The organism is Nostoc sp., from assembly GCF_036918245.1.
GTDB lineage: Bacteria > Cyanobacteriota > Cyanobacteriia > Cyanobacteriales > Nostocaceae > Nostoc.
Map to the genome: position 1 here is coordinate 57,672 of NZ_JBALEF010000027.1, position 93,361 is coordinate 151,032.

Genomic DNA, 93,361 nt, shown 5'->3' on the forward strand with positions numbered 1-93,361 from the left:
GTAGCGGCCCAGGTAAGCTCACTAAGTTACAGCAAGTTATAGAATCTGAGTATCAAGCATCTTCACACAATCAGAAATCCATTACCCAAAACCGTCAAGATTGGGGTGAAGCGCCTGGTGTCTGCTTTTTTCGGGGACGCATAGCAGAATTGTCTCAGCTAACGCAGTGGCTCATTAAGCATAACTGCCAACTAGTGGCAATATTGGGAATGGGCGGAATCGGCAAAACTGCTTTATCTGTGAAACTGGCAAAGGAAGTTCAAGAGAATTTTGAGTATTTGATTTGGCGAAGTCTCCGCAATGCGCCACCCATTGCAGAGATGTTAGCGAACCTGATCGGGTTTTTATCTGATGATAGGGAAACAGATTTGCCAGAAAGCGTAGATGGTAAAGTAACGCTGCTGATTCATTATTTACGAGAGCATCGTTGTCTTGTGGTATTTGATAACACAGAGACAATTTTACAAGAAGGCGATCGCGCCGGACAATATAGACAAGAATATGAAGATTATAGTCAACTACTTAGTCGGGTAGGGGAAGAACCGCATCAAAGCTGTTTGGTGCTGACATCTCGTGAAAAACCAAAAGAATTTGCTCCTTTAGAGGGAGAAGCATCACCAGTTAGAACATTATCGTTAATCGGCTTAGGAGAAACAGAAGGGCAAGAAATTCTCCAAGATAAAGGGTTATTTGGCTCACAACAGGAATGGGCCAAGCTAGTTGAGAAGTATTCAGGCAATCCTTTGGCCTTAAAGCTAGTTTCTGAGACGATTCGGGAGTTATTTGATGGTGATATCGCTGCTTTTCTAGCTGAAGGAGAGATAATTTTTGGCGACACCCGAAATTTACTAGACCAGCAATTTGAGCGGTTGTCAGAGATCGAAAAAGAAATAATTTATTGGCTAGCAATCAAGCGCGAGTTAGTTTCTCTAGACGAATTGCTAAATGATATTGTGCGTCCTTTGCCCAAAAGGGAAGTGATGGAAGCGCTACAATCACTGCGGCGGCGATCGCTAATTGAACAAAGAACAGCACTTTTCACCCTCCAGTCTGTGGTCATGGAATACATGACTGACCAACTGATTGAACAGGTTTGTCACGAAATTACCACTCGTAATATTAGACTATTTATGAGCCATGCTTTAATGGAAGCTACGGCCAAAGATTATATTAGAAACACTCAGATTACCCTGATTATTAAACCAATTATAGATAGGTTATTAACTATTTTTAGATATGCTAAAAATATCGAACATCATCTATATCAAATTTTATTGCACCTGCGACAGGTTCCCCAAACAGCAGGATATGCAGGTGGAAATCTGTTAAATATCCTTTGTCAACTACAAACTGATTTTAGAGGCTATGACTTTTCTAATCTGACTATTTGGCAAGCATATTTACAAAGTGTGCATTTGCATCGGGTAAATTTTGCCAATGCTGATTTAGCTAAATGCGTTTTTTCAGAAACATTAGTTAGTATTTCGTCAGTCGCATTTAGCCCGGATGGAAAACTTTTGGCTACGGGTGATGCTGATGGCAAGACTTACTTGTGGCAAGTTGAAGATGGAAAGCTACTTTTTACCTGTATTGGACATAGCAGTTGGGTAAAATCAGTTGCCTTCAGTCCTGATGGTCAAACTTTAGCTAGTGGCAGTGATGACCAAACAGTGAAATTATGGGATGTTCATGATGGTAAATGCCTGAAAACCTTGCACAGACATAGCAGTTGGGTTAGGTCAGTTGCCTTCAGTCCCGATGGTCAAACTTTAGCTAGTGGCAGTGAAGACCAAACAGTGAAGTTATGGAATGTCCACACCGGCAAATGTCTGATAACTTTGCAGGAAAATACCAATCGAATTATGTCAGTTGCCTTCAGTCCCGATGGTCAAACTTTAGCTAGTTGCAGTGAAAAGCAAACAGTGAAGTTATGGGATGTTCGTGATGGTAAATGCCTGAAAATTTTGCAGGGACATAGCAGTTGGGTAAGGTCAGTTGCTTTTAGTCCCGATGGTGAAATTTTAGCTACTGGCAGTGACGACCAAAGCGTGAAATTATGGGATGTTAGTGATGGTAAATGTCTGAAAACCTTGCAGCGACATACCAATCGGGTATGGTCGGTTGCCTTTAGTCCCGATGGTCAAACTTTAGCTAGCGGTGGTGACGACCAAACCGTGAATTTATGGGATGTTAGTAATGGTAAATGTCTGAAAACCTTCCAGGGGCACACCAATCGGGTAAGGTCAGTTGCTTTCAGTCCCGATGGTCAAACTTTAGCTAGTGGTAGTGAAAACCAAACAGTTAAATTATGGAATGTCCAGGATGGTAAGTCCTTGACAACCTTGCAGGGGCATAGCAATCGAGTAAGGTCAGTTGCCTTCAGTCCCGATGGTCAAATTTTAGCTAGTGGCAGTGAAAAGCAAACAGTGAAATTATGGGATGTCCGTAACGATAAATTCCTCAAAATTTTGGAGGGGCATAATAGTTGGGTACGGTCAATTGCCTTCAGTCCTGATGGTCAAATCTTAGCTAGCGGCAGTGAAAAGCAAACAATTAAATTATGGGATGTTCAGACGGGACAATGCCTCAAAAAATTGCAGGAACATACCAATCGAATTAGGTCAGTTGCTTTTAGTCCGAATGGTCAAATTTTAGCTAGCGGCAGTGACGACCAAACGGTGAAATTATGGGATCTTCGTGATGGTAAATGTCTCCAAACCTTGAAAGGGCATACCAGTTGGATAAGATCGGTTGCCTTTAGTCCCGATGGTCAAACTTTAGCTAGTGGCAGTGAAAACCAAAGAGTGAGGTTATGGGATATTTATACAGGAGAATGCATCCAAGTTTTAGAGGGACATAGCAATCGGATCAGGTCAGTTACTTTCAGCCCAGATGGTCAGACTTTAGCTAGTGGCAGTGATGACCAAACAGTGAAGTTATGGGATGTTTATATGGGCAAGTGCTTCACAACTTTGCAAGAACATACTAATCGAGTCTGGTCAGTTGCCTTTAGTCCCGATGGTCAAATTTTAGCTAGCGCCAGTGAAGACCAAACGATAAAATTATGGGATGTCTATAATGGCAAGTGCCTGAAAACTTTGCAGGGAGCTAATTGGGTAAAGTCAGTTGCCTTTAGTCCCGATGGTCAAACCCTGATTAGTGGTAGCCAAGATGAGACAATTAAGCTTTGGGATGTATTCACGGGTGAGGGCGTAAGAACACTGCGATCGCCACGACCCTACGAAAAAATGAATATCACTGGGGTTACAGGGTTAACCGCAGCGCAGTTAGTGACGCTGAAAGCTTTAGGGGCAGTGGAAGATCCAGAGCAAAAATAAAAGGTAAAAGAATGAATTTTGCCTTTTTCCTTCATCCTTTTACCTTTTTTATGTACCTGATGCTTATTTAATGTTAGCCCTTGCGTCCTTCACTGCGGCAAAGAAAAATAATCCTGTGAGTGGAATGCTCAATACCAGGATAATTGCCGTGGCTGTGACACCAAAATCTGGTTGTCCGTAACCGAGTTCAAAAATCGAACCGACGGCGGCGATCGCACTTACACAAGAACCACCCAGAAATAAACTGCTTTTTGGAGTTAAATACACTACTGCCCCCCTATGCTATTGGTTTCACCGCTTGATACGAGAAGCCATTCTTAGATAGCTCCTGGGCTAAAGTCAAGGAGTTTTCTACACGGTCTACAAATACCACGCCGTTAAGGTGATCCATCTCGTGCTGAATGCAGCGTCCCAGGAGGTCATTAGCTTTTAATGTCCGGGGACGACCGTATTCGTCTTTATAGGCAATTTCTACGACTTCGGGGCGCTTTACGTCTAGATATACGTTGGGAATGCTCAAGCATCCTTCTTGGGCAACAGAGATGTCGCGGCTGACTCGTTTAATGGTGGGGTTAATCAACACCAAAGGCTGGTTAGCTGCGTTCTCTGGTTCCAGGTCGATGACAACTAATTGTTTGTGAATTCCCACTTGGGGCGCAGCCAAACCAATGCCATCTTTGCTGTACATAGTTTGCAGCATTTCGCGCACTATTTGGCGAAGTTCGTCATCAACCTTAGAAATCCGTTTTGCAGCTTGACGCAGCACGCGATCGCCTAAATAATGAAGCTCCAAAGGTGGATTTTTTAACTTTTTTTTCTCGACAGCAATTTCAGAGGGCATGAGTCTCGATGGCTAGATGGTGCAAATTCCTACTATTTTCATTCTATCAATCTCAGTTAGAGGATGTTTAAAAAGTTCTGGAGTATACCAAAAACCCAGCTGGCATTCCTCTGTTTGCTTGCCTAACGGCAGGCTGATGGCAAGAGTGAGAGGCTGTGAAACCCTTATTTTATTGTCAGAAAGGTTTGCTAGGGGGTTAGTCTGGGAGGTTGTATTGTTAGCAATAATACTTTTTAAATATCCCCTTAGACGTAATACCAATCTCCAAAATAATTATTGTGAAGTCACGTTGCACCATACTTGGAGTGATAATTTTATCGAGGCTGGCGTCATTAAACAGTACTTTTAAAGCTTCTGAGCCTCACCGAATGTGAAATCGATTGTCAGTCGTTCACCAGCCTATTTCTGATTTACATCTGATTGCAACTAGGATTTCTATACAACTTTTATTAGTAAAAAGATTTTTCCAATCGACTTTTTATTGATGGAAACCTATGTTTAACAATATTTTCTCGCATCCTCACCACATTCATTGACTAAATATAATAAACACTTAAAACGAAGACCAACTATCTGTTCATAAAGAGGGTTCAATTTACATAAAGGTGGAATTTGAAGCAGAGTTAGACCAAAAAGTTTAACAGTTGTTTCAAAAGGGCAATTGGAAGGAATTATTTTGCACAATAGTCTGGCTAGATTAAAATTATGTATTTCTACGGACTCAAGCTGATAGCGGATCTGGTTTAATAAGCTATTGTAAAAGTTGGCTTTATTTAAGAAGTTCATGGTTCAATTTTCCTTCTATCAATCTGTTTCTTCTATCAAATTACTACGATATTCAGAGAAAAACATCGTATAAATACCAAACTATTTTCCCACTTTTTGAGGTCAAGTTTAAAGAACAGTAAAATTGCTGAGAAACCAGAATAGCTAGCCAATTAATATCAATAACTGTTAAAAGCAATAGTGAGTATATCTGTGGCAAATGGCATGAAGATCAGGTAAATGGTCGAGACAGCAGGAGGACAGAGGAAAGAAGTAGCAATAGATAAAAGCTGATGTATTGGCAAACTTTGCACCATTGACTATAAATAGTGGTGTTATTGACGCAAAGACGCAAAAGCTGAACTTACTGCTTTGGCGTTAAGTTCAAATTTTGAGGTGATGTGTGTTTAAATCTTTCACGAAACTTGACTATCTGCTGAAAGAAACTTTCCTCGGTTTATTGCGGGGAGGTTGGATGAATTGGGCTGCTGTCAGTACTGTGACGGTGTTACTGTTTTTATTCGGCTTGAGTTTGCAAACCTCTTGGCAAGTTGAAAAACTCCTTTATCAGTTTGGTAGCCAGCTAGAAGTATCAGTTTATCTCGAACCAGATACGCAAATCGAAAGTATTGAGCCACTAATCGCAAAAATGCCAGAGGTGGCGGCGATAAAAACCATTACCAAAGAAGAAGCTTGGACTAGGTTAGTTAAGGAAATGAGAATTTCTGATATTGAGGGTGCTACCCAGCAGCTAGGTGAGAATCCTCTGGTTGATGAGATGAAGGTGAAAGCACGTAATTCTCAAGTTGTACCAACCTTAGCAACGCAGTTGGCTAAATTACGAGGAGTTGAGACGGTGCAGTATGTCGATGAAGCAGTCAAACGCATTGCCCAGTTGCACCGAGGACTGAACTGGATTACTTTAACAATTACGATTATTCTGACTTTAACAGCGATCGCAGTGACTACTACCACAATTAGGCTGATTGTTATGGCGCGTCGCCAGGAAATTGAAATTATGCAACTAGTGGGAGCGACTTCTGTTTGGATTTACCTCCCGTTTATTTTACAAGGAATTGCCTTTGGTTTGGTTGGTGGTGCGATCGCTTGGAGTTTCATTTCTGTGATTCAACAGTTTCTCGGTAAGTTGCTAGTCAATCAACCTGAGTTTATCCAAGTCATCACCAACAGAGTGCAACTCACTCCAGCAGAAATTTTATTATTGCCCCTGATCCTTTTGAGTTTCGGTGCAGGTGTAGGATTAATGGGGAGCTTATTTGCTGTCCGACGTTTTGCTAAAGGATAGTCATTGGTCATTAGTCCTTTGTCATTGGTCATTTGTCCTCTGAACTCGGAATTTCAACTTCTGAACTCGGAACTTTGACCTCTGAACTCGGAACTTCAACTTCTGAACTCGGAACTTCGACTTCTGAACTCGGAACTTCGACTTCTGAACTCGGAACTTCGACTTCTGAACTCGGAACTTCGACTTCTGAACTCGGAACTTCGACTTCTGAACTCAGAACTTTGACCTCTGAACTCAGAACTTCGACTTCTGAACTCAGAACTTCGACCTCTGAACTCAGAACTTCGACCTCTGAACTCAGAACTTCGACCTCTGAACTCGAAATTTTCAAAATTTTAAAAGAATAACTGAAGTTTTGCTTGAACGAATATGAAATTAAACCTAAATATCAACTTAACAGGGCTAATCAAATGACAAATGACCAATGACCAATAACCAATGACCAATGACAAATGACAAATGACAAATGACAAAATCACTATGAAATCACAATGGGAATGTTTTTTGCAGAATCTCGGTGTTTGGGAAGGTTCATTTACGAATTTTTCTCCCCAAGGAACACTTTTGAATGATACTCCTAGTTGTCTTTCCCTAGAACATTTGAACAATAGCCAGAAAGTACGCCTAACTCTGAGCCGTTCGGGACAAGATATAATCAGAGAATTTAATTCTGTGGGAGGGGGTCTGCTATTTTTTGAAAATGGTTCATTTTCTGAAGGTTTAATTCAGCTAGGGCCATTTTCCGAATTTGGTGGAGAACTCGCTTTTGTTCATGAAAATCGCCGCTTGCGTCTGGTACAACTGTTTGATAATACTGGTCAGCTAAAGGAATTAATCTTAATTCGAGAACATCTAGCTGGAACCCCAGCAGCAGAACGTCCACCCTTGCAGATAAATGATTTGTTGGGAGAATGGCAAGGTCAAGCAGTAACAATATATCCAGATTTGCGCTCACCTGATACTTACTCTACAACCTTAAAATTACAACTTGATGATGCTGGGCGATTAATTCAAAGTACTTCTTTTGCGGAACGCACAATTACCTCAACTGCTACCATTAAAGACTCCATTGTTCTCTTTGACCAAGACCCAGAAAAGCAGGTGCAAGTATTATTTTTATCAGATGGCGCTTCTGCAACATCACCTCTCAAGGTGCAGTTACGCCAACCATTTTTTATAGAAGCGGGTTGGTTAATCCAACCAAACCTGCGTCGACGGATGATTCGCAGCTACAACGAGAAAGGTGAATGGGTTAGTTTGACATTAGTTACTGAAGAAAGAAAGCTTTGATATCATGTCCGCTTGATTACTTGTCAAATATTTAACTGTTGCCAAAATGTGGGTAATGACAAAGCTTTATTTATGTATATTCAAATAGCTGTAGTTGCGATCGCAGTCATCTTAATAGCTGGAGAAAATCTAGAGGCCGTTGCAGACTCGCAATCTTCTACTGAAGATAGCACTAGTATTGTGACAACAAAACCTACATTACAGATAGAGGGAGAGTATGCAAAATATAGTGATTATATTGGATTAACTCCACTAGATAGCCAGTCTGTCGAGTTTTCTCAGAGAATTGTCAAAGATATCCAGATTCGTTTTGTTAATAACAAAGATCAATTGCTCGATGACAAAGGTCAGCCGATCAAAGGACGTACTCAAAAAGAGTTTATCATTGGTCTACTGAAACTCAAACCTGGTCAGGTATTCCGTGAAGATTTACTAGAAGCAGACTTGCAACGATTGCGGAGATTAGAGTCATTTAATGAAGTCAATGTTTATCGACAAGAAGATGCCAACAGCGTTAATCTGATCTATGAAATTAAAGAGCGTAACTTCCCTTCTCTAATATTAGGAGGCGGTAGTAACGAAGATGTTGGATTATTCGGTCGGGTGGGTTATAAAGATGCAAATATCAGCGGTCTTAACGATAAATTAGATACAACTGTGCAAATCAGCGGTAAAGATGTCCAATTTAATGGTCAGTTCACTAGTCGTTATCGTCCTGAAGAACCAAACCGCTTAGGCTACAGCATCAGAGCTTTTCGTAATCGTAATATATCGGGAACCTTCAACGAAGATATCAGATTGTCTAGCGGTGACAAAGTACGCGAGGGAAGATTTGGCGGTTCTGTAGGAGTTTTACGATCTTTTGATGAGTGGGATACGGCTATAAGTTTGAACTATACCAGAATTAGCCTACGCGATCGCGAATATAACGTTGCACAGGTCGATGGATTAGGGAATCCTCTATCTGTCAGCGGTACTGGCATTGATGACTTATTTACAGTATTATTTTCTGTATCCAGAGATCAACGCGATCGCCGAGAAAATCCGACTCAAGGATCAATTCTCACTCTCAGCACAGAACAAGCAATTCCGATTGGACTGGGTAATATTTCTAGCAACCGCCTACAGGGAGATTATATTCAGTATTTACCACTCAGTTGGATTGGTAATGGTAGACCAACTGACAATCCAGAAATGTTAGCGATTAATTTACAAATTGGTACGACTCTTGGAAACTTTCCACCAGCTAACGCTTTTAATATTGGTGGACTAGATTCTGTCAGGGGTTACGGTTATGGGAAAGTCGCCAGTGGTCGGAGTTATGGTTTAGCTTCTGTGGAATATCGTTTCCCAATTTTTTACTCAGTCGGAGGAGTCCTTTTTACTGACTTCGCCTCAGATTTCGGGTCTAGCGAAACCGTGCTAGGAGAACCAGGAGTGCTACGAAATAAACCTGGAAGTGGTTTTGGTTACGGCTTAGGATTGCGCGTCAAGTCATCCTTTGGGCTGATTCGAGGTGACTTAGGAATTAGCGACCAAGGAGAACTTAGATTTGAAGTTACTACAGGTCAGCGATTTTAACGGGTGGCGGAAAGCCCTAGAAAACTACTGAAGATTGCTTAATAACACACTCAGGGAGATTTCATTCTAAAAAGCTGCTTGAGTGTGTCTAGTCCAAAAGGACATAATCAAGATATTGGAGATTACTTACACATTTGTAACGTGCGGCGATCGCTAGCTGCGATCGAATTTAACCGATAAAAGTCTTGCAGAGCCAGCGAGTAAGCATAAGGATTTGACTCATCCTCAGCAACTTTGGGCAGTCTATTGCTTGTCGCTACCTGATTCGATTGTTCAGAACTGGCTTCATTTGACGAACTATTAACCGTCATCGCCAACTCTCCTGATGGGTTGATTGTACCCTGAAAACAATTCAACTCTGATTGGGGCATATACAACGCACCCCTTACCTTGTCCTGCTGCTTTTGAAATATGATATAACCTTGACCAAGCTGGTTTGGTTTTGGGGATTGACCATAGAGGTAAATCCCATCTTTTACAGGAAAATTTGCTTTTGGTAAAACTCTTGCGCTTTTTGTAGTTTCCTGAGTACCTGGAACCAGCGCTGTGATTATAGGTGCTGTGTTTCCGCCTCCAGAAGCCGCATTAAGTTGACTTCTTTGCTCTCGAACTTTTCTAAGCTGCGACAAAAGAGAGTTTTCGGAGGTTTTGTGAATCTGAGCCGATGAGAATCGAGAATCTGTAAATGATGTTACTTGAGTCTGCTTGGCTATAAAGCCCAAACCGAGAAGTAAGCCTAAGCCCGCGAGGGGAATTCCCCACTTCCGGGGAGATAATAACTGATGAAGGTTGTTAAGCACCCTACTTCTCCTGTTAAAAAACTAACTAAGTTCTCTAGAACTTACCTAAATCATAACCAAGTCTTAATTGTCAAAGACTTTGTTCACGACTTATATTACTATTGTCCAAAAAAGAAAACTGTCAAAAACAAAAGTTTTTATTGGATTTGGTTCTACAATCTTAGATTACCATCAGTTAGAGTCTTTATAACAGAAGGCAGGGGGCAGGGGGCAGGAGACAGGAGTCAGAAGGCAGGAGTAACCCACCTTTAAAAGCATGAGATTAAAGTAAGAAGAATTGTATCTCGCTACACTCTACTCAATACAATTCTTCTTTTAAAACTGGTTTTTATACCCAGAATTAAAGTTTTCATATAGCGTTTCCTGGTCTAGTGAGGTACACCTGTAGGGGCATGGCACTGCCCATTGGTGTCAACTTACAGCAGTTTTCATGTATTTGAACCACATCTGTTGTAGGAGCGCAAGGCCTTGCGCCCCTACCGCGTGGTCTATTTACCTGAAAATAGCTGTAAGTAAAAAGTCAGCATAAGATGTAACCTCAGAACATCTTGATTGATGTTCTTAGTGATACATCGTGAGTCCAAAACGTCCAGCACGCAAAGCAAACCCCGATCTGCGCCAGCAAAAGCATATACCAGCGCCGCCGATTCAGGAAATAGAGAAAGAAATATTTTCATTGCGATCTCCTGTGAGCTTTAAACCCTTGAGATTGTATGAAGATGTACAAAAGAAAAAATTCCGAGACAGAATATTAACCCTGCCGATGATGATGGCGATCGTAGTGAGTTTAGTATATCGGCAGATTCCTGGCTTAAGAAAAGTAAAAAGGGTATTGTCACAAGAGGGATTGTTATGGGTGGAGCGAATGGAAGTAAGTGCCCAAGCAGTGACAAAAGTTAGAACTTACAACAAGTCTTTCCCCTTGTCCTCTTCCCCATGCCCAATGCCTAAAATTCGCGTTGTGAAAAGATAAAAATAGCGATCGCTAACAACATGGCACTATAAAGTAAACCATAGCCAGCATTCATAATCAGTGCAGTGGTGTCAGGTAGTGCTTGCAGACCATAAACAGCATCATTTTTCAAATCTAATCGAGATAAATCTGGCAAGAAAAGAAACAAAGCTTGAGTTAGACGTTCCATACCAGGGTTACGGCTAAGACGACCAAGTTGTACTAAATCTTGAGTAATATTTCCGATTAAATATACTGCAAAGGTTAGAACAGTCGCTAGCAGAGAAGCAGTAAAAACACCGAAGGTAATGGCCACGGCAGTAATTAATGACAACTGCAAAAATAAGAAAATTGCAGCAATTAGAATGCTTGCTGTCGGATGAGGAATATTACCAAATTGCAGAAATACCAGATAAATTGCTGTCATCGTGGCGACAAGCACAGCTAGAACTGCGGATAAACCCAAGTATTTGCCGATGATAATTTCACTGCGACTAACAGGTTTAGCAATTAATACTAAAATAGTACGTTTTTCAATTTCTTTATTAATTAGTCCTGTACCAATAAATATCGTAATAATTAACCCGATGGCATTCATCGCCGCCATTCCAAAGTCTAAAAACATTTTATCTTCAGCGGTAGCTGCAAATTCAGGAAGGACGCGGAAAGCAGTGGCAAGTACTAGCGCATAAAAACCAATAATATATAGGATGCGATCGCGTACCACTTCCTGAAACACATTCTTTGCCAATACAAAAATTCTGTTAATAGTCATTTGTCTTTGGGTATTGGGCATTGGGTATTGGGCATTGGGTATTGGGCATTGGGAGGAGACAGCAAGGGAGAGACTTATTCAATAATTTTATCCTTGTCCCCTTGTCCCCCCTGCCCCACTCCTCACTGCTGCGGAGGCGGTGATCCAGAAATTAATTTACTGGCGCGATCGCATTCAATTTCTGCAACTGTAATCTTATTCTCTGAATTATTGGCTGCTGCAACTGGTTCAATGCGACAAGATTTTTTTAAGTAATAGCCTCGTGGGTTAGAACTCGGGCCTATCCAAATACTTAATAAATCTAATATATATCCAGACTTAGTATTAGCTACACGCGGTTCAACGCGCCATAGTTCCTTCTCTTCATATTTACTCAGGTTTTTTTGAATTACTCCCCTACCCAGATTTCCTACCCGTTGTTTCGCATCTAGCAACCATTTCTCTACTTCTGACCAAGGTCTTTGGGCTATTTGTTCTACTACCATTGGTTGAAGTTTTTCTAGAATTACAACACCGTTTTGAGGAATTTTTACTTGTTCTTCTGTTCTGGGAACAAAGGTACTATGTTTAAAAGTGTCTGCCTGCAAACTGGGATATTGCCGTAACCAATTATCCATCACAAAGTGAAACTGAATCCAACAACTTAGTAGCATACTACTAGCAACTAAAATTATGATTCTTTGGCGGTCTTCTGGCTTAGGAATTCGAGCTTTTGCATCAGTGTCATTTCCTTCAATAAACTCTGGTATTGCTGTAATTAGTGCTGAAATTGTCGGCCAAAAAACGATTGTTCTGGGTGTAATTACATCTCGTTGATCTCCAAATGCAAAAACACTCACTAAGAATCCAGTTATTACTGCCCCGACTGGCATAAAAGTCCCAGGAACCCTCAAAGGATCTTCAGTTGTATACCAAGCTGTACCAGCAATTAAAAATAACCAACCGAAAAAGGCAATTATATCTTTGATATAACCTGTGGCACAATATGAAAGTACCCAAGAAAAAATACTTAAATAAATAAATGTCTGCCAAGAATAAGCTTTGGGTGGAATTAATATTTTTCTAATTCCTGCATAAAGTCCTTCAGCAAATTTAAAAACCCCAAAGACATCTTTTAGTAGCGTATTCATATTCCTCCGTACACCTGATTAATCAATAATTACCCTCTAAATTAAACAAGTAATTTCTTGCTATTTTGAACGAAATAATAAAATAATGGTTATTGCACTATAACTCAGAGAATTTGCTATTAGTATAGTAGTAACTAAATTAGTATTTTGGAAATTAAGGGTGGTAAAACGACGCCGTTGTAGCCGCTGAGATGTTTTCGTATCCTCTTCTTTTTTCGCAAATGATTCATTTAATGAGAATAACAAAACCCTTAAAATGAAAAATTTCATCAAAAACGTAACAAAAAAAATTATACAAGCAGTTAAAATAATTAAAGTCTGTGTATTTGCCGATTTAAAGTTATTAAAAAGCATATAGTTAATTAATTCTGATTTAACCTGTCTTGGCAATATTGGTTCTGATACAAAAAATATTAACCAACCAATTACACTCGAAAACAGATTAATAGAAATTGCATAAAAAGTACTGGTTTTTTTGTCAAATTTTAGTCGAGAATGCAAAACATAAGCTTCGATGGGGATGGCAATCAGTACAAATAAAAAGTCAAATAGAAATCCACCAATGGGAAAAATCCTGGGAAGCATCCAATTGTCAGGCATAAATGGTTAAGGGTAAGGGTTAACTGTAGTGAGTATAACTGGGATAGTAAGGGTGATGGGGGAAATTATCCCATTGTTCTTGTCCTTTACTATGCGGGTGTGCCAGTATTCCTCTATTGATATTGTTAATAGATCGAACTGACCCTTGTAGAGACGCTTTAGAGGGCAGTTTCTCTATCTGAGAGTACAAGAGGTTAGGTAAGATTAAAGACTGCCATAGTTATAGCTTTTCGAGAGATGACAAGGAACGGTATTGGGATTCGGACGGCGCAAGTGCGTCAAGAACGGCTTGTTGGTCAAATTCACGTCTACGATGGTCTGGGTAAAGGTAAATCTCAAGCGGCTTTGGGGGTGGTTTTGCGCTCCATTGGCTTGGGAATAAATACGCCTAGCAATTCTAATCGTGTTTTACTGCTGCGGTTTTTAAAAGGGCCAGAACGTGATTATGACGAAGATGGCGCGATCACAGCTTTACAACGCGGATTTCCCCATTTAATTGACCAGGTTCGCACCGGGAGAGCCGAATTTTTTGGACCAGACGAAATTACCACCTTTGACCGAGATGAAGCAATGCGGGGTTGGGATGTAGCCAAAGGTGCGATCGCTAGTGGTTTATATTCAGTTGTCGTCTTGGATGAAATTAACCCAGTTCTGGATTTAGGTTTGCTACCAGTGGATGAAGTGGTGCGGACATTAAAATCCAAACCCCAAGAGTTAGAAATCATTGCTACCGGACGCGCCGCACCCCAAAAGTTGCTCGATATTGCAGATTTGCATTCAGAAATGAAACCTCATCACCACCCAACAGCCAAAGCCCTCTTTCTTGAAGGGATTGAAATTTATACTGGTGCTGGTAAAGGCAAGTCTACTAGTGCTTTGGGCAAAGCCTTACAGGCCATTGGTAGGGGAATTAATCATCCAGGGTCTACTCGTGTATTGATTATGCAGTGGCTTAAAGGTGGTAGCGGCTACACAGAAGACGCAGCGATCGCCGCTTTGCAGCAGTCATATCCAGAAGTGGTGGATCATCAGCGTTGCGGTGGAGATGCGATCGTCTGGCGAAATTCCCGGCAAGAATTAGATTATGTAGAAGCCGAACGAGGTTGGGAAATTGCAAAAGTTGCGATCGCCTCTGGATTGTATAAAACTATTATTCTTGATGAACTCAATCCTACCGTAGACTTAGAACTACTCCCCGTTGAACCCATTGTCCAAGCTTTACTCCGCAAACCTCGCGACACCGAAATTATTATTACTGGTCGCTGCCAAAATCCACCCGCGTACTTCGATTTGGCTAGTGTCCATTCAGAGGTTTATTGCCACAAACACTATGCTAATCAAGGTGTAGAACTTAAACGAGGGGTAGATTTTTAGGCGTTGCTGATTAAGAGTATGAATTTAGTCTTACCAAACAAGGCAAAAGTTAAAAGAAAGAAAAAGAAAAAATGGTTTGAGAGCAACTAAATTTATTTATGAAATCTTGAAAAAGGTTTGTTTCAAGACATGCAGTGCAAGAAACAAAGCATCCTTATTAAAATTAAATCCCCTAAATTTATTTATAGGGATTATCTTTTTGCTTTTTACTTTTATCTTTCGTCTTGCTACGCCTCATATCATGTCCGCATAATTAGTTATGATTCCCCTAGTCATTACACCCCACACGCCAGGTGCTTCAAGTCGGCAGAGCCGCCCAACGCACTGGCTCCCCTTAATCCCCGTTAATAATCTGAAAAGTAGCTAGCTGACCGAATATTTCTGAAGAGTTACTACCTGTCACCCGTGCCAAAATATTCTGAATATCTGCGCTAGGACTGAAGAAATAAGCCCCACGTCCCTCGCTGATATTAAATTCTTGAAAGCTGTGAAAAAGATTGATTTGGCGAGTTGCACCACCTGTAATTACTTCTATCGGTAGTCCCTGAAAGTTGTCTATAACTTGAGAGGACTCAGCCCCAAGTGTGTTATCAGGGATGATATTGCTTTGCTGTGCCAGGGTTTTACTAGTGAAGATACTGAAGACTAAGCAGCCTAGCAAACCTGCCAATCCGAACTGCAAATACTTGTGTAATCTGTATTTTATCGTCATCATACGCACTTTCATATAGATTATTTCAGTATCTAATAAAGCTGCATCTTTGGACGATAAACAAGCGAATATTCGTTAATTATGCAGTTTTCTGCACTCAGTTGATGTTTGAAGACAAGGACTGCATCTAAACAAGCAGTAAATGTGTGGATGTGTGGTATTAATATGTCGGATATTGTGTCTTGCGGTACTAGCGGGAATTTGTACTTTTGGGTAGTAGAATATTTTGCACAAAGCGATCACGTCCTGCTGCCTTTGCTTTATACAACGCCTGATCCGCTGCGGCAATCATTTCTTCTAAGTCAGAATCTGGCTGAGGAATTTCTGTCGTAAACCCAACACTAATAGTTACGTGAGAACTAACTTGGGAATTTTGATGAGGAATTGCTATTGCTCGGACAGTATGACAAATTTCGTCGGCAACATGAATCGCTCCCTTGGTGTCTGTGTTAGGTAAAATTACAGCAAATTCTTCCCCACCATAACGGGCAACTAAATCTCCGGGACGTTTAATCATATCTTTGATAGCTTGAGCAATTGTCTGAAGACAGCGATCGCCTACCCGATGACCATAGGTATCATTATATAATTTGAAGAAATCAACATCGCAAAGAATCAGAGAAAGCGGACGTTGCTCGCGTTTTAGGCGCTGCCACTCTTGGTAAAAATACTCTTCAAATCGTCGGCGATTAGCTACTTGAGTTAATCCATCGATAGTAACTAATCGCTGCAATTCCAGATTTACGGCTTCCAGTTTTTGCTGCAACTGAGATTGCTGAATCAAGCGTTTTACCCGTTGTCGCAAAACTGGCCAGTGAATTGGTTTGGTAACAAAATCCATTGCTCCCACTGCAAATGCACGGTCAACTGACTCTTGATCTTCAAGTCCTGTAATCATTAAAACTGGAGTGTGCTTGTTACAATCCAGAAGCTCTAACTGAGTGCAACACTCGAATCCATCCATATCCGGCATTATGGCATCAAGCAGTACTATATCAGGGTGCAGTTGGTTAAAAACATTTATTGCCTCTATGCCATTTTGAGCTTCCGCTATTTGATAGCCTTCCTGCTCTAAGAAATGCCGCAGTATCAGGCGAATAAAAGGTTCATCATCAACAATTAAAACTAAAGATTGGCTTTCTTGAGCAGTGGCTTTCATGGTGCTTCCTTCGCAAGTTCTTTTTCTAAGGCAGTTTTAACTTGTTCATATTCCTGATACAGTAGTAAAAGTAATTCTAGATTGTTTTCCAAGTTACTGCTGCGTGCCTGTACTTCTAACACCTTGCAAAGGTGAGCTAGGGCGATCGCTCCAATAGAAGCACTGCTGGACTTGAGTTTGTGTGCTGTCTTCCATATAGTCTGGATATCCTGAGTTGCGATCGCTGTGCTGATATGTTGCACTAATTTGGCTGTCTCTGTAAGATAACACTCAATTAGTTCCGCAAATGCCACACGATCTCCTCTGAGCATATTTTGCAAGGATTGGAGGATTTTGGCATCAATTTTGGTGCTTTTTAATGTCTGGTTTTCCCCTGACTGTAAGATATTTGACGGAGGTTGCAATTCTGGGCGTATCACTTCCCCTTGTTGTTTGATGGAAGTTAATTCAGAATTTCTTTGGCGTGGACATTTGGTGAGTGCCTGAGCTAACTCTTGCAGTTGAATAGGTTTGCTAATGTAGTCATCCATACCAGCAGCAAGACAAACTTGGCGATCGCCCCGCATGGCATTGGCAGTTATGGCGATGATATGGGGACGAAAACCCACCCCCCATTCTTGACAGATTCTCCGAGTTGCTTCTAACCCATCCATTTTGGGCATGTGAACATCCATCAACACTACGTCAAATCGCTGTTTTTGCAGAGCTTCGATCGCTTCTAGCCCATTGCTGACGACATCTGCGCCATAACCTATTTTCTGTAGCATCAGTAGAGCAACTTTCTGATTAACAACCGTGTCCTCTGCCAGAAGAATTTGCAGTGGCAGTCGATGGCCCAAATGCCGATCTACCAAGTGGAAATGAGAAATACTGGCTAGAATCGGCTGATTTCCCAAAACACGAGTAATAACATCATAGAGTTGAGAGTGTTTGATCGGTTTACTCAAACAAGCAGCAAACTGGACATCATTAAAGTCAGAAGAAGTTTCTACTTTCGCTAAAGAGGTCATAATCACCAAAGGCAGATTTTGACAACCAGATTGCTTGCGGATTTGACGAGCTAGGTTTATGCCATCCATTTCCGGCATCTGCATATCTAAAATAGCAATATCAAACTGCGTTCCCTGAGCAAGTTTAACTAAAGCTTCTTTTCCAGATTTGGCAGCATAAGTTTCCATCTTCCAAGACTCAGCTTGCAAGCTGAGAATTTGGCGATTGGTTAGATTGTCATCTACAATCAATAGTCGCTTGGACGCAAGCAGCGGCGAAGTGCTTAATTCAGCTTGTTCTGACTGAGCAGCCACTTTGGTAATAATGGTGAAGTAAAATGTTGAACCTGGTGAAGAGTCAGGAGATGATAATAATTTTTCATGATCCCATCTAGGGCTAGGATTGCCACCAACAAACCCCTGGCTTTTTACCCAAAGAGTGCCGCCCATCATCTTACTGAGCCGCTTACTAATCGCCAATCCCAGCCCTGTGCCACCATATCGTCGAGTCATGGAGACATCAGCCTGAGTGAAGGGTTGAAATAATCGCTCTATTTTCTCTGGTGCGATGCCAATACCTGTATCTTTGATCGCAAATTGAATTTCGTAGAGAAGTTGCTTTTTTTCAATAGGTATCGGGGATTGGGAAGAAGTTTTTTTATTCAACTCAACAGTCCCCAGTTCAACAGAGAGTAATACTTCTCCGGTTTCGGTAAACTTGATAGCATTGTTGAGAAGATTCATCAAGACTTGGCGCAGACGAGTCAAATCACTGACGATCTGAATGGGAACTTGGGGCTGGATCAGATAAACTAGTTCGATATCCTTTTGGGCAGCTTTCGGAGCTAAAAAGGAAATAGCTTCCTCCACACAAGCTCTCAAATCAAAAGGCTGTTCTTCTAATTCCAGTTTGCCCGACTCAATTTTGGAGAAATCTAGAATATCGTTGATGATGGTGAGTAAAGTATCTCCACTACTGTGAACTATTTCCACAAAGTCTTGCTGTTGAGGTGTGAGGTCAGTATCCAGCAGTAGACCTGTCATGGCAATAACAGCATTCATTGGAGTCCGAATTTCATGGCTCATCATCGCCAAAAACTCACTTTTTGCCCGATTTGCGGCTTCTGCTTGACATTTTGCCTGCTCCAAGGCAAAGTTTTTCAAAGTAAGTTCTTCACGTTGGCGCGTTTCTTGTTCCAGTAAGTGAGCTTGTGCTAGAGCAATACCTAGTTGAGCCGCCACAGCTTCTAGTAATTCGATTTCGTCTTGTGTCCATTGGCGAAAATAGCTGCACTGATGTAAGCCGATCGCACCATTGGGTTCTCCCTGATAGGAAGTGCGGATTGACAGCATAGATTTCAGCCCAATTTCTCGGCAGATAGCCTCAGCCATTTGGAGTGAAGGCTCAACGTACACATCTGGAGAAGCGATCGCACTTTCTTGGGTCATCATCTGCTCGGCATGGGGATTGTTAGTCATGGGAACTTCCAATTTCAACATGGAGCAGTAACCGGGGATTCTATTATACTCTGCTACTAAGGGAATTCGGGGTGTGGGGTTACTAATGTAAGAGTGAATCAGACAGCGATCGACTGCAAATGTTTGTCCAATTTGGGTAGCAGCCGTCTCAAAAATTTTGCTGGTATCAAGACTTTGACGAATTTCCTGAGTAATTTGTTCAAGTAGTAGGGTGCGATGTAATTGCCTTTGCAGTGCCTCTTTAGCTCGTTTATTTTCAGTAATGTCGTGATTGATGCCAACAGTGGCAACAGTTTCCCCTTGTTCATCTTGTAAAGCGACTACGGTTGCTTCGCAAATTCTCTCACTGCCATCTTTGCGAATAAAGTGTATTTCCCCTGACCAACGTCTTTGCTGGTTGACTGTTGACAAAATGTTGGCGCTTAATGTTGCGGCTACTTCCGGCTGATGCAAAATACTCGGATGTTTAGCCAAAATCTCGGCTTTGGTATAGCCAAACATACTTTCGGCAGCAGGATTCCAGTCAATAATACTTCCGGTTAAATCTGTGATAATTACGCCATCATGCATATTTTCAAAGGTGAGAGCTTGCCGACGCAGACCGGCTTCGGCTTGCTTGCGTAAGCAAAGCTCGTTGTAGACATCGCTAACATCTCTCTGAATGCCAATGAAGTGGCTTAACTTGCCATTGTCGTCATGAATAGGAGAAATACTCAATTCATTCCAAAACAAAGTACCATCTTTGCGATAGTTGCGGAGAAGAACTTTGCAACTTGTTCCAGTTTGAATAGATGACCGCAATTCATTAAGTGCTGGTTGCTGGGTATCTGTGCGTTGCAAAAATCGACAGTTTTGCCCAATTACATCAGTAGCACTGTAGCCTGTTATTTGCTCAAAGGCAGGGTTGACGTAAATAACTGGATTGTAGGCGAGTTTGGCATCGGCAATAATAATTCCATTACTGGTCGCGGCAAGTGCCCTTTCCCTCAGCCTCAAGGTTTCTTCAACCAGTTTCAAATCAGTAATGTCAAACATAAACCCCCTCAGCCCGATCACAGTTCCGGCTTCTTCAACGACACTAACAATGTCTCGCAGCCAAATAACTCGCCCATCAGCAGCTAACATCCGGTATTCCAATTCGTGATTCTCGCGCCTAGCAGTTGCTTCTTGACAAATACGAACAGAATTTTCCTTGTCATCTGGATGCAGATGATTAACCCAAAAATTTTCCTCGTACCACTCTGCGATCGGATAATTTAGCAAGTCTACCGCTTGCGGCCCTACGTAAATAAATCGCCAAGTTTTCAAGTCTAATTCCCAAGGGATGACTTTGACAGTTTCCAATAGCTGTCGCAAACGATTTTCACTGGCGATCAGGGCAATTTCTACCTGTTTCTGTTCAAAAATCCTGTGAGTTAACTCCTGATTGATTGCTGTTATTTGTTGGTTTCTTGCATTCATTGCCAAGGCAAAATAGATTGCTAATGTCAGCGTGACAACAAATAATAACCCTGCGATCAATTCTAGTTGTGTTAATAACCCCGGATTTTGGATTAAAAGTCTCTGCCAGAGTATGAATACAGAGATTGAGAATAAAATCCCCAGCAACAGGGCGAGTAATTCTCGTTGACGGAAAAATATCACATTGAACCAGTCATATCGGTGCTGTTTTACCACTTATTAACTCTCTAGCACTTTCAGGGTTTATTGCACTAAATTTTACTTTTAAGTAATCTAAAATATCAGTAGGAAGGGGGCAATTACGGAATTTATTTTTAGTTAATATATTAATATGTTTATGTATTGTCAAAAAAACTTAATCATTTTTGATTATAACTACACTTCTTTTGATACCAATTCTTTATGAAGACACATAGAAAGAACCCTACCGCCTGTAAGGGAGGTTGGCAGGGGTTAAAACAATGTGCAACTTCATCGAGAATTAGTATGATAACTGCATCTGTAACTAGTACAGCGTGGCGGAAGTTTGCTTACCTTTAACAAGTTGCTTTGAGCAACTTGTCTGGTTAATTGAGATGGTAGAAGGTACTACAAACCAAAAGATCCCCGACCTCTTGAAGGAAGTTGGGGATCTAAGCCTCTCGCTGGAGAGCAAATTAAATATAGTGGTTCCCGCAAATTTTAAGTAGGGTACATCCGCGATCGCAAGAAAAGGCTAATGGAGATTAAAATACCAATACAGTCCAGATCAGCCCAAAACCCAGATTGTAGAGACGCGATTGATCGCGTCTTTCAAGACCAATAACACTTAACTCAAGCGTATTGGATTACAAACAAAGGTTAATGCCATTCGCTTGTACTTTAAATTACAGCTTCTTGGCGTTGACAATCAAAAACAACCATGTAGGAAGCATTTGGTATTTCTTGAGGAAGGTGCCGCATATAGCCATCGGCATCAGAACGGCTGCGGAAGCGAGCAACAATCTCCCGTTGCGTATTAGGAAGTAGACGAGCGATCGCCCAAGAATTGAGGCGTTCTTTATACGCAATAGTCTGATTGTCTGATTGGGAAGTTTTGTTATCCGTATTTTCTGGCATAATGATGTTAACCGTATGAAGTTTAATGAAGGGCGTTAATTAGTTTCTAGGTAGGAATGCACTAACGCTTTTTTTAATGCTGCTGCCACCTTGTTATTCGATTATTTATAAATTGTCAACACTGAGCGCTATATTTTAGACCAATTAAGTTGGAATTTTCAGGTGACAATGAATCTCAAAGCCTTAACTTGCAATTGTTTCCAGGACACAAGAATGTTCAAGCAGAAAGTTTAGCAATTATTGGGTTTGCATGATTTGTATGCATACACATAAGTAAAGTCCGCATCAGTGGTAAAACAAATATTAATGTCTGAAAACATACTATTAGAAGCTGAAGAAAAAATGAATAATAACGTCTGTAGAATTAATCAGCACGGATACACTCTTAATTTTTCTATAGTGTGATTAGTAAAGCTACATTGCAGGCATTTGCATTTTTTATAGTTAGTTGAGAATAATTAAATTTTCAGAGGTTATTGAAATATTCAAAAATGAATTTTTCTTCAGCTTTTGACTAAAGCTTTAGGGACAATATATAGTGCAATTGTTTAAATTTAAACTTCTTGAGTAATGGTCATAAAATAGTTAAAATCTTCTCGAAAAATTATAGTTATCGATAATGAAAACACCATTTGTAACATCAATAATCCAAAAAATAGCAGAAAAAATAGGAGCAGTAGTTTTAGTAGATCCAGAATGCACTTTTATGGGATTGATTACATTTCAAAACGGCAATAAAACCTTTTTTCATAATACCAGGTTTAATATTAATTCTTTTGGCTCAGTAGCAATAGCTAAAGATAAAGCAGTTTCAAACTTTTTTTTGAATAAATTTGGCTATAAGGTTACTGAAGGAAAAACATTTTTTCGTGACGAATTATGCGAAGAAATAGATAATACTAGAAATATAGATGCAGGATTTTATTATGCTCAGGAGTTGGGATTTCCTGTAATTGTCAAGCCGATTAATCTTAGTCAAGGAATGTTTGTTACCAAGGTTCACAATAAGCAAGAATATTATCAAGTAGCTAAGAAAATATTGCGAAAAATCTCAGGATTTATTGTTGAGCGATTCTATAATGGCAATGATTATAGAATTGTAGTACTTGATGATCAAGTCATTTCGGCATATCAAAGAATTCCCTTATTTATCATCGGAGATGGTCAATCTACTGTTTTGCAACTTATGCAACAGAAGCAGGAAACTTTTATCAAAAATGGTAGAAAAGAAATTATAGATTTTGAAGATTACAGAATCAAAAAAAACTTGCGAAGACGGAAGCTAAATTTTACTAATGTTATACCTAAGAATAATATAGTCTATCTTTTAGACAATGCAAATTTATCAACTGGAGGTGAGGCAATAGATTTCACCGACAATATCCATCCTGATTTTAAAAAATTAGCAGTAAATATTACAAAAGATATGGAATTGAGATTGTCAGGTGTAGATATTCTTGCTAATGATATAACGTCACCAATGGGAGATTATACAATTATTGAAGTAAATGGCGCTCCTAGCTTAACTCACTATGCATCATTTGGTGAAGTTCAGACAAAAAGAGTAGAAAATTTATATCTCCAAGTTCTCAAAGTACTTGAAAACGAGAAAAATAGAGTAAATTATTGATTTTGACTGGAGGCGGAGCAGGGATTGCTCCCCTCCTGAATTCTTTTTCAATTCTAGCTATCTCTTCACCACTCCTTATCTAGTAGGGATTCAAATTCAGCTTGTAAGGCGGTTATATCTGCCAACCTTGTGACTAGTAAATTATCCTTACCAGCATCATTTAAACGTACTTTCCAATAACGAATACTGTCTGAGTTATTCAACCAAAACTTAATCACAGTATCTACTACTTGATCCAGATTCCAATCCCATTTTGCTGGAACTGATTCTACCGATTCTAAAAACGTATCTAGCGTACACGTATGCATTCCCAAGTATTCCACACCTTGGTGGGGTGGTTTTTGCCCGTTTTGCTGTTGGTGATTAAAAAACTGCAAAAGTGGAGATATTCCTACAATATCAAAAGTGTATTTCATGCCAGTACTCCCAATTTTATATTACTTACAGGAAATATTTAGTTTTTTCTCTTTCTAAAAGAATATCTGGAAAGGAACTAAAGCATCTGCAAAAAGTGCAGTTTTGGTCTATATCATAGGCGTTAAACTTCAGCTATAAATTAGCACTTACAAGCATTGAGTGCTAATATTTATTTGAGAGTTTGATTGATTACTAAAGAGTTTCAGGTATTAATTAAGGGATGCATATATCTTTAATAATTATTTAATTAGTTACGTTACGACTTGTAAAGGCTAGATCCTCCCTAACCCACCTTTTTAAGGCTGGTGATTACCAATCAAGCGGCTATGTAATGAAATCAGCAGTCCAACACATATCCTGGACGCGATCGAGTCTGTCAAGCAAACTGCCTTTCTGGAGCGATCGCACCCAAAATGCAGATGGAGTCAAGTCAAGGGAATATAAACCTAAATTCAATTGACGGTGCAGTTTGAAAAGTGTCACTTACTAAACTCGCTTTTTGATTGAAGCAGTAATACTATTTATTTGTGTGAGGAGCAAGTTAAAAATAAAAAGCGCCTGGGGTGGAAACACGGCAACACTCCCAGGCGCTTTTAATTGGTACATAGAAAAAAGTCTTTGCAGATTCGCCCAAACCTGATTGCTATACATCGGATGTAGCAATAGCCCAATCTAAAATTACTTAAGTCGCACCAAATTCAGTTTGTAAGGCTTCATCGTTATTATCAGCGATCGTTGCCACAACGGTAATTAGCCGAGACACTTCGCCAGGAGATAACTCTGCTAAGGTGCGTGTCGATATTACAACCACCCGGTTTTCAATAATGCCGAAACGTGCCTCAAAAGTACTAGAGCAGTTTAACTCCAAAAGATACCGCATCAACTTAGGTTCATCTTTGGCAGGTAAATTTAGAACCGTAGACCAAACCGTTATTGTGTCTTCATCGGTTGTCCCGTTGAGTTTGACAAATACTTCTACACTTCCATACTTAAACTTCCAGAGATAACCACCCTCTGGAGTGTGGCTAACCATCGCGCTATCATCTTGTTCCAAAGAGTCGATGACATTTTCAATCACCTCCAGATGGTTAATGCTTGTCGTCTCGCTGATTAACTCATTAACGGATTCGTTACTAGTTAGGGTTTCTGGGTAGTTTGTCATACAGATTTTTTCTCAACATACTCGCTCTACACATACTTTATAACTTGTAGAGGTAGTTGTAGGAGCAATCCATGAATTGCCCCTATTGATTGCAGAATTCTTCCCGCTAGCATCTGGTACTATTTTGCAAAAATGAATGGCGATTAGCTCAACCTACGTCATCATGGGCAAAGCGGTTAAAGAGAAAGTCTAGGGCATAGTTACGCAGTTGGTAATATTGTGGATCTTCCATAATGCGGCTGCGATCGCGGGGACGAGAAAAAGGAATTTCCATAACTTCACCAATTTTCGCATGGGGGCCATTGGTCATCATTACCAATTTATCTGCTAAAAATAGTGCCTCGTCGATGTCGTGGGTAATCATCAGCACTGTACAACGGTTATCGCCCCAAATTTTCAGCAATTCTTCTTGTAACTCTTCTTTGGTAATAGCATCCAGCGCCCCAAAAGGTTCATCTAAAATTAAGACTTTCGGACGAATCGCCAAAGCACGGGCGATAGAAACCCTTTGTCTCATCCCGCCAGACATTTGCATTGGTTTCTTTTCCATTGCATCAGCTAGTCCCACCATTGCTAAATGATCGCGGACGATCGCTCTTTTTTCGGCTTGTGGTTTGTTAGGATAAACGGCGTTAACAGCTAAATAGATATTTTCAAAAGCAGTCCGCCACGGTAACAGGGCATAGTTTTGGAAGACAACCATCCTGTCTGGGCCTGGTTTGGTAATGGGTTCTCCTTCGAGTAGGACTTGCCCGGAAGTGGGAAAGTTAAAACCGGATACCATATTTAAGAGCGTCGATTTGCCACAGCCAGAGTGGCCGATGACGCAAATAAACTCGCCCTGTTCGACGTTGAGGTTAACGCCGTCGAGTACGGTAAAGGGGCCTTTCTTTGTAGGATAAACTTTGGTAACGTCTTTAATTTCTAGGAAAGGTCTGCGGCTGGTGGTTGCAGGGGCTAATGGTTTTCCTAGTGTGTTTGTAGCTGTTGAGTTGCGGTTTTGCATGGTATTTGGTGTTTGAGGATTGGGGCTTAGGGGCTGGGAATTAGGGATTGGGGACTACTCGCCGCTATTTAGAGGTTTGTTAATGGAGTTCAGAGGTTCATTAATGGAGTTCAAAGGCTCATTAATGGAGTTCAAAGGCTCATTAATGGAGTTCAGAGGCTCGTTAATCGAGTTCAGAGGCTCATTAATGGAGTTCAAAGGCTCATTAATGGAGTTCAAAGGCTCATTAATGGAGTTCAAAGGCTCATTAATGGAGTTCAAAGGCTCATTAATGGAGTTCAGAGGTTCATTAATGGAGTTCAGAGGTTCATTAATGGAGTTCAGAAGTTCATTAATGGAGTTCAGAGGCTCATTAATGGAGTTCAGAAGTTCGCGCGTGATGTGCTACTTCTTCCACTCCCTCTTTCTTTCACGATTTTTTTATGATGCGAGTCTTCTTCTGGGTGCATCAAGAACAACTTCCGCGACTGAAAAATCACGTTTAATCTGCAAACTGTTGAGATAAGCGATCGGATCGTCGGCGTTAAAGGGAGTACCATCGAACAGTTTGATCGGTTGGCGAATATAGCTAATATCCAAACCTAATTCTCGTGCGGCGGTGCTGAAAACACGGACTCGACACACCCGTTCCACAACTTCTACCCAATTTCTGGGGAAGGGAGTGTCACCCCAACGCGCCAATTGACTCATAATCCAAATTTGTTCGGTACGACTGGGGCGGTTAATGGCAGACTCAGAATAAAACTGGTGATGGGCATAGTCCCGCAACGGATGGTCTAAGCTACAAGTGAGATTATCTGGATCTTCGAGTTGAATGTATTCTAAATCAGTGCTGACATACTCTCGCCCTGCTAAAATTTGGCGAATCTCTTGGGCATTTTCGGGATTTGCACAATACTGACAGGCTTCTAACAAAGCTTTAGTCAAGGCGATATGCGTATTTGGATAATTTTCTGCCCAATCTTCCCGTACACCAAGAACTTTACCGGGGTGTCCTAGCCAAACTTCTAAGTCGGTAGCGATGGTAAAGCCGACACCTTCCACAGCCGCGCGGTAGTTCCAAGGTTCGCCGACGCAGTAACCATCAATGCTTCCAGCTTTTAAGTCGGCTACCATTTGCGCTGGGGGAATGGTCTTCATGTCCACATCGGTGTCGGGGTCAATTCCACCAGCTGCTAGCCAGTAACGCAGCAGCAAGTTGTGCATAGATGCGGGATGTACTACCCCCATTGTATGCCTTTGCTCATGGGTGAGAACTAGGTGATTTCTAAAGTCTGATAAGGTTTGCACACCTTGGTTGTAAAAGCGTTTTGCTAAGGTGATGGCGTTACCGTTGCGGGTCATGGTGAGGGCGGTGACAACAGGGAGGGGTTGGTTATTATGTCCTCCCAAAGTTAGCCACATCGGCATCCCTGAAGGCATTTGAGCCGCATCCAAATAACCACCACTTATGCCATCTTCTATACCCCGCCAGCTACTTTCCCGCACCAGGTTAACTTCATCTAAACCATGTTTGACAAAAAAGCCTTTTTCTTTAGCAACTGCTAAGGGGGCGCAAGCTGTCAGAGGTAAAAAGCCAATTTCTAGGTTAACTTTTTCCAACCCATGACGGGCAATGTCGGCAGTTTTCCGCGCCCGAATTTTCTTAATCCGTTTTTGCTGATTGAGGAAGTAAATCATCTCACTCCGCAAACTGTAGTAGCTGGGATGTTCTACTACTTCCATCCGCTTGCGGGGTCTGGGAATATCCACTTCTAAAATGTCGCCGATTTTAGATTCGGGGCCGTTGGTTAGCATCACGATTCTGTCAGATAACAGCACTGCTTCATCGACATCATGTGTCACCATCACCGCAGTAACTTGATTTTCTTCGCAAATTTGCATCAGTTGTTCTTGCAAATTGCCGCGTGTGAGTGCGTCTAATGCACCAAAGGGTTCATCTAGCAAGAGTAATTTAGGACGAATCGCTAAAGCGCGGGCGATCGCAACTCGCTGCTTTTGTCCACCTGATAACATTCCCGGTTGTTTGTCAGCATGGGGACGCAAACCCACCATATTTATATGTTTTTCGATAATGGCTTGGCGTTCAGCTGCGGGTAAACCTTTCATTACCGAGTCCACGGCGAGGGCAATATTTTCTCTTACCGTCCGCCAAGGTAATAGGGAATAATTTTGGAACACCACCATCCTGTCTGGGCCGGGTTTGGTGATTTTTTGTCCTTCTAAGGTGACAAGACCTTCAGTAGGCAAATCCAAACCCGCAATCATATTTAATAGAGTGGATTTACCGCAACCGGAGTGACCAATCAAAGAAACGAATTCTCCTTTTTTAATTTGGAGGTCGATTCCTTTGAGAGCGATATATTTGCCACCACCAGTTAATTCAAAAACTTTTTCAATTTGATCGACAGCTACGAACATACTTATTTGTCCTTTGTCTTTTTTCCTTTGTCATTTGTCCTTTGTCTTTCGTCATTAGTCACTGGTACGTAGTTATTAGTTTTTAGTTTTTTACAAATGATTAATGACCAATACTTCGGCTTCGCTCAGTACAAGTGACTAATGACCAATGACCAATAATTAATGACCAATGACTAATGACCAATGACTATTTCTGTTCTGCTGGTAAAATCTTGTTTTGCAGCCAAACCATTGCTTTATCTAGGAGTAAACCAACGACACCGATATAAACTAGAGCCAAAATTACTTCGCTGACGTTGTTATTTTGATAGGCATCCCAGATGAAAAAGCCGATTCCGACAATACCGGACATGACAATTTCGGCGGCGATAATCGCTAACCAAGCTAAACCGATCGCAATTCTCAAGCCGGTAAAGATGTAGGGTAATGCTGCCGGAATCAAAATATTAGTAAAATATTCTTTGCGGCTAAGTTGCAGAACTTTCGCAACGTTGTTGTAATCTTGGGGAATTTGGGTAACGCCGACAGCAGTGTTAATTAAGATCGGCCAAATGGCGGTGATGAAAATTACGAATAATGCTGCGGGTTCGTTTTGTCGTAAAGCTGCTAAAGAAATCGGAACCCAAGCTAGAGGTGGTACTGTCCGCAGTAATTGAAAAAGAGGATCTAAAGCCTTGGACATGGTTTTATTAACACCAATTAAAATGCCCAAGCCAATACCCACAATTGCTGCAAGTGTATAACTAATAGCGACTCGTTGTAGACTTGCTAAAATCTGCCAAAATAGACCTTTATCAATACCACCTCGGTCATAAAATGGCCAGAAAATCAGAACCCAAGTGTCTTGGATAACCTGTATAGGCCCTGGTAATGTGGCGCCGGGAGTCCAAGCGAATAATTGCCAGATAATCAGGAAAATTGCAATGGCGATCGTTGGTGGTATCAGGTCAGGAAATTGCTTTTTCAGGCTGGATATGAAGCTATTATTCAATCTAGGACTTGCAGGACGTTTTTGGGCTATTGTCATGATGCTGTTCTCCTGAAATTTTATTTGTTATTTGTCCGTTGTCATTTGCAAATAACTAATGACTAATGACCAATGACCAATGACTAAACACTTACCTTTTTAATTTTCAAACTCTTCAAATATTCTTCTGGCTTTTCGGGGTCAAATTTGATGCCATCAAAAAACTCTTCTACACCACGTGATGTATTTGTAGGAATATCAGCAGCAGCAATGCCAGCTTCTTTGGCAGCTTCTTTCCAAATATCTTCGCGATTGACTTTGTTGATAAGTTCTTTAGCCTTAGCAGCGTTATTGTCTAGGTAATCTTTTGGTAAAAATCCCCAACGAACATTTTCAACTATGAACCATAAATCATGACTCTTGTATGGATAAGAAACATTACCTTTTTCATCTTTCCAGTAGTAAGCAGCCATTGATTTATCATCAATTTTGCGACCATCACCCATGTCATATTTACCTTGGTATGGATCAGCCAATATTTCTGGTGAAGAAAGATTGAAATAATTTCGTCCAGCCAAAATTTTAGCCGCTTCTTTGCGGTTATCAAAATTATCTAGCCATTGTTGGGCTTCCATAATTCCTTTTAAAATTGCTTTGGTAGCCTTGGGATTTTTATCAACCCAATCGCCTCTGATGGCGAGGTATTCTTCAGGATGATTCTTCCAAATTTCTGCGGTTAATGCTGCTACGTAACCAATTTTGTCTTGAACAAGGCGATATGGCCAGGGGTCGCCTGTACTAAAGGCATCCATTGTTCCTGTTTTCATGTTGGCTACAGTTTGCGCCGCAGGTACTGTGAGCAATTTGACATCTGCATCTGGGTCTAAGCCGCCTGCTGCTAACCAGTAGCGAATCCACAAATCTTGGTTGACGTGGGGAAAGGTAAATGCAGCTGTGAAGGGTGTTGAAGATTTTAATTCCTTAAACAAAGACTTAGCGCTGGCGAGTTGTAAACTAATACCTTTGCCTTGGTGCTTGTTTGCGATCGCAATTCCATTTCCATGCGTAATTAATTGACATAATATATACATGGGAATTTTTTGATTACCCTTGGTAATTAAACCTTCTGTAATTAAATGTGGCATTGGCATCTGCCATTGACCGCCATCTATCCCACCACCGGCAGAACCAATTTCTACGTTGTCTCTAGCTGCACCCCAAGAAGCTTGTTTGGAAAGGTCAACATTAGTCATCCCATACTTTGCAAAAAATCCCTTTTCTTTAGCAATAATTAAAGGAGCCGCTTCTACAATAGGAATATATCCTAACTTGACTGTAGTAGTTTCTGGTGTTTGTTCGGGGCTAATATTAGCAACCAACTGAGCAGTTGGCTGTACTTGAGTGCTTCCACCAGTCAGGTTTTCAGGAGGATTACCCAAACAGCCTTTGAGCAATACAGCACCCGCAGATACTCCGGCTGTGAAGATAAATTTGCGGCGAGAAATTTGATTAAAAAATTCTGTCATAAATATTTCCTGAAAACGTAAATGTTATTTTTTATAGCTATGACAATTTAGGCAAAAAAACTTGTATTTCTTGCATTATTAATAATTAATCAAGCTATATTTGACCAAGCGATCGCAGCTATTTCATCAATAAAATAGCTACCTATATAAGAACTAGGTTAAATTATTGGCTCTGCTTTTCTAGTGTGATGCAGAGGTATCATTCACCTTGTTGAAATCAGTTTACAGCCTTTGAAGCCGAAATTGTTAACTTGAAGTTGGGATTTTTAAACAAATATTAGATTGGATGTATAAGGAAAAATTTATCTATCATCCTTAACTATAGGAATAATTTTTAATATATAAACTCTTCTTTATGAAGACTATTATGTTTACTTTATGATTGACTATTTTCACTTATTTTGTAACTTAAGTTTAGTAGTAATTTGTCATCTATAAGTTTTTGTTTATCACAACTATTATGTTATCCCTGTAATTTAAGGGCACACTGTGATGAGAGTGAGATGGGAAGGCTGGGGAAGTTGGAGGTCTAAGCAAATACCCCAAATAGATGTATTTATTATCCAGCGATCGCAACTATCTGCTGTTTCCAACACCAGGAAGAAACCCCGTCTCTTTAAGCAGCAGCCGTAGTTCTGCGTGACGAAGTTTAGTGTCCTTGTTGTTATTTGTAAGACTATTCTGATACCAATTCAATTAATGATTGCAACACATCCTTGGGTAAAGACGCGATGAATCGCGTCTCTACAGCGCAAACAATTGCGAGTAGTTCATGTAGTGTATTCGGCGTTAATCTTCACGTAGTCGTAACTCAAATCACAACCCCAAGCCTTACCCACACCATAACCATTGCCAACATTAACGGAGATTAACACCGTATCCTGTTGGAGATAAGCACCCACCGATGCTTTTTTCAAATAAGCACTTGCTGCTGCACGGTCAAATTGCAGAGGTTGTCCATTTTCTAACATTAAGAAATTTCCTAGCTTAATTTGCAGGTTTTCTTGCTCAAAGGGCACACCTGCACGTCCGGCGGCGGCAGCGATGCGTCCCCAATTTGGATCGCGTCCAAAGATTGCAGATTTAACCAAGGATGAACCAGCGATGGTTTTGGCTATTTGTCGGGCTGAGAGTTCATCATGGGCCCCTGTTACTTCCACTTCAATGAGACAGGTTGCGCCTTCACCATCACGAGCGATCGCTTTGGCCAAATGCTGGCAAACTGCTGTTAACATCGCCTCTAATTTCTCTGCTTCTGCGCCCCATTCTATAATTGCTGGGGTGCGAGATTGACCATTTGCCAAGGCAATTAAGCTGTCGTTGGTGCTGGTATCACCATCCACAGTGATGGAATTAAAGCTTCTATCAGCTGCCCTTGCTAACATCTGTTGCCAAAGGTGAGACGAAACCACAGCATCACAAGTCACAAATGCCAGCATGGTTGCCATATTGGGGTGAATCATGCCGGAACCTTTGGCAATGCCGCCAATTCGTACCGGGCGATCACTTATAGTTGTCTCTAGGGCAATAGATTTTGTTACCAAGTCTGTAGTGATAATTGCCCCGGCTGCGGCATCTGAGCCTGTTTCTGATAGTGCTGCTACTACCTTGGGAATTCCGCTTCGCAAAGCATCCATCTTAATTCTTTGACCAATCACACCAGTGGAAGCCAATAATACAGATTCAGACGAGATGTTTAGGGCTTGGGCTATTGCCAGAGCAGATTCTAGGGTATCAAGGTAGCCTTGAGTTCCTGTAGCGGCGTTTGCTTGTCCAGCGTTGCAGAGGATGGCACGAGCGCTATGTTTGGCTTGCAAGCGTTGGCGACAATATTCTACGCAGGCAGCTTTCACTTGGCTGGTGGTGAACACACCCGCTGCGATCGCTTCCACCTCTGAGAATATCAAAGCTAAATCTGGCAACCCCGAAGGTTTCAACCCTGCGGTAATTCCTGCCGCCTGATACCCCCTTGGTGCTGTGATGCCACCTGTTATTTCTTGCCAATCTGCCATTATTCTTCCTTACAACTATCAGGTTGGATAGGTCAATTTGTACTTTAGAAAAGTGCTGAGTTAGGAGAGACGCGATTAATCGCTTCTCTACAGGAGTTAGAAGTTAAGAGTTATTAGTTTTTCCCTACTTCCCCATTCCCCAGTCCCCAATCCCTTTTATTTGCTGATGGCAATAATAATGCACCAGTTGGCGATTGGCATAATTGTTTTTACCTTTCTTATGACGAAAAACAAAAACAAAAACGGAGAGCCACTTGGATTGCTCTGTAGATCGTTAAGATACATCTACTTCCTAATCTCTCTGATTTACTTTTTAAGGGTTAATACTTATTTATTGAGATTACTTCTCAACTTTTTTGAAGTTTATCCGTAAATACCGCGAAAATAAAATAAAAAAGAGAGCTACTTAGGCAGCTCTCCAGATCATCAGGGTGCATCTACTTACCACAGCATATCATTTTAGGTATGAGGGTTGTCACCAGCTTTTATATGAAGATTGTGTGAAGCAAGACCGGGAAAATACTTAGTTGGGGAATTGAGAATTGGGCATTGGGCATTGATTATTTCCCCTCTGCTCCTCTGCTCCTCCTGCTTCCTCACCCAGCAAAGTTAGCTTGACAGATCGCTAGGCGTTCAGTTTTTTCTCAACCAATTCGTTAGTCAGCTTAGGATCGGCACGTTTGCCTGTCTTTTTGAGAACTTGTCCGACAAAGAAGCCTTTGAGGTTAGTGTTACCGTTGCGATACTTTTCTAGTTCTTTGGAGTTGGCGGCTATAACTTCATCAACAATGGGTTCCAGTACGCTAGGATCGGTGATTAACTCTTGTCCGGCAAAGGCTTTTTCAGGAGAAATACCACTAAGCAAATCTGGCAACTTTTGTTTAGCTTGAGCATTGCTAATTTTGCCCGTTTCAATGCGAGTGATAATATCTGCTAAATTGGTCGGAGTCAGGGCGATTTGAGTAATAGTGAGTTTTTGCTTATTGAGGTGGGCTGCAATATCTTGAGTAATCCAATTGGCGGCAGCTTTGGGATTTGCTCCAGATGCGATCGCAGTTTCAAAATATTCGGCTATTGAATGATCTTCTGTCAACACTCGCGCATCGTAAGCCGAAAGTCCCAACTCACTTTCATAATGATGGCGTTTTTGAGCTGGTAGTTCTGGTAGTTCGCTACGCCATTGCTCTAATTGTGCATTTGACACCTCAATTGGTGCTAAATCTGGTTCGGGGAAGTAGCGATAATCGCTAGAACCTTCTTTTACGCGCATACTACTTGTGCGTTGAGCGCCTTCTTCCCACAGACGAGTTTCTTGGATAATGCGATCGCCTGCTTCGATGGCGGCAATTTGGCGTTCAATTTCGTAGTCAATCGCCCGTTGAATGGCGCTGAAGGAGTTCATGTTTTTAATTTCTACCTTGGTGCCAAATTCCTCTCGTCCCACTGGACGCACGGAAATGTTGACATCGCAGCGCAGAGATCCTTGTTCCATATTGCCGTCACTTACGCCGAGATACCGGACAATCCGGCGCAATTCTTCAGCATATTCAGCAGCTTCTAGTCCAGAACGCAGATCGGGTTCTGAAACAATTTCTACTAATGGGATACCTGCGCGATTGTAGTCTACCAGAGAATAGGAAGAACCAGAAAGGCGATCACTACCAGCGTGTACCAATTTTCCAGCATCTTCTTCCATGTGCAGACGTGTGATACCAATGCGTTTGCGAATAGGATTACCCTCAGCATCTACCAACTCAATTTCTAACCAACCATGTTCTGCGATCGGTAGATCGTATTGAGAAATTTGGTAATTTTTGGGTAAATCTGGATAAAAATACTGTTTACGGTCAAATTTGCTATATTTAGCAATTTGACAATTTAGTGCCAAACCAGCTTTGACAGCGTATTCTAATACTTTTTGATTGAGTACAGGTAAGACCCCAGGTAAACCCATACAAACCGGGTCAATGTTAGTATTGGGGTCAGAGCCGAATGCTGTAGAGCTATTAGAGAAAATCTTGGTGTTGGTACTCAGCTGACAATGGGTTTCTAAACCAATAATCGCTTCATACTCAGTTTTTACGGTCGTAGCAGTGGTCATAATATCAATAATTTGGGCATAATCCTTGTAGTGGTACTATTGTAGCGGCGTATTGAGTTGCCCTGAAGACGGTTATTTGGGTGAGTAATGCTTACCTCTTGAGGTTGAAAAGGGAGATGCACATCTAAGGTGAAGAAAATCTTAATCATTGGTTCTGGGGGTGCTGGTAAATCTACCCTAGCCCGCGAACTGGGAACCATCTTAGGTTTAGAAGTGATTCACTTAGATGCTTGGTACTGGAATCCTGGTTGGGTTGAGACTCCAAAAACTGAATGGCAGAGCATAATCCAAGACCTAACCCGACGAGAATCTTGGATTATGGATGGTAACTATAGCGGTACTCTCGACATTCGTTTATCGATTGCAGACACGGTAATTTTTTTGGATTTTCCCCGGCTTTTATGTTTGTCGCAAGTGATTAAATGTCGCTTCATGTATGCTAGACAATCTAGACCTGATATGACATCAGATTATCCTGAAAGATTGAACTGGTAATTTCTCAAATATATTTGGTCATACCCAATTATTCGTCGTCGTGGAATTCTATAAAAACTGAGTTAAGTAATGCTAAACCAGCAAGTTACTATTCTCCGCAAACCAATACAAATTATAGATTTTTTACAAAATGTTTTCCACTATTAAGATTTACTCAATTGATTTTTTTTAAAAGGATCTAAAAAAAATGATAAAGTAGATATTGTTATTTATGTGTTAATAAACTAACAGTCACTAAGGTTAAATTACTATAATAAAGTGTAAAATTAGCAAATTAGGTTAGGAAGTAATTAAAATTATGATTGATGTCAAAACAGCAGTAAACGCTGCATATCAATACATAAAATCCATACAAGACATCATGGGTTCTTCATTAGGAGATTTGAGACTTGAAGAAGTAGAACTTTCTGAGGATAAAAGCTTCTGGTTGATTACTTTAGGATTTGATATTCCTAAAAAACCTCCTAAAAGCCGATTGGAAGACTTAATTCCTATCTCTCTTGCTTCTACCCCTGTGTTGTATGAACGAGAATACAAACTTTTTAAAGTAAATTCTCAAACTGGTGAAGTAGAAGCAATGAAAATTAGACAAGTATGAAAGATGTAATTAATTCCTTAATTCGTCGTTATCACCAAAAAGGAATTTTAATTGATACAAATATCCTACTTCTTTACTTTGTTGGGACGGTCAATCGAGAAAGAATAACCCGATTTAATCGAACGCAGCAATTTATACCAGAAGATTATGATCTTTTGCTAATAATCATTAGCAAATTTCGGAAACTTGTAACAACCCCAAATATTTTGACTGAAGTCTCTAACTTTGTCGATAAACTTGTTGAACCTGAACGTTCTCAGTGCTTTGCAATATTTGCTCTATTTGTTCAAAATGTTGATATGTTGGATGAATACTATGTAAAGAGTTTAGATGCTGTTAATACTGAAAAATTTTGGAAATTCGGACTTACTGACAGTGGAATCCTGACTTTATCTAAAGGTAAGTATCTTGTACTAACTGATGACTTCAAGCTAGCAAATTATCTTCAGAGTGTAGAAGTTGACGTGATTAACTTTAACAATATTCGTGTCTTTAACTGGAAGTAAAAATATGTATGAAAATTGTTTTGGAAGCGTTAATTTCTATAATTTCTGTACGTAAATAAAAAAATGCCTGGGAGTGTTGCCGTGTTTCCACCCCAGACATTTTTTTATTCTTAACTTGCTCCTCACACACAAATAAACCATATCACTACTTCTATCAAATGGCAAGTATATTGAGTGACATTTTCAAAACTGCATAAGCAATCCAATTTCTGACAAATTAAAAAGCGCCTGGGAGTGTTGCCGTGTTTCCACCCCAAACGCTTTTTATTTTTAACTTGCTCCTCACACACGACTCAAGATTATCACTACCTCTATCAAAGGTCAAGTATATTGAGTGAGACTTTCAAAACTGTACAAGCGATCTAATTTCTGCCCAATTAAAAAGCGCTTGGGAGTGTTGCCGTGTTTCCACCCCAGGCGCTTTTTATTTTTAACTTGCTCCTCACACACAAATAAAGGATATCACTGCTTCTATCAAAGGGCAAGTATATTGAGTGACACTTTTAAAAGTGTACACCTTACGATCGCTAACTTAGTGTAAAAAGTGACGTACACCAGTTAAGACCATCAGCAAACCCAGTTCGTTAGCAGCCTTGATTGAATCTTTATCGCGCAAACTTCCCCCTGGTTGGACAATGGCTGTAATTCCTGCTGCTGCGGCTGTTTTAACTGAATCATCAAAGGGGAAAAATCCATCGCTGGCGAGAGTTGCACCTTTGGCTTTTTCTCCAGCTTGTTCTAGGGCAATCTTAACTGAGCCGACGCGGTTCATTTGACCAGCACCTACTCCTAGTGTAGTGCGATCGCTTGTCACAACAATGGCATTAGATTTTACATGTTTGCAAACTTTCCACGCAAACAGCAATTCGGCTAATTCGTCTGGTGTGGGTTGACGTTCAGTGACTATCTGCCATTGACTAGTATCAGCAATGATGTCATCGCTAGTTTGGATAAGAAAACCACCTGCGATCGCTTTCACTGTATCATTAGGGCCACTGCTCAAATCTGCTAAAGTCAAGACCCGCACGTTAGATTTTTTGGCAAGAATTTCTTGAGCTTCTGCATCACAACTTGGTGCAACCACACACTCTAAAAATGTTTTAGTTAACTCGCTAGCTGTAGCAGCATCAATCGGACGGTTGAGTGCGACAATTCCACCAAAGGCGGAAGTAGAATCTGCATTGAAAGCTTTTTGGTAAGCTTCGGAAATTGTGCTTCCCAGTGCCGTACCACAGGGATTTGTATGTTTGATAATCGTTGCGGCTGGGGTATCAGTGAACTCAGCAATAATTCGGCGTGCGGCTTCTAAATCAACTAAATTATTGTAACTAAGTTCTTTCCCTTGCAGTTTTGTCGCAGCTGCCCATCCCGTTGGAGTAGCACCAATTTGATACCAGACGGCGGGTTGATGGGGGTTTTCGCCGTAACGCAGAGATTGTAATTGTGTGCCGCTAAGGGTGTACTGCTCTGCTTCTGCGAGATAAGATGCGAACTGACAAGTCAGCGCTTGCGCTATCGCTTGATCGTAACTAGCAGTATGCGAAAATCCTTTTAATGCCGCCTTTTGCCGAAACTCCAGGGATGCTACGCCGTTATTTTGCCGCAATTCTTCCAAATACTCGTCATACTGTGCTGGATCGCATAATACAGCGAGATGGGCGAAGTTTTTCGATGATGCCCGTAGCATTGCTGGCCCACCGATATCAATCTGTTCAACGGCTTCAGCTAATGTTACCCCTGGTTTAGCGATCGTTTCCTCAAAAGGATATAAATTCACAACTACTAAATCAATCGGGCGAATTTGGTTATTTTCTAAATCTGTAATATCTTGGGGAACGTCTCGCCGCGCCAAAATTCCGCCGTGAATCCGGGGATGAAGCGTTTTGACTCGACCACCTAAAATTTCTGGTGAACCTGTGTAATCTGCAACTTTGGTAACAGGGAGTCCCGCATCTTTGATTGCTCGGGCTGTTCCCCCACTGCTGATTAAATCAAAGTCAAATTCTTCAACCAAGCTACGGGCTAGGTCAATTAAACCGGTTTTGTTAGATACACTCAGCAGGGCTAGACGCACCATCGATCAATTCCTTAAAAGTAGGCTGGAAGCAAAGGATCTTAAGTTTTACATAAGCCTTCGTTCACTTCAAGACTTTTAGGAATCATTCTGAGATCCAGTAGTGACGTGGTATCGAAAAAAGGTTAACAGGTTCTCCGTAACTCCTTTGACATTGAAAAGTTTGGGCTAGCAAAAAGAAGAAGGTGGATAACTACTTAGCGATGCTACATTTCGCTTGTTTGGATTATTTTTTAACCCGTTTTGGTTTTCGGATAGGCTCTGAATCTATAAATTTATCAGCAAATAATATGAAGAGTATGCAAAGGTTTTTATTTTTATATAGACATCTAAGTAAATATTCGGTATTGAGTTATTATCGGGTTATTTAGATATATTTCTATTTTCAAGCTAAACATCCACAAGCAATAACCCACAACGACCTTCATTAATTTGTATAGTGTGTAAGACTTAGGTAATACCAGGTAGTTAGATAAGTGCTACGTAAAAGCCAATCAAAGGGAGAATTCTCAAAGAAAAATTCGTAACCCTCAAGGGTGACATTAAAGAATAGACCTCTTGCATAAATCCAAAATAAGAACCCCACCCCGCCAAAGCTACGCTTTGTCTCCCCTCCCCGCTTGCGGGGAGGGGTTGGGGGTGGGGTATTAGGGACTTTTGCAAGAGTAATAATGTCGAAACGTCAACATTTGGCTAATTTTTGTGCGTTCAAATAGCACTAACTGCAACTTGAGAACTTAATTTACTCAAAAAATCAATTCAGGTAAGAAAAAGTTATGGCAAATATCATTGGAACCAACGGGAATGATACCCTACTAGGGACTAACAGCGACGATACAATTAACGGTAATGGTGATACTACTACCTCAAGCGATCAGGACAACGATCTTCTGACTGGTGGCGGTGGCAAGGATAAATTTATCTACAACTTAAGCTATCCTTACTCTAATAGCAACATCGATACTATTACTGATTTCGGTGGCGTGGGTAAGGGCATAACTCCCTCAGCAGCAGTTATTGCTGAAGTGGATACCATCCAATTCGGCGATGGTTTTACTGCCCAAAATCTGCTGCTTACTCAGAATGGCAGCAATCTGGAAATCACCTTTGAAGTGGGCGCTTATTCACCGTACGCTTATCCAAAAATCATTCTTCAAAACTTCAAATTAGAAAACCTGGATAATCTGCCAGCAATTTCTTCACGACCTGCTATTGGCAATATCCTGTTTGATGGACAAACCAGCATCACCGACAATTTTGATGTGTTTAATGCCAACTCTACTCAAACTAACCTGTTCAACAAGAACACTGTGACATTCCTCAATGACCTTGACAACAACATTATAGGTTTAGACAACTCAAATGATGTGGTGAATGGTCAGGCGGGTAATGACAAAATCGATGGTTTGAGTGGTAACGACCTGCTACGCGGTGGTACGGGCAATGATACTCTCATTGGTGGTAAAGGGGATGACTCACTTCAGGGTGGTGAAGGGGATGACTTACTTAAAGGTGGTGAAGGAAATGACTCACTTCAGGGTGGTGAAGGGGATGACCTCTTGTGGGGTGATGCAGGCAATGATAACCTCTTTGGTGGTACAGACAATGACACCCTTTTTGGTGGTAGTGGCGACGATCGCCTGGATGTTGGTTCTTCAAATCTTGATCTTTTTGTAGGAGGCAATCACCTGCTCTCTGGAGATAATGGCAACGATACTCTTTCTGCCTCAGGCTATGAAAATCGCGCCGCGAACAACTATTACTCCTCTGGTAACAATACCCTCAACGGTGGCGCTGGTGACGATTATTTGATTGTTGACTTTTCAAAAGGCAATAACCTGTTGAATGGTGATGACGGCAACGATACATTCTTCTACGACTTCTCCTACGACTACAATGGCAGTAGTCCCAATGATACGATTGATGGAGGTAAAGGTGAAGATTTATTGTACTATAACACCAAAAACAATTTTTACTATGATACGACTAGGAAGGGAATAACTTCGACTTTTAATCCTATTACTAATATTGGCTCAATTACGTTAGGCACGTCACTGGTTAACTACAAGAATATTGAGCGATTAAATATCAAAGGTACACAGTACGATGACTTGATTGTGGGGAGCAACGGCAATGATACGCTCAATTCGGGCTTGAGTGGCAATGATACGGTATATGGGGGAACAGGTGACGATTTGTTGATCGTCAATGACGCGAGTGGCAATGATACGGTAGATGGGGGAATAGGTGACGATGTGTTGAACCTCGATGACACAAGTGCTGCCGGGGGAATTACTTCGACTTTCAATCCTACTACTAATATTGGAACAATTACGGCAGGTACGAGACTAGTTAACTACAAGAATATTGAGCGATTAAATATCAAAGGTACACAATACGATGACAATATTGTGGGGAACAATGGCAATGATACGCTCGATCCGGGCACGAATGGAAATGATACTGTAAATGGGGGAATAGGTGACGATTTGTTGAGCTTTTCTACTGATGCTACCGAGGGAATCATTTCGACTTTCAATGCAAATACTAATATTGGAACAATTACGGCAGGCACGAATCGCGTTAGCTACAAGAATATCGAGCGATTAAATATCTTAGGTACATCCTACGATGACAATATTGTGGGGAGCAATGGCAATGATACGCTCGATCCGGGCTACGGCTACAATGCCAATGATACAATAGATGGGGGCACAGGTGATGATTTGTTGTCCTACAAAGGTGGCGAGGGAATCACTTCAACTTTCGATACTACTACTAATACTGGCTCGATTACATCAGGCACAGATCAGGTTAGCTACAAGAATATTGAACGATTAAATATTTCAGGTACAGAGTACGATGATTTGATTGTGGGGAGCAATGGCAACGATACGATAATAGGAAACTATTCTTTCGATGGCGGATCTCGTGAACCTTATACGGTTGAGCTTATTAGTGGCAATGACACAATAGATGGGGGCGCAGGTGACGATTTGTTGATCGTCCACGACAAAGATGATTTCGGGGGCAAGGGAATCACTTCGACATTCAATGCAATTGCTAACGAAGGATCGATTACGGCTGGCACGAATCAGGTTAGCTACAAGAATATCGAACAATTAGATATCACAGGTACACAGTACGATGACAATATTCTGGGGGGCAATGGGAATGATACCCTCAACGGTAATGGTGGCAATGATATCCTTATAGGTGGCAACGGTAACGATAGCTTAATTGGAGGATCTGGTACTGATACCTTTGTTTTCAATAGTTTCAATGAAGGCATTGATAGAATTTATGACTTCAACGCGACTAATGAACTGATTCGGGTATCGGCTGCTGGTTTTGGTGGCGGGTTATCAATCGGTTCACTTCAGACAAGTCAGTTTAGCATCGGAGCATCTGCAACCACTAGCACTCAGCGATTTATTTACAACGATGTTACAGGTGCATTGTTCTTTGATCGAGATGGCAGTGCGAGTGCTTTTACTCAGGTACAATTTGGACAACTTTTAAGTGGGTTGTCACTAACCAAAAACAATTTTGTGGTTGTTTAATCGTGATTAGCGCTCTATCACTCTAAGTAGAGAAAGTAGAAAATAGTCGGATTGCGAGGTGTCTAAAATAGTAACTCGCATCCGATTTATCAATGCAATTATAGCGAGCGATCGCGTCTGGAGTTCTTTACCAGAGAAAGTTTGTAAACAATATTGCTACTCCCGTCCTAAAAACATTCGGGTGCGAAAAACTACAGAAGCCTCATTGGCTGGCTTTAAAATAAAGTCTTCTTGGCGCATCATGATTCCACTACTATCATCGGTGTGAATCGCGGTTCACTCAAAACTGCCGATTTGTGTTTTCCATAAATTACTTGACGACGTAGGTATTCTTTAGGCAAGCAGCAAATGCCGCTAAATACTAAGTCCACTTGAAGAGATAGGATCTATGTACAAAAGTAGAATTTTAGGAGTAAACCTCTGTCTTTACAAGCTATTACCGTTCCCACAGCCACTTCTCAACCCCCAGCAGGCTTAATTGTCACTTTGCATGGCTGGGGTGCTAATGCAGAGGATGTAGCATCTTTGTTACCCTTGCTCAACTTACCCGATTACCAGTTTATATTGCCTAATGCACCTCTTCCTTATCCCTATTCCCCTATAGGGAGGGCATGGTATGACCTGCGGGTAGAAAATATGTATCAAGGTTTGGCAGAAAGTCGGCAACTGCTAACAGATTTCTTGGAATCTTTAGAAAGTACCACTGGTATACCTTTGTCACGTACCATTTTGAGTGGATTTTCTCAAGGCGGAGCAATGACTTTAGATGTCGGCTCAAAATTGCCCTTAGCAGGTTTAGTTGTCATGAGCGGGTATTTACATCCTGACGCACTAACGGCAGCTAAAAGTGGGATTCCGCCGACTTTAATCACTCACGGTAAATATGATGAAGTTGTGCCCCTGCAAGCTGCTTTGAAGGCACGAGAAACTCTAAAGTCTCTAGGAGTGGCAGTAGAATACCACGAATTTGATATGGGGCATGAAATAGATCCAAAAACGTTAGAGGTGCTACGAAATTTCGTTGTAAATACAATTGCTTAGTCAGGATTACGAATTTTTTATAAATTCTGGTACAAATTCTGACAATTTTCACGAACTTAATGACTTCTAATGAGTAATATATATTGGGTGGCTGTGAAAGAGCGCAACTTAACCCATGCTGAAGGCGAGTGCTGGATAAGGGAGGGGCAAGTATTATGACAACTCTAAGCATTTCCCAAAAAGAAATTGCTGCCATGAGTGCAGTAGAAGTAGAAGAACTAGCTACACGTCTGGAACTGGATAATTATAGTAATGCTTTTGAGGGTTTAAATGATTGGCATCTATTGCGAGCGATCGCATTTCAGCGTCCAGAGTTAGTTGAACCCTATATCTACCTCTTAGACTTGGAACCTTACGATGAAGCGTAGTTGAGGTTGAGAGTTAGGAGAGACGCGATTAATCGCGTCTCTACAGGAATTAGGAGTTGGAAATTAATATTCGTAACTACTTGCTCCTAAGTTACTACTTACTCCTAACTTTTTACCATGACTAATCCAAAATTGAACAGGGTTCTCATTGGTGTAGGTGGCGGTATCGCCGCCTACAAAATCTGTGAACTGGTTTCGACGCTGTTTAAAACCGGGGTGGAAGTCCGAGTCATCCTCACTCGTTCGGCGCAAAAATTTATCACGCCTCTGACAATAGCCACTCTATCTCGTCATCCCGCCTACACAGATGATGATTTTTGGCAACCAACTCACTCTCGTCCGTTGCATATTCAGTTGGGTGAATGGGCAGATGTGATGGTAATTGCCCCTTTGACAGCTAATACATTAGCAAAATTAGCCTACGGAATGGCGGATAATTTACTCACAAATACCGTGCTGGCTTCTACTTGCCCCGTGCTGTTAGCACCCGCAATGAATACTGATATGTGGGAACAGCGATCGGTGCAACGGAATTGGCAACAGTTATTGACAGATAGCCGATATCATGGAATGAGTACAGCATCAGGGTTATTAGCGTGCGATCGCATCGGTGCTGGTAGATTAGCAGAACCTCCAGAAATTTTGGCTCACATCCAATCGTTGTTACACACTCAAGGCAAACGAGATTTAGCAGGTAAACGAGTGTTAATTAGCGCTGGGGGAACGCGAGAGTTTCTTGACCCAGTGAGGTTTATTGGTAATCCTTCCACAGGTAAAATGGGATTGGCACTATCTCAAGCAGCACTTCACCGAGGGGCAAACGTTACTCTGGTACATGCCCCAGCTAATTGGGATGTACCATTGGGAGTGCAAGCGATTCCCGTTGTTAGTGCAGACGAAATGCAGCACGTCATGGTGGAATGTTTACCCAAGGCTGATGTAATTGTGATGTCAGCAGCCGTGGCCGATGTGAAGCCACGAGATTATAGTACAGAGAAATTGCCCAAGCGATCGCTCCCCCAAGCTTTACCCTTGGAACCCGTACCGGATATAGTCGCCCAATTAGCAGAACTCAAACAGTCACATCAAATATTAATTGGTTTTGCAGCACAAACTGGAGATATTGTCAATCTTGCATTAGAAAAATTACAGAAGAAAAAATTAGATGCGATCGTTGCCAATCCCATCGATCAACCTGATAGTGGTTTTGGGAGTGATAATAATCAAGCCATATTTTTAGATAGTCAAGGAAATCAGGTAGAAATTGCACCTTGTTCTAAATTAGAAATGGCACATCAATTATTTGATTTTGTCATCACGGAATTTTAGATTTTCAATTTTGCGGGAAGTAGGGATAATTGATGAATTGCCCCTACGTGAAAATCTTTCTTTTCGGCTATTGTTTGCATAAAATTCAACAACATACGTCCTGTAAAGCACTGCCTCATCCAAGAGATGAAAATCTGCGTCGATTGCGTCAAGTTGATCGCAAGCAATGTAAACAAGAGAGCGGCTATCATCGACGTTCTTTGTCTGAAACTGCTATGTTTCGGCTCAAGGTAATTTTTAGAGGCCAGTTACGACGACGCTTTTTTGAAAATCTTGCCGTCCTTGTTATTTCTTCAATGTGCTGCCCTCATAAATGCATCAGCTCACAAACAAGATAGTTTTTACCGTCCTGTTTCACCTATCTGATCTGCATCGTCTGCTACTCCATTGCGAAAGCGCACTTCTAAGCCGTGTTCTGGCTCCCAGTCACACTCAGCTATCAACTCAAAAGTAGCAATATGCAGCTCATACTCAACGTGGGGCGGCACATAGATATATGAGAAAGTCACCTGATCCCAGATCTGAATGGGATTAGCCAGCGGCGGCATTTCCAAATCTCCCATCATCTCACGATATACATCATAATTTTGCAGCACCAGAGGAGTAGTGATGCGTAACACATCGGGTGGCAAGGCTAGAGCTTGCCGAATAGCTTCACGCTGAAGCGATGAAAGTTCGCCAATCTGCCCCTGTTCAAAATCCACACAAATCCGTACACGGCGATCGCCCAAAACAGCACATTGTGCTAAAGTCCATTGGTTATCTTCGATTCTCATCTGTCCAAACTTAGCATCGTAGTAACTCCTTGGGGATTTCATCATTTTCAGGTACTACCTTTATTCATCAAAATTATGAAAAAATATGTTTATCTTTGTTCATAGTTACATATTCTTGCTCAGGCCCTTACTAGTAATATCCCTCTTGTGTCACTCTCCGAAAACTTTTGCCATTTCTGAATTTTAGAGCTTTTGTATACGAAGCGATGGCTTTGCCCGCCGCAGGCATCGCAAGATTTTTCCTAATAACAAATACAATATAGCGGTTCCCATTCAGATGCGGTACAATATTATATCGCGGGGTGTAGGGGCACGGCAGTGCCGTGCCCCTAGGGGTGTACCTCACGCAAACGAGAAGCGTTATAACCAAGTTTTTATAATAGGATAGCTTGTATTGATTGACTGATAAAGCTTCTAGAGATTTCCCTCCCGGAAAGTGACAGAAGAGGGATATTTCAGGTTGCTAGGAATTGTTTGCCAAGGCTAGTTGCAGAATGCCAGTTAGCCAAGACTGATTGCTTTGTGCGTGGTTAGTCTGTACGGGTAGCGCCTGAGCGATCACTTCACTTGCGGCTGGCCAAAAAAGGTTGGTAAAAAACAAAGTCATAGCCAGTACCAGAGTAATTGCGGAACGGATCGCGAACTGAGAGATCATTTTGATGAAATTCATGAACAGATTTTTCCTGATCATCTGAAACAAAAGTATTATTAAATACTGGTATTAGGATATCAATATCTTTCCAGAGTCCGAAACCGATGAAACAACTAGCAACAGAATCACCATCCACCTGGCGTTTCGTCCCAATGCTTCAGACATCAGGAGCAGTGCAAATGGCGATCGATGCTTGGTTGTTCAACCAATGCGAAAACGGACAACACCCGCCTACCTTGCGTTTTTATACCTGGTGCCCCTATGCTCTCTCCTTGGGACATCTGCAAAAACAATGGCCTACCGAGTGGCATAATCTGATTTACCAGGGACAGCCACTCGATCTAGTTCGTCGGCCAACGGGAGGTCGAGCTGTTCTCCACCAAGGAGATTTAAGCTATGCCCTGATTACCTCAGCTAGTACTGGAAAAAGCTGGGGTATTTATGAAAAAATCTGTAACTTTTTGATCCAAGGCTGGCAAAAGTTGGGTATTGAGTTAAGTTATGGTTCTGCTGGACGGGGTTACATTCATAATCCCAGTTGTTTCAACACAGCAACAGCAGCTGACTTAGTTACTGCCGATGGAAGTAAATTTATTGGTAGCGCCCAACGTAAGGGAAGAAATACCATTCTTCAACACGGCTCGATGATTTTGTCTACAGACAAAGGTTTATTTCAGGAAATCTTTGAACAACCGACTCCGTGGAATACCTCACTTTGCAACACACACCAAGAGGATGGCTGGATTCTCAAGATTGTGGATACATTGACAGAAACGGCAAAACAGTATTTTGGCATAGAACTAGTTACCCAACCATTCACCGAGCTTGAATGGCAAGATATTCTCAAATTGCGATCGCTGTATGAAGTGCGTTAGCGTAGCTCACCGTAGGTATTGCCTATTTCAAAACTTTAGTACTTTCTAAACTTCCTCTTTGTAAGACTTTTGTACTATAAAGTTGCGATCGCATTGTGCCAGTTGCGTAAGTCCTGGAAGTTTTATTCAGCAATTTCCCTACAAAGTCAACACCCTACCTCTAGGCTCGGTATGCGATGCTAAAATCTTTTTGGTGTGAGGTTTTTTGGTTAGTTGTATTGCCTTTTGGTCGGGTGGAAAGCCCCATTTCCTTGAGCAAACGGTTAATGTGGCAACTGCTGACCTTAATTCCCAATTCTTTTGCTAAATGCTTGCTTAACCATTGTGCTGTCCAGCGTTCAAATGAATAGCCAACAAGGCGCGGACTATGGCTTACCAATTCTTTCAAGCGAACGAGGTATTGCTCACTCACAGTTTTAGGCCGTCCCATCAAGCGATCGCTCCATTTTTGAGCCTGTCCTGTTTGGGCGATCGTAATCCAGTAGCGTGCAGTCTCTTGAGAACATCCCAAAGCTTCACAGATTTGAGCCTGAGATTCACCTGCATCGCAAAGCAGCATAATTTCAATGCGACGGCGGTATTCTGGACGTAAGTCGGTTCCTAAGCTTTTCAGTAGATATCTGCGCTGAAAAGGTGTTAAGCAAAGACCTGGATTTTCCATAACGATTCTCCTTGGTAGAACTTGCACTCTTTGGAAGTTCGTTTAGCTTCTTTGCGAACCTCTGCTTACTTATCGGAATCAAAAGTCTATGAATTCCACAACTTGTTACAAAACTTCATAATTATCCAGTGAATTAGCATAAGTACAGCTTTTTAAGCCTTGGCGTACTGAAAAACCAGAAAGGAAAAAGATATAGCCTCTGTTTTAAATTTCATGATTCTGAATAGTCAAAGGAGGTTATAACACTTGAGTTTGGAAAACCAAAGTATTTTCTCAATACAAAATATTTGAATAATGAAAACGTAAGTCATTGATTTATGCATAAAAAATCAGCTTTTAAGCCTTGATTTTATAGATTTAATCTTAGAAGATATAAATGGAGTTAGACAAGACATCACTAATTCCACATCAACATCAATCTAAGAAACTCTAATAACAGAGAAGGAGAAAATGATGGAAACGCTCAACTATCTTGATAATGAATTCCTAATTGTTGAATTGAAACCTGAAGAAGCAGAAACTATGCAGGGAGGGGTCGGGCTGGCCCGGTACACGACTAAGGGTGTCTCTAGTTACTTAAACATTCGTTCTGGACCGAGCACCAACTACAAAGTTGTTGGTCGCTGGTATCCCGGTCAAATAAATTACTTACAAGTACCAGCTATTCTGAAGAACGGATTCCGTAAAGTCGCTTTTGATGTGAATCAGTGGGTATCGACGAGGTACATTAAGCCGGTATAGGCAGACACTCAAAAATCTAAGTTCAAAGTTGAACACTAGCTTTAACCTGAAGCAAAAAATCTGATTACACCTGTAGGGGCGTATAACCATCGCTCCTACATGAAATTTTTTATGTTCAAAAACAAATTTGGAAAATCAAAGTATTTTTTTATATAAAAGATTTGAATAATGAAAACATAAGTCCTTTAGTTATGCAAATAAAATCACTTTTAAACTCTTGACTTTATAGATTTAATCTCAGAAGCTTTAAGTGGAATTAGACAACTTTTCACTAATTCCATTTCAATATAAATCTGAAATGAAGGAAAGTGACAATGTTAAACACCAAAGAATACTTCAAACAAATTGATGCAACTCTTGCCGTTAAGGAAGTTGATAATGAGACTGCTGCTTTAGACTCTCTGCTTGAAGAAATTTCAGATGACAAGTCTGCTTCTGTAGCAGGAGGAGCGGTAAAAGATTTCAGTGGCACACTTACGAATGGATTTGGGATATTACCAACGCTGTATAAAACTACCAGCAAATTCAACGACATTTCAATTCGACTGACTAAGAACCCTTACGACTTGTACGTTTATGCCCCGCGCCCTAGCGGTGGTCAGGTGAATACTTATGACAGGTTTATTCCTGCAAACTACCGTGGTGTCATCACTGTCGCGGCGAACGTGAAAGATGGAACCTCTTTCCGGCTAGGCTTTTATTCTCCATCGTCGTCAGCTACGTTTAAAATAGCAGGGCGAACAACCTTTTAGCAAGATGGTTTCAGGTTTTTACCGTTAGTCTTGTCCGACTTTTGCACTAACGAATTTAATTAAGTTGACCTACTTACTCATTTTTGAGTTGAGTCAACACCTCTAATCATTTTGAAAATTAGCTCTGGTCGGGGCTTTCACCCCGACTCACTTTCTCCTATGCGTAAGTTCTAAGTTATGAAATACCAAACTGTACTGCAACACAGTGAAGAAGACTGTGGTGCTGCTTGCATTGCCACTATTGCCAAACACTACGGACGCACCTTTGCCATTAGTCGAATGCGGGAAGTAGTTGGTACAGGATCGCGGGGAACCAGCCTGCTGGGTTTGAGGCGGGGTGCAGAAACTTTAGGATTTAATACGCGTCAAGTCAAAGCCTCTGCACAACTACTGGATCAATTAAATAAAGCCCCTTTACCCGCCATCATTCACTGGAAAGGCTACCACTGGGTCGTTTTATACGGGCAAAAAGGGAAAAAATATGTAATTGCTGACCCTGGTGTAGGCATCCGCTATCTCACCCGCGAGGAGTTGAGCGAGGGGTGGGGCAATGGCATCATGCTGCTGCTAACGCCAGACGATAGCCGCTTTTATCAGCAATCAGACGATAAAATTGGTGGTTTTGGGCGTTATCTGATGCGGGTTTTACCCTATCGCGCTATTCTGATCCAAGCGATCGCAATTAACATCGTCATTGGGCTACTCTCCCTTGTCTCTCCATTGATGATGCAACTGTTGACCGATGACGTACTCGTGCGGGGAGATACCCAACTGCTATCCGTGGTGGCAATTGGAGCGATCGCAATGAATCTATTTAGCAGTGCGATCGGTTTGGTACAATCTCATCTAATTGGTCACTTTGGTCAACGACTGCAATTAGGACTGATTCTAGAATACGGACGACAACTGTTGCGTTTGCCCCTCTCGTACTTTGAAGGACGGCGCAGTGGGGAAGTAGTCAGCCGGATTGCCGATGTGAATCACATCAATGAGCTAGTTTCGCAAATTGTCCTCGGTTTACCCAGCCAATTTTTTATCGCCTTGGTTTCTTTGGGCTTCATGCTCTTTTACAGTTGGGGGCTAACTTTGGCTTCCCTGGCTGCCTTTATGATTGTCACCTTTGTCAACCTGCTTTTTCTCCCAGCTTTGCGCCAGAAAACCCGTAATGCGATCGTCTTGGGTACAGAAAACCAAGGCTTTCTCGTCGAAACTTTTCGCGGTGTCCAGGTACTAAAAACTACCCAAGCCACTCCCCAAGCTTGGCAAGAGTATCAGGCGAATTACGGTCGGCTTGCTAACTTGGGCTGGAGTACGATGAAGCTGGGTCTTTACAGTGGCACAATTACTAATATTATTTCTACTTTTACTAGTATTGCCTTACTGTGGCTAGGCTCCTACCTGGTAATTAATCGTACTTTGAGCATCGGTCAGTTGCTAGCGTTTACTGGCATGAGTGGCAACTTTCTCGGCTTTTTGGGTTCAGTCATCGGCTTAGTTGATGAATTTATCACTGCCCAGATTGTCATCCAACGCCTGACGGAGGTGATTGATGCTACCCCAGAAGACGATAAAGACGAGAAAAAGCCTTGGGCAGAACTGAAGGGCAATATAGATATTACTTGCACCAACCTTAATTTCCACCACGCAGGTAGAGTTGACTTGCTGCAAGATTTTTCGCTGATTATCCCTGGCGGTCAAGTCGTTGGTCTGATTGGTAAATCCGGTTGTGGTAAAAGCACTCTCGCCAAACTGCTTGCAGGTTTATATTTCCTCCAATCTGGCAATATCCGCTATGGCATCTATAATCAGCAAGACCTCTCGATGGAATGTCTGCGGCAACAGGTAGTGCTAGTACCTCAAGAACCTCACTTCTGGAGTCGCTCAATTATTGAAAACTTCCGTTTCAGCTATCCTCAAATCGCCTTTGAACAAATTGTGCAAGCTTGCGAGATTGCTGGTACAGATGAGTTTATTAGTAAACTGCCTGATAAGTATCAAACTGTTTTAGGCGAATTTGGCGCGAATCTTTCTGGTGGACAACGACAGAGATTAGCGATCGCTAGAGCTATAATTACTGACCCGCCGATATTAATTTTAGATGAATCTACTGGCGCTCTCGACCCAGTGAGTGAAGCCAAACTGCTAGATAGGCTGCTTTCCCATCGACAGGGCAAAACCACAATTATGATTAGCCATCGCCCCAAAGTCATCGGGCGGGCTGATTGGATTGTACTGCTGGAAGAAGGGCGTTTGAAAATCCAAGGCACTCCAGAGGCTCTGCGCCATCAAGCTGGTGAACACTTAGACTTTTTAGACGGTGTTGACCCATTTACAAATGGTTTAGTGCCTAAATCCTCTAACTCCAACGGGAAATTCAGCACAATCAGTATATAAAACAACATGATTAGCCATTCTAACTCAGACTACTTGCCTCCAATTCAAGACAACGAGTTTCTCCCGCCACTTGGTCGTTGGACTACTTGGGGCGGACTAGTTCTTGTCTGTGCTGTGGGGTTAGGTGTTCCACTCGCCTCTATTACCAAATATAAAGTGACAGTTAAAGGACAGGCACTTGTCCGTCCTGCTGGTGAATTGCGGCTCGTGCAAGCTGCTACCGAAGGTCAGGTGACGCGGGTCTTTGTTGCAGAGAATCAAGTTGTCAAAAAAGGGGATGTGATTGCCACTATTGACAACTCGAAGCTACAAACCAAAAAGAGCCAACTGCAAAGTAACATTGGGCAAAGTCGTTTACAACTGTTTCAAATCAACGCCCAAATTAATGCCATTAATAGCCAGGTTTTAGCTGAAACTGAGCGCATCAACCGGGTTATTGCTGGTGCTGAAGCTGAATTAAGCGGTCGCAGCCGGGACTATGAAGATAAACTTATTACTACCGCTACTGATGTTGAAGAAGCGGATGCCAATGTCAAAGCTGCGGATGCTAGTCTGAAAGCAGCCCAGTCAAAGCGAAATCGTTATGAGACTGTAGCTAAAGCCGGAGCCTTGTCTCAAGATCAATTTGAGGAAGCACAACTAGCTGTTCGCCAGCAAGAACAAGCACTCTCTGCTGCCAAAGCCAAATTGCAAAATGTCCAAACTGCCCTCAATCCCAGTAACGCACAAATAGCGATCGCTTCTCAACGCATTGCCCAAGAAAAAGCTACAGGTCAAGCCAACATTGCTACTTTAGATAAAGAACGCCAAGCTCTAATCCAGCAACGAATTGAAATCCAAAAACAGCTAGAAAGTGACACCCGCGAACTCCAACAGGTAAATATCGACCTCAGTCAGACTATAATTACTGCCACAGCAGACGGGATTATTTCTAAATTAAACCTGCGAAACTCCGGTCAAACAGTGCCTGCTGGACAGGAGATTGCCCAAATTGTCCCTGGTGATGCTCCCTTGGAGATTAAGGCAGCAGTAGCACTTCAGGATAAAAATAAATTGAAACAAGGTCAAAACGTACAAATGCGGGTTTCTGCCTGTCCTTATCCAGACTACGGTACTCTCAAAGGCACAGTTAAGACGATTTCCCCGGATGCGCTTGCACCTCAAGGGAATGCTGCTAATGCCACTGACACTACATCTGCCAACCAAAAGATAGCAGCCGTTGGTGCGTTCTATGAGGTAAGAATTGAGCCAGAAAGCCTTTCTCTAGGTAGAGAAAAACATCAGTGTACTATTCAATTGGGAATGGAGGGTACGGTTGATATTATTTCTAGAGAAGAGACTGTGATGCAATTCTTTCTGAGGAAGGCGAGGTTGATTGCAGACTTGTAGCGCGATCGCATTGTAACTATTCGTAATTATTTCTAGCAATCCTACCGTGGGTTTTCTATCTATCCTTATAAAAAGGTGTAGTTTTATTTCTGGTTATTTAAAGGTTGCAATGTATAGAATGACGCGATGCAGTCCGCGTTGGTGCTGGAAATTAGCACTGGGAAGTTGGTTGGTGATGGGTAGTGCGATCGGCGACACCAGAGAGGTTGAGCAACTTCCACTGTCTATATTTTAGTAAAAACGCGGTGCAAGTGGGGGCAAAAACATGGCAAGGAAAAAATCTAGATTACGGAAAATCAAACGCTTTTTAAGTGTACTGCTGCTTTTGGCTATCTTCTTAAGCGCTCTTTTATTGCCCCCCACTTTCGCACATGTAACTGCGGAAAACTCCATTGTTAAAAGGTTGCCCAATGCCCAGAACTTGCTGGAACAGGGCAGTAAATTTTATGAAACCGAACGGTTTGCTGAAGCTGCTACTTCTTGGCAACAGGCTATCTCTGCATTACAAGGCAATGGGGATGAACAAAGGCTTGCGATCGCACTGGGTAATCTCTCATTAGCTTATCAGCAATTGGGACAGTGGTCAAAGGCAGAAGGTGCGATCGCTCAAAGTCTCAATCTATTACAAACTACTCAAAATATAAATACTAAAGAGCAAATTCTAGCCCAAGTCTTAGATATCAAAGGTCGCCTGCAATTGGCTCAAAGCAAAGCTGAAGATGCCCTGAATACTTGGGGAGTATCACTTGACATTTATACCAAAATCGGCAATGAAAGGGCAGTTATTCAAAATCGGATTAACCAAGCACAAGCTTTGCAAGCTTTAGGGTTTTATCGTCAAGCCGAGAAGATTTTAAGAGAAAGTACTCAGATTCTCCAAAGTCAACCCAACTCACCTGTTAAAGTTGCAGCCCTGCATAGTCTCGGTAATGTCGTGCAAGTCACTGGTGATTTAGAAACATCTCGGCAGATATTGCAGCAAAGTTTAGAAATAGCTTCATCGTTGCAAGATTTAGAAGCGATCGCTGATATTTTCCTCAGTCTGGGTAATACAGCTCGTGTTCAGCAAGACACGCAAACAGCTATAAAATATTATCAACAAACTATCAAAACTGCAACCTCACCCACTACACGCATCCAAGCTCAAGCCAATCAACTAAAACTACTGCTGAAAACTGAGCAATTGTCAGCTTTCCAAATATTGTCCTCCCAAATTAAAACTCAGCTTCACGACTTACCCCTTAGTCGGGCAACAATTTCTGCCCGGATTAACTTTGCTCAAAGTCTAATGCAATTCCGAAAAAAAACCGCCGCAGACTCTCCCTCATGGTTAGACATTGCCCAATTACTGGCAACTGCTATTGAGCAAGCAAAAAGTTTGCAAGATAAACGCACACAATCCTATGCTCTTGGTGTTTTAGGTCAAGTGTACGAACAAACTCAACAGTGGTCTGATGCCCAAAACCTCACCCAACAAGCCTTGCTCATCGCTCAAGCTATCGATGCTAAAGACATTGGCTATCAATGGCAATGGCAACTGGGACGTTTACTTAAAGCTAAAAGAGATATAAAAGGAGCAGTAGCAGCTTACACAGAAGCAGTTAATGACCTCCAAGCCCTCCGCAGTGATTTAGTTGCTGTCAATTCTGCGGTGAAATTTTCCTTTCGAGAAGAAGTTGAACCAGTTTATCGGCAGTTGGTTGATTTAATTTTGCAATCTCAGGGTAATCAAGTTAGCTCAGAAAATCTTGCAAAAGCCAGCAATACAATCGAATTACTCCAAATGGCAGAACTAGAAAACTTCTTTCGCAACAACTGTTTGAATGCTCAAATCCGTAATCCAAAAAAAGATCCAACGGCAGCAATTATTTATCCATTTATTTTGCCAGACCGACTAGAGGTCATCATCAAGTTGCCTCAACAGCGTTGGTTGCACTACACTACCCCTGTAGTTGAAACAGAATTAGAAACTACTTTAGCGCAACTACAGGAAAATCTACCCAAACCACACACGCTGCGACAGGTTCAATCTTTATCCCAAAAGGTTTACAAATGGCTGATTCAACCTGCTGAAGCTGCTTTAGCTGAAAGTAAAATTCCTACTTTGGTGTTTGTGCTGGATGGTTGGTTGCGAAATATTCCGATGGCAGTTCTCTACGATGGCAAACAGTATCTAGTTCAGAAGTATAACATTGCGCTCACTCCCAGTCTGCAACTGATTGAACCCAAATCATCAAAGAAGGAATTAAAAGCAATAGCCGCAGGATTGAGTGAAGCAAGTTCGGGATTTCCTGCACTACCCAACGTCAAACTTGAATTAGAACAAATCCGCTCTCAAGTCCCTAGCAGCATCCTTTTGAATCAAGAATTTACCAGCAAAACTTTGCAAAACCGGATTAATTCTCTATCTTTCCCTATCGTTCATCTTGCAACTCATGGTCAGTTTAGCTCCAAGGCTGAGGAGACATTTATTGTCGCTTGGGATGAGCGTATTTATGTCAAAAAGTTAAATAAGTTAGTGCGAACGCTAGAGCAAAACAGACCCGAAGCGATTGAATTGCTCATTCTTAGTGCCTGTCAAACAGCTGCCGGGGACGAACAAGCTGCACTAGGAATTGCTGGTGTTGCTTTTCAGGCAGGAGCACGCAGTACGATCGCTTCTTTGTGGAACTTGGATGATGAGTCTACTGCTGTGTTGATGAGTCAATTTTACCAAGAGTTAGCCAACAAAAACCTGACTAAAGCTGAAGTACTCCGTCGCGCCCAGCTAGCTCTTTTGCAAAGTCCCAAATACAAACGTCCCAGGTTTTGGGCACCCTATGTTCTTTTGGGTAATTGGCTTTGAGCCACTCTCACCACTTCAATTGGTGGGATTCAGACTAGGAGTTGGAGTTAACTTTTTGTCCATTTAGTTACGCAGATGCGATCGCATCAACTTACAATGCCATTGCATCGGCTGACAATGCGATTGTTTCGACTGACAATGCGATCGCATCAACTTACAATGCCATTGCATCAGCTTACAATGCCATTGCATCGGCTGACAATGCCATTGTTTCGACTGACAATGCCATTGTTTCGACTAACAATGCGATTGTATGGACTGACAATTCGATTGTATCGGCTGACAATCCGATCGCATCGACTGATGAATTATGTTGTATAAATTTATGTAAAGAAATTAGCAAGTTTTGCGTAAAACTAACGCGATCGCAACTGAGAATTATCCAGAGGTGACTGTAACCACTGTAAACCCACATTAGTGGTGTGACATAACCAAAAGTTCCGCAACTGCTGTTTGCTTAGAGGGGTACAATGTCCAAGATAAGTATTAGTTGGGGCTGGTTTATCGGAATTGCAATATGTGGTTCAAGCACTTGGAGTACAAATTGTGCTTTTGCCGAAATTATCCCCGATGGCACTTTGCCTAATAACTCTAGTGTCAAATTACAAGGGAACAACAGCATCATTGAAGGAGGAACCCAAGCAGGTGGCAACTTATTCCACAGCTTTCGGGAATTTTCTGTCCCTGCTAACGGCGCTGCTTTGTTTAATAATGCTGCGGATATTCAAAATATTATCAGTCGGGTAACGGGTGGGTCACTTTCTCAGATTGATGGGTTAATTGGCGCTAACGGCACAGCTAATTTATTTCTGATTAATCCTTATGGGATTATTTTTGGACAAGGTGCGAGGCTAGATATTGGTGGTTCTTTTGTAGGGACGACAGCTAATGCGCTTGGGTTTGGCAATCAAGGTTTTTTCAGTGCTTCAAATCCAGAAACTTCTTCATCACTGTTAACAGTCAATCCTTCCGCCTTACTATTTAATCAAATCAAAACCGCATCTATCCAAAATAATTCAGTTGCAGACTCTGGTTTAAATCCATCTTCTGAATTTATAGCAACAGGTTTGCGTGTACTAGATAGTAAGAGTTTGCTGCTGGTAGGCGGTGATATCAATATGGATGGTGGAGGATTGTTTGCTTTTGGTGGACGAGTTGAGTTAGGTGGGTTAGCAGGTGCGGGAACAGTTAGATTGAATGGCGATGGTAATAATCTGAGCTTGAGTTTTCCCGATAGTGTAGAAAGAAGCGATGTTTCCTTGAGCAATGGCGCTGAAGTGAATGTAAGCGCTGGTGATAGCGGTAGTATTGCCATTAATGCCCAAAACTTAAATATGGCAGCAGGTGAAAGAAGTTTTTTGCTAGCAGGAATAGATTCAGGGTTAGGATCTGTTGACTCTCAGGCGGGAGATATAGAAATTAGTGTAACAGACACAATAAATCTTTCCAATAAGAGCTTAATTGCTAATACGGTGCGTCCAAGAGCTGTGGGCAAGGGTGGCAACATCAATATCACAACTGGGTCACTTTCGCTGACAAACGGTGCACAACTGCAATCGCGGACTAGAGGACAAGGTGATGGGGGAAATGTAAATATAAATGCCCGCAATACAGTTTCCTTTGATGGGGTAAGTAGTGATGGATTCACTAGTGGGGTAACTGCTTGGGTGGAACCTCAAGCCATAGGTAACGGTGGCAACATCAATATCATAGCTGGCTCGTTATCGGTGAAGAATGGCGCTGGACTAACTACTAGTACCTTCGGACAGGGAAATGCTGGTAGTGTGAACATCAATGCCCGCAATTCCGTCTCCTTTCAGGATGGTGCACAGATAAGGACTGGTACTTATGGTGTCGGAGATGCTGGAGATTTGACAATTCAAACGCAGCAGTTGAGTGTCCAAAATGGGTCAGTAGTGCTAGGTGGTACTAGTAGTGAAAGTTTTGGAGCAGGGGGAAAATTTAGCGTTAATGCCTCAGAATCCATAGAAATCGCGGACTCCATATTTTTTAATCAGACGGAAGGTACTGGCTCCACTAAGGGCATGACGATTCAAACGGGGCAGTTGAGTGTCCGAGATGGTGCATTAATATCTACTAGTACTTATGGTGCCGGAGATGCCGGAGACTTAACGATTCAAACGGGGCAGTTGAGTGTCGGAGATGGTGCACAGATATCTACTGGTGCTTTTCCTGGTAGCTCAGGATTAGGAGGGAACTTGAGCGTGACTGCCTCCGAATCTATAGAACTTATTGGCTCCTCACTATATACTCTGGCTCCTAGCGGCTTGTTTACTGGAACAGCTGGTACTGCATCTGCCGGAAACTTGACGATTCAAACGCGGCAGTTAAGTATTCGGGATGGCGCTGAGTTATCTGCTAGTACTTTTAGCTCAGGATTAGGAGGGAACTTGAGCGTGACTGCTTTAGAATCCATAGAACTCGTTGGAATTGGTCGTCGATTATCTGGTGGTGGCTTGTATGCTAGTACTTACGGTAGTGGATCTGCTGGAAACTTGACAATTCAAACGCAGCGATTGAGTATCCGAGATGGCGCACAGGTATCTGCTGGAACTTTTTCTAGTAGTTCGGGAGCGGGAGGAAGTTTGAGCGTGGCTGCCTCGGAATCCATAGAACTTATTGGTACTTCAGCAAACGGGTATTCTAGCGGCTTGTATACTCAGACAGATGGCACCGGATCTGCTGGAAACTTGACAGTTCAAACACGGCAGTTGAGTATCCGGGATGGTGCAGCGATATCTGCTAGTACTTTGAAATCGGGGTCAGGAGGGAACTTGAATGTAACTGCCTCAGAATCCATAGAACTCATTGGAGGTCAATTGTTGGGTGGTGGCTTGTTTGCTTCCACAGACGCAAACTCAACAGGAAATGCAGGCGATTTAACTGTTAAAACTAATAACTTACTAGTGCAAGATGGAGCTGCAATAACCGTGCAGAGTTTGGGAACAGGAAGGGCAGGCAACATGACATTAAATGCTCGCTCTATCCGTTTAAACAACAATGCCTTACTTATCGGGAACACACAAAGCGCTAAAGTTGACCCCAATAGAGAGCAGGCGACAATTAACATTAACTCACAAGATTTGTTAATGAGTCGCAATAGCAACATCTTCACCAACGCCACGGGCGAAAACGTCATCGGCGGCAACATCAATATTGACACCGATTTCCTCATTGGTTTTGAAAATAGCGACATCAGCGCCAATTCTCAAGACTTCCGTGGGGGAAATGTGCAAATCAATGCCCAAGGTATCTTTGGTATACAGTTCCGAGATGTGGCGTCTGATAAAACAAGTGACATTACTGCTACTGGGGCAAGTTCTGAGTTAAGTGGTAATGTAGAAATTAACACACCTGATATTGACCCTAACAGTGGCTTAGTCAACGTGCCAACAATAGCAACTGACACTGAAGTAGCACAGACCTGTCAAACTAGTGGAACTTTAGCTAAGAGCAGTTTTACAATCACTGGACGCGGCGGCTTGCCTCCTAATCCAGGTGAAGCTCTTAACACTGATGCAGTGCAAGTAGATTTGGTGAGTATCAATCCAAAAGGCGATCGCCCCGATCGCCCCTTTGTTCCTAGCAAAATAACTATCCCCGCACCAAAACCGATCATAGAAGCTACTGGTTTGGCGCTAAACGAAAAAGGAGAAGTCGTTCTGACAGCAAATCTTCCCACCACTACGCCCCATAGTCCTTGGTTGAAGCCTGCATCTTGTAGAGCAATTCGTAATTCGTAATTTCAGATTCGTCAGATTGCAATCTGGTTTTTTTTCATCGAGCTGCAATGCGATTGTATCGACTGACAATGCCATTGCATCGACTGACAATGCCATTGCATCAACCCGCAATGCGATTGTATCGACTAACAATGTGATTGTATCGACTGACAATGCCATTGCATCAACCCGCAATGCGATTGTATCGACTAACAATGTGATTGTATCGACTAACAATGTGATTGTATCGGCTGACAATGCCATTGCATCAACCCGCAATGCGATTGTATCGACTAACAATGCCATTGTATCGACTAACAATGCCATTGCATCGCCCTTCATTACTCACTTTCTAAATTGCAGCACTCCACCCTTGGTTCAGTTGCAAAATCATTCAAACCAACAGCTTGCAACAGCGCCGTCCAAGAAGTATCTTGCGAATTGGTGCGACGCAATTCATTAGCAGCACTCAGCGCTTCATACCAAATACCATTAGCTGCATAAAGGTTTACTTGCTGGCGTGGTGTTGCTTTTTCTAATTGAGTTTTTAAAGCAGGCTTTAGTTGCTCCCGTTTTACATAGCCTTCAACATTAGCAATAATTTGGTTATCCTTCTGACAGTAAATGTTGAAATACCAACGATACCGCTTACCTGTCTCCAGAGGTGCTGCTTTTGAGGGCAAACGAAAGCTAACTACTCCTGGTGTCCCCGTTAAAGAAGTTTTATAAGTAGTCTGATTTTGTGCTTCATCTTCTAGCACAAACTCTCCAGATGCAAAGTCGGATGCATAAGGAACATAAAATAAGAAATTAGGATGCTCTGCGATCGTTGTTCCAAACACCAATTCTGAGTTTGAATAAATAGGTACTAAAGCTGTGAGCCGCTTTTGAGAAGAAGTCATACGCTTATTTATATCCTGACCACAGCCACGGCTACCTGCTTCCCCTCGCTTACCTGGTTCCCCAATGTCTGGTGGTGGAGGCGGCGCAGCGAAAATCAGTGATTGATTTAATTGTCCATTGGGGTTTTCAGGCTGTGCCTGCACTTGGATACAGCTAAGGAGTGATAAACTAATGGCGAGGAAAAGTTGAATCTTTTGCACAGACAATTTCATTTGTTTTATACCTCAAGTTGTAGAAATCAGTTGTCGCTGACCTTGTTGTGAAGATAGGTAAATCGCTACTGTGCTACCAGTAAGCACTAAAACTAAAGTTGACGGAACTAGGGGAACCCAAATGCCCTGATAAAAGAGAATTAAGCAAAAAATGTATAAGCCTCCAAGTACGCCTCCTGCCGTTAGCAATAGATATAGTCTCGAACGATAGCGCCAAGTGAGTGACTGTGACACAGCGTAGCCGAGTGTCTGCGACACGGCTACGCCGAACGCACCTCCAACCACAGACCAACTCCAAACCCATAACACTTCAACCCAAACAGGCAAAACAGATATCAAAGGTCGGCCATCGATCGCAGCACTCACCAGCTGACTCAGCATTTGCGCTTGTAGAATCACTCCTGGTACTTCCTGAGAAAAACCCTGTTCAGTCATGTAGGGGGTAGGACTATAATCACGGAAGCTTTGGGCAGTAGTACCAATGAGAACAATTCGGTCTTTGACTTGTTCGGGGTTGACCTTTCCTCTAAGAACATCTGTGAGTGTGACAATAGGTGCAATTTCTAAAGGTGAACCTTGGAAAGAGCGGTAATTAAGCAGTATTTGATAGCCCCCTATATCCACTTTTTGATAGCCTCCCATCTGCGATTCTGTTTTAGAGCCATTTCGCGATCGCAACCGTTTGAAAACGATGTTACCTAGCTGCAAATCTCCTTGGGGGGTGTATTTCGCAGAAATCCCTTTTTTCTCCAAATAGTGGAATGCCAGTTGGGCATTAAGCGCGTAGCGTGCAGTACAAGGAGATGTAGGGTTAGCTGGCTGGATTGCTAATAAATGACGACGCAAAACATTGTCTGAGTCTGGAACAATATCACTAAATCCTTGGCGTTCTGGTGGAACTCCTTTTGGAGGTGAAACTCCGGGATAGTTTTGGGTGCGATCGCTAACTTTGCAAATTGCAAAGAAATTGTCATCAGTTTTCCAACGAGTGGTTAAAGAAGCCTGGTTGGGTTGTACTGGTTCAGCACGATAAATATCCAAGCCAATGGTTCGCGCTTGGTACTGTGCAAGTTTATCTAACAGTCGCGCCAGTGCAAGATTTGACAGTGAGCCACTTCTTTGCTTCTGCTCTGGGAGGTCAAGATCGTCTTCAGTTACAGTGACAATCAATAGGCGCGAATCTTGCTTTTCCTGTGGACGCGATCGCATAAATTTGTCATATAAGAGCAACTCCGATGTTTGCAATCCTCCTTGATGTCTTACCCCCAGTACACCAACAGTTATCAGCAGGCTCAACAGTAGCAAGGTTCCAAGGCGGCGAGTGTTGGGAATTCGGGGCTTTGCCCAAGTCATTGATACTACGGCAGGATGTTCGCTAATTACTGGCAACCAACTTGCACCTGGATATTCCTTTTCTATTCCTTTGAGCCTTTGTCTAGCGGTACGAACCGCAGCATATATAGATTGTCCTGATGAAAAAACCTCTAGAAAATGCTTTAAAAATTTTTGAGCTACCTTATCTGGTACTGGTTCCCGCATGACAATAATTTGCGGAATTTGTAAATCTTGTAGTTCTCGCGCTAATCCTAATCCATCGCAAGAGTTGAAAATCGCCAATTGTAACCCGTTGGCAACAGCATTTCTCAAGGCATATCTGAGTTCATCAATTGTTAATTTATCTGTTTTATTAATATAGATGCAACTAGCTTCACCCTCACTCTTGCTATGACCTGCGAAAAATAAGATATTCCAAGGTTGTTTCCACAAATTCTCGTCGATGTCTGAATATTCAGGTTCTACTAAAAAAGTTGTAGTGGCATCAGGTAATTTCTCTAATAACTGGCGGTCTTGCTCCACATCAATACCGTCACTATTGCCTAAAATTGCCAAAATTCTAATTTTATTTCTGCTTATGGATGTCTGCAATGCAGCTGTTACTGGTTCTGATTCTGGAACACTGAAAACAACTTCAGCTTTCAGGTAATCTCGATCTATCAAATCCCACAAATGCCAAGGAAGTTTTTTGAGTTGCAAACAATGAGTGCGAATCAACACCCGCACTTCTTCATCTGGCATCAAGTGTTTGAGCCATTTTTCCCGCACGGGACGAAAATACTCTGATAGCAACCAGTTATTTAGATGCTCCCGTACCTCACTAGCTTTTGTATTGCACTCCTGACGGCGCTGGGAAATAGAACCATCGTAAATAATTTTTTTGGCTTTGATGCGGGTACATTTCCACAAGCTGCGATATGTGGACTGCCATTGGTCAATTGCTGTTGCCATATCTGGATTGGAGGGTAGCTTGCCAGTAATTTCTGTAGTCGGGCGTTTGCCCTCTTCTCCAATCTCCAGCGTTACCTGCACGCCTAAGTGCAAATCGCCATCTAGCTTCAGCACAACTAACTTTCTCATTGGCAGCACCCCTGCTGTTGTTTTTAACAAATGACAAAATTTTCTGTGATGCTGATATCTCCCAGAACAAGTTTAACGCCAAAACGTTCTCCCACTTCACAACTAAATTCCAATTGAATATTCTTATTGCTGCTTCTTGTTTGAGCTTCCATCACAGATGCTCCCTCAAAATCCAGTACCATTAGATGGAGATTTGGTGGCAGATAATCTTGTCCATTTGTCGGATGTAATTCTACGATAATGTCCATTTCTTGTTCGTTATCTGGAGGTAAGGTAACGACTAAAACCACTGCACGATCGCTCAAAAGCTTTCCTAAATAAATCAACTTACCCCTACTAAGAAAAGCACCATTGCCACTTCTTAGACTCCAAGCTGGATTGACACCTTGAGTGCCTAAAAGAGTCTCAACTTCTTGCCACCCAGCTTCAAAAATATTCTCCAACCATTGCTTCAAATTAACTAAATTCTGATTACATTCCAGCGAACTATCAGCTATTTCAGCAACTTGTAATTGAGAAAGTTCTTCTAAATACTCCAAGAGATTGTCTAAAGGTTGCAATTGGTTAATGGGTAATAAATCAGTTTGTACTTGCTTGACAAATCCCAGCAGCGTTGCTTCTCTAAATGATTTGCCAATTTGCACAGCTACATAGCCAATTCGATTTGACTGTACTTCCGGCGGCACATAAACAAATTGTGCATCTTCTAATACTGGACGACATTCTAATAAGCCCAAGTTTTTTAGCGACAAATCAGCAACATCCATAAGTGTCTGTTGTATGACATTCCAACTATCACTTTTATGCAAGTCTGTCTCAAATCCCATGCAACATAGATAATAATTTACGAACGACACAGACAAAGTATTGAGATAAACTTGTTCGCCTTTTGCTGGTGTGGCTTGTTGTCTGCGTAACTCTTCTGCTCGATGCCTTCCATCCACAGGTATTGGGGCTGAAAATGTTAAAACGTTGATGCTTTTGCTCATATTTTTGCCTAGCTGATTAGATGATATTAAACATTAAATACATAAATATTCATGGAATTTAACAGCAAATTTTTCCAAACAACGTTGATAAAAACTATGAAGAGATGTGATTCCAATACCCCATTCTGCCGAAATCTCTTTCCAGGAAATGCCAGAACATCTTCTTTTAGCTATAGCTTGAAAATTTGCCTCTGGATGACCTTTGATATGTTCCTTGCAAAAAATTAATTCTGGATCAGTTTCTATGCATTCTCTTACTTGTTCAAATAAAGACATAGGTTGAGATGAGGGTATATTTTCCATGTGAGAGGTTTCGAGATTTATTTCATTTTCTTTGCCGATAATTTTGGGGATAGCCTCTGGAAAAAAACGTTTAGTTAATAGCATATTTATCCAAGTCATCACTTCGCCGCGTTCTGGGTTATACTTATTAATATTGTTATCTTGACAAAGATAGAAAAATAAATTTTGTACTGCTTCATCATAGATATCTTGATAAAGTAGTTGAAATTGACCTTTATAAGGACGAACAAGCTTACCTGACTGCCAAATAGCATTAATCAAACGTGTTAAGGCTATCCGCTTTTCCTTCGTTAGGTGTGTGTATTGTTGGGCTGCGATCGCTAAGTCTTTAAGTTGTTCATCTAGTTGTTTTCTCCAGTCATTACTCATAAAAGACCTCGAATCAGAACGTAGCAAGTTACAAATTCATCTATATCTCATGTATTGCTCGCGACTTTTACACAAACCAGCCACAATTGTTACAAAACTTTGTGCTTATGTATTGAACTGAGGACTGGGAAGATTTGGCTTGGCGCGACACCAGATTCTTTGGTGTTTATGCTGACCTCCTTTCAAATTCGATAGTAAATTAAATTCCTCTTTGGGGAACTCCAAAAAATAAATTATCCCAATTTCTGGACTCAACACGACTGTTCCTCCCCCCTGCTCCCTGCCCCCTTGCCCTAAATGCGATGGGATATTTTTTTAGTTGGAAGTTCCTTGCTGGAGGTATGAGCCATTAGAATTAATTGCTAGGACTAATCCCTACCCTTACATTCTTGCTCGATAAAATCTCAGTCAAGTTAGGGCGTTTCAATTCTCCCAAACACCTTAAAACTGCCTCTGCTGGTGCTGCTAGCTTACCACTGTCCCATAACCTACTGATGCGTAAATCTAGCCCGCCGCAGGCATCGCTGATTAACCTCTGTGCCTCTGCGGTTTAAAAGTAATTTATTTAACCATAGAGATGCAGAGAACACAGAGTAAAGAGATTAAAGAGGAATTTTTTGACCAAAATTTTTACCCACCTTGAAAGGGCTAGTACAGCATGGCGTAAAAAAACATACCATTTCAAATGGCGCAAGAGCTTGGAATACAATTCTTTTGACTTGCGGTACTAGTCCTACATAAATAACAACAACAGCGTAGCTGATATGAAGTTTTATCACTAGGCCAAGCGGGATAATTTGGGCAGACGACAGGCGGCGTTATAAATTAATAAGTGTATCTGCAATACCGGACTTGTTCTGGCTTAGTCTCAATAGCAAAGGTTTGGAGATGTTCACTTTATCAGAAACTTCTATCCTGGCAGTAATCCTACTGGTAGCATTAGGCATTCTAGGCTGGGGCTTTTATCGCGCCAGACCTTTTGGTAAGCTGGGAATCTTAGCCTGGTTACAGTCGGTGGTGTTGATGACTCCCTGGCTCCTGTTTTTTGGATTGTTTACCGCAGGGATTTACATCAATATAGCGGGTATATTGTTCTTAATAGTGACATCTGCTGGTTTGTACGTCTTCTTGGGCAGACAGTTACGCGCAGCTGGGCAAGATACTATCCTCAAGCAACGCGCAACCGAAAGACTTGCCGCTGCTTCTTTACTTGAAGCAAATTCCCCACAACCAACAGCAGCAGAACTGAAACCGGAGATCCCGCCAATACCAGAAGATGACTTGAATGCAATTAAAGGCATTTTTGGTATCGATACATTTTTTGCCACAGAAACGATCGCCTACCAAGATGGAGCCATTTTCAAAGGTAATTTGCGGGGAGAACCAGAAGAAACTCACAACCGTCTAACTGCAAGTTTGCAGCAACGCCTTGGCGATCGATATCGCCTATTTTTAGTGGAAAATACAGACGGCAAACCAGTGGTGATCGTCCTACCCAGCCGCAACGATCCCCGGCCGATGTTGTTATCGCAAAAAGCTTTTGCAGGTATTCTGTTGATAGCAACCATTGCTACTAATTTAGAAGCTGCGGGATTACTGCTGAATTTTGATTTTTTTGGTAATCCAGGGCGGTTTAAAGAAGCTTTGCCCATAGGTGCTGGAATATTTTCGATTTTAGTAGCTCACGAAATCGGTCATTGGTTACTTGCCCAGCGTCACCAAATTCGCCTTAGCTGGCCCTTCTTTCTACCCGCTGTGCAAATTGGCTCTTTTGGTGCAATTACCCGCTTTGAGTCTCTGTTGCCCAACCGCAAGGTATTATTTGATATCGCCTTAGCCGGGCCAGCCGCAGGTGGTATTGTCTCTTTGTTAATGCTGGTGACTGGCTTGCTGCTTTCCCACCCAGGTAGTTTATTTCAATTGCCCAATCAGTTTTTCCAAGGGTCGATTTTGGTGGGAAGTTTGGCGCGAGTTGTCCTTGGTTCAGCGTTGCAGTCATCCCTGGTAAGTGTTCATCCCTTAGTGATAATTGGTTGGCTGGGGTTAGTTATCACCGCTTTGAACTTAATGCCCGCAGGACAACTAGATGGTGGGCGCATTGTTCAGGCGATTTATGGACGCAAAACCGCAGGACGCGCAACGATCGCAACTTTAATTTTACTGGCAGTAGTATCTCTCGGTAATATGATTGCCATGTACTGGGCAATCGTCATTTTCTTTTTGCAACGGGATCAAGAACGCCCCAGTTTGAATGAAGTTACTGAACCTGATGATGCTAGAGCCGCTTTGGGGCTTTTGGCTCTATTCTTGATGATTACCACGCTTCTACCCCTAACTCCCGCCTTGGCTGGGCGTTTGGGAATAGGATAGTGTTTGTGGAGCCTACACCCAAACAAGCAATATCCGCAATTCGGGTGTGCGCCCAACTTACCAGGGTTTATAAACGAATAGACCTTGTAAGATTGGACGAGCGCACCAGAAATGTTTATATCTTGGCGAATAATTCAATCGAAGCTGAGGTAACACCAATTGGAGAAATTCTTTGGTTATGACAAAACCTAACTTTCAACAAATGCCTTTAGAGCAGCTAAGAGTTTATATTTTGGAGCATCGCAACGACGATGAAGCATTTCATATTTACATCGACAGAAGACGCGCCCTATCTCCAAAACAGGTGCCGATGACAATTGAGGAAGCGGAGGCTGAATTACAGAGACGGTTTGGACAGGAAGCTAGTTAAAAGACCATAACAAATTCTGGCGTTGCATATTTGTGGGATGGGCAAGATGCCCATCCCTTGTATTTCGGGCTGGGCGAGACGCCCACCCTACAAGAATCAACCCTTGATTCAGCAACGCCCAAATTATTAAGTGATTATTAGTGAACCTTCGCTGAAATTGAGTCGTGTGTTCACCAACAGTTTATTTAGGAAAATTAACTGAACGGTTTCCAACCTGCTAGCAAATTTGGGTAAGCTGTTGGTGTGGGGAAAATTTTCTGAAAGCCAGTTTGACGATCTTGCGGCTTTTCCTTGCTCATATTCCAAAGGGTTTCATAGAAAAAGAAAGAAACTCCAGCAAAATTGCGATCGCGTACTTTTTGCACTTGTGTCTGAATCTGCTGCATCGGTACAGATTTGCTTTTCAACCCAGCCAAAATGCCAATACTTACGGGAATATGGTTCTTGGCCGCTTTCACTTCTGGATACTCTAATTCGCTGATAAAAACATTCAAGTCATCCCGATATACCTGCAAAACCAAGTCTTCAATGATTCCCAGCCGTTCCCATTTCTGCCAGTCTGCTAACAAGAAGTTGTAGGAAAGACGCTGAGGATTTGGCGCAACGGAAACCAGGCAATCTTTTTTAGTAGCTTTGATGGCTGTAAATACCCGCTTCATAAACTCGGTGATTTTATTAGCTCTCCAGCGCACCCATTCCGGATCTTGGGAGTTCTTAGAAGGAGCTTTTCCCTGATGTTCTTTTTTGTAAAGTGCTACCGTATAAGCATCGTAGCCTAATTCTGATGGTAAACCAAAATGGTCGTCAAATTGAATACCATCGATATTGTAGTTTCTAACAATTTCAACGATTAAATCTTGGATAAACTGTTGTACTTCTGGGCGAAAGGGATTTAGCCAAACGCGATTATGTCTGCCTTCTTTGACAATCCGAGTCCCATCACTGCGACTAGTGAGCCATTGGGGACGATTTTTAGCTAATAGAGAATCTGCTGGTGCCATGAAGCCAAATTCAAACCAGGGAATCACTGTTAACCCTTTTTGATGTCCCACATCAACAATTTCTTTGAGGATATCTCGCCCTTTGAGTCCGGGTGTGGGATCGAGCGATCGCCCGATAACTTTTTGGGCAACTTTGCTAGGATACAATGTATATCCCCAATTCCAAACCGCCGGATATATCGCGTTAAAATTGAGTTCATCAAGGCGTTGCAAAGATCCCTTGAGGCGATCGCGCTCAAATAACACATCACTATCAATATTTGTTAACCACACTCCCCTTAACTCAGATGCTGGCGTTGACGGCAGCTTAATTTGAGCGTTCAATGGTAACGACAACATTACCGTAGCGATCGCACTCAAGGTAAGCATAACAACAAACAAAAGAGACTTTCTACTTTGGCGAATATTCCACCAATAAGAAAACTTAACACACCACTTTACAAACCTTTTCATCATTATTTAAAATGTCTGTGTCACTGAAGCAAACATCGACATGATAACTAATATTAATGCTTAACCTTTGTTTCCTGCTCTAAAAAGAGATTGCCAATATCAAATAAAAGTTGCATGGTACCTCGATAGCCTACCTTGGTGAACTGACCATAATCTAAACGGTCAAAAATGGGAATCCCTTGACGGTAGAGAGGAATTTTTAAGCGTTGAGCGATCGCTACTCCATGAGAGTTGGTAATTAGTAAATCAGACCCAACTGCCAATTGCTCAAAGTCTTCCAAATCGCCGATAGTAACGCTAGGAATCGGAAGTTTTTCTAATAGAGGAAAGCGTGTTGTTGTCACTGCTGCGTGAATCTGAACTCCTAGCGATCGCAAAAAAGAAACTGTGGACCAAAGTAAATCTGGTTCCAGCGCCAAAGAAACTCGCTTGCACCCAAAGTAAAAGTGATTCTCCAACATCACGTGTTGTAACTGACAGCGCTGACGGCGGTATTTCTCTGGTACGCTGACACCACTGATATCCGCCAATGCTTGCAGAAATTTATCTACTGCTGCTAGTCCCGTCAGTTCACTAAATACCTCATAAGGTATATTGAATCTCTGCTCCAAAATTTGCGCCCCACCCCGCATACTATCACCTAGTGCCAAAGTGAATACAGAACTACCAATTGAGCGCAACTGTGCTGCATTTGTGCCATTAGCTGTAATGGCACTAGAAGAATCTTCTATATGACCATCTAATGAGCCAGAAAGGTCAGGTACAACAATAGGTACGAGTCCAAAAGAGGTAACAATCTCTTTGATTTCCTGTACATCTCCTGGTGTGAAAGCAGAACTCGCCAAAATAGTGATTTGTGTGGGATAAGCGTCTTGCTTGGAGCTTTTTTGAGGAATTTCCCTGACTATACTCTCAACTGCACCAGCAAAGCCATCCTGTAATGTACCTTTGAAATCTGGTGTAGAGACAAGCACAATTGGTAGATAATCCAATTCTGGGTGACTGTGGCGAATCTCCTTGACAAAGCGCCCCATATCATCACCTCTGGTTTCCACAAGTCCAGTGCTACAAAGACCGATAATTTCTGGTTTGGATGTCTGCACCAAAGTCAAGATTGCTTCTTCAACTCTTTCCTCGCCACCCAAAATGGTTGCAACTTCAGTCATCGCTGTACTGGAAAGGGGAATCGTCTGACGGAAATGTTGTACTAATACCGCCTTAGTCAAAGCAGTACAGCCTTGAGAACCGTGTAATAAAGGCATGATTCCCTTCAACCCCAAAAAGGCTAAAACTGCACCTACAGTTTGGCTTTGCTTCAGGGGATTAACTGCAACAGATGTACTCGTAACGCTAATAATCGCCATCAAATATCCTCCTCAGAAGAATTTCCTGCTGACCACGGGGCTGGCTGGTATACTTGCTCCCACACAGGGTTGTAAAAAGCGGCATACAGTTCTCGTGCTACCTCTAAGATTCCTATATAGCCTGCATAGGCATGATTGCGTTCTTGATTAATGTCTAGAAAAGGAATCCTAGCAGTGAGAGAGGTGTCTTGATGGCGTTTGTCAGCAATTAACATATCAGCTTGATTTTCGTTAATTATCTGTAAAATTTCTTCAGGAGTATTTTGTTCTAGAATTATGCCATCTTCACCCAGCAAGCTTTTGACTCTAAGTTTATCCTCCTCAGTATTACTATTAGTACTAATAGCAATAACTTCCATCCCCAATTTCTTAGCAGCAAAGATAATCAACCAACTCTTGAAACTTCCAATAGAAAGGATAATGCGCTTACCTTGTAATCGGGTAATATACAGACCGAGTTTTTCATCTATTGCAGCAGTTTCTTCTACAATTAACTTTTCTGTACGTTCCTGTAAATTAGAATTACCTAACTTTGCCGCAATATTCCTTAAACATTGATTCATTGACTCTATACCATAGATAGACTCTTCAATATAGGGAATGCCATATTTTTTTTCCATCCCTTTTGCCACGTTGATGAGTGCTTTGGAGGAGAGTATGACGTTAAGTTGGGCACGATGAGCATAGCAAACTTCTTTGTAGACAGCATCGCCTGTAATTTTTGCCAAAACTCTGATACCTAATTTCTCCAATAACGGTAGAACATTCCATATTGCACCTGCGATGTTATGTTCACCAATTAGGTTGATGTCATCAGGTGTACTAGTCTCTGGTTCAGCTGTTCCAATAACGTGTTCTAGCATTGCTTCACCAGCGACACGGTTGCCCAAATTTTGGTTCCCAATGAATCCAGGACAATGTACAGGGATAGTAGGTATTCCTGTTTTCTCAGTGGCATCTTTGCAAACTCCCTCGATATCATCTCCAATCAAGGCTGTGATGCAAGTGGAGTAAACAAATACCGCCGCAGGTTTGTAGCGTCTTGCTAATTCTAAAATGCCTTTGTACAGCTTTTTGGCTCCACCGAAGATGATATCATTCTCATCGATGTCGCTGGTAAAGCGTATTTTGTACAGCATCGAACCAGAGGAGAGACTGCTGTAACTTCCCCAAATACTGGCAGCACAGCCACTTGGCCCGTGAACTACATGAGCAGCATCGGTGATTGGTACTAAGGTAATCATTGCACTATCAAAAGCACAACTCCCTTGAGTAGTTCCAGGTTGGGGTAATTGTGTGGAGGACTTTTTTTTCTTTTGTTTCTGCTGCTGAGAAGCATCTTCAGAATTGGATTCACTGAGCGAATCGTTAATTTTTCCTGGGGTGGGATTCATTGGTTTGGTGACAATAAGTAGAAGTTACTAGGTGTTAAGTGAATTTCAAAAAGCTTTCATAGGATTTTCATTTATTAACCGTGTATCTAAAGGATGGAATAAAAGGGAATCAGAAAGAGAATTTCCCATCCCCTAAAACATAAACATCAACTAGGTTAGAGAAGGAAACAACAAAAACATGAACTAGACTATTAAAGTATTAATGTTGCTGTGTAGACCTTGATAGATTAGTGTTAGCACGGTGAAGTTGAAACAAACAAAAGTTAAGATTGGCTATTCGATTACCTCCATTTTAAAGGATTTTTTAGGAGTAATGAGTGCTGAGTCCTGAGTAAGAAGTAATGAATAAGTAGTACTAATGAATCTTCCCACTCTCAGCCGAGTCATTCGCTACTCAAAACTAATTTGATGCTTAGTCGGTCTAATATTACTTTTTACTCAGCACGGGCTAAACCTTAGCTATCCGCTAATGTTACTCAGCACTCAGAACTGTTTCGGTGAGAGGGTGGGCTATTTTTGCCCACCTGATATTTACTCTGGATTTAGCACCTGAGTCTAAATAAGAACCTTACTTCTTTTAACTACCAGAAACTATTTCTACGTTTCCTTTTTTCAGTGCTTCTAGTGCTTCGCCTTGGGCATCTTCTAGCTTCTTCTCACCATCTGCTTGAGCGTTGGCGGCACTTATCAGTTTTGCAGCATTTTCTTCGCTTTCGAGAATACCAAATTCAATCAACAAATCTTCTAGCTCGTCCATCTCAATAGGTGTGGGAACGGCAAGATTTGTATTATTGATAATCTTGTCTGCTAGTGTCCGGTATTCATTAGCTTGATTGCTATCGGGTGCGTACTCGTTGACAGTCATCCGGCGCAATTCTGCGTGTTGCACAATGTTGTCACGCGGCACGAAGTGAATCATGTGAGTACTCAATCTTGCAGCGAGTGTGCTAATCAGTTCGTCTTCTCTATCAGTATTACGACTATTACAAATTAGACCTGCCAAACGCACGCCACCAGTATGAGCGTACTTAAGAACACCACGAGAGATGTTATTAGCAGCAAACATCGCCATCATTTCACCGGAGGTAACGATGTAGATTTCTTGGGCTTTACCTTCACGGATTGGCATCGCAAAACCACCGCACACAACGTCGCCTAATACGTCGTAAGATACGAAATCTACGTCTGAGTAAGCGCCGTTTTCTTCCAAGAAGTTGATGGCGGTGATGATACCACGACCGGCACAACCTACACCAGGTTCAGGGCCACCAGATTCCACACATTTGATATCTCGGAAACCATTGATAACTACTTCTTCAAGTTCGATATCTTCTACAGCACCTCGTTCAGCAGCGAGGTGCAAAACGGTGGTTTGAGCTTTACAGTGCAGAATCAAACGCGTAGAGTCAGCTTTCGGGTCACATCCGACAATCAAGATGCGTTTACCCACTTCTGCCATCGCAGCAAGGGTGTTTTGGGAAGTGGTTGATTTACCAATACCACCTTTACCGTAAAAAGCAATCTGTCTAATTTTTTCGTCGGACATGATAATTTATCCTGCAATTGTTTGTTTGGTGGGTTTATGAGGCATTGGCACAAAGTGCCTACCGGAGGTACTTGCTGTCAAGTTACAGCATTGACCTTATATAGAACGTCGTTGGAGGCGCTCGTTCTACAGCAAAAAGAGTCCGAATCCAGAACATATTTAAGTTTTGGTCAGTTTTCGTTGGCCATTAGTCATTATTTTTTCTGACTAATGGCTAGAGCGATAAAACATCACTCAAGGGATATTGCAAGTATTACCATCCGCTCACTCAAATGATTTCTCTAGCGGTAGTAATACCAATTGGAAAAAAGAAAGCTACAGGTTCCAAGCCGGAAACTCAAATTCAATCCGAATTACGAATTCAGCATCATCAGTTGTTGTAATCTCCTGAAGGTTGCTCATACCTAAAGAGTGGTTGCAGCAGGATTTAAATTTACGCCAAGTTTTCCCTAAACCACACAACCAACCATTGCAATCTACTCTAAACAGTCGCTACAACTTCTCCGATTTTGCTGATATCGTAACCGCCGAGAATTTCAAATTGAGAGTGAACCATCCGATGTCCCAGAGTACTGAGCAACTGCTGTACAGGTGCTTCTTCCAGATATTCCTTGAGAATCACCAAATCATATCGTGACTGATGTAAAGGGATAAATCCCAGCCCAAAAGCGGTAGCTACAGATGCCGTACTCATACCAGCATCGGCAAGTCCTCTGACTAAAGCTTGGGCAACATCTTGGTGACTTTTGAGTATATTGTCAAAGCCCTGAACAGCATCGAACGGTATCTGCTCTTTTTGGAGTGTTTGTTCCAAAAGCATCCGACTACCAGAACCTATTTCGCGGTTGACAATTGTCGCTCCCCCAGCAACTAAGTCAGTAACTGTTCTAATTCCCATTGGGTTCCCTAACTTCAACAAAAGTCCCTCCTCCCAGACACCAAGGGTAATCAGAACTGCTTCCCTGCCAGCCAGAACATCTCGAACAAAGGGAGTATTATACTCACCAGTCTCAGGATCGTACAAATGCATCCCAGCGATGTGCGCTTCACCTCTGCATAAACTGTGCAATGCAGCCATGCTATTGGCAAAGTTATATTGGACTCGCAGTTGGGGATGCCAGCGTTCGGTGGCTCTTGCCCATAGTGAAATCACAGGGGCACAACCAGCAATCACAACGGTGTTGTGAAGTGTGTCGAGATTATCGTCTAGTAGCCTGACTCGAACTTTATTTGTACCTGTTTGGCTAGTGCTTTCACCATCAGCCGGAATCATATCTTGGCGAAAAGCATCTTTACCAATCAAGGGATAAGCTATCCATTGTCCTCCCACACGAGCCATGCTAACTCGTAGTTGCTGACCATTAGGAACAGGTTTGGCAAGAACAGCTTCAATTTCAGGTAAATCCCGCTCTAACCAGAATAGATCCTCAACTTGACAGCCAAGCGCTTTGGCCAAGCGAAGTGTTATGGCTACTGAGGGAGCATATTGCCCCGACTCTACACCACTAATAGTTTGACGAGTCACATTAGCGATGTTAGCCAAATCTTGTTGGCTCATGCCTAAGCGAGTTCTAATGGACTTCAAGTTATTACGGAGGTCACTATCCTGCTTCATTGGCTTTGTCTCTTGGTTTCAAAAAGCCGTAGCGGATTTAACAAAATATCTGCCAAGGCGAAAGTGTAGTCTTTGAGTTTATATCATTTCTCTTTGAAGACTTTTTGTGCTTTCGCTGTCTTGATTCCCCATATAAAAAGACTATCACAGAAATGGCCAATTTGCTTGCGAAGCGCAAATTATTTTTGCGGGTGTTTGCTTTTTACTTGTTATCTTGGCTTAAAAGCCCCAAATTCCAATAAACAGAGCATTTATCTAGCAGCAACAATCTACCAACTTAATTGGTAAATTGTAGTATTTAATACAGTTTTAGAGATTAGTTTCAGCTTTGATGCTTGATAGGCGAGTAATACAAACAGTAGAAAACATACCAACCAATTTCGCTTTTTGGGTAAATTTTGCCCTGACGAAAAATTACCTATTTGACTAAAGTGAATATGCACATAGCATCAGCAAAGAACTGCTATTTTAAATTTTTGCATAATCAATTAGGTATTACCAAAGTATGCAACAGATGGCAACAAAGTAATGGAGAGAGTAATGATTACCGAAGAAGACTTAGCCCAGCAATTTAACGTAATTATTGAACACACTCACCCACGGGTATGGAACCTGTTAAGCCAATGTTATGTGAAGATAATCAATCCTCATCCTCACTTAACAAGGGTGAATATAAAAACATGCATCCGCCATGCGAAATACATTGGTATTTATTGCCCTGATAGACTAATTAGTGCTGTAGTAGAACAAAAAAACCTACTTAAAGAAGTTGCAGAATACTTGGGGCTAGTTGAAATTGTTTGCTTGAATGCCAATAACTTGATGCGCGATCCCCTCTCAAATCTCAAGCAAGCTTATCCCCAGTTGTGGTTAGAGTTGTTATGGATTGTTACTCAAGAAGAATAACCTAGTAAACTCGATTTTTCTGCAATATTCAATCTGCAAAAACTCATAATTCCTAATCTTCACCGCAGCTTCGTTACTTTTGAAGCTTGCTAAAAACTTATGAATCAACCATGCCTACATCCAGATGATTTGCCTTCACCTCAAACAATCAAGCTGAGTGAAATACTATTCAGACAGCTTGAAGAAGCAACTAAAAAAAGCTTTTTCCTAGCGTGCGATGGCGTAACCGCCCACCGTAGGTGATCGCATGACACGGATTTTGTTATCGAGTTGTCATTGGTATTTCCAAATCAATAGTGGCGTTTTGACGTTGATCCTGATTTGTAATAATATGGAAAGTTATCGCAATATCATGAAAACTGTTCCCCACTTTGCCGATCGCTTAAAACAGTTTGCCAATAGAGCTAAAATTACTGTCAGTTCTCCACTTGACAAAGGTATACCGTGGGTACTCAGCATAGATAATGTCTTACCTGAAGGGGACTTGCCCAGTACCTGATACATAAACCAGAAAAATCGTGATCGCCCTTCCTCCTGAACATTGGCGATCGCGCCGAAAAAGTCCGTCAAGCCTCTCCCAAAGCACGGCAAGCTGTTTAAATGCTTTGTATCTGCTTATTTGCCTGATTGGGAGGATAGGGAGAGGAAGTTACGGGCGTTTGTGAAAATACTTTAGGAAAAACAAGTTGAGCTATAAAGAGCCATATTAGACTTCTTGGCATTGTGGGGAATGGGGTTGCGGGTAAAGGGTAAAGGTATGGAGTTTTCCCTTACCCTTTAACCTTTTCCCTTTCCCCAACATCTTGGCATTTGTTACTTTTGCAAGATGTCTATTCATTGGCATCTAATCCTTGCAGTTTCGGTTGGGAGATGTTGGGGAAATATTTGGGGTAAAACTGGGGTAATGTAAAAGGGTCAAGATGTTTACAAAGCAGCTGTGTTAAATAAAAATTATGTCGTCCGATCAAAGTAGATTTTATCCCGCGACGACGATGGTCTTCTAAATAAGCATTGGTTTCTAGAATTGCCATTTGACACACGGATGTAGATCCGTTAGACGGATTTTGCGCTCCTTTATACCCTATATTGTCAAGTTAGGCACTTATATCTTGTATGTAGATAACTTTTACCCTCACGACTGGAGAGCAAAATCTTGGGCATAGAATTACGCAGTTTCGTATTTCTCGACAATCTGCAACCTCAACATGCAGCATATATGGGAACAGTAGCCCAAGGCTTCTTACCATTACCAGGAGATACATCACTGTGGATTGAAATCTCTCCTGGTATCGAAATTAATAAGATTACGGATATAGCCCTGAAATCTGCCTCTGTCCGTCCGGGAGTACAGGTAGTTGAACGACTATACGGACTATTGGAAGTTCATTCTAGCTCCCAAGGCGAAACCAGAGCTGCTGGTCAAGCTATTTTGGCGGCACTGGGAGTCAAAAGAGAGGAATGTCTGAAACCGCGTGTTATTTCTAGTCAGATTATCCGCAACATCGATGCTTATCAAACACAACTGATTAATCGCACGCGCCGGGGACAGCTACTACTAGCAGGTCAAACGCTGTATGTATTAGAAGTGGAGCCTGCTGCTTACGCCGCACTGGCTGCCAATGAAGCGGAGAAAGCAGCGAGGATTAACATTCTTGAAGTTCAAGCTGTAGGTAGCTTTGGACGGCTTTACTTAGGTGGACAAGAACAGGATATTCTAGCAGGAGCAGCGGGAGCATTAACGGCCATTGAAAGTGTCGCTGGTCGGGTAAATTCTTTGGGTGGCCGTCAGGAGTAAAGGAGAAAAAATGGCAAATCGAGAGCATCTAACTTTACTCAAAGCAGGTGCAGTTACATGGATTGAATGGAGAAAGAAAAATCCCCAGATTGAACCAGACCTCAGCGCTGCGAATCTGCAAGGCGATAACCTCAGAGGTGCAAACCTCCAGGGGGTAAACTTGAGAAGAGTTGATTTGGGTAATGCTTTACTTGTGCGGGCAAACCTCAGTGGTGCTGACCTCAGTAGTGCCAACCTCTATAAAGCCTTCCTGAATGAAGCTAACCTGAGTGCGGCTAACTTCAGTGTTGCTAACTTGAGTGGCGCTATACTTACTCAGGCAGATTTGAGTCATGCCAATTTGATTGGATCTGACTTGAGTCAGGTGGATCTTAGAGGCGCTGCGATCGCATCTGCTAATCTAATTGGCACTGACTTAAAAGGCGCTAACTTGAGAGATGCCGATTTAGGTGCAGCAAAGTTGATGCGGGCTAACCTCTCTTTTGCCAACCTCATTGAAGCTAACTTGATTGCGGCTGACCTCAGTGAGGCAAGTTTGTACGAAGCAGAAGTTTTAGGAGCTTATCTTTACAAAGCTGACCTATACAAAGCTAATCTGACTAAAGCTCACCTAAGTGGTGCATACCTGTTGCGGGCTAACCTAAGTGAAGCTGATTTGAGTCAAGCTGACTTGAGTTGGACTAACCTTAGAGACGCGAATTTGGCAGGGGCAAATCTCAGAGGAACTAACCTTAGAGGAGCCGACATTCGGGGAGCTAACCTCAGCGGCGTAAATCTTCAAGAAACAATTATGCCTAACACTTCAACACACCATTAGTTTACAAGAACAAAGAATTGACGTTTAGATTCATTTTTTGGGGCATTTTTTTCCACAAGAAGTATATAAAATTTATGTAAAGCTTAACTGTTATTAAGCTCAAAATGTTTTAGATAATCTATCAATTTAACTTATATATTTTCAGATGTATTTCCTTAATAGAAAAAGTATTTTTTTTCCAAAATAAAATTGATATTGAAACCTAACTTAACAAATAATGTCGTGTTAATTTAAAAAAAATAGTATATTTTCACAAAGCTTAATTAAAGTTTACAAACTTTTATAATAGTACTAAAAATTAAAGAATTTGCATTTTTAAGATTTGGTAAAGGATTTGACGTAACCTTTCACTCATGATAATAAATAATTATAGGAGAGTTGAAAATCAAAAAGTCTGGTAAAAATAAGTAATTAAAATAGATTAATTTTGACCCAATTACTTATTATCATTCGCATAATCAACTAACCAAATCAATAACTAATATTTTCTCAGTGTATTGGTATTAATTAGGTTAGCTAAGGCATCTGTATTTAAACTTACGGTTGTAATTAATCAATATTGAACTTATGAAGAGTTCTTTACAAAATTAACTGACTATTTTATCAAGAAAATCATGAATAACACTAAATTATCTAACTACATGAAAGGCAGATTTATCGGTAAGTTTGCTACTAAAACGCTGTTATTTACAATAACGCTGTTATTTACAATAGTTTTATTAAATCATAGCACTACTGGAGTAACCATTGTACCACAAACCCTGCGTCCTGATATTAAGGTTCGCAATATTATTAATACATTATCAGTCTCTCCTTCGGTTCGGATTGTAAAAGATCCACGAAACAATACCCTCTATTACCTCAAACGAAATGGTGAAATTTATCAAGTCGATTTAACTTCTTCTACTAAAACACTTGCATACAATTCTAGTAATCATAATTTAAGTGAAACTCAAGGTATGGCCATTGGCCCTAACGGCACAATTTATTTGGTTGGCAATGCAGACGTTGTGAATAACCAGACTAAAGCAATTATTGTTAAAGGTGTAATTAATTCGAGTACAGGAAAACGTATCTGGTCTATTTTAGCTAAGAGTGCAGACTATCCCAAAAGCAAAACAGCTTATGACCATCAATTCAACGGTGTGGTTGTTAGCTTGGATGGTAACTTTATCTATGTGAATAGCGGTTCTCGTACCGATCATGGTGAGGTTCAGTCTGTTGATGGTCTATATCCCAATACTCGCGAAGTCGGATTAACCGCCTGTATACTCCGTCTTCCTAGTAATGGCAACAATCTATTTCTGGCAAACAATCGAGCAACTTTAAAGACAGCTGGCTATATTTTTGCAGAAGGAATACGCAATACTTTCGATATGGCTTTTGCGCCCAATGGGGATTTGTTTGGCACAGAAAATGGCCCAGATCGCGATATGTCAGAAGAATTAAATTGGCTACGTTTAGGTGGTAATTATGGCTTTCCCTGGCGTATTGGTGGGACAGACAATCCACAACAATTTCCCAATTACAATCCTGCCACTGACCGATTGTTAAGCCCTCAATTTAATGCCATCCAAAAGGGCTACTATCGTAACGATCCAACCTTTCCTATTCGGCCTACTGGAAATTTGATTGAACCAATTCCTAATCTTGGCCCGGACGCAGATAATTACCGCGATCCTGTAGATGGAAAAATCAAAGATGCCAGTGTTCTTGGGCAAGCTTTTAGCACTTTTACAACACACCGTTCTCCTTTAGGATTAGTTTTTGATACACAAGGAGTAATGAGTCCAGAATTCAACAGAGATGGATTTATGTTGAGTTGGACACCAGGCGACCCCACTGGCGAAACACTAATAGGCCCTTTTAAAGATGCTAGCCAAGACCTACTGCATTTAAAGTTAACTAAAGTAAAAAATACTAACTATAAACTTAACGCTACGCGCCTTGTCACAGGTTTTAGTAATCCCATTGATGCTGAGATTATTGGCAATAAGATTTATGTTCTAGAATATGGTGGAAATCAAGGAATTTGGGAAGTCTCTATGCCTACCAAGTAAAACATTACTTAGTCCTCTGGAGTGCTGCCTCTAGTCAGACATTGAGTCAGAGACTCAATGAATGCATTCCCAGCCAGAGACTGGGAACGAGGAAAATCTTATCAAGCTAAGTTTTTGGGACTTGTGCGTACACTGTAGGCAAGGGAGGAGGGGAGTAAAAACGTAGTTTTGGCTCTTTGCTTTAAAATCAATGACAAAATGTCCAACCCATAAAAAATGTCTACAATTTCAACTTTTCACCGCGAATCGAATAATCTAACAACTCCATCGGATGAATAACTGAAATCTTCTTACCTTGTAACTGCAAATGTTTAGTAATTTGCAAAGTACACCCAGGATTAGCAGAAGCAATTAACTCAGCACCAGTATTCAACAAATTCTGCACTTTTTGCTGACCCAATTCTTCAGAAACTTCTGGTTGCAGCATATTATAAACCCCGGCACTGCCACAACACAAAGCTGCATCTATTGGTTCTCTCAACTTCACCCCTGGAATTTGTCGCAACACCTGACGCGGTTGGACACTAATCTTTTGTCCGTGCAATAAATGACAAGCATCTTGATAAACTAAATTCAATGGTTTATCAGTCAGCGGTGAAAGTTTCGTTGTTAACCCAACAGTTGCTAAAAACTCTTGAGCGTCTTTAACCTTAGCTGCAAAATCCTTTGCCTTTTCCCAATATTCTAGGTCATCTTCTAAAATATGACCGTACTCTTTTAAAGTATGACCGCAACCAGCAGCATTAATAATTACGAAATCTACATCTGTCTTGGCAAAACTATCAATCATTTGTCTTGCTAAAGCTTTCGCCTGTTCTGTTTGTCCTTGGTGTTCGGGAAGTGCTGCACAACAACCTTGAGATTTGGGAATCACAACTTCACAACCATTCGCCGTTAAAACTCGCACTGTCGCTTCATTCACGGGTGAGAAAAACAGCCGTTGGACGCAACCCAAAATCACCCCAACGCGATACCGCTTTTCACCTTTAGCAGGAATCACAGTAGGCAAATTATCTTGAAAAGATTTGAGAGTAATTTCTGGCAGAATTGATTCCATTGCTGCCAAACGGGGCGATATTTTATTCAGTAAACCTGTAGCCCGAAAGAATTTAGCCAACCCCAATTTTTGATAAACCAATAACGGAACTAATAAAATCCGTAAAAGATTGGGATAGGGAAACAGAGAAAATATCAATTGACGAAAAAATTGGTCTGGCAAACTGCGGGGATAATTCCGTTCAACTTGATGACGAGTTGCAGAAATTAACTTGTCATACTGTACACCAGAAGGACAGGTACTCACACAAGCAAGACACCCTAAACAAGAATCAAAATGTTCTGCTGTTGCCGTGTTGAGAGCAATTTCACCCTGATTAATTGCATCCATTAAATAGATACGTCCTCTAGGAGAATCCATCTCCTTGCCAAGCACTCGATAACTGGGACAAGTCGAGAGACAAAATCCACAATGTACACAACTATCAATCAATTTCGGATCGGGTGGATGATTAACATCAAACCCCTTTAAATTTTTTAAACCAGCCGTATTATTAACAGAATTTTTTGAAACTTGCATATTTTTCCCTTTCCCCTCTCTATCTCAGCGTCCTTTCTGTCTCTGCGGTTTGTTTCTTAAATTCCACCCACAAACCGACCAGGACTTAAAATATTCTTACTATCAAACTGTTCCTTAATACGGCGCATCAACGGCAAAGCATTCCCCGTATAACCCCAAACATCTATTTGTTCTTTAACTGCAACTGGTGCTGACAGAATTGTTAAAAAACCTTTATTCGCTTGAGTGCGTAGGCGCAGCCCGTCGTAGGCATCGCTTCCGGTAGAGCCTAGCTCATCGCGGATTTTCAAAACTTGATTTTTACTCTCTAATTGTAACAAACCTAAACCACTACTAATATGAATTAAACCCAACTCCACCTGGGTCAAAATCTCCATAGCAGCAGTAGGTAACACTCCTATTTTGCAGGTAATTACTGATTCTGTAGCACTAGTATGTATTCGTTTTTGCAATCTTTGCCATAGATTAGCTTCATCATCATCGGCAAAAATTGCCCCATCTAAGCCCAACTTTTGCCCAACTTCCAAAACTCGGTTTGACTGTTCCTTAACACTCTCACTAATACTTTGAAAGCGGGCAATTAATCCCAGTCCTTGACCCAATCCTAAACTAGACACCAATTTAGTTGATAGCAAATCAGCTTGAACTGGTGTTAACGCCGAACCTCGAAGGATATCAGCCGCTTCAGATACAGCCTCAGCTTTACCAGTTAGTACCACCGTCCCCGATGCCTCTGCTAGCGGATACAGGCGAAAAGTTAGTTGACTAATAAAGCCTAATGTGCCATAAGACCCCGTAAGCAACTTCATCAAGTCATATCCGGCGACATTTTTAACTACTCTTCCCCCAGCTTTGGCGATTTGTCCATCAGCACGGACAAAGGTAATACCTAGTAACTGGTCGCGCACACTACCATAACGTTGCCGCAGAGAACCTGTATCACCTGTGGCAACAATACCGCCAATGGTTGCTGACTCTGGTGCTGTGGGGTCAAGGGCGAGAAATTGCCGCGATTTTGCCAAAAGTGCTTGCAAATCGGAGAACTTCATCCCCGCTTCTACAGTGACAGTCAAATCGCCAACGGCGTATTCAATCAGTTGGTTGATGCGTTCTGTACTAACTACAACATCAATGCCCTTAACTAAACCACCCCAGCTAAGTTTACTGCCACTACCACAGGGAAGAATGCGCCAGTTATTTGTGTGAGCCGTGGTAATGACTGCGGCTAGCTGTTCTTGGCTGCGGGGATAGACAATACAACTGGGTGAATTTCCAGAAGCTATAGCCTGTTGGATACGTTTTTGCTGACCGAGTTCGATATTTTCCCAAAGACAAATAGCATTTTCTTCACTGACGATAGATGCAAGTTCAGAAGCGCAGATGCCTTGCGGCTTGTCGTTAGACATCGCTTTCATTGAGTTTATTTTTTTACGCCCTAGTTCTAATTTACTGGCTAACCTGACCAAAAAAGCGCATTGCCATTAATATCGGGTGGCTTTAATATAGGGAGCGATGTATAGGTATGGGCTGCGCTAACGCAGCTTGTAATCAGCGCCAAATAAAAGAAAGTTTGTTCTTCAGGCGATCGCTACTCATTTATAATATCTTATGATGTAAAAGATCAAAAGCTAACAATTAGCGACTATTCGGGTAGAAGAAAGTTGAGCTTTGTTAAAGCTGAATAAAGTTATGATGCTCTTGTATTAAGAGCGATCGCACTTTGGTTGGGTAAGGTATTAGCCTTATCCAACCTATGATTTTGTGAATTTGTTTATAAATTTAAAATTTTAGGTAAAAAATAGTAGATGAGTGAAATTTACTCATCTACTACAGGTAGAGTTAGGAGATAATTGGCATATTTACAACATATTTTATGGAAACAACCATAAATAACAGTGGTGTTATTTGAATAGACTAGAGAGGTTTAGAGAGAAGTCTAGGTGTAGTCTATTCATTTAAATATCGCTATAAAAGTGTAATTTATGAGAATAAATTTATTTTGCCATGATTAGCTTTTAGAGAAAAGTAGCAGATGGGTAGAAATTACCCCTCTGCTACAAACAAACGGAGGTATAAACTTGATTATTTAATTGGCATGAACCAATTCTTGAGGCGCTGCGGCATCATATTCTACAGCTTTAACAAATTCCTTAAGGACATCTTTGAGTCTTTGCTCAATTTCCTCATCTAACAGCACACTGTTATCAGCTTGTCGTTGAATTTGTTTGTCTACCGCATAAATAGTAGCTAGGATATGCCGTGCTCCTAATTCAGATAAGACAGGTTTCAGGGCATATTCAATTGCCAATAAATGAGCGATCGTTCCACCCAGAGCAATTGGTAAGACGGGTTTACCTGTGAATGATTTTTGTGGCAGCAAATCTAGAAATGTTTTTAGCACTCCTGTGTAAGCAGCTTTGTAAATTGGGGTGGCAATAATCACACCATCTGCCTTTGCTAATAAAGCTTTTGGCTGTTCTAAAGCTTGGCTGTCGTATCGTCCAAAAACTAAATCTTCAGCAGGCAAATCCCGAACTGAAATAATATCTACATGCAAGCCTTCTTGTTGTAAAAGTTTGGCAGTGTATTCGACGACACCATAGGTTCTAGATGGATGGGTTGGACTACCTGCGATCGCTAAAATATTTGTCATTCAATTAAACTCCCAATTTCTAAAACGGGTTCAGTATGTTTTGCAGTTTTGGTCTTCATCGCTGATGCTGTGTTGACCTTCTCACTCAGACGTTTGTAGGGACGGCGTAAACTCATACTCTCTACTTCCCAGATGTAGCCATGAATAACTACATCTTGGGGAATTAAAGGAGAATTACGCAATAATTCCACCTGCTGTGTGCAGATTTCATCCACATCGGTAAACGTTTTGATCCATTTGGAAAAAACGCCTTTTGGTAGCTTCAATTCTGGCAAAGCAGGATCGACACTAACTTGATCCACGTCAATACCTTGATTTCGCAATACCTCACTGAGAAAGTCTCCTGATGCTGTCATCATGCCACATTCAGTATGATTAATGACGATGATTTCTTTGGTGCCAAAAAACTGTGTAGTTAACATTGCTGACCGAATCGCATCATCTGTAACTAACCCTCCAGCATTACGGAAAATATGAGCATCTCCTTCACCAATTCCTAATGCTTTCTCCACTGGTAAACGTTCATCCATGCAAGCTAGCACCCACAAGCGTTTATTGTTAGGTACTCCCAATTGACGACGCAATGCCCACGCTTCTTTTTCTGAGATTTTTTGGTCGATTTGTTGGTGCAGCATGGCTGTTAATCTCCTAGTTTATAATTACTAGGATATGGACGTTGTTCTTTCTTGAAGCTTTTGCTTAGGGAAATCTTCATTTGCCACAATCTCGCCAAATGGACTTAAGACATGTTGCTTCTCCACTGCGGGTAAATTATCTAAGGGCAAATAAGGAAATAGAAGTTCCGCAACTCGATAAGCTTCTTCTAAGTGGGGATAGCCAGAGAGGATAAAGGACTCAACACCCAAAGAAGCGTATTCTAATATCCTGGCAGCTACGGTTTGGGGATCGCCTACTAAGGCTGTTCCTGCACCACCCCGCACTAAACCAACTCCCGCCCACAGGTTCGGGCTAATCTCTAAGGCCTCACGATTACCGTGGTGTAATTGAGTCATTCGCTGTTGTCCAACTGAATCCATCCGGGCATAAGCTTTTTGGGCTTTAGCGATCGCTTCGTCATCTACATACTTAATCAATTGATTCGCCGCATCCCAAGCTTCACTCTCGGTTTCCCGCACAATCACATGTAGGCGAATCCCAAACCGCAAAGTTCGGCCTTCTGATAAAGCAAGTCTGCGAACTGCTGCAATCTTCTCGGCTACTTGCGCCGGTGGTTCTCCCCAAGTCAGATAGACATCTACATGCTTGGCAGCAATTTTTTGGGCGATGGGAGAGGAACCGCCAAACCACAAGGGTGGATATGGCTTTTGAACAGGTGGAAACAGCAGTTTTCCATCCTGAATATTAAGATAGTCTCCTTGGAGATTGGCCTGTTCACCACTAGCGATCGCTCGCCATACTGTTAAAAATTCATCTGTTAATTCATAGCGCTGATCGTGATCCAAATGCAAGCCATCTCCCGCCAATTCTACGGGATCGCCACCTGTCACGACATTAATCAGCAAGCGTCCCCCAGAGAGGCGATCAAAAGTCGCCGCCATCCGCGCTGCAACTCCAGGTGATACCAAGCCGGGACGAATCGCTACCAAAAAACGCATTTGTCGCGTCAGTGATACCAACGTTGAAGCTACAATCCAAGCATCTTCGCAAGAACGTCCCGTGGGTAGCAATGCCCCTGTATAACCAAGGTCATCCACCGCTTGGGCAATCTGCCGTAGATAAGGAAAGCTTACTGCGCGTCCGCCTGTAGCAGTTGCAAGGTAACGTCCGTCGCCGTGGGTTGGGATGAACCATAGTAGCTGCATGAATCCTGTCCTTTTAAACTACGGCAATTCGATAGAAATACCGTTCTTTATTTATAGTTTTTAGAGTATCACATATTCTACTTAACCTAGCAACAAGTTTTTCAGAAAACTCCGGTATCTCTATCAGACCAATGTATATTAGGCAGTGTTCAATAAGCTAGCAATCAAAAAAATGGGGATTGGGAGTTATTCCTCTTGTCCCCTCATCTCCCCTGCCCCCTTCTTTCTGTCTCTAGGGAGAATACAGCAATAGCATCTTTGTGTATATTAGTTTACTTATTTTTAACCTTCTGTTAAATTAACCTTAATGTAAGCCAAGCTGATTGACTTAATGTACTTAGTTTTCAGCTATAAACGTGGGTAGCTATCCAGTCCACTGGCAATAGGCGCAAAATTCCGTTCTGTCTCTAGGAGAAATAAGGCAATGGGGCCGATGTTTATTGCTGCCAACGATTGGCCACATATAGCGTTTAGATTGTCTTTGGCGCTCCTAGTTGGTTGCTTGATTGGATTTAACCGTCAGCAAGGGGGTAGACCAGCAGGGATGAGAACATTTATGCTCGTGAGTATGGGGGCAGCACTATTCGTGATGATTCCTTTGCAGGCTGAGGGCGAGAGTCCCTATGCTGCTACCAATGCACTGAGTCGCACAATTCAAGGTGTAGCTACCGGGGTTGGATTTCTCGGAGCCGGATTGATTTTACAAGAGTCTCCAAGGAAATCTGCAACGCCAAAAGTAAAGGGTTTAACTACAGCCGCCTGTGTCTGGACTGCGGCCGGGTTGGGGGCTGCAATTGGTTGTGGTCTATGGCAAATGGGATTATTGGGAGGCTTACTGACTCTGATTACCCTAAGTGGGGTGAAGCGGCTCAATCGCGCATTTGTATTTCTGACGAGTCAGGGTAAGCAGGGGACTACTCAGGATCTCACAACCACCTCTAATGAAGATGATGATTGACTATCGTTATCCTCTAGTTGAAAACTATACTTAGATATTCTCCAAAATTAAGTCAAATCGCTCGGATTGCCGCCTAGTATTTTATTGAAAAATAATTTGTTGTTTCTTAGCAAATTTTAATCAGTTTATCAGGGCTAATTCAGAGCGTAGACGCGTTCGCGTAGCGTCTCGTAGAGAAGCGGCTTGTCGCCAGACATTGCTGATTATAGTCATTCATGTAGGGAATTCCGTACTGGAATCGATTGCCCAGTGAACCGGAAAATAGAAAATAATAGATATATGGACAAACGCTATTTTTTACAAGCTAGTGCAGTCATAGTCGGCACAGCATTGTTATCAAGGTATATCAATTGGGGGTCACAAGCAATGACAACTTCTCAGAGTGGATTTGAAGTTACCAAACCAGAGTCAGAATGGCGCACGATTTTAACGCCAGAACAGTTTAATGTCTTGCGTAAACATGGAACTGAACGCCCTTACACCAGCTCATTGGATAAGGAATACGACCAAGGCACTTATTATTGTGCCGCCTGTGAACTACCACTGTTTACATCTGATACCAAATTTAATAGTGGTACTGGCTGGCCTAGCTTCTTTAATCCAATTGAAGGTGCGATCGCCACTACTGTAGACAAGTCGTTGTTTATGACCAGAACTGAAGTGCATTGTAGTCGCTGTGGTGGTCATCTGGGCCATGTTTTTGAGGATGGCCCTGCACCCACTGGTAAGCGCTACTGCATGAACGGTGTTTCGCTGAAGTTTGATCCTGCTTGATTAAGTTGCGTAGGCGTAGCCCGTCGTGACATCGCACACACAACCTAAATCATCAGATTTTGAGGCTTGACCAAGGGTGAATAAATTTTTGACAATAACTTTTCCTATTCAGTGCTACTGGACGAAGTATTGTCAATTTAAGGAAATGCAACTCTTGGTCTTCGCTAGAACTATTTACCTAAATCGTCCTATTTGCTTGGGTCTTTTTTCTCCTTTTTGTCTTTGGGATCTTTTTTAGGTTTTTTAGCTTCTTTATTACTTTTTTTTTCCTTCGACATCAGCGTTCTCCAACTAGGTGAATCAGTAAAAGCTTTCGCATTCTGCCGTCAGGAAATCAGGATATTACTTACCTGATATTCTTTTATGGCAAAAAAGAAAGTATCAGACATAAATGCTACTAACTACCATGATACGGTGTTGTTTGATTTTCTTGTGAGAGCCTTTTTGATCTATTTGAACCACAATCGCCTGTAGGGTAGCATAGCTAGCTGTGCTACCCTAATTATTTACAGCGTTGCTACAAGATCCTGCAAGCGATCGCGTCCATCCCGAAAGACGGGCCAACCATCTCCCACCAGCACTGCTTCTACCCGACTCAGTTGAGCCAACCTGCGAACAGAAGCAATAGCCTCCTCTCGATTCAGCAGCTTGTCATCTGGTAAAATCGTTAAGCTACCTGCTTTACGTGCCCGTACTAAATCCCCTGTAATTAAAGTTGTCTCCTCTAGTAACAAAGCCAACTCACCGGGAGTTTTAGAACCATTGAGTTCAATCACCTCCATTCCTGGCACAAATTCTTCACCATCAGATAGCCAGCGATCGCAAGGTATAGGAAAAGTGTCTTTTTCTGCTATGGGACCTGCAATCTTAGCATAAGTTTGATCGGCAATTTCTTTACTTGCCCTGATATGCTCAGAATTTGTCAGCACAATCCAAACCACACCGCCAAGGGATTTTAGATGATTCCAATCATGGTTTGATAGGGCTACTGGGTCAATCAAGATGTTGCCATCTGCGCGAATCCAGGCAATCCCATTGAAATCAATATTTCTTGCCGGATTGAAATTAGACCAGCTATACAGATCGGGACGGTGCAAAGATTTCATGATGATTCTGGATCAGTACTTCAATAATTGACTATTAATCTCAATAATTAAGTATATAGATTATAAGGTTGCATTCCCTCTGGATCTGAAATTTGAGTATACTACGATAAATCTATCAATATTATGGGTTTCGTCGGGTTTACAGAAATTCCCGGATAACGGCAATAACAATCAAGGGAGGTATAGGGGTGAGTAAGATTGGGCGGCAGAAAATATCAGCCAAGGCAGAACAGTTTACAGAGTCAGTGATTCGAGAAATGACCAGGGTAGCACTGCAACACGATGCAGTAAATCTGGCGCAGGGGTTCCCTGATTTTCCTTGTCCCTTGGAGTTGAAACAGGCAGCATATCAGGCCATAGAGGCAGATGTTAATCAGTATGCCATTACTTGGGGCGATCGCCCATTTCGTCATGCGATCACTAACAAAGTCCGTTGGTATCTCGGCTTAGATATCAACCCCGAAACCCAAATCACTGTTACCTGCGGTTCCACAGAAGCAATGGCAGCTGTGATGCTGGCGACAGTCAATCCAGGTGACGAAGTAATTGTATTTGAGCCATATTACGAAAACTATGGCCCCGATGCGATTTTAGCTGGTGCTATTCCCCGCTACGTGACACTGCATCCTCCTCATTGGACATTTGATGAAGCACAGTTGCGTCAAGCTTTCAATGCCAATACCAAAGCGATTATTATCAACACACCCCACAACCCCACAGGTAAAGTCTTCACCCGTGAAGAACTCACCTTAATTGCTGAACTTTGTCAAAAGTGGGATGTATTAGCGTTCACAGACGAAATCTATGAACATATTCTCTATGACGGCACTCAACATATTGCCCTAGCAACTCTTCCCGGAATGGAAGAACGTACCGTTACTATTAATGGTTTATCCAAAACTTATAGCGTCACTGGATGGCGAGTCGGCTACATTCTGGCAAACCTCGAATTGACAGGGGCGATTCGCAAAGTCCATGATTTTCTCACTGTTGGCGCACCTGCACCATTGCAACGAGCCGGAGTTGCTGCTATGCAACTGCCACCATCCTATTATGAAGAACTAGCCAAACTTTATCACCAGAAGCGAGACAGCATTTTACAAATTCTAGACCAAGTTGGAATTCCCTATTTCGTTCCCAAAGGAGCCTATTACGTTCTTGCAGATATTTCAAAATTTGGCTATAAAACAGATGTTGAATTCACTTACCATCTAATTAAAAATATTGGTGTTGCCGTCGTTCCCGGTTCCAGCTTTTTCAGCCAACCAGAAAAAGGACATTCATTGATCAGATTTTGCTTTAGCAAAAGACCTGAGACATTACAAGCAGCGAGCGAGCGCTTACTCAAATTACAATCAAATCTATAACCAACATCATATCTTATGTAAGTTGTGAAAATTACTTTTTTTTGAGGAAATTTTGTTTTAAGTGCAGTTGAAATTTCATTATGAATTAGGAATTTTTCAGGATATATATCTTCAAGTTAATATAATTTAATCAAACGCAAATTAATATAAGTTTACAAATACTTGGTTTAGGCATTTATTTGTTAAAAACAATAACATTATTTTCGAGTTAAATTTAACTCTAACTTTTGATCCCCAAGTAAAGTTGACTTGCCACATGAAACCCCACTCCGAAACGAGTGTTTTTAAGCCTTAATGTATAGTAGTTCCTAACAAAACAACACCAAACTAGTGTAGAATTAGTTCAGATTCCCGGTAATTATATCGGGATAGTAGGCTTAAAAATTCTGAATTAAAAACCCCATTGACTCTTTAAAAGGATAAGACTAATGTGATGAGTAGTCCTTCCGGGGACACTATTTTATGCATCAAAAAATCAGGAGGTATTTCCGATGATGATGATGATTATGACTGAAACCATGACTCCAGAAATGCAAACTTGCATGGATGTTTGTATGGACTGTCATAAAATGTGCATGGAAACCATGACTCATTGCATGAGCAAAGGTGGTCAGCAGATGGACAAGAACATGATGAGCATGATGAGCATGATGCGTGATTGCTCTGAAATGTGCATGATGTGTATGAACATGATGATGAGCGGTTCTGAGTTCATGGAACGCACTTGTATGCTTTGTGCAGAAATGTGCGATCGCACTGCAATGGCGTGTGAGATGATGAGCGATGACGCGAAAATGATGGAATGTGCTGCCGCTTGCCGTAAGTGTGCAGAGTCTTGCAGAAGTATGCATATGATGCCCGCATAACTTTACAATAATCTAGCAGAAGTTTCTCTGCAACCTAATATTCAAGCGCTCAGACTCTTTGAGTCTGGGCGCTTGAAGTAAAGACTTAACTAATCATAGACGCGGTTTCTAACTTTCTAAGCGCCGATTTGACGTTAAGTTGACAATTAAATAGCTAACCAATATTCAAATTAATATGCACAATCATATCGTTGAAATCTCTGTCACCACCCTTTGCCAAATCCTCAAAGCCAAAGGTGTTGTTTTCTAACAGACGAATGTGATCTGTCTTGTCTGAGTTAGCGCCCAAAAATGCGAAGTAAACTGCTGGATTGTTATTAGCATCGACATCGAGAATGGCATCGGGTTTACCATTAACAATAATAAAGGGTGCAAACAGAGAATCAGGCTCGAGATTCCCGGAGTAACTTGCGCTACCTTGATTATTCACCATCAAGTCAATGCCTGCAACACGTCCACGTATAGCAGCTTCAGCATAACCAGCTTGCCCTACGAGAATATCTGCTGTACCATCGCCGTTGGTATCGATACCACCATTTTCATCAGCCACTTGATAGAAACCGACAAAATTGTCGTATGCAGCTTCTCTATTGACGACAAAATCAGCTTTTATCTGTTGTGTCACACCACGGAAATCAAGGAGTTCTCCTTGTTGCTTTCCTTGGAAAGCTGCACCCAAAGGCAAATCTTCATCTGTTGCCTGAATTGTTAGCATCAAATCTTGGAATTCAGAACCGTTGCTAGCTTTCCAAGACAAGGAGAAGCTATTATTACCCAAGCTTGCGATTTTAACATTTGTCGGATCGGAAACCAGTACATCTGTAAAAGCAGCTTGTCCAGCCAAGATACTATCAGTAGTGCTATCGCGTACCAAGTAAAATCTTAGCTGTTGACCAGAATTAAATTCCTCCAAACTAGCTAAATTAGTATTAAATCCAACAGGATAATTGGTAAGCGAGGAGAGAATCACCTTGGATCGTTTCAAAGCTGCTTCAGTGTAACCAGCATCGCTAGTGGCAATACCTTGAATCTTCCCTTGTTCATCATCTACAGCAAAGACTCCCAATTCATAAATATACTTAGAACTCTGTCCCGTCAGCTTGACTGAGAGTGTTGCTTTGTCACTGTTACCTTTACCTTGGATAGTAAAGATATCGTTAGTATTCTTCATCAGGGTTGGTATATCGTTAACACCAGGATCGTCCAGATTATTAACTGCGATCGCCAATGCTTTTTCATAAGTAACTCCACCTGCATCAGTTGTCTGAACTCGGATGTTGTAACTAGATTTGGTTTCAAAGTCTGGAGAGGCATTGATTTGTAACTTATTGCCAACAATTGTGAATGCACTATTATCGGTATCGCCAGTCCCGGTTACTAAACTGTAAGTGAATGTGTCGCTTGCATCTGGATCTGTGGTGGTAAATGTGCCAATTTCTGTTCCCGCAGGTACATTCTCATCAACAGCTAGCTGACTTACTGTCAAATCTGTGGGCGCATCGTTAACACCAGGATCGTTGAGATTGTTAACTGCAATTGTTAACTCTTTGCTATAAGTAACTCCACTTGCATCAGTTGTCTGAACTCGGATGTTGTAACTAGATTTGGTTTCAAAGTCTGGAGAGGCATTGATTTGTAACTTATTGCCAACAATTGTGAATG

Annotated in this window: 77 protein-coding genes and 3 pseudogenes (1 of these 80 running past the window's edge); 36 read left to right on the top strand and 44 right to left on the bottom strand. The window is 41.8% G+C overall.

Annotated elements, in window-relative coordinates; translation table 11 throughout:
• Window positions 1–3,338, top strand: the 3' portion of a protein-coding gene (locus V7L12_RS06045) for an NB-ARC domain-containing protein (protein ID WP_335082988.1). Its footprint begins 190 nt before the window's first position; only the last 3,338 of its 3,528 coding nucleotides appear in the window; the start codon falls outside the window, past its left edge; its stop codon occupies window positions 3,336–3,338.
• A gap of 63 nt (window positions 3,339–3,401) precedes the next feature.
• On the opposite strand, the gene V7L12_RS06050 is transcribed toward V7L12_RS06045, so the two are convergent.
• The 3 genes from V7L12_RS06050 to V7L12_RS06060 all read right to left on the bottom strand — a co-directional run bounded on the left by V7L12_RS06050 (window position 3,402) and on the right by V7L12_RS06060 (window position 4,965).
• Window positions 3,402–3,605: a hypothetical protein gene (locus tag V7L12_RS06050; protein WP_104908675.1), complete on the bottom strand. Its 204-nt coding sequence runs from the start codon at window positions 3,603–3,605 to the stop codon at window positions 3,402–3,404.
• Between the two features lie 10 nt (window positions 3,606–3,615).
• Window positions 3,616–4,179, bottom strand: coding sequence for a peptide deformylase (gene def / locus V7L12_RS06055; RefSeq protein ID WP_335082991.1), 564 nt, complete (start codon window positions 4,177–4,179; stop codon window positions 3,616–3,618).
• A 498-nt stretch (window positions 4,180–4,677) separates the two neighbouring features.
• Window positions 4,678–4,965 carry a Mo-dependent nitrogenase C-terminal domain-containing protein gene (locus V7L12_RS06060; protein WP_335082993.1) on the bottom strand — a complete coding sequence of 96 codons (288 nt, stop codon included), beginning with the start codon at window positions 4,963–4,965 and terminating at the stop codon, window positions 4,678–4,680.
• Between the two features lie 382 nt (window positions 4,966–5,347).
• Here V7L12_RS06060 and V7L12_RS06065 point away from each other — a divergent pair, with 382 nt between their 5' ends.
• Complete coding sequence (locus V7L12_RS06065) at window positions 5,348–6,250, top strand: cell division protein FtsX (protein WP_335082995.1); 903 nt, start codon at window positions 5,348–5,350, stop codon at window positions 6,248–6,250.
• 28 nt (window positions 6,251–6,278) lie between these two features.
• Here V7L12_RS06065 and V7L12_RS06070 read toward each other — a convergent pair whose 3' ends face one another.
• Window positions 6,279–6,581, bottom strand: a complete 303-nt coding sequence (locus tag V7L12_RS06070; RefSeq protein ID WP_335082997.1) for a hypothetical protein — start codon at window positions 6,579–6,581, stop codon at window positions 6,279–6,281.
• 149 nt (window positions 6,582–6,730) lie between these two features.
• Between V7L12_RS06070 and V7L12_RS06075 the strand changes: the two genes are divergently transcribed.
• A complete protein-coding gene (locus V7L12_RS06075) occupies window positions 6,731–7,540 on the top strand; it encodes a DUF3598 family protein (protein ID WP_335083114.1) in 810 nt (269 codons plus the stop codon).
• A gap of 72 nt (window positions 7,541–7,612) precedes the next feature.
• Window positions 7,613–9,121 (top strand): BamA/TamA family outer membrane protein, encoded by a 1,509-nt coding sequence (locus V7L12_RS06080; protein WP_335082999.1) that lies wholly within the window; start codon window positions 7,613–7,615, stop codon window positions 9,119–9,121.
• A 122-nt stretch (window positions 9,122–9,243) separates the two neighbouring features.
• On the opposite strand, the gene V7L12_RS06085 is transcribed toward V7L12_RS06080, so the two are convergent.
• Window positions 9,244–9,921: a hypothetical protein gene (locus tag V7L12_RS06085; protein WP_335083001.1), complete on the bottom strand. Its 678-nt coding sequence runs from the start codon at window positions 9,919–9,921 to the stop codon at window positions 9,244–9,246.
• A gap of 574 nt (window positions 9,922–10,495) precedes the next feature.
• On the opposite strand from V7L12_RS06085, the pseudogene V7L12_RS06090 reads away from it, so the two are divergent.
• Window positions 10,496–10,816 (top strand): annotated as a pseudogene (locus tag V7L12_RS06090) (IS4 family transposase); the annotation flags it as partial.
• A 52-nt stretch (window positions 10,817–10,868) separates the two neighbouring features.
• Here the strand turns inward: V7L12_RS06090 and V7L12_RS06095 are convergent.
• The 3 genes from V7L12_RS06095 to fraC all read right to left on the bottom strand — a co-directional run bounded on the left by V7L12_RS06095 (window position 10,869) and on the right by fraC (window position 13,378).
• Complete coding sequence (locus V7L12_RS06095) at window positions 10,869–11,648, bottom strand: ABC transporter permease (RefSeq protein ID WP_335083003.1); 780 nt, start codon at window positions 11,646–11,648, stop codon at window positions 10,869–10,871.
• 122 nt (window positions 11,649–11,770) lie between these two features.
• Window positions 11,771–12,778, bottom strand: coding sequence for a septal junction protein FraD (gene fraD / locus V7L12_RS06100; protein WP_335083005.1), 1,008 nt, complete (start codon window positions 12,776–12,778; stop codon window positions 11,771–11,773).
• A 60-nt stretch (window positions 12,779–12,838) separates the two neighbouring features.
• Window positions 12,839–13,378, bottom strand: coding sequence for a filament integrity protein FraC (fraC, locus tag V7L12_RS06105; protein WP_335083007.1), 540 nt, complete (start codon window positions 13,376–13,378; stop codon window positions 12,839–12,841).
• Window positions 13,379–13,615: 237 nt separating this feature from the next.
• On the opposite strand from fraC, the gene V7L12_RS06110 reads away from it, so the two are divergent.
• Complete coding sequence (locus V7L12_RS06110; protein ID WP_335083008.1) at window positions 13,616–14,752, top strand: cob(I)yrinic acid a,c-diamide adenosyltransferase; 1,137 nt, start codon at window positions 13,616–13,618, stop codon at window positions 14,750–14,752.
• A 334-nt stretch (window positions 14,753–15,086) separates the two neighbouring features.
• On the opposite strand, the gene V7L12_RS06115 is transcribed toward V7L12_RS06110, so the two are convergent.
• From V7L12_RS06115 to V7L12_RS06130, 4 genes are all read right to left on the bottom strand, one after another.
• Window positions 15,087–15,467: a two-partner secretion domain-containing protein gene (locus V7L12_RS06115; protein ID WP_335083009.1), complete on the bottom strand. Its 381-nt coding sequence runs from the start codon at window positions 15,465–15,467 to the stop codon at window positions 15,087–15,089.
• A gap of 187 nt (window positions 15,468–15,654) precedes the next feature.
• Entirely contained in the window at window positions 15,655–16,623 is a 969-nt protein-coding gene (locus V7L12_RS06120) for a PleD family two-component system response regulator (RefSeq protein WP_335083011.1), read from the bottom strand.
• Window positions 16,620–20,768, bottom strand: coding sequence for a PAS domain S-box protein (locus tag V7L12_RS06125; protein ID WP_335083013.1), 4,149 nt, complete (start codon window positions 20,766–20,768; stop codon window positions 16,620–16,622). Before V7L12_RS06125 ends, V7L12_RS06120 begins: the two co-directional genes overlap by 4 nt.
• Before the next feature lie 645 nt (window positions 20,769–21,413).
• Complete coding sequence (locus V7L12_RS06130; protein ID WP_094351436.1) at window positions 21,414–21,650, bottom strand: hypothetical protein; 237 nt, start codon at window positions 21,648–21,650, stop codon at window positions 21,414–21,416.
• A gap of 619 nt (window positions 21,651–22,269) precedes the next feature.
• On the opposite strand from V7L12_RS06130, the gene V7L12_RS06135 reads away from it, so the two are divergent.
• The gene (locus V7L12_RS06135; RefSeq protein WP_335083015.1) at window positions 22,270–23,280 is read left to right on the top strand and encodes a cyanophycin synthetase; all 1,011 of its coding nucleotides are present in this window, start codon (window positions 22,270–22,272) and stop codon (window positions 23,278–23,280) included.
• A 65-nt stretch (window positions 23,281–23,345) separates the two neighbouring features.
• On the opposite strand, the gene V7L12_RS06140 is transcribed toward V7L12_RS06135, so the two are convergent.
• The 7 genes from V7L12_RS06140 to V7L12_RS06170 all read right to left on the bottom strand — a co-directional run bounded on the left by V7L12_RS06140 (window position 23,346) and on the right by V7L12_RS06170 (window position 30,779).
• A complete protein-coding gene (locus V7L12_RS06140; protein WP_335083017.1) occupies window positions 23,346–23,696 on the bottom strand; it encodes a hypothetical protein in 351 nt (116 codons plus the stop codon).
• A gap of 325 nt (window positions 23,697–24,021) precedes the next feature.
• Window positions 24,022–24,180, bottom strand: a complete 159-nt coding sequence (locus tag V7L12_RS06145) for a hypothetical protein (RefSeq protein WP_335083019.1) — start codon at window positions 24,178–24,180, stop codon at window positions 24,022–24,024.
• 199 nt (window positions 24,181–24,379) lie between these two features.
• Complete coding sequence (locus tag V7L12_RS06150) at window positions 24,380–24,859, bottom strand: YbjN domain-containing protein (RefSeq protein WP_335083021.1); 480 nt, start codon at window positions 24,857–24,859, stop codon at window positions 24,380–24,382.
• Window positions 24,860–25,007: 148 nt separating this feature from the next.
• A complete protein-coding gene (locus tag V7L12_RS06155; protein ID WP_335083023.1) occupies window positions 25,008–25,865 on the bottom strand; it encodes a nitrate ABC transporter ATP-binding protein in 858 nt (285 codons plus the stop codon).
• 420 nt (window positions 25,866–26,285) lie between these two features.
• Complete coding sequence (locus tag V7L12_RS06160) at window positions 26,286–28,292, bottom strand: ABC transporter ATP-binding/substrate-binding protein (protein ID WP_335083116.1); 2,007 nt, start codon at window positions 28,290–28,292, stop codon at window positions 26,286–26,288.
• A gap of 181 nt (window positions 28,293–28,473) precedes the next feature.
• Window positions 28,474–29,313: a nitrate ABC transporter permease gene (gene ntrB, locus V7L12_RS06165; RefSeq protein WP_335083025.1), complete on the bottom strand. Its 840-nt coding sequence runs from the start codon at window positions 29,311–29,313 to the stop codon at window positions 28,474–28,476.
• A gap of 83 nt (window positions 29,314–29,396) precedes the next feature.
• A complete protein-coding gene (locus V7L12_RS06170) occupies window positions 29,397–30,779 on the bottom strand; it encodes a CmpA/NrtA family ABC transporter substrate-binding protein (RefSeq protein ID WP_335083027.1) in 1,383 nt (460 codons plus the stop codon).
• A 492-nt stretch (window positions 30,780–31,271) separates the two neighbouring features.
• Between V7L12_RS06170 and V7L12_RS06175 the strand changes: the two genes are divergently transcribed.
• Entirely contained in the window at window positions 31,272–31,412 is a 141-nt protein-coding gene (locus V7L12_RS06175) for a hypothetical protein (RefSeq protein WP_335083029.1), read from the top strand.
• A 137-nt stretch (window positions 31,413–31,549) separates the two neighbouring features.
• Here V7L12_RS06175 and argJ read toward each other — a convergent pair whose 3' ends face one another.
• Both argJ and gatB read right to left on the bottom strand, forming a co-directional pair.
• A complete protein-coding gene (gene argJ / locus V7L12_RS06180; protein ID WP_335083031.1) occupies window positions 31,550–32,791 on the bottom strand; it encodes a bifunctional ornithine acetyltransferase/N-acetylglutamate synthase in 1,242 nt (413 codons plus the stop codon).
• Between the two features lie 625 nt (window positions 32,792–33,416).
• Window positions 33,417–34,892: an Asp-tRNA(Asn)/Glu-tRNA(Gln) amidotransferase subunit GatB gene (gene gatB / locus V7L12_RS06185; RefSeq protein ID WP_335083033.1), complete on the bottom strand. Its 1,476-nt coding sequence runs from the start codon at window positions 34,890–34,892 to the stop codon at window positions 33,417–33,419.
• 129 nt (window positions 34,893–35,021) lie between these two features.
• Between gatB and V7L12_RS06190 the strand changes: the two genes are divergently transcribed.
• The 3 genes from V7L12_RS06190 to V7L12_RS06200 all read left to right on the top strand — a co-directional run bounded on the left by V7L12_RS06190 (window position 35,022) and on the right by V7L12_RS06200 (window position 36,491).
• Window positions 35,022–35,387, top strand: coding sequence for an AAA family ATPase (locus V7L12_RS06190; protein ID WP_335083035.1), 366 nt, complete (start codon window positions 35,022–35,024; stop codon window positions 35,385–35,387).
• Window positions 35,388–35,685: 298 nt separating this feature from the next.
• A complete protein-coding gene (locus V7L12_RS06195; protein WP_335083037.1) occupies window positions 35,686–35,985 on the top strand; it encodes a hypothetical protein in 300 nt (99 codons plus the stop codon).
• A complete protein-coding gene (locus tag V7L12_RS06200) occupies window positions 35,982–36,491 on the top strand; it encodes a PIN domain-containing protein (RefSeq protein ID WP_335083039.1) in 510 nt (169 codons plus the stop codon). Before V7L12_RS06195 ends, V7L12_RS06200 begins: the two co-directional genes overlap by 4 nt.
• A 532-nt stretch (window positions 36,492–37,023) precedes the next feature.
• On the opposite strand, the gene purH is transcribed toward V7L12_RS06200, so the two are convergent.
• On the bottom strand, window positions 37,024–38,568 hold the full coding sequence (gene purH / locus V7L12_RS06205; protein WP_335083041.1) for a bifunctional phosphoribosylaminoimidazolecarboxamide formyltransferase/IMP cyclohydrolase: 1,545 nt from the start codon (window positions 38,566–38,568) through the stop codon (window positions 37,024–37,026).
• A 773-nt stretch (window positions 38,569–39,341) separates the two neighbouring features.
• On the opposite strand from purH, the pseudogene V7L12_RS06210 reads away from it, so the two are divergent.
• The 6 genes and pseudogenes from V7L12_RS06210 to V7L12_RS06235 form a co-directional block, all read left to right on the top strand.
• Window positions 39,342–42,128, top strand: a pseudogene (locus V7L12_RS06210) (calcium-binding protein); the annotation flags it as partial.
• Between the two features lie 58 nt (window positions 42,129–42,186).
• The gene (locus V7L12_RS06215) at window positions 42,187–42,396 is read left to right on the top strand and encodes a hypothetical protein (protein WP_335083045.1); all 210 of its coding nucleotides are present in this window, start codon (window positions 42,187–42,189) and stop codon (window positions 42,394–42,396) included.
• A gap of 167 nt (window positions 42,397–42,563) precedes the next feature.
• Entirely contained in the window at window positions 42,564–43,169 is a 606-nt protein-coding gene (locus V7L12_RS06220) for an alpha/beta hydrolase (protein WP_442947872.1), read from the top strand.
• A 155-nt stretch (window positions 43,170–43,324) separates the two neighbouring features.
• Window positions 43,325–43,537 (top strand): protein IsiD, encoded by a 213-nt coding sequence (gene isiD, locus V7L12_RS06225; protein WP_094351471.1) that lies wholly within the window; start codon window positions 43,325–43,327, stop codon window positions 43,535–43,537.
• A 117-nt stretch (window positions 43,538–43,654) separates the two neighbouring features.
• Window positions 43,655–44,866 (top strand): bifunctional phosphopantothenoylcysteine decarboxylase/phosphopantothenate--cysteine ligase CoaBC, encoded by a 1,212-nt coding sequence (gene coaBC / locus V7L12_RS06230; protein ID WP_335083047.1) that lies wholly within the window; start codon window positions 43,655–43,657, stop codon window positions 44,864–44,866.
• Between the two features lie 80 nt (window positions 44,867–44,946).
• Window positions 44,947–45,232, top strand: a pseudogene (locus tag V7L12_RS06235) (hypothetical protein); the annotation flags it as partial.
• On the opposite strand, the gene V7L12_RS06240 reads toward V7L12_RS06235, so the two are convergent.
• A complete protein-coding gene (locus tag V7L12_RS06240) occupies window positions 45,208–45,687 on the bottom strand; it encodes a DUF6985 domain-containing protein (protein WP_335083049.1) in 480 nt (159 codons plus the stop codon). The pseudogene V7L12_RS06235 and the gene V7L12_RS06240 sit on opposite strands and share 25 nt — an antisense overlap.
• Window positions 45,688–46,105: 418 nt before the next feature.
• The gene (locus tag V7L12_RS06245) at window positions 46,106–46,312 is read right to left on the bottom strand and encodes a hypothetical protein (protein WP_335083051.1); all 207 of its coding nucleotides are present in this window, start codon (window positions 46,310–46,312) and stop codon (window positions 46,106–46,108) included.
• 86 nt (window positions 46,313–46,398) lie between these two features.
• Here V7L12_RS06245 and V7L12_RS06250 point away from each other — a divergent pair, with 86 nt between their 5' ends.
• Window positions 46,399–47,169: a lipoate--protein ligase family protein gene (locus V7L12_RS06250; RefSeq protein WP_335083053.1), complete on the top strand. Its 771-nt coding sequence runs from the start codon at window positions 46,399–46,401 to the stop codon at window positions 47,167–47,169.
• A 160-nt stretch (window positions 47,170–47,329) separates the two neighbouring features.
• On the opposite strand, the gene V7L12_RS06255 is transcribed toward V7L12_RS06250, so the two are convergent.
• Complete coding sequence (locus V7L12_RS06255) at window positions 47,330–47,830, bottom strand: helix-turn-helix domain-containing protein (RefSeq protein WP_335083055.1); 501 nt, start codon at window positions 47,828–47,830, stop codon at window positions 47,330–47,332.
• Between the two features lie 450 nt (window positions 47,831–48,280).
• On the opposite strand from V7L12_RS06255, the gene V7L12_RS06260 reads away from it, so the two are divergent.
• From V7L12_RS06260 to V7L12_RS06290, 7 genes are all read left to right on the top strand, one after another.
• Window positions 48,281–48,571: an SH3 domain-containing protein gene (locus tag V7L12_RS06260; protein ID WP_335083057.1), complete on the top strand. Its 291-nt coding sequence runs from the start codon at window positions 48,281–48,283 to the stop codon at window positions 48,569–48,571.
• 314 nt (window positions 48,572–48,885) lie between these two features.
• On the top strand, window positions 48,886–49,323 hold the full coding sequence (locus V7L12_RS06265) for a hypothetical protein (RefSeq protein ID WP_335083059.1): 438 nt from the start codon (window positions 48,886–48,888) through the stop codon (window positions 49,321–49,323).
• Between the two features lie 177 nt (window positions 49,324–49,500).
• Complete coding sequence (locus tag V7L12_RS06270; protein WP_335083061.1) at window positions 49,501–51,717, top strand: peptidase domain-containing ABC transporter; 2,217 nt, start codon at window positions 49,501–49,503, stop codon at window positions 51,715–51,717.
• Between the two features lie 6 nt (window positions 51,718–51,723).
• Complete coding sequence (locus tag V7L12_RS06275) at window positions 51,724–53,106, top strand: HlyD family secretion protein (protein WP_335083063.1); 1,383 nt, start codon at window positions 51,724–51,726, stop codon at window positions 53,104–53,106.
• 265 nt (window positions 53,107–53,371) lie between these two features.
• Window positions 53,372–55,951: a CHAT domain-containing protein gene (locus tag V7L12_RS06280; protein WP_335083065.1), complete on the top strand. Its 2,580-nt coding sequence runs from the start codon at window positions 53,372–53,374 to the stop codon at window positions 55,949–55,951.
• Window positions 55,952–55,992: 41 nt separating this feature from the next.
• Entirely contained in the window at window positions 55,993–56,343 is a 351-nt protein-coding gene (locus tag V7L12_RS06285) for a hypothetical protein (RefSeq protein ID WP_335083067.1), read from the top strand.
• A gap of 78 nt (window positions 56,344–56,421) precedes the next feature.
• Window positions 56,422–59,715 carry a two-partner secretion domain-containing protein gene (locus V7L12_RS06290; protein WP_335083069.1) on the top strand — a complete coding sequence of 1,098 codons (3,294 nt, stop codon included), beginning with the start codon at window positions 56,422–56,424 and terminating at the stop codon, window positions 59,713–59,715.
• Here the strand turns inward: V7L12_RS06290 and V7L12_RS06295 are convergent.
• The 5 genes from V7L12_RS06295 to V7L12_RS06315 are packed head-to-tail and all read right to left on the bottom strand — an operon-like array spanning window position 59,611 to window position 64,885.
• Window positions 59,611–60,036 (bottom strand): hypothetical protein, encoded by a 426-nt coding sequence (locus tag V7L12_RS06295; protein ID WP_335083071.1) that lies wholly within the window; start codon window positions 60,034–60,036, stop codon window positions 59,611–59,613. The genes V7L12_RS06290 and V7L12_RS06295 overlap by 105 nt on opposite strands.
• Complete coding sequence (locus V7L12_RS06300; RefSeq protein WP_335083073.1) at window positions 60,036–60,809, bottom strand: DUF928 domain-containing protein; 774 nt, start codon at window positions 60,807–60,809, stop codon at window positions 60,036–60,038. The genes V7L12_RS06295 and V7L12_RS06300 overlap by 1 nt, the downstream gene beginning before the upstream one ends.
• Window positions 60,810–60,821: 12 nt before the next feature.
• A complete protein-coding gene (locus tag V7L12_RS06305; RefSeq protein WP_335083075.1) occupies window positions 60,822–63,224 on the bottom strand; it encodes a CHASE2 domain-containing protein in 2,403 nt (800 codons plus the stop codon).
• Window positions 63,225–63,247: 23 nt separating this feature from the next.
• Window positions 63,248–64,213, bottom strand: coding sequence for a DUF1822 family protein (locus tag V7L12_RS06310; RefSeq protein WP_335083076.1), 966 nt, complete (start codon window positions 64,211–64,213; stop codon window positions 63,248–63,250).
• A gap of 33 nt (window positions 64,214–64,246) precedes the next feature.
• Window positions 64,247–64,885 carry a sigma-70 family RNA polymerase sigma factor gene (locus tag V7L12_RS06315; RefSeq protein WP_335083078.1) on the bottom strand — a complete coding sequence of 213 codons (639 nt, stop codon included), beginning with the start codon at window positions 64,883–64,885 and terminating at the stop codon, window positions 64,247–64,249.
• An 888-nt stretch (window positions 64,886–65,773) separates the two neighbouring features.
• On the opposite strand from V7L12_RS06315, the gene V7L12_RS06320 reads away from it, so the two are divergent.
• The 3 genes from V7L12_RS06320 to V7L12_RS06325 are packed head-to-tail and all read left to right on the top strand — an operon-like array spanning window position 65,774 to window position 67,625.
• Window positions 65,774–67,255 (top strand): site-2 protease family protein, encoded by a 1,482-nt coding sequence (locus V7L12_RS06320; protein ID WP_335083080.1) that lies wholly within the window; start codon window positions 65,774–65,776, stop codon window positions 67,253–67,255.
• A 5-nt stretch (window positions 67,256–67,260) separates the two neighbouring features.
• On the top strand, window positions 67,261–67,437 hold the full coding sequence (locus tag V7L12_RS33130) for a DUF6888 family protein (RefSeq protein ID WP_442947871.1): 177 nt from the start codon (window positions 67,261–67,263) through the stop codon (window positions 67,435–67,437).
• Entirely contained in the window at window positions 67,434–67,625 is a 192-nt protein-coding gene (locus tag V7L12_RS06325; protein ID WP_334819426.1) for a DUF6887 family protein, read from the top strand. Before V7L12_RS33130 ends, V7L12_RS06325 begins: the two co-directional genes overlap by 4 nt.
• 194 nt (window positions 67,626–67,819) lie before the next feature.
• Here V7L12_RS06325 and V7L12_RS06330 read toward each other — a convergent pair whose 3' ends face one another.
• The 5 genes from V7L12_RS06330 to V7L12_RS06350 all read right to left on the bottom strand — a co-directional run bounded on the left by V7L12_RS06330 (window position 67,820) and on the right by V7L12_RS06350 (window position 74,998).
• Window positions 67,820–69,079, bottom strand: coding sequence for a glycoside hydrolase family 10 protein (locus tag V7L12_RS06330; RefSeq protein WP_335083120.1), 1,260 nt, complete (start codon window positions 69,077–69,079; stop codon window positions 67,820–67,822).
• Between the two features lie 53 nt (window positions 69,080–69,132).
• Window positions 69,133–70,443 (bottom strand): nitrogenase iron-molybdenum cofactor biosynthesis protein NifN, encoded by a 1,311-nt coding sequence (gene nifN, locus V7L12_RS06335; RefSeq protein ID WP_335083082.1) that lies wholly within the window; start codon window positions 70,441–70,443, stop codon window positions 69,133–69,135.
• Entirely contained in the window at window positions 70,443–71,837 is a 1,395-nt protein-coding gene (gene nifE, locus V7L12_RS06340; protein ID WP_335083084.1) for a nitrogenase iron-molybdenum cofactor biosynthesis protein NifE, read from the bottom strand. Before nifE ends, nifN begins: the two co-directional genes overlap by 1 nt.
• A 577-nt stretch (window positions 71,838–72,414) precedes the next feature.
• A complete protein-coding gene (nifH, locus tag V7L12_RS06345) occupies window positions 72,415–73,383 on the bottom strand; it encodes a nitrogenase iron protein (RefSeq protein ID WP_334819420.1) in 969 nt (322 codons plus the stop codon).
• 481 nt (window positions 73,384–73,864) lie between these two features.
• Entirely contained in the window at window positions 73,865–74,998 is a 1,134-nt protein-coding gene (locus tag V7L12_RS06350) for a substrate-binding domain-containing protein (protein ID WP_335083086.1), read from the bottom strand.
• Window positions 74,999–75,538: 540 nt separating this feature from the next.
• Here V7L12_RS06350 and V7L12_RS06355 point away from each other — a divergent pair.
• A complete protein-coding gene (locus V7L12_RS06355; RefSeq protein ID WP_334924059.1) occupies window positions 75,539–75,904 on the top strand; it encodes a hypothetical protein in 366 nt (121 codons plus the stop codon).
• Window positions 75,905–76,243: 339 nt separating this feature from the next.
• On the opposite strand, the gene V7L12_RS06360 is transcribed toward V7L12_RS06355, so the two are convergent.
• Window positions 76,244–76,474 (bottom strand): hypothetical protein, encoded by a 231-nt coding sequence (locus V7L12_RS06360; protein ID WP_335083088.1) that lies wholly within the window; start codon window positions 76,472–76,474, stop codon window positions 76,244–76,246.
• Between the two features lie 260 nt (window positions 76,475–76,734).
• Entirely contained in the window at window positions 76,735–76,935 is a 201-nt protein-coding gene (locus V7L12_RS06365; protein ID WP_335083090.1) for a hypothetical protein, read from the bottom strand.
• 122 nt (window positions 76,936–77,057) lie between these two features.
• Here V7L12_RS06365 and V7L12_RS06370 point away from each other — a divergent pair, with 122 nt between their 5' ends.
• From V7L12_RS06370 to V7L12_RS06380, 3 genes are all read left to right on the top strand, one after another.
• Window positions 77,058–77,699, top strand: a complete 642-nt coding sequence (locus V7L12_RS06370; RefSeq protein ID WP_104908762.1) for a hypothetical protein — start codon at window positions 77,058–77,060, stop codon at window positions 77,697–77,699.
• A 10-nt stretch (window positions 77,700–77,709) separates the two neighbouring features.
• Window positions 77,710–78,516 carry a pentapeptide repeat-containing protein gene (locus tag V7L12_RS06375; RefSeq protein ID WP_334819410.1) on the top strand — a complete coding sequence of 269 codons (807 nt, stop codon included), beginning with the start codon at window positions 77,710–77,712 and terminating at the stop codon, window positions 78,514–78,516.
• 614 nt (window positions 78,517–79,130) lie between these two features.
• Entirely contained in the window at window positions 79,131–80,576 is a 1,446-nt protein-coding gene (locus V7L12_RS06380) for a PQQ-dependent sugar dehydrogenase (protein WP_335083092.1), read from the top strand.
• 220 nt (window positions 80,577–80,796) lie between these two features.
• On the opposite strand, the gene V7L12_RS06385 is transcribed toward V7L12_RS06380, so the two are convergent.
• The 5 genes from V7L12_RS06385 to ssuD form a co-directional block, all read right to left on the bottom strand.
• Window positions 80,797–82,152 (bottom strand): (Fe-S)-binding protein, encoded by a 1,356-nt coding sequence (locus V7L12_RS06385; protein ID WP_335083094.1) that lies wholly within the window; start codon window positions 82,150–82,152, stop codon window positions 80,797–80,799.
• 56 nt (window positions 82,153–82,208) lie between these two features.
• Window positions 82,209–83,567, bottom strand: a complete 1,359-nt coding sequence (locus tag V7L12_RS06390; RefSeq protein WP_335083096.1) for an FAD-binding oxidoreductase — start codon at window positions 83,565–83,567, stop codon at window positions 82,209–82,211.
• 671 nt (window positions 83,568–84,238) lie between these two features.
• Entirely contained in the window at window positions 84,239–84,805 is a 567-nt protein-coding gene (ssuE, locus tag V7L12_RS06395) for an NADPH-dependent FMN reductase (RefSeq protein WP_334924077.1), read from the bottom strand.
• A complete protein-coding gene (locus tag V7L12_RS06400; RefSeq protein ID WP_335083098.1) occupies window positions 84,802–85,440 on the bottom strand; it encodes a beta-class carbonic anhydrase in 639 nt (212 codons plus the stop codon). The genes ssuE and V7L12_RS06400 overlap by 4 nt, the downstream gene beginning before the upstream one ends.
• Window positions 85,441–85,467: 27 nt before the next feature.
• Window positions 85,468–86,628 (bottom strand): FMNH2-dependent alkanesulfonate monooxygenase, encoded by a 1,161-nt coding sequence (gene ssuD, locus V7L12_RS06405; protein ID WP_335083100.1) that lies wholly within the window; start codon window positions 86,626–86,628, stop codon window positions 85,468–85,470.
• A 424-nt stretch (window positions 86,629–87,052) separates the two neighbouring features.
• Between ssuD and V7L12_RS06410 the strand changes: the two genes are divergently transcribed.
• Both V7L12_RS06410 and msrB read left to right on the top strand, forming a co-directional pair.
• Complete coding sequence (locus tag V7L12_RS06410; RefSeq protein ID WP_335083102.1) at window positions 87,053–87,586, top strand: MgtC/SapB family protein; 534 nt, start codon at window positions 87,053–87,055, stop codon at window positions 87,584–87,586.
• 279 nt (window positions 87,587–87,865) lie between these two features.
• Window positions 87,866–88,360: a peptide-methionine (R)-S-oxide reductase MsrB gene (msrB, locus tag V7L12_RS06415; protein WP_335083104.1), complete on the top strand. Its 495-nt coding sequence runs from the start codon at window positions 87,866–87,868 to the stop codon at window positions 88,358–88,360.
• 506 nt (window positions 88,361–88,866) lie between these two features.
• Here the strand turns inward: msrB and V7L12_RS06420 are convergent.
• Window positions 88,867–89,466 carry an MBL fold metallo-hydrolase gene (locus V7L12_RS06420; RefSeq protein WP_335083106.1) on the bottom strand — a complete coding sequence of 200 codons (600 nt, stop codon included), beginning with the start codon at window positions 89,464–89,466 and terminating at the stop codon, window positions 88,867–88,869.
• Between the two features lie 188 nt (window positions 89,467–89,654).
• Between V7L12_RS06420 and V7L12_RS06425 the strand changes: the two genes are divergently transcribed.
• Window positions 89,655–90,833 carry a pyridoxal phosphate-dependent aminotransferase gene (locus tag V7L12_RS06425; RefSeq protein ID WP_335083108.1) on the top strand — a complete coding sequence of 393 codons (1,179 nt, stop codon included), beginning with the start codon at window positions 89,655–89,657 and terminating at the stop codon, window positions 90,831–90,833.
• 494 nt (window positions 90,834–91,327) lie between these two features.
• Complete coding sequence (locus V7L12_RS06430) at window positions 91,328–91,699, top strand: four-helix bundle copper-binding protein (RefSeq protein WP_335083122.1); 372 nt, start codon at window positions 91,328–91,330, stop codon at window positions 91,697–91,699.
• 154 nt (window positions 91,700–91,853) lie between these two features.
• Here the strand turns inward: V7L12_RS06430 and V7L12_RS06435 are convergent.
• The coding region (locus V7L12_RS06435) for a DUF4114 domain-containing protein (protein ID WP_335083110.1) at window positions 91,854–93,361 on the bottom strand (1,508 nt) is incomplete at its 5' end.

Coding starts and splice junctions, on each gene's coding strand:
- def (WP_335082991.1), bottom strand. CDS start 4,179: ATGCCCTCTGAAATTGCTGTCGAGAAAAAAAAGTTAAAAAATCCACCT.
- V7L12_RS06060 (WP_335082993.1), bottom strand. CDS start 4,965: ATGAACTTCTTAAATAAAGCCAACTTTTACAATAGCTTATTAAACCAG.
- V7L12_RS06075 (WP_335083114.1), top strand. CDS start 6,731: ATGAAATCACAATGGGAATGTTTTTTGCAGAATCTCGGTGTTTGGGAA.
- V7L12_RS06080 (WP_335082999.1), top strand. CDS start 7,613: ATGTATATTCAAATAGCTGTAGTTGCGATCGCAGTCATCTTAATAGCT.
- V7L12_RS06095 (WP_335083003.1), bottom strand. CDS start 11,648: ATGACTATTAACAGAATTTTTGTATTGGCAAAGAATGTGTTTCAGGAA.
- fraD (WP_335083005.1), bottom strand. CDS start 12,778: ATGAATACGCTACTAAAAGATGTCTTTGGGGTTTTTAAATTTGCTGAA.
- fraC (WP_335083007.1), bottom strand. CDS start 13,378: ATGCCTGACAATTGGATGCTTCCCAGGATTTTTCCCATTGGTGGATTT.
- V7L12_RS06110 (WP_335083008.1), top strand. CDS start 13,616: ATGACAAGGAACGGTATTGGGATTCGGACGGCGCAAGTGCGTCAAGAA.
- V7L12_RS06115 (WP_335083009.1), bottom strand. CDS start 15,467: ATGATGACGATAAAATACAGATTACACAAGTATTTGCAGTTCGGATTG.
- V7L12_RS06120 (WP_335083011.1), bottom strand. CDS start 16,623: ATGAAAGCCACTGCTCAAGAAAGCCAATCTTTAGTTTTAATTGTTGAT.
- V7L12_RS06130 (WP_094351436.1), bottom strand. CDS start 21,650: ATGCCAGAAAATACGGATAACAAAACTTCCCAATCAGACAATCAGACT.
- V7L12_RS06135 (WP_335083015.1), top strand. CDS start 22,270: ATGAAAACACCATTTGTAACATCAATAATCCAAAAAATAGCAGAAAAA.
- V7L12_RS06140 (WP_335083017.1), bottom strand. CDS start 23,696: ATGAAATACACTTTTGATATTGTAGGAATATCTCCACTTTTGCAGTTT.
- V7L12_RS06150 (WP_335083021.1), bottom strand. CDS start 24,859: ATGACAAACTACCCAGAAACCCTAACTAGTAACGAATCCGTTAATGAG.
- V7L12_RS06155 (WP_335083023.1), bottom strand. CDS start 25,865: ATGCAAAACCGCAACTCAACAGCTACAAACACACTAGGAAAACCATTA.
- ntrB (WP_335083025.1), bottom strand. CDS start 29,313: ATGACAATAGCCCAAAAACGTCCTGCAAGTCCTAGATTGAATAATAGC.
- V7L12_RS06170 (WP_335083027.1), bottom strand. CDS start 30,779: ATGACAGAATTTTTTAATCAAATTTCTCGCCGCAAATTTATCTTCACA.
- V7L12_RS06175 (WP_335083029.1), top strand. CDS start 31,272: ATGAGAGTGAGATGGGAAGGCTGGGGAAGTTGGAGGTCTAAGCAAATA.
- argJ (WP_335083031.1), bottom strand. CDS start 32,791: ATGGCAGATTGGCAAGAAATAACAGGTGGCATCACAGCACCAAGGGGG.
- gatB (WP_335083033.1), bottom strand. CDS start 34,892: ATGACCACTGCTACGACCGTAAAAACTGAGTATGAAGCGATTATTGGT.
- V7L12_RS06195 (WP_335083037.1), top strand. CDS start 35,686: ATGATTGATGTCAAAACAGCAGTAAACGCTGCATATCAATACATAAAA.
- V7L12_RS06200 (WP_335083039.1), top strand. CDS start 35,982: ATGAAAGATGTAATTAATTCCTTAATTCGTCGTTATCACCAAAAAGGA.
- purH (WP_335083041.1), bottom strand. CDS start 38,568: ATGGTGCGTCTAGCCCTGCTGAGTGTATCTAACAAAACCGGTTTAATT.
- isiD (WP_094351471.1), top strand. CDS start 43,325: ATGACAACTCTAAGCATTTCCCAAAAAGAAATTGCTGCCATGAGTGCA.
- coaBC (WP_335083047.1), top strand. CDS start 43,655: ATGACTAATCCAAAATTGAACAGGGTTCTCATTGGTGTAGGTGGCGGT.
- V7L12_RS06240 (WP_335083049.1), bottom strand. CDS start 45,687: ATGATGAAATCCCCAAGGAGTTACTACGATGCTAAGTTTGGACAGATG.
- V7L12_RS06245 (WP_335083051.1), bottom strand. CDS start 46,312: ATGAATTTCATCAAAATGATCTCTCAGTTCGCGATCCGTTCCGCAATT.
- V7L12_RS06250 (WP_335083053.1), top strand. CDS start 46,399: ATGAAACAACTAGCAACAGAATCACCATCCACCTGGCGTTTCGTCCCA.
- V7L12_RS06255 (WP_335083055.1), bottom strand. CDS start 47,830: ATGGAAAATCCAGGTCTTTGCTTAACACCTTTTCAGCGCAGATATCTA.
- V7L12_RS06260 (WP_335083057.1), top strand. CDS start 48,281: ATGATGGAAACGCTCAACTATCTTGATAATGAATTCCTAATTGTTGAA.
- V7L12_RS06265 (WP_335083059.1), top strand. CDS start 48,886: ATGTTAAACACCAAAGAATACTTCAAACAAATTGATGCAACTCTTGCC.
- V7L12_RS06270 (WP_335083061.1), top strand. CDS start 49,501: ATGAAATACCAAACTGTACTGCAACACAGTGAAGAAGACTGTGGTGCT.
- V7L12_RS06275 (WP_335083063.1), top strand. CDS start 51,724: ATGATTAGCCATTCTAACTCAGACTACTTGCCTCCAATTCAAGACAAC.
- V7L12_RS06280 (WP_335083065.1), top strand. CDS start 53,372: ATGGCAAGGAAAAAATCTAGATTACGGAAAATCAAACGCTTTTTAAGT.
- V7L12_RS06290 (WP_335083069.1), top strand. CDS start 56,422: ATGTCCAAGATAAGTATTAGTTGGGGCTGGTTTATCGGAATTGCAATA.
- V7L12_RS06295 (WP_335083071.1), bottom strand. CDS start 60,036: ATGAAGGGCGATGCAATGGCATTGTTAGTCGATACAATGGCATTGTTA.
- V7L12_RS06300 (WP_335083073.1), bottom strand. CDS start 60,809: ATGAAATTGTCTGTGCAAAAGATTCAACTTTTCCTCGCCATTAGTTTA.
- V7L12_RS06305 (WP_335083075.1), bottom strand. CDS start 63,224: ATGAGAAAGTTAGTTGTGCTGAAGCTAGATGGCGATTTGCACTTAGGC.
- V7L12_RS06310 (WP_335083076.1), bottom strand. CDS start 64,213: ATGAGCAAAAGCATCAACGTTTTAACATTTTCAGCCCCAATACCTGTG.
- V7L12_RS06315 (WP_335083078.1), bottom strand. CDS start 64,885: ATGAGTAATGACTGGAGAAAACAACTAGATGAACAACTTAAAGACTTA.
- V7L12_RS06320 (WP_335083080.1), top strand. CDS start 65,774: ATGTTCACTTTATCAGAAACTTCTATCCTGGCAGTAATCCTACTGGTA.
- V7L12_RS06325 (WP_334819426.1), top strand. CDS start 67,434: ATGACAAAACCTAACTTTCAACAAATGCCTTTAGAGCAGCTAAGAGTT.
- V7L12_RS06330 (WP_335083120.1), bottom strand. CDS start 69,079: ATGAAAAGGTTTGTAAAGTGGTGTGTTAAGTTTTCTTATTGGTGGAAT.
- nifN (WP_335083082.1), bottom strand. CDS start 70,443: ATGGCGATTATTAGCGTTACGAGTACATCTGTTGCAGTTAATCCCCTG.
- nifE (WP_335083084.1), bottom strand. CDS start 71,837: ATGAATCCCACCCCAGGAAAAATTAACGATTCGCTCAGTGAATCCAAT.
- nifH (WP_334819420.1), bottom strand. CDS start 73,383: ATGTCCGACGAAAAAATTAGACAGATTGCTTTTTACGGTAAAGGTGGT.
- V7L12_RS06350 (WP_335083086.1), bottom strand. CDS start 74,998: ATGAAGCAGGATAGTGACCTCCGTAATAACTTGAAGTCCATTAGAACT.
- V7L12_RS06355 (WP_334924059.1), top strand. CDS start 75,539: ATGATTACCGAAGAAGACTTAGCCCAGCAATTTAACGTAATTATTGAA.
- V7L12_RS06365 (WP_335083090.1), bottom strand. CDS start 76,935: ATGGCAATTCTAGAAACCAATGCTTATTTAGAAGACCATCGTCGTCGC.
- V7L12_RS06375 (WP_334819410.1), top strand. CDS start 77,710: ATGGCAAATCGAGAGCATCTAACTTTACTCAAAGCAGGTGCAGTTACA.
- V7L12_RS06380 (WP_335083092.1), top strand. CDS start 79,131: ATGAATAACACTAAATTATCTAACTACATGAAAGGCAGATTTATCGGT.
- V7L12_RS06385 (WP_335083094.1), bottom strand. CDS start 82,152: ATGCAAGTTTCAAAAAATTCTGTTAATAATACGGCTGGTTTAAAAAAT.
- V7L12_RS06390 (WP_335083096.1), bottom strand. CDS start 83,567: ATGAAAGCGATGTCTAACGACAAGCCGCAAGGCATCTGCGCTTCTGAA.
- ssuE (WP_334924077.1), bottom strand. CDS start 84,805: ATGACAAATATTTTAGCGATCGCAGGTAGTCCAACCCATCCATCTAGA.
- V7L12_RS06400 (WP_335083098.1), bottom strand. CDS start 85,440: ATGCTGCACCAACAAATCGACCAAAAAATCTCAGAAAAAGAAGCGTGG.
- ssuD (WP_335083100.1), bottom strand. CDS start 86,628: ATGCAGCTACTATGGTTCATCCCAACCCACGGCGACGGACGTTACCTT.
- V7L12_RS06410 (WP_335083102.1), top strand. CDS start 87,053: ATGGGGCCGATGTTTATTGCTGCCAACGATTGGCCACATATAGCGTTT.
- msrB (WP_335083104.1), top strand. CDS start 87,866: ATGGACAAACGCTATTTTTTACAAGCTAGTGCAGTCATAGTCGGCACA.
- V7L12_RS06420 (WP_335083106.1), bottom strand. CDS start 89,466: ATGAAATCTTTGCACCGTCCCGATCTGTATAGCTGGTCTAATTTCAAT.
- V7L12_RS06430 (WP_335083122.1), top strand. CDS start 91,328: ATGATGATGATTATGACTGAAACCATGACTCCAGAAATGCAAACTTGC.